General features: G+C 49.9%; 71 protein-coding genes, 2 rRNA genes and 1 riboswitch (2 of these 74 running past the window's edge). Of the genes, 70 read left to right on the top strand and 3 right to left on the bottom strand.

All coding sequences use genetic code 11. From position 1 onward, the window contains the following. The 3 genes from B4V02_RS25165 to B4V02_RS25155 form a co-directional block, all read left to right on the top strand. Positions 1-2,508, top strand: a 23S ribosomal RNA gene (locus B4V02_RS25165); it begins 418 nt to the left of the window's first position. A 153-nt stretch (positions 2,509-2,661) separates the two neighbouring features. Continuing rightward, positions 2,662-2,778, top strand: a 5S ribosomal RNA gene (gene rrf / locus B4V02_RS25160). A 232-nt stretch (positions 2,779-3,010) separates the two neighbouring features. Continuing rightward, complete coding sequence (locus B4V02_RS25155) at positions 3,011-3,430, top strand: hypothetical protein (RefSeq protein ID WP_094156842.1); 420 nt, start codon at positions 3,011-3,013, stop codon at positions 3,428-3,430. A 293-nt stretch (positions 3,431-3,723) separates the two neighbouring features. Here B4V02_RS25155 and B4V02_RS25150 read toward each other — a convergent pair whose 3' ends face one another. Continuing rightward, on the bottom strand, positions 3,724-4,251 hold the full coding sequence (locus B4V02_RS25150) for a hypothetical protein (protein WP_007427994.1): 528 nt from the start codon (positions 4,249-4,251) through the stop codon (positions 3,724-3,726). A 399-nt stretch (positions 4,252-4,650) separates the two neighbouring features. On the opposite strand from B4V02_RS25150, the gene B4V02_RS25145 reads away from it, so the two are divergent. From B4V02_RS25145 to rsmI, 10 genes are all read left to right on the top strand, one after another. Then, a complete protein-coding gene (locus B4V02_RS25145; protein ID WP_007427995.1) occupies positions 4,651-4,836 on the top strand; it encodes a sigma factor G inhibitor Gin in 186 nt (61 codons plus the stop codon). 147 nt (positions 4,837-4,983) lie between these two features. Further along, complete coding sequence (locus B4V02_RS25140) at positions 4,984-6,558, top strand: aminotransferase class I/II-fold pyridoxal phosphate-dependent enzyme (protein ID WP_094156841.1); 1,575 nt, start codon at positions 4,984-4,986, stop codon at positions 6,556-6,558. A 103-nt stretch (positions 6,559-6,661) separates the two neighbouring features. Then, positions 6,662-7,309, top strand: coding sequence for a dTMP kinase (gene tmk / locus B4V02_RS25135; protein WP_094157086.1), 648 nt, complete (start codon positions 6,662-6,664; stop codon positions 7,307-7,309). A gap of 74 nt (positions 7,310-7,383) precedes the next feature. After that, positions 7,384-7,713, top strand: a complete 330-nt coding sequence (locus B4V02_RS25130) for a cyclic-di-AMP receptor (RefSeq protein WP_007427998.1) — start codon at positions 7,384-7,386, stop codon at positions 7,711-7,713. Positions 7,714-7,911: 198 nt separating this feature from the next. Then, a complete protein-coding gene (locus B4V02_RS25125) occupies positions 7,912-8,355 on the top strand; it encodes a YaaR family protein (protein ID WP_094156840.1) in 444 nt (147 codons plus the stop codon). A 126-nt stretch (positions 8,356-8,481) separates the two neighbouring features. Beyond that, on the top strand, positions 8,482-9,477 hold the full coding sequence (gene holB, locus B4V02_RS25120; RefSeq protein ID WP_094156839.1) for a DNA polymerase III subunit delta': 996 nt from the start codon (positions 8,482-8,484) through the stop codon (positions 9,475-9,477). A 138-nt stretch (positions 9,478-9,615) separates the two neighbouring features. Then, complete coding sequence (locus B4V02_RS25115; protein ID WP_007428001.1) at positions 9,616-10,416, top strand: PSP1 domain-containing protein; 801 nt, start codon at positions 9,616-9,618, stop codon at positions 10,414-10,416. Between the two features lie 27 nt (positions 10,417-10,443). Next, a complete protein-coding gene (yabA, locus tag B4V02_RS25110) occupies positions 10,444-10,818 on the top strand; it encodes a DNA replication initiation control protein YabA (protein WP_007428002.1) in 375 nt (124 codons plus the stop codon). An 84-nt stretch (positions 10,819-10,902) separates the two neighbouring features. After that, positions 10,903-11,658 carry a tRNA1(Val) (adenine(37)-N6)-methyltransferase gene (locus B4V02_RS25105; RefSeq protein WP_094156838.1) on the top strand — a complete coding sequence of 252 codons (756 nt, stop codon included), beginning with the start codon at positions 10,903-10,905 and terminating at the stop codon, positions 11,656-11,658. After that, complete coding sequence (gene rsmI / locus B4V02_RS25100; protein WP_094156837.1) at positions 11,655-12,536, top strand: 16S rRNA (cytidine(1402)-2'-O)-methyltransferase; 882 nt, start codon at positions 11,655-11,657, stop codon at positions 12,534-12,536. The genes B4V02_RS25105 and rsmI overlap by 4 nt, the downstream gene beginning before the upstream one ends. A gap of 124 nt (positions 12,537-12,660) precedes the next feature. Here the strand turns inward: rsmI and B4V02_RS25095 are convergent, their stop codons facing one another. Then, complete coding sequence (locus B4V02_RS25095; protein ID WP_007428005.1) at positions 12,661-12,915, bottom strand: AbrB/MazE/SpoVT family DNA-binding domain-containing protein; 255 nt, start codon at positions 12,913-12,915, stop codon at positions 12,661-12,663. Between the two features lie 331 nt (positions 12,916-13,246). On the opposite strand from B4V02_RS25095, the gene B4V02_RS25090 reads away from it, so the two are divergent. The 13 genes from B4V02_RS25090 (at position 13,247) to B4V02_RS25030 (ending at position 25,762) form a co-directional block, all read left to right on the top strand. Continuing rightward, entirely contained in the window at positions 13,247-14,530 is a 1,284-nt protein-coding gene (locus tag B4V02_RS25090) for an HD domain-containing protein (RefSeq protein WP_007428006.1), read from the top strand. Between the two features lie 42 nt (positions 14,531-14,572). Then, entirely contained in the window at positions 14,573-15,343 is a 771-nt protein-coding gene (locus B4V02_RS25085; RefSeq protein ID WP_094156836.1) for a TatD family hydrolase, read from the top strand. A 201-nt stretch (positions 15,344-15,544) separates the two neighbouring features. Then, positions 15,545-15,746: riboswitch (cyclic di-AMP (ydaO/yuaA leader) on the top strand. A 274-nt stretch (positions 15,747-16,020) separates the two neighbouring features. Further along, complete coding sequence (locus tag B4V02_RS25080) at positions 16,021-17,169, top strand: resuscitation-promoting factor (RefSeq protein WP_094156835.1); 1,149 nt, start codon at positions 16,021-16,023, stop codon at positions 17,167-17,169. Positions 17,170-17,316: 147 nt separating this feature from the next. Then, complete coding sequence (rnmV, locus tag B4V02_RS25075; RefSeq protein WP_007428009.1) at positions 17,317-17,862, top strand: ribonuclease M5; 546 nt, start codon at positions 17,317-17,319, stop codon at positions 17,860-17,862. A 7-nt stretch (positions 17,863-17,869) separates the two neighbouring features. Further along, entirely contained in the window at positions 17,870-18,754 is an 885-nt protein-coding gene (gene rsmA, locus B4V02_RS25070) for a 16S rRNA (adenine(1518)-N(6)/adenine(1519)-N(6))-dimethyltransferase RsmA (protein WP_094156834.1), read from the top strand. A gap of 55 nt (positions 18,755-18,809) precedes the next feature. After that, positions 18,810-19,706: a sporulation peptidase YabG gene (gene yabG, locus B4V02_RS25065; RefSeq protein WP_094156833.1), complete on the top strand. Its 897-nt coding sequence runs from the start codon at positions 18,810-18,812 to the stop codon at positions 19,704-19,706. Positions 19,707-19,912: 206 nt separating this feature from the next. Continuing rightward, entirely contained in the window at positions 19,913-20,194 is a 282-nt protein-coding gene (gene veg / locus B4V02_RS25060) for a biofilm formation stimulator Veg (protein WP_007428012.1), read from the top strand. Positions 20,195-20,358: 164 nt separating this feature from the next. Further along, on the top strand, positions 20,359-20,538 hold the full coding sequence (locus B4V02_RS25055) for a small, acid-soluble spore protein, alpha/beta type (protein ID WP_007428013.1): 180 nt from the start codon (positions 20,359-20,361) through the stop codon (positions 20,536-20,538). Between the two features lie 143 nt (positions 20,539-20,681). Then, positions 20,682-21,536 (top strand): 4-(cytidine 5'-diphospho)-2-C-methyl-D-erythritol kinase, encoded by an 855-nt coding sequence (gene ispE, locus B4V02_RS25050; protein ID WP_010349534.1) that lies wholly within the window; start codon positions 20,682-20,684, stop codon positions 21,534-21,536. 181 nt (positions 21,537-21,717) lie between these two features. Beyond that, a complete protein-coding gene (purR, locus tag B4V02_RS25045) occupies positions 21,718-22,557 on the top strand; it encodes a pur operon repressor (protein ID WP_094156832.1) in 840 nt (279 codons plus the stop codon). Positions 22,558-22,719: 162 nt separating this feature from the next. Beyond that, positions 22,720-23,007, top strand: a complete 288-nt coding sequence (gene spoVG, locus B4V02_RS25040; RefSeq protein ID WP_007428016.1) for a septation regulator SpoVG — start codon at positions 22,720-22,722, stop codon at positions 23,005-23,007. 344 nt (positions 23,008-23,351) lie between these two features. After that, positions 23,352-24,749, top strand: a complete 1,398-nt coding sequence (gene glmU / locus B4V02_RS25035; protein ID WP_083837519.1) for a bifunctional UDP-N-acetylglucosamine diphosphorylase/glucosamine-1-phosphate N-acetyltransferase GlmU — start codon at positions 23,352-23,354, stop codon at positions 24,747-24,749. A gap of 59 nt (positions 24,750-24,808) precedes the next feature. Beyond that, the gene (locus B4V02_RS25030) at positions 24,809-25,762 is read left to right on the top strand and encodes a ribose-phosphate diphosphokinase (RefSeq protein ID WP_007428018.1); all 954 of its coding nucleotides are present in this window, start codon (positions 24,809-24,811) and stop codon (positions 25,760-25,762) included. Positions 25,763-25,831: 69 nt separating this feature from the next. Here B4V02_RS25030 and B4V02_RS25025 read toward each other — a convergent pair whose 3' ends face one another. Beyond that, on the bottom strand, positions 25,832-26,032 hold the full coding sequence (locus B4V02_RS25025; protein ID WP_043890646.1) for a hypothetical protein: 201 nt from the start codon (positions 26,030-26,032) through the stop codon (positions 25,832-25,834). A 75-nt stretch (positions 26,033-26,107) separates the two neighbouring features. On the opposite strand from B4V02_RS25025, the gene pth reads away from it, so the two are divergent. From pth to B4V02_RS24805, 44 genes are all read left to right on the top strand, one after another. Then, positions 26,108-26,668: an aminoacyl-tRNA hydrolase gene (gene pth, locus B4V02_RS25020; RefSeq protein WP_007428019.1), complete on the top strand. Its 561-nt coding sequence runs from the start codon at positions 26,108-26,110 to the stop codon at positions 26,666-26,668. Between the two features lie 85 nt (positions 26,669-26,753). Then, positions 26,754-26,984 carry an anti-sigma-F factor Fin gene (gene fin / locus B4V02_RS25015; protein WP_094156831.1) on the top strand — a complete coding sequence of 77 codons (231 nt, stop codon included), beginning with the start codon at positions 26,754-26,756 and terminating at the stop codon, positions 26,982-26,984. A gap of 135 nt (positions 26,985-27,119) precedes the next feature. Further along, complete coding sequence (gene mfd / locus B4V02_RS25010; RefSeq protein WP_094156830.1) at positions 27,120-30,647, top strand: transcription-repair coupling factor; 3,528 nt, start codon at positions 27,120-27,122, stop codon at positions 30,645-30,647. Then, positions 30,631-31,749, top strand: coding sequence for a peptidylprolyl isomerase (locus B4V02_RS25005; RefSeq protein WP_094156829.1), 1,119 nt, complete (start codon positions 30,631-30,633; stop codon positions 31,747-31,749). The genes mfd and B4V02_RS25005 overlap by 17 nt, the downstream gene beginning before the upstream one ends. 167 nt (positions 31,750-31,916) lie before the next feature. Beyond that, positions 31,917-32,459: a stage V sporulation protein T gene (gene spoVT, locus B4V02_RS25000; RefSeq protein ID WP_007428023.1), complete on the top strand. Its 543-nt coding sequence runs from the start codon at positions 31,917-31,919 to the stop codon at positions 32,457-32,459. Between the two features lie 141 nt (positions 32,460-32,600). Then, positions 32,601-34,406, top strand: a complete 1,806-nt coding sequence (locus tag B4V02_RS24995; protein WP_094156828.1) for a putative polysaccharide biosynthesis protein — start codon at positions 32,601-32,603, stop codon at positions 34,404-34,406. 160 nt (positions 34,407-34,566) lie between these two features. After that, positions 34,567-36,066, top strand: coding sequence for a bifunctional methyltransferase/pyrophosphohydrolase YabN (yabN, locus tag B4V02_RS24990; RefSeq protein ID WP_094157085.1), 1,500 nt, complete (start codon positions 34,567-34,569; stop codon positions 36,064-36,066). Between the two features lie 363 nt (positions 36,067-36,429). Continuing rightward, on the top strand, positions 36,430-36,702 hold the full coding sequence (locus B4V02_RS24985; protein ID WP_007428028.1) for an HU family DNA-binding protein: 273 nt from the start codon (positions 36,430-36,432) through the stop codon (positions 36,700-36,702). Then, positions 36,702-36,980 (top strand): RNA-binding S4 domain-containing protein, encoded by a 279-nt coding sequence (locus B4V02_RS24980; protein WP_007428029.1) that lies wholly within the window; start codon positions 36,702-36,704, stop codon positions 36,978-36,980. The genes B4V02_RS24985 and B4V02_RS24980 overlap by 1 nt, the downstream gene beginning before the upstream one ends. A gap of 146 nt (positions 36,981-37,126) precedes the next feature. After that, complete coding sequence (gene yabP / locus B4V02_RS24975; protein WP_007428030.1) at positions 37,127-37,411, top strand: sporulation protein YabP; 285 nt, start codon at positions 37,127-37,129, stop codon at positions 37,409-37,411. Continuing rightward, positions 37,408-37,986 (top strand): spore cortex biosynthesis protein YabQ, encoded by a 579-nt coding sequence (gene yabQ, locus B4V02_RS24970; RefSeq protein ID WP_094156827.1) that lies wholly within the window; start codon positions 37,408-37,410, stop codon positions 37,984-37,986. The genes yabP and yabQ overlap by 4 nt, the downstream gene beginning before the upstream one ends. 4 nt (positions 37,987-37,990) lie before the next feature. After that, entirely contained in the window at positions 37,991-38,320 is a 330-nt protein-coding gene (locus B4V02_RS24965; RefSeq protein WP_007428032.1) for an FtsB family cell division protein, read from the top strand. A gap of 122 nt (positions 38,321-38,442) precedes the next feature. After that, positions 38,443-38,955, top strand: coding sequence for a S1 domain-containing RNA-binding protein (locus B4V02_RS24960; RefSeq protein ID WP_007428033.1), 513 nt, complete (start codon positions 38,443-38,445; stop codon positions 38,953-38,955). A 505-nt stretch (positions 38,956-39,460) separates the two neighbouring features. Next, positions 39,461-41,968, top strand: coding sequence for a stage II sporulation protein E (spoIIE, locus tag B4V02_RS24955; protein WP_094156826.1), 2,508 nt, complete (start codon positions 39,461-39,463; stop codon positions 41,966-41,968). 126 nt (positions 41,969-42,094) lie between these two features. Next, a complete protein-coding gene (locus B4V02_RS24950) occupies positions 42,095-42,844 on the top strand; it encodes a vWA domain-containing protein (protein ID WP_094156825.1) in 750 nt (249 codons plus the stop codon). Further along, complete coding sequence (locus tag B4V02_RS24945; protein ID WP_007428036.1) at positions 42,828-43,766, top strand: protein kinase domain-containing protein; 939 nt, start codon at positions 42,828-42,830, stop codon at positions 43,764-43,766. The genes B4V02_RS24950 and B4V02_RS24945 overlap by 17 nt, the downstream gene beginning before the upstream one ends. Before the next feature lie 66 nt (positions 43,767-43,832). Further along, entirely contained in the window at positions 43,833-45,281 is a 1,449-nt protein-coding gene (gene tilS / locus B4V02_RS24940; RefSeq protein ID WP_094156824.1) for a tRNA lysidine(34) synthetase TilS, read from the top strand. A gap of 47 nt (positions 45,282-45,328) precedes the next feature. After that, positions 45,329-45,868 (top strand): hypoxanthine phosphoribosyltransferase, encoded by a 540-nt coding sequence (hpt, locus tag B4V02_RS24935; RefSeq protein WP_007428038.1) that lies wholly within the window; start codon positions 45,329-45,331, stop codon positions 45,866-45,868. A 97-nt stretch (positions 45,869-45,965) separates the two neighbouring features. Further along, on the top strand, positions 45,966-48,005 hold the full coding sequence (ftsH, locus tag B4V02_RS24930) for an ATP-dependent zinc metalloprotease FtsH (protein WP_007428039.1): 2,040 nt from the start codon (positions 45,966-45,968) through the stop codon (positions 48,003-48,005). Between the two features lie 281 nt (positions 48,006-48,286). Then, on the top strand, positions 48,287-49,900 hold the full coding sequence (gene nadB, locus B4V02_RS24925; RefSeq protein WP_094156823.1) for an L-aspartate oxidase: 1,614 nt from the start codon (positions 48,287-48,289) through the stop codon (positions 49,898-49,900). Further along, entirely contained in the window at positions 49,890-50,780 is an 891-nt protein-coding gene (gene nadC / locus B4V02_RS24920) for a carboxylating nicotinate-nucleotide diphosphorylase (protein WP_094156822.1), read from the top strand. The genes nadB and nadC overlap by 11 nt, the downstream gene beginning before the upstream one ends. A 6-nt stretch (positions 50,781-50,786) precedes the next feature. Further along, positions 50,787-51,554 carry a type III pantothenate kinase gene (locus B4V02_RS24915; RefSeq protein WP_007428042.1) on the top strand — a complete coding sequence of 256 codons (768 nt, stop codon included), beginning with the start codon at positions 50,787-50,789 and terminating at the stop codon, positions 51,552-51,554. A 218-nt stretch (positions 51,555-51,772) separates the two neighbouring features. Then, entirely contained in the window at positions 51,773-52,657 is an 885-nt protein-coding gene (gene hslO, locus B4V02_RS24910; RefSeq protein ID WP_094156821.1) for an Hsp33 family molecular chaperone HslO, read from the top strand. A 20-nt stretch (positions 52,658-52,677) separates the two neighbouring features. Next, positions 52,678-53,622 (top strand): peptidylprolyl isomerase, encoded by a 945-nt coding sequence (locus B4V02_RS24905; protein ID WP_094156820.1) that lies wholly within the window; start codon positions 52,678-52,680, stop codon positions 53,620-53,622. A 227-nt stretch (positions 53,623-53,849) separates the two neighbouring features. Then, the gene (gene cysK / locus B4V02_RS24900; RefSeq protein ID WP_094156819.1) at positions 53,850-54,788 is read left to right on the top strand and encodes a cysteine synthase A; all 939 of its coding nucleotides are present in this window, start codon (positions 53,850-53,852) and stop codon (positions 54,786-54,788) included. A 128-nt stretch (positions 54,789-54,916) separates the two neighbouring features. Next, entirely contained in the window at positions 54,917-56,536 is a 1,620-nt protein-coding gene (locus B4V02_RS24895; protein WP_094156818.1) for an anthranilate synthase component I family protein, read from the top strand. A 5-nt stretch (positions 56,537-56,541) separates the two neighbouring features. After that, a complete protein-coding gene (pabA, locus tag B4V02_RS24890; protein WP_007428048.1) occupies positions 56,542-57,117 on the top strand; it encodes an aminodeoxychorismate/anthranilate synthase component II in 576 nt (191 codons plus the stop codon). Positions 57,118-57,120: 3 nt separating this feature from the next. After that, positions 57,121-58,017 (top strand): aminotransferase class IV, encoded by an 897-nt coding sequence (locus B4V02_RS24885; RefSeq protein ID WP_094156817.1) that lies wholly within the window; start codon positions 57,121-57,123, stop codon positions 58,015-58,017. Continuing rightward, positions 58,014-58,880 (top strand): dihydropteroate synthase, encoded by an 867-nt coding sequence (gene folP / locus B4V02_RS24880; protein ID WP_094156816.1) that lies wholly within the window; start codon positions 58,014-58,016, stop codon positions 58,878-58,880. Before B4V02_RS24885 ends, folP begins: the two co-directional genes overlap by 4 nt. A 136-nt stretch (positions 58,881-59,016) precedes the next feature. After that, complete coding sequence (gene folB, locus B4V02_RS24875) at positions 59,017-59,379, top strand: dihydroneopterin aldolase (protein WP_007428051.1); 363 nt, start codon at positions 59,017-59,019, stop codon at positions 59,377-59,379. 8 nt (positions 59,380-59,387) lie between these two features. Continuing rightward, on the top strand, positions 59,388-59,945 hold the full coding sequence (folK, locus tag B4V02_RS24870) for a 2-amino-4-hydroxy-6-hydroxymethyldihydropteridine diphosphokinase (RefSeq protein ID WP_094156815.1): 558 nt from the start codon (positions 59,388-59,390) through the stop codon (positions 59,943-59,945). Then, complete coding sequence (locus tag B4V02_RS24865) at positions 59,888-60,088, top strand: helix-turn-helix domain-containing protein (RefSeq protein WP_179031160.1); 201 nt, start codon at positions 59,888-59,890, stop codon at positions 60,086-60,088. The genes folK and B4V02_RS24865 overlap by 58 nt, the downstream gene beginning before the upstream one ends. 46 nt (positions 60,089-60,134) lie before the next feature. Continuing rightward, positions 60,135-61,163 carry a tRNA dihydrouridine synthase DusB gene (dusB, locus tag B4V02_RS24860; protein WP_094156814.1) on the top strand — a complete coding sequence of 343 codons (1,029 nt, stop codon included), beginning with the start codon at positions 60,135-60,137 and terminating at the stop codon, positions 61,161-61,163. Positions 61,164-61,377: 214 nt separating this feature from the next. Then, complete coding sequence (greA, locus tag B4V02_RS24855) at positions 61,378-61,854, top strand: transcription elongation factor GreA (RefSeq protein WP_007428055.1); 477 nt, start codon at positions 61,378-61,380, stop codon at positions 61,852-61,854. A 110-nt stretch (positions 61,855-61,964) separates the two neighbouring features. Next, positions 61,965-63,485, top strand: a complete 1,521-nt coding sequence (lysS, locus tag B4V02_RS24850; protein ID WP_010349571.1) for a lysine--tRNA ligase — start codon at positions 61,965-61,967, stop codon at positions 63,483-63,485. A 95-nt stretch (positions 63,486-63,580) separates the two neighbouring features. Then, complete coding sequence (locus tag B4V02_RS24845; protein ID WP_007428057.1) at positions 63,581-64,918, top strand: TrkH family potassium uptake protein; 1,338 nt, start codon at positions 63,581-63,583, stop codon at positions 64,916-64,918. A gap of 284 nt (positions 64,919-65,202) precedes the next feature. Continuing rightward, complete coding sequence (locus B4V02_RS24840) at positions 65,203-65,730, top strand: hypothetical protein (protein WP_094156813.1); 528 nt, start codon at positions 65,203-65,205, stop codon at positions 65,728-65,730. Positions 65,731-66,310: 580 nt separating this feature from the next. Then, positions 66,311-67,081: an enoyl-ACP reductase FabI gene (fabI, locus tag B4V02_RS24835; protein WP_094156812.1), complete on the top strand. Its 771-nt coding sequence runs from the start codon at positions 66,311-66,313 to the stop codon at positions 67,079-67,081. Between the two features lie 12 nt (positions 67,082-67,093). Next, complete coding sequence (locus B4V02_RS24830; RefSeq protein ID WP_094156811.1) at positions 67,094-68,554, top strand: class I adenylate-forming enzyme family protein; 1,461 nt, start codon at positions 67,094-67,096, stop codon at positions 68,552-68,554. Between the two features lie 97 nt (positions 68,555-68,651). Further along, on the top strand, positions 68,652-69,875 hold the full coding sequence (locus B4V02_RS24825; RefSeq protein WP_094156810.1) for an aldehyde dehydrogenase family protein: 1,224 nt from the start codon (positions 68,652-68,654) through the stop codon (positions 69,873-69,875). Beyond that, a complete protein-coding gene (locus tag B4V02_RS24820; protein WP_094156809.1) occupies positions 69,872-71,572 on the top strand; it encodes a thiamine pyrophosphate-binding protein in 1,701 nt (566 codons plus the stop codon). Before B4V02_RS24825 ends, B4V02_RS24820 begins: the two co-directional genes overlap by 4 nt. A gap of 23 nt (positions 71,573-71,595) precedes the next feature. Beyond that, the gene (gene fabF, locus B4V02_RS24815; protein WP_094156808.1) at positions 71,596-72,837 is read left to right on the top strand and encodes a beta-ketoacyl-ACP synthase II; all 1,242 of its coding nucleotides are present in this window, start codon (positions 71,596-71,598) and stop codon (positions 72,835-72,837) included. 4 nt (positions 72,838-72,841) lie between these two features. Beyond that, positions 72,842-73,258, top strand: a complete 417-nt coding sequence (locus B4V02_RS24810) for a 3-hydroxyacyl-ACP dehydratase FabZ family protein (protein WP_094156807.1) — start codon at positions 72,842-72,844, stop codon at positions 73,256-73,258. Positions 73,259-73,319: 61 nt separating this feature from the next. Continuing rightward, positions 73,320-100,000, top strand: partial view of a non-ribosomal peptide synthetase gene (locus B4V02_RS24805; protein WP_094156806.1) — the 5' portion only. Its footprint extends 280 nt past the window's final position; only the first 26,681 of its 26,961 coding nucleotides appear in the window; its start codon is at positions 73,320-73,322; its stop codon lies off the right edge, out of view.

Raw genomic sequence — 100,000 nt, 5'->3', positions numbered from 1 at the left:
AGTAGTGCGGGGCACGTGAAACCCCGTATGAATCCGGCAGGACCATCTGCCAAGGCTAAATACTCCCTGGCGACCGATAGTGAAGCAGTACCGTGAGGGAAAGGTGAAAAGCACCCCGGAAGGGGAGTGAAATAGATCCTGAAACCGTGTGCTTACAAGAAGTCAGAGCCCAATTGAGGGGTGATGGCGTGCCTTTTGTAGAATGAACCGGCGAGTTACGTTCCCGTGCAAGGTTAAGGTGAAGAGCTGAAGCCGCAGCGAAAGCGAGTCTGAATAGGGCGAATGAGTACGTGGACGTAGACCCGAAACCGGGTGATCTACCCCTGTCCAGGGTGAAGGTGCGGTAACACGCACTGGAGGCCCGAACCCACGCATGTTGAAAAATGCGGGGATGAGGTGGGGGTAGCGGAGAAATTCCAATCGAACCCGGAGATAGCTGGTTCTCCCCGAAATAGCTTTAGGGCTAGCCTCGGAAAATAGAGTCGTGGAGGTAGAGCACTGATTGGGTGCGGGGCCCGCAAGGGTTACCAAGCTCAGTCAAACTCCGAATGCCATAGACTTACTTCCGGGAGTCAGACAGTGAGTGCTAAGATCCATTGTCAAAAGGGAAACAGCCCAGACCATCAGCTAAGGTCCCCAAGTGTGTGTTAAGTGGGAAAGGATGTGGAGTTGCACAGACAACCAGGATGTTGGCTTAGAAGCAGCCACCATTGAAAGAGTGCGTAATAGCTCACTGGTCGAGTGACTCTGCGCCGAAAATGTAACGGGGCTAAACACACCACCGAAGCTATGGCTTGATGCTTGCATCAGGGGTAGGGGAGCGTTGAATGCGGGTTGAAGGTGTACCGGAAGGAGCGCTGGACTGCATTCAAGTGAGAATGCCGGTATGAGTAACGAAAAGATCTGTGAGAATCAGATCCGCCGAAAGCCTAAGGGTTCCTGAGGAAGGTTCGTCCGCTCAGGGTAAGTCGGGACCTAAGGCGAGGCCGATAGGCGTAGTCGAAGGACAACAGGTGGAAATTCCTGTACCATCGTAATCCGTTATGAGCGATGGGGTGACGCAGTAGGGTAGTGACGCGGACTGATGGATGTCCGTCCAAGCAGTGAGGCTGGTGTGTAGGCAAATCCGCACATCGATAAGGCTGGGCTGTGATGGGGAGCGAAAATTACAGTAGCGAAGGTCATGATCTCAGACTGCCAAGAAAAGCCTCTAGCCAGGAGAAGGTGCCCGTACCGCAAACCGACACAGGTAGGCGAGAAGAGAATTCTAAGGCGCGCGGAAGAACTCTCGTTAAGGAACTCGGCAAAATGACCCCGTAACTTCGGGAGAAGGGGTGCCTCGGTAGGGTGAATAGCCCGAGGGGGCCGCAGTGAAAAGGCCCAAGCGACTGTTTAGCAAAAACACAGGTCTGTGCGAAGCCGCAAGGCGAAGTATACGGGCTGACGCCTGCCCGGTGCTGGAAGGTTAAGGGGAGTGGTAAGCCTTCGGGCGAAGCTATGAACCGAAGCCCCAGTAAACGGCGGCCGTAACTATAACGGTCCTAAGGTAGCGAAATTCCTTGTCAGGTAAATTCTGACCCGCACGAATGGCGTAACGACTTGGGCGCTGTCTCAACGAGAGATCCGGTGAAATTTTAATACCTGTGAAGATGCAGGTTACCCGCGACAAGACGGAAAGACCCCATGGAGCTTTACTGCAGCTTGATATTGAATTTGGGTACGATCTGTACAGGATAGGTGGGAGCCGTCGAGCCTTGAGCGCCAGCTTGAGGGGAGGCATCCTTGGGATACCACCCTGATCGTATCTAGGTTCTAACTTGGTACCGTAAGCCGGTACGAGGACAGTGTCAGGTGGGCAGTTTGACTGGGGCGGTCGCCTCCTAAAGAGTAACGGAGGCGCCCCAAGGTTCCCTCAGAATGGTTGGAAATCATTCGAAGAGTGCAAAGGCAGAAGGGAGCTTGACTGCGAGACCTACAAGTCGAGCAGGGACGAAAGTCGGGCTTAGTGATCCGGTGGTACCGCATGGAAGGGCCATCGCTCAACGGATAAAAGCTACCCTGGGGATAACAGGCTTATCTCCCCCAAGAGTCCACATCGACGGGGAGGTTTGGCACCTCGATGTCGGCTCATCGCATCCTGGGGCTGAAGTAGGTCCCAAGGGTTGGGCTGTTCGCCCATTAAAGCGGTACGCGAGCTGGGTTCAGAACGTCGTGAGACAGTTCGGTCCCTATCTGTCGTGGGCGTAGGAAATTTGAGAGGAGCTGTCCTTAGTACGAGAGGACCGGGATGGACGTACCGCTGGTGTACCAGTTGTTTCGCCAGAAGCACAGCTGGGTAGCTATGTACGGAAGGGATAAGCGCTGAAAGCATCTAAGCGTGAAGCCCCCCTCAAGATGAGATTTCCCAATTAGTAAGACCCCTTGAAGACGACGAGGTAGATAGGTTGGGGGTGGAAGTGCAGTAATGCATGGAGCTGACCAATACTAATCGGTCGAGGGCTTATCCTAAAGATAAGACGCAATGGAGTTTCGGATCCAGTTTTCAGGGTGTAACACCTTGAAGGTATGTAGAACTACATACGAAAAACGCATTGAAATTCATTCACACGATAGGTGATGAACCGAGTTTCAATACGGAAGAATTTGCGAAGCAAATTCATGTTTGGTGGCGATAGCGGAGGGGTTCCACACGTACCCATCCCGAACACGACCGTTAAGCCCTCCAGCGCCGATGGTACTTGGACCGCAGGGTCCTGGGAGAGTAGGACGTTGCCAAGCAACAAACGAAGAGAACCATGATCTCAATGAGATTATGGTTCTCTTTTTGTATATACATACATTTTAAAAATGTCCTTACAAAAGGAAGGTAACATTTTTGTTACGGAATGTAAGAGTAAACCCTGTATAATAGGTATTGAATCCCATATATACACGCTGCATTATTGCAGAATTATGCAACTTCCTATGGTGGAATTTGTATAATCAATCATGCTGGTAAGGAGGGAAGATCATGCGGCGAAATAAATGGCTTGCTCTATTGGTGCTATTCAGTGTCGCTGTCGCGATTCTTACCGGGTGCGTGGAAGAGGAGCCTTCTTGGACATCGTTTGAGGGAGCAGCCAACGAGAAGACATTTCCGGTTCCCAAAGAAGCCAGCAAAACGGATCGGGCCAGCAGCAACTCGGATATGGACTATGTCCGCTATGCACTGCCAGCGTTGAAGGAAAGCGATAGCTTACCTGCTCCTTATTTGGAGGAGATTGCGGCTTGGGGCTGGACGGAGGAACCGAATTTATCCACTTCTAATCAGAGAGTGTTTCAGAAAAATAAGCACATGGTGCATTTGTCTGTACATGATGGCTCTTTTACTGTATTGGTTCCGAAGGATGGAAAGACTGCTGTAAAGAGCAAAAGTGTAGACCTTAATTAGTGAGGTCGCGATATCAACAAGGGTGCAAGGGCATGCAGCACAAAATATGTTGTATGTCATTGTTAACTCAAATCATGCGGGTAGAATGCTGTGTATAATACTGAATGAAGAGATTAGATAAGGGAGCACTCAAAACTGCTGTTGAAGTAGCGGAGTGGCTTCCTTTCATATATTTATGTATAGGTAAAAAGGAGCAACCTCGACAGGATTGCTCCTTTTTTTGGTACAGATGATTGAAGATAGTCAGACCGGATCTGAGCTTTCTATCTGTGTGGATAGATGCATGGCAAGACTTACTGTTGATAATAGGAGGCATCTTCATCAGTAAACTTCAACATGCCGTCCTTTCTCTCGCCTGTAAGCCGGCTTAGAATGTATAGACGCGGTGCAATAAGCCAGAGATGCCAGAAGAGTAAGGATACAGTAAAGGCTGGTGGAGACCAGAGTATAAATACAGCTGACAAGCAAATTCCGATCCAGAGTGTATGTATGTGCACACGACGAAAGATACTGTAGCCTATGTATTGGTCTGTCATATATCCCAGCCAAGGCAGTTTGCGGTGGAATGTCCAGCGTTTGCGGAAAGCTGTTCCGCGGCCTATGAATAGTACAGATCGCGAAATGACGAAGTGTACCCATAAGGTCAAGAAAAAGGCGAGGGCAAACAAGAAAATGCTGGTCCAGGAAAAGGCAACAAGCAAAAAAAGAAGCATAATGACAGGCAATGAGATGTGGCTCCATATCAGCTGACGCGGTATACTGATTTTTTTAATGAGCTTATAGTGATAGTAGGTAGCTTTGGTTCCGGTTTCCTCTGTCATGCAAACAGTCCTTTCATTAATCTACTGCATCACAAGTGGCTTCCCGCCCACAGCCGGATAGAGGGACGGTACTTCGCTCATGCCGCTTTAACAAGCATCAAATCGTTTTTGCAAAAGTACAGAATGATTGGCATCTAGCGTTAGCTAACCTATTCTATAATTTGAGGGAAGGCTATCGCTAATGAAGTGTACAAGGCTCCCATGAAAGGGTATCCATACTTAGGAGCTTTTCTTATTATATCGGCATAGGCGGCAGTTTTTTTAAACATACGGCGTACAAACACCATAAGGGCCCAGAGGGAATATATATAGAGTATATCGTCGAGCTGGGCTATGAAAAGGTTTAAAATAGTAGAAAGTGCCCCATACTAATAGTAAAAGAAACAAGGTGGGATGGATATGCATGATCAAAACGGCCACCGCTGCATTATATGCGGCCAACACAAGCATGAAGGCATTTTTATCGTTTCCGAGTTTATCTGCGATGCGTGTGAAGTAGAAATGGTGCATACGGATGCAACAGACGCCAAATATCATTTTTTTATTGATCAACTTAAGCAAATCTGGGTTCAGAAAAATGCATAATATCCTTTGTCAGCTAGTCTTTAGAGGATTGGCATTCCAAGGCCTGTCGATACGGGCCTTTTTTCTGTGAGTAAAAGTAGGATTCTGCTTGATTTTACGATAAAATAGGGTTGATATAAAGCTTTGTTTCGGAAGGATTGCAGAAGGATGGGAAAAAAGGCGGGACATGCACCACTAATGGAAGCCCTCATACGCTATCGCGATAAGGAAAATGCTTCTTTTCATGTACCGGGTCACAAAAATGGGCAAGTATATGAGCATGAAGATATCGCGTCTCTGCTACAAGAGGTGATGTCGATTGATGCGACGGAAATTACGGGACTGGATGATTTGCACCACCCAGAAGACGTAATTCGTGAAGGACAAGAGCTGGCTGCGAAGTGTTTTGGTGCAGAGGAGAGCTTTTGGCTGGTTGGGGGGAGTACAGTCGGTAATTTGGCTATGATTCTGACTGTATGTACAAGGCCGGGAGATATACTGCTGGTACAGCGAAATGTACACAAGTCTGTCCTAAATGGTCTTATGCTGTCAGGGGCTGCTGCGGTGTTCCTGGAGCCTGAAATAGATACGCTCAGCGGGCTGGCGGTTGCTCCGTCGACGGATACGGTAAAGGCCGCGCTGAAGGCCTATCCCTCGGCTAAAGGGGTACTGCTTACGCTACCTAATTACTACGGGATGGGGTATGATCTGAAGACAACGGCTAAAGTCTGCCATGCAGCCCATGTGCCGCTATTGGTAGATGAGGCACACGGCGCTCATTATGGATTGCATTCTCGTTTGCCAGCCTCTGCTCTCTCCTGTGGGGCTGATATAGTTGTTCAGTCGACACATAAAATGCTCCCAGCTATGACCATGGGGGCCATGCTGCATGTGCAGGGAGAGCGAGTCCAGCGAGAGTTGCTCCGTCAGCGGCTGGCTATGGTGCAGAGCTCCAGCCCCTCGTATCCGTTAATGGCCTCGCTGGATTTGGCAAGATGGCATATTGATGTTCATGGCGAGGAAGCCTTTACGAAGGGCTTGGCAGCGGTGGATGCTTTTAGAAAGGGTTTGGAGCAGCTTCCACGCTTTCGCTTGGTAGAGCCTACACGGCAAGCAAAACGTGGGGAAGAAGCTCATAAGGACAGCTCTGAGGGCTTAGAAGGGGAGAGGACTAGCGAGTATTCAACCCAGGACCCATTTAAAATAGTATTGTACGATACGCTGGGTGTATTGGATGGCTTTGGACTAAAGCATGAGTTGGAGACTTACGGGTGTATTCCGGAGATGAGTGACGAAAAGCACGTTGTTTTACTGTTTACGTTAGGCTCTACGGCCAGAGATGCGAGTCACCTGTTGCAGGCGCTTGTGCATATAAATGATGATATAAGGTTTAAGAAGGCGGCTGGTGAGCCGGGTTCCATGGAGCTGGAGCAGCATGGGCTAGATTATGATTTTTCCACGTGGAACAATGATCGTATGACGGCTTACTCTAATCCGGTGGAGTTCGGACTTCAACCGATTAGCCCGGAACAGATAGAGGTCGTGCCTGTAGAGGACTCGGCTGGCAGGATAGCTGCGGAAATGATTATCCCGTATCCTCCAGGTATTCCGCTGCTATATGCAGGAGAGAAGATCACGGAGGCGAACGCTCTGCGGATGGGACGGTTACGTGAGCTGGGAGCCAAGTGGCAGGGAGTAGCAGATGAAAGCATGCTTACGATTCGGGTATTCCGTTTAGAATAAAGATTAGGTACGAGAGACTCAACAAATACAGAAGGCTGAATAAAAGAAGCATACGAGCCTGTGGGTGACTTTTATTTTTTCAGGCTGGAAAGCAGGGAATGACATGAATCGCAAAGGCATTTTTATTACGCTGGAGGGGGGAGACGGCTCCGGTAAAACAACTATGATCCAACGACTGGCGAAGTTTATGGAGGAGGAAGGCCATCCTGTCATCACGACGAGGGAGCCGGGTGGCATCGAAATTTCTGAGAAGATTCGCTCTATCATTTTGGACCCGGCCCATACCAGTATGGATGCCCGGACAGAAGCGCTTTTATATGCGGCAGCTCGGCGCCAGCATTTGGTGGAGAAGGTAAAGCCGGCTATTGAACAGGGAGCTATCGTATTGTGCGATCGTTTTGTGGATAGCAGCTTGGTCTATCAAGGATTTGCAAGAGGAATCGGGATAGATGAGGTTGCAACAATTAATCGTTTTGCGGTCGATGATTGGGAGCCGGATGCCACTTTTTATCTGGATATCGAACCCGAGTTGGGATTAGCGAGAATTAATGCGTCACGGGGAGAGGGAATGGATCGCCTCGATATGGAGAGCATATCGTTTCACCATAAGGTGAGAGATGCCTATCTGGAGCTTGCTCGTAAATTTCCGGAGCGAATTACGATTGTCGATGCATCTCCTGCACCGGAGCAGGTAGAGCAAGTATTAAAGGATTTGCTGAAAAAGCGATTTATTCAGAATTTTAACGTGTAATTGTCGAAGGATATACGGTAAAATTGAGCTAGGGACAAGGTTGTCCCAAATATGGCTTGAAGGAGGAGTACAGGATGAAGCTGATTATTGCGATTGTACAGGATAAGGATAGTAACAGATTATCCAGCGGACTGGTGAAAGCTAATTTCCGTGCTACGAAATTGGCGAGCACAGGGGGATTTCTGCGTGCAGGTAATACGACGTTTATGATCGGTGTCGATGACAATCAGGTGGACTCGTTGATGAATGTCATTCGCAGCAGTTGCAAGGTTCGTGAACAGCTGGTCACACCCGTTACTCCTATGAGCGGGACGACAGACTCCTATCTGCCGTTGCCTGTTGAAGTACAAGTGGGCGGAGCTACGGTGTTCGTGATGCCTGTAGACCGTTTCGAGCATTTCTGAATCTACACAATAGAACCTATTCTGCCGATATGATAGGGAAAATGCATGTTTCTTGCTCACATGATGGGAGTGAGGGCAGATCCACTAAAACGGCAGCGCCAAAGCGCAGTCCCCGGAAAGCCGATGGGACCCCTAAGTTCCGGATTGAACTGTTGAAGAGGGGGAAAGTGGAAGCATCCGGGGAGAAAGCAGGTTTATATGAAAATAAATCCGGGCTATCGCCCTTTACAAAGTACGTTGTCTACAAATGAAATGAGCACGAAGCCGATTCAGCCCAAGAGTTTTTCCGATGTTATGCAGCAAAATGGGGAGCAGGCTTCGCAGCAGGAATTGAATCGGCGCTTCAAGGAAATTCAAATGCAGGGAGATCGTCTTGCACGCTCAATGACGATTCGTGAGCTGAAGGCTTACAAGATGCTGGTCAAACGGTTTTTGGAGGATACAGTTCGGCGAGGCGTATCCATGAAGGATACGAAGGGCTGGGATCGGCGCGGGCGCAGCAAGCGTTACAAGCTGATCGATGAAGTGGATGAGATATTGCTCAAGATGGCGGATGAGCTGCTCGACACCGAACAGGGCAAGATTGAGCTTTTGCAAGGAGTCGGTGAAATAAGAGGGCTGCTGATTAATCTCTCTTTTTAATGCAGGGTTATGATATAAATGAATACAACGGGCTGTCGCCACGAAGGAATAATCTGCTTGCTGATCATGCTGGCAGATTATTTTTGACTATGTGGTGCATGTGGGCAGACGTGAAAGTGAGGAATTATGTCTTTCCAACATATAATGGGACAGGATATAGCCAAAAAAATGCTGCAAAGCGCGCTACGGAATCACACGGTCAACCATGCCTATGTTTTTAGCGGCCCGCCGGGAAGCGGGCAGATGAAAATGGCGCAGACCTTTGCCAAGGCTTTATTTTGTGAACAACGGACGGATGATGCATGTGGAGAGTGTTTGTCATGTCGTAAGGTAGAACACGGGAATCACCCGGATTTGCATATTGTAGAGCCAGATGGAGCTACGATTAAAATTGACCAGATTCGTGGGCTTCAGCGTATATTTTCTTACAGATCAGAAAGCTCCAATCCGAAGGTATATATCATCCAGCGGGCGGACACCATGACAGTGCAGGCTGCAAACAGCCTACTTAAATTTCTGGAGGAGCCCCAGTTACCCGTGGTTGGCATACTCATTTCTGAAAATGGACAAGCTTTATTGCCTACGATCCAATCACGGACGCAGATAGTTCCTTTTCATGCTTTGCATCCGGAAGTGATGATGCAGGAGTTGATTGGGGAAGGCTATACGGCAGGGCTTGTTCGGTCGGTGGTTTATATTGCTTCGGGACTGGAATCATGTAGAGAAATTCTCCAGCAGAATTGGTTTGCAGAAATTAGAAACGTAGTGTTACAATTAGTGAAGGAGTCCATGAGCCGGGGGAACTCGTCCATTATTCTGGCTCAACAGAAGATTTTTAAAACTGGACTTTCTGAACACCTGGATATTCTGTTTCATCTGTTTCATTTGTGGTTTAAAGATATGCTTCATTTCCGTTACGGAAGGCACGAAAGCATTGTTTTCATAGATCATTTGGAGTCTGTCTCCAAATTGGCAATCACCCGCAGCACGGAACAATGGGTCTCTTATATGGATTTGGCCGCGACTTGCAGGAAAAAGCTCCGTTTTAACGTCAATGGGCAATTATGCGTGGAGCAGCTTCTGATTGGGTTGTCCGATACAAGCGGTTCTATCACCGGCTAACAGGAAGGCGCGCTTGTTCCACTCTGCACAATCCGCGACGCCAGGTTCCCGGTTTGTGCGACAGTGAGACTTCAATTGCGGCCATTCGTACAATGTCGGCTTCAAATGAGGTTTAGTGGCATACAAGGGGGTTAATTTTTGTATAGTGTAGTGGGTGTCCGTTTCAAAAAGGCGGGCAAGACTTATTATTTTGATCCGCTGGATCTTCCGGTGGAGAAAGAAAACTGCGTCATTGTAGAAACCGCACGCGGTATTGAATATGGCAAGGTTGTGGTGGGCAAAAAAGAGGTAAATGACTCGGATGTTGTCCTGCCTTTAAAAAAAGTCATTCGTATTGCCGGAGATGATGATGCTCTTGTTGTAGAAGAGAATAAATTGGCGGCCAAGGATGCCTTCGGTACGTGTTTAAATAAAATTAAAGACCATGGCCTTAAAATGAAGCTGGTGGATGTGGAATTTACATTTGACCGCAATAAGATCATTTTTTATTTTACGGCAGAAGGTCGGGTTGATTTTCGAGAACTTGTAAAGGATTTGGCCAGTATCTTTCGTACACGGATTGAGCTGCGGCAGATCGGGGTACGGGATGAGGCTAAAATGCTCGGCGGGATCGGACCATGTGGACGTATTCTGTGCTGTTCCTCATGGCTGGGAGATTTTGACCCGGTATCTATCAAGATGGCGAAGGATCAGAGCTTGTCGCTGAATCCGACGAAGATTTCCGGGTTGTGCGGAAGATTGATGTGCTGTCTCAAGTTCGAACATGATAACTACGAGAGCATGAAGGAAGAGCTACCTCAAGTGGGTAAGATGGTGATCACCTCTTTGGGGGAAGGTAAGGTTGTAGGCGTAAATGCAGGTCATCGTACGGTGCATGTTCAATTGTTTGAGATCAGCAAGGTCAAGGAACTTCCAATGGACGATGTAGTCGTCAAGTAAACCATTAGGTTGCTTCGGGGTGGAAACTTGGATAAATTAAATGTTTTTGCGCGTATTCACGAAATGGAAACCCAAATGGGACAGTTGTATAGCGATCTGGGTGAATTGAAACTGGCAGTAAAAGAGCTGCTGGAGGAAAATCAACGACTAACGATTGAAAACGAACAGGTGCGCAAGATGCTCAAGCGTGAAACCTCTGGAGAAGAAAAGCCGGCAAGCAAACCGAAGCTTTCTCCTCCGATCGTCATTAAAGATGAAGAGGGAACAGGCGAGGTCGTGGGCGAAGGCTACGACAATCTGGCACGGCTGTATCATGAAGGATTTCATATATGCAACGTGTATTACGGACATTTGCGAACAGAAGGCGATTGCCTCTTCTGTCTGTCATTTTTGAATAAATAAAAACAAGCCGTAGGAGTAAGATGCCTACGGCTTTTTTGTAAGGAAGTAAGAGTGATTCTGGTTAAAAAAGATGGGAGATCACACATGTACGAAAATGAAAAGAAGTCCGAACGGATTGACGATCTGCTTTCACATCATCTGCGTATTATTCAAAGTGATGAGGTATTCAGCTTCTCAATGGATGCAGTTCTGCTGGCACGGTTTGCCGGTATCCCGCAGCGTGGAAAGATTTTGGATCTGTGTACAGGCAATGGGGTTGTTCCTTTGCTGCTTACGACACGAACCAAAGCGGCTATTGAGGGAATTGAGATTCAGCCACGTCTCGCGGATATGGCTAGACGCAGTGTCAGCCTGAATGGATTGGAGGACACAATTCAGATTCGGGAAGGGGATCTGCGCGAGCTGGTCCAAATTACGGGACACGGTGCTTATGATGCGATTACCGTGAATCCCCCCTATATGCCGTTAAACGGCAGCGATTTGAAGGTGAACCCTCATCAGGCCATCGCGCGTCATGAAGTTAGCTGTACATTGGAAGAAGTTATTCAAGCGTGTACCCGACTCGTCCGCAACGGGGGAAAAGTGTCCATGGTTCATCGCCCGCAGCGGTTGGGTGAAATTATATCTCTGATGCGTGCCCACAGTCTGGAACCGAAGCGGATTCGTTTTGTTCACCCACGGGCCCATATGGAGGCCAATATGGTACTGATCGAAGCGCTGCGTGATGGTAAGCCGGAGGTTCGCTTATTGCCCCCGCTCATTGTTTATCAGGAGAATGGGGATTATACTCAGGAAATAAGGGATATCTATGGGGAAGTAAGCAAGGAGGATTCAGTGTGAAAGCAGCTGTACAAAAAAGCTTTAGTGCCAGCCAGGAAGAACGGGGCAAGCTGTACCTCGTTGCAACACCGATTGGGAATTTGGACGATATGACCTTTAGGGCGATTAACACTTTAAAATCGTGCAGTATTATAGCTGCAGAGGACACCCGGCAGACACGCAAATTACTGACACATTTTGATATCACGCCGGAAATGCTCTTCAGTTATCATGAGCATAATAAGGTTGCCAGTGGGCCTGAGTTAATACGGTATATAATAGAAGGAAAAAATTTAGCACTGGTCAGCGATGCCGGTTTACCAGCCATTTCAGACCCTGGTGCAGATTTGGTCAAGCTGGCCCTGGAAGCAGAAATTAGCGTCATTCCTATTCCAGGGGCGAATGCGGCATTATCGGCTTTGATTGCCTCTGGGCTGGATACAGAAAGGTTCACCTTCGCTGGATTTCCACCACGGGAGAAAAAGGATCTGGAGAGGCTGCTGCAATCGTTTCAGGTATCTCACGGCACGATTCTTTTTTATGAATCTCCACATCGTATTGTGAAGACACTGACGGTATTAAAGGAAACATTGGGATCACGTAAAGTGGTGCTTGCGCGTGAGCTGACCAAGCTGCATGAGGAATGGGTGCGGGGAACGGTTGAGCAATGCCTTGCTAAACTGGAGGAGTATCCGCCGATTGGTGAATATTGTCTGGTAGTTGAGGGAAAAAACGAAGCGGAAGAGGAGCAGGAGCGTCAAGCATGGTGGCAGACCTTATCCTTGGAGGCTCACGTTGCTCATTACGAGGCAGAGGGTCTTACACGCAAGGATGCGATGAAGCGTACAGCCGCGGATCGCTCCATTTCCAAGAGAGATGTTTACAACGCACTGCTGTGAATACTTGTCCGGACAAAAAAGGGCCTTCCAACGGTTGGGTTCAAACCGTGGAAGGCAACAAGGAGTATATATGAAAAAGGTTAGAATTAACAATCTTTGATAAGTCTATTATATACTAAAATTCTCAGTTTGTCACAGGTGTTGGGATTTCAGAAATGCAATCTTGGCAAACAATTTTTCCTTTGAAGTAAATTACGTTCTCAGCATTGCCGCAGAAGATACAAGCAGGCTCGTATTTTTTAAGCATGATGCGCTCGCCATCAACATAAATTTCCAAGGCGTCTTTCTCTCCGATTCCCAGAGTACGGCGCAATTCGATTGGAATAACAACACGTCCGAGCTCATCAACTTTTCTTACAATACCAGTGGATTTCATCATAATAAATCAGGCTCCTCTCGCCAATTAAAATAATATAAGTGTCATGATTCGACAAAATTTTCTCTTTTCTGATAATTACTATACCAACGATTCCCAAAACAGTCAACCTAAAAAAAGTAGTAACAGGCTGATTATGCAAAAATATTTTGATTAAAGAGCTTGATACGTGTCTATTACCTTATTTTTCAGATGATTTATCACTTTTGTCGATTTGGAAATGCATAAAAACTATAATTCGACATATTACGACAAATGATGTCGAATGAGGGAAACGATTTAGGATTTTAATGTATTTTAATCCATTATTCCGAAAATTAAAGGAGTTGATATCTTGCACCAGCCACTTAGTGAAGAAAAAGTTTTTAAAGACCCGGTACATAACTATATCCATGTTCAGGATACAGCGATATGGCGGTTGATTAACACGCCGGAGTTCCAACGGTTACGCCGTATCCGGCAGCTGGGCACATCTTATCTTACGTTTCATGGAGCGGAGCATAGTCGCTTTTCACATTCATTAGGCGTATATGAAATTACGAGACGTATTATTTCCCAATTTGAACGCGGGGATTTTCCCGATTGGCCAAAGGAGGAAAGGCTGGTTGCTCTGTGCGCCGCTTTGCTGCATGATGTGGGACACGGTCCATTTTCCCATTCCATAGAAGAAGCCTTTCATATGAACCATGAGGACTGGACGTGTCGCATTGTACTGGGGGATACGAAGATCAACGCCGTGCTGCGGCAGGTCGATGAGGAGCTTCCACAAAAGGTGGCTGCGGTCATTGCCAAAACGTATGACAAGCCAATCGTTGTCAATTTGGTAACCAGTCCGCTGGATGCCGATCGTATGGATTATCTGCTGCGGGATGCTCATTCGACAGGTGTCAACTACGGCACCATTGACTTGGATCGTATTTTGCGGTTGCTGCGTCCACATAATGGGAGAATCGTCGTAAAGGAGTCTGGCATGCATGCGGTAGAGGATTATTTGATGTCACGCTATCAGATGTATTGGCAAATTTATTTTCATCCTGTAACACGCAGCTCGGAAATCCTTTTGCGCAAAATTTTTAAGCGGGCGAAGGAATTGTTTAAAAACGGATATGAGTTTGGTTTTCTGTTGGACCCGCTTCCGGACCTTCTGAAGGGAGACCTTACAGTAGAACAATATCTGATGCTCGACGAGTCTCTGATTCAGACGGTATTTGGCCAGTGGAAACGAGAAAAGGACGACATTTTAAGCGATCTGAGCACTCGTTTTATGGATCGTAAATTGTATAAATATGTAGAGATTGATAATATGGATACAGATACCATTGACAGTATTCGAGGAGCTTTGGCTGAAGCTGGTCTGCACCCGGAATATGATCTTGAAATTGATTTTCCAACCGATCTTCCTTATGATGTGTTTCGGAAGGGTGGCTCGACGGACAATCAGATTCTACTGCTTGGACGTCAGGGTGAGGTGAGAGAGATTTCTGAAGTTTCGGAAATTGTGCGCTCAATTAGTGGCATTCACCGAGGGAAATATCATATGTATTATCCCCAAAATAAATTGAATGGGGTAAAAGACAGGCTTCCTGCCGAAATAAGGAATTATTTTGTCAAACAATAGACAACTGTATAACAATGAAAGTAAAAAAAGGAGATCAGTAACTTGGAATTATTCGACACTCATACTCACTTGGATGCGCCGCAATTTGACGAAGACCGTGAAGAAGTTATAGCGCGTGCTGTCGAATCGGGAGTAACCCGGATGATTAATATCGGATTTAATCGTGAGACGATTCCATCCACGATGAAATTGGCCGAGACGTATGATTTTATGTATGCGGCAGTCGGATGGCATCCTGTAGATGCCATTACGATGCAGGAGGGCGACCTGGAGTGGATTGCATCGTTATGCAGTCACAAAAAAGTTGTAGCCATCGGGGAGATTGGTCTGGATTACTATTGGGATACATCACCGAAGGATGTACAGCACCGGGTACTTCGGAATCAAATTGGTCTGGCTCGGGAGCTGAATATGCCCATTGTTGTCCATAACCGGGATGCGCATGAAGATATTATTAAGATTTTACGCGAGGAAAAAGCGAGCGAGGTTGGCGGAGTCATGCACTCCTTCTCCGGAAGCTGGGAGACAGCTAAAATGGTGCTGGATATGGGCTTTCACCTTTCCTTCGGTGGGCCAATTACGTTCAAAAATGCAAAGCAGCCCAAAGAGGTGCTTGCACAGGTTCCGATGGATCGTCTGCTCATTGAAACGGACGCACCTTATCTGACACCTCATCCATTTCGTGGAAAACGAAATGAGGCTGCACATGTGAGACTGGTGGCAGAGGCTGCCGCCCAAATCAAGGGGATCACAGTGGAGGAATTGGTGTCCATAACGACCCAAAATGCCTTGGAACGATTTGACATCAGATGAGAAAGAGAAGAAACCAACCAAAATAATGAGATAGACGGAGCTAATCATGAATTTGTTGCAGGAAACTCGAGAATATTACAATATTTTAACCGAATATTTTGGAAAATGTACTTGAAACCCGCTTTACAACATGCATAGAAACAGGATATCATCTTTTCAGTGAATTGTTGATTTAATGTAAACTCCAACAAGTCATTTCATGAACCAGTCTCGCTGAGTCCCTTTTACAGGGAACGGGGGAACCGGTATGGCTTACTGCAAGTCCGTCAAGCCATATTTCGATTTCTTTCTGGGTCTTCGGGGTGAATGTGAAGGCGACCGCCATGAGCGGTTGACCCAAGCTAGGGCGACTCTCTACGTCCGAACCCGACAGCTAACCCCGTAAGCGTAAACAAGAGAGAAGCCATCTCGTGCATGATTTTTCCGCATATTCACTACATGCTGGAAGCCACGAAAGAGCTCTCTAGTCTCTTTCTCTGGCTTTTTTTGTTTGTGAATAAAAGAAAATCTGTCATCATACTGTGGTTAAACAGGGGAGGACAGCATGCCGCGAAGACGGGTACATGGTGCAGGACAGTCGCATTACGGGCTTGTCTTGTAGAAAATCTGTTATAGTCACGTCAAATCTCAACTATGTCTTACTCTAGACGGCGGGCTATGTAAGGAGGACGGAGGAAATGGGCATTTTCCAAAAAGAGGAGACCCATGAGTCACGCTCATCCAGCATGTCTTACGTATTACGTTGGAAGAAGGAAAATGTGCGCCAGGCTGCTTTGGTCGCTATTTTTCTAATTGCACTAACGATTATGATTTCAATTCTGGTGTACACTCAATCCAAGAAACAGGTCTTTTTTGTCATCAATGGTAAGGCATCTGCGGTAGAAACCCGGGAATCCAAGCTCCAGGATTTGCTCAATGAGCATTCCATCTCACTGCAGCCGCATGATACGATTTCTATGCCGCTGAACGGAGCCATACAGGATGGGGATCGCGTAATCATCAAACGTGCCAATCAAGTTAAAGTGACCTCAGGCAATGAGACGAAAAAGCTGTACACAACAGAAAATACAGTAGAGGGTGCCATTCGCACTTCGGGCTATAAATTATCGTCAAATGACAAGGTTTACCCTGCGCTCGATGCTTCTGTTTCGTCTAACATGGACATAAAAATCGTCCGCGTGAAGAAACAGCAGGTCGAACAGAAGAAACAGGTGCCTTATCAGGTCATCAAAACGTCCGATCCGAGTCTCTATAAGGGCGATAATCGGGTCCTCCAAAGCGGTAAATCAGGTGTTGTCGTCCAGCACGTTCAGAAGGTATACCATGACGGAAAATTGGTATCCAAGCAGCTGGTCAACAAGGAAGTTGCACAGAAGCGTGTGGATAAGATAATTGCGGTAGGAACGAAGAAAAAACCGGTCGTTCTGGCTGCTTCTGTCAGTCCGGAAGATGCCGTTAAGGCAACTCGGGTGAGTTCGGGCAATGCTGTCCGTAAAGCTGGTGTAGATTTTAAATACAGTAAAGTATTGCAGAACGTATCCATGACGGCGTATTCCTCACAGGAGCCGGGTATTGGTACACGTACGGCTTCCGGTACACGTGTCACGGAAGGACGGACCATCGCTGTCGATCCAAGCATCATTCCAATCGGTTGGTGGGTGTACATTGAAGGGGTGGGCTTCCGCCGTGCGGAGGATACCGGTGGCGCCATTAAAGGCCACAAAATCGATGTGTATTATGAGAGTTTGAGCCGGGCTAACCAATTTGGTCGCAAGCACGGTAAAACCGTATATGTAATCGGACCGGTAAAGCCTGAAATCAACTAAAACGGCTTGTGTATGTTCAGGGCAATGCGATAGTATTAACATCATAGTTATGCCATGCTAAGAAGAGGATATCCTCTTCTTATTTTGTTTTCAAAAGCAGGGAAAGATAAATATAGCATGCTGTGTAGCAGTGGAGGGAAACGTAAAATGATCAAGGAAGTGATCGTGGTCGAGGGTCGGGATGATACAGTGGCTATTCGTCGTGCTGTTGAAGCGGACACAATAGAAACTGGCGGCTCTGCCATTAATAAAATGACGCTGCGCAAAATTGCATTGGCGCAGGAGCGGCGGGGTGTCATTATTTTGACTGATCCCGATCATGCAGGAGAGCGCATCCGCAAAATTATCGCCTCCAAGGTACCCGGCTGCAAGCAGGCCTTTATACCCGAGGCGGAAGCGACGCGTAAAGGAGATATTGGGGTGGAGAATGCTTCACCAGAGGCCATCAGACACGCTCTCGCACGAGTACATACGACGGTGGAAGGAGCCGATCCACTGATTGAGTGGGCGGATTTGATTGACGCCGGACTGATCACCCACCCAAATGCTGCTGCACGCCGTATGGCGCTCGGCAATATACTGGGTATTGGCTATTGCAACGGAAAGCAGCTGCATAAACGGCTCGCTGTATTTCAGATCAGCCGTGAGGAATTCGCCAGTGCGCTGGCGCAAATCGAAAGTGAAGGATTGTGATATCCGTATGACAGGGATTCAAGATATAGCAACACCGCGCCGTACGAAGGAAATTATTCAACGGCACGGTTTTTCGTTCAAAAAGAGTTTGGGACAAAATTTTCTGATTGATCAAAATATTCTGAACAAGATCGTGAGTGCTGCCGGATTGGATGACACCAAGGGTGCACTTGAGATCGGTCCCGGAATTGGTGCTTTGACCGAAAAGCTGGCACAATCGGCCAAGGTCGTAACTGCTGTTGAGATTGATCAGCGGCTGCTGCCTATTCTCGAGGAAGTGCTGGCTCCTTACGAGCATGTGAAGGTGCGTCACGGGGATGTGTTAAAGCTGGATTTGCAAGAGGTGTTCGCCTCTGATTTTGCAGGGGTCAGTAAAGTGAGCGTGGTGGCTAATCTGCCGTACTACGTTACTACACCGATTCTGATGAGGCTGCTGGAGGACAAGCTTCCTCTGGAGAATATCGTGGTCATGATCCAAAAGGAAGTGGCTGAGCGTATGGCTGCGTCTCCAGGTACGAAGGATTATGGCAGCCTGAGCATTGCAGTGCAATATTATAGCGAGCCTGAGTTGGTCTGCATCGTACCGAATACGGTGTTCATTCCCCAGCCGAATGTAGAATCGGCAGTGATTCGTCTGCGTGTGCGAGAAACCCCTCCGGTGGAGGTGGTGGATGAGAAGCACTTTTTTGAGGTCATTCATGCCGCTTTTGCCCAGCGCCGCAAAACGATCTCCAATAACTTGAAAAGCCGCTTCTTCACCAAAGAGAACAGGGACGCGCTGGAGCCGTTGTTGCAGCAGGCTGGTATTGAACCTTCCCGTCGGGGAGAAACGCTAAGCATTGAGGAATTTGCGCGTCTCAGCGCTGTACTGCTGGAAGCCGGGATTTCCTAAGCTGTAACCAAACTGTGCATTCACCCATACGATATAGGAGGGGTGATACAGTGTGATGATTTTAGGAGACTTGGTCGTTCGAAAATCGTATGGCGGAGATGTCACGTTTCGCGTTGAGGACATCCAGCGGGATAAAGCGATCATCAAGGGGACGGAATTTCGGCTGCTGGCCGATTCCCCTGTGAACGATCTGGTCAAGGTGCCTGCGGAACAGATTAGCGGTAAGACTCGGCAGGCCCATATTAAGGCTGGAGAGTCTCTTAATCTGCTGCAGCAGGCGAGACAGCGCCAAGCTGCCCGCAGTCAGGCGGCTCTGATTGGGGAGTGGAGTGATCCGGTAGAGTCGACATACTTTGAAATGCCCGGTAAGGTGCTTCATCTGGATGGAGACCCTGGCTACTTGAAAAAATGTCTCAGCCTATATGAGCAGCTCCGTGTTCCCGCAGAGGGGCATCACGTTCACGAATCGGCGATGGCCGACACGTTGTACCGGCTGCTTCCCCGCATCCGTCCGGATATCGTAGTTATTACTGGACATGACGGTGTATTGAAGCAGCCGCAGCCTTATGACTTGTACAGTCTGAAAAGCTACAAAAATTCGCAAAATTTTGTGGCGGCGATTCAGGTAGCGAGACAGTATGAACGTCATCTGGATTCACTGACGATTGTAGCGGGGGCGTGCCAGTCCCATTTTGAGGCACTGCTGCGTGCAGGAGCGAATTTCGCCAGTTCACCGGGGCGAATCCTGATTCATGCGCTGGACCCGGTTTACGTGGCTGCCAAGGCGGCCTTTACGTCAATCCGTGATACGGTCAACATGGGAGATCTGTTCCATCAGACGATCAGTGGCAGCCGTGGAGTGGGTGGTATCGAAACTCGGGGAAGTTATCGCATCGGCCTGCCCAAGCTTGAAAATTTGTCGACCCTTAAAGTAACGCCTTCCGCTATCTAGGGTTTGAACGTGTTAATGCTGGATAAAATTTGCCTGAACAAAAGCCTCTGTATACAGGGGCTTTTTGTCATTTTTATAGGCACCGTTCCTGTTCGCAAAAATTTAAATTGACAACTTATTTTTTGTGTTGTTATAATATTTAGCTTGATTTGACAATCTCTCTAAAATTCGTTATAATGGACAAGGAAAGAGGTGGTCGTTAGGCAATGGCAAAAAATACGCTGTTGGAAATCAAACGCAGTCTCGACGCACATGTAGGGCAAAAAATTTTGCTGCGGGCTAACGGCGGACGCCGTAAGACCGTCGAACGAACTGGTGTCTTGGAAGAAACGTACCCTTCTGTTTTTATCGTCAAGCTGGATCAGGAGCAACAAACGTTTAAACGTGTCTCCTACAGCTATGCTGACATCCTTACCGAGTCGGTGGAGGTCACTGTATATGATCCCGACTCCCATACAAGTGTAGTCGAGTATTTTGAAGCACCTTAATTGGTGTTACGTAATTTATACCAGCTTTGCAGGTTTAACGGCGGCCTCGTCATTCCAAATGACGAGGCCGTTTTGTATATGTGGAACAGGATAAAGCTTGGCATCTCTGCGCATACTAAGGCGGGAATGATCTTCCTTATTCCATTGCCGAAGGAGGCGTATGCATGAGCCGAAGAAGACGGAGTGTTATGTCGGAGGAGCTAAAGTACGAGCTGGCCAAGGATCTCGGGTTTTACGACACGGTCAAGGAAGAGGGCTGGGGAGGCATCAAGGCCAAAGATGCGGGCAATATGGTCAAGCGGGCCATTCAGCTTGCGGAGCAGGCAGCTTCCCGCAAATCGTAATCATCGGTGGTGCTATGAAAAAGCGGGGATATCCGGTCTGTACCGGGTAATCTCCGCTTTTTTGAACCTCATGACTTGACACGCTGAGTCTGATATAATATGTTAAGCTGTCTTGAGGGAAAAGTTGAAGGTGGGTGAACGCCTTGAAAATATACGAAAAAGCACCGGCGAAAATTAATTTAATGCTTGATGTTTTACACAAGCGGAATGATGGATATCATGAGGTCGAAATGATCATGACTATGGTCGATCTGTCCGATCGTTTGACGATGTCCGAGTTACCGCGTGACACCATTATTATTTCAAGCCAGGCCGGGTACATACCGTTGGATGAAAAGAATTTGGCCTTTCAGGCTGCACGTCTGATTAAGGAACGTTATAACGTGTCTACGGGGGTGCATATCCATCTGGATAAGCATATCCCGGTGGCGGCAGGATTGGCGGGTGGAAGCAGTGATGCCGCTGCCGCACTGCGTGGATTAAACAAGCTGTGGAAGCTTGGCATTTCGGATGCAGAATTAAGAGTGCTGGGTGCGGAGCTGGGCTCAGATGTGCCTTTCTGTATTACAGGGGGTACAGCTTTAGCGAGCGGACGCGGAGAACTGCTTAAGCCGCTTCCGAATCCACCCCAATGCTGGGTGATTCTTGCCAAGCCGCCGATTAATGTATCGACTGCAGAAGTGTACGGACGCGTCAAAGCGGACCAGATTGCGCACCACCCGTCTGCCCGGCAGATGGAGAATGCGATCCGCAACGCTTCTTTTACCGAGGTGTGCAATGCATTGGGTAACGTACTGGAGGATGTAACGCTGAAGCTCTACCCGGAAGTGGAGCATCTCAAAAACTCCATGATCCGTTTGGGAGCAGATGGTGTACTGATGTCAGGCAGCGGACCTACGGTGTTTGGACTGGTATCGAAGGAAGCAAAAGTGCCGCGGATCTACAACGGTCTGAGAGGTTTCTGTAAAGATGTGTATGCAGTACGACTTTTGACCTGATTTTAATTATTTTTTGCCAATTATAGTGGTAATTGTTGTACAAATACGTACAAAGGTGATATATTTACTATTAAATATTCGGATTTTACTATACCACTTACATTCCGCCAGCAACCGGCCAGTCCGCCGGTGCTTTGCTGTACGAAGCGGGCGGCAGGAGAATAGATCGCGAGGAATTGTTGTGAAGAAACTTAAAAGAAGCTCACGATTGGTGGAAATGACGCAATTTTTGTTATCACGGCCGCATACGCTGGTGCCTCTTACTCATTTTGCGGATCGCTATGGGGCGGCCAAGTCATCTATAAGCGAGGATCTGGCCATTATCAAGGAAGTATTCGAGGATGAGGGCATTGGCGAGCTTCTGACGCTTGCAGGAGCGGCAGGGGGCGTCAAGCTCATCCCAAGGCTTTCCAAGGAGCACGCACTTGCGTTTGCGAACGACCTGTGTACCCAACTGGAACAGCCTGATCGCATATTGCCAGGGGGATATCTGTACCTGTCCGATTTGCTGGGCCAACCGGCGATGATGAACGAGGCTGGCAAAATATTTGCGACCGCTTTTGCGAATCGCCAGATTGATGTGGTGATGACGGTGGAGACCAAGGGGATTCCTCTCGCTTATGCAACGGGAGCGCAGCTGAATCTGCCAGTCGTTCTCGTACGGCGTGACCATCAGGTGACAGAAGGCTCGGCTGTAAGTATTAATTATGTTTCAGGCTCGCAAAAGAGCCTGCATACGATGTCTTTGTCCAGACGTGCGATGCGAGAGAAATCGCGTGTGCTCATCGTAGATGATTTTATGAAAGCGGGCGGAACGATTCAGGGAATGGTCGATTTGCTGGCCGAGTTTGACGCTGAGGTAGCCGGAGTAGGTGTGCTGGTGGAATCGGGCGAGGTTGAGAATGAAGAGCGCCTGCTGCACGATTATATTTCACTGGCTAATCTGACCGCAGTCGATTCCCGGAGCAAACAAATTACAGTCAAGCTGGGAAATTATTTTGATGACTTGGCAGGGCAGTAAATTGTCACAATCCATCATAAAATACCTAAATATGTCGAAAAGAAATCTTTTCAAAAAAATTACCTGAATTTAGGATACGAATTGTCCAAAAAAAGAAGGAATTCGAATCGCTGTGTGGAATATTACACCAAGTCCTATTTGGAAAAAGGTGGTGAAACACACATGCAGATTACGGATGTTAGACTTCGCCGAGTGAACTCAGAAGGCAGAATGAAGGCGATTGCATCCATTACGATTGATAACGAGTTTGTTGTCCATGACATCCGAGTTATCGACGGTAATAACGGAATGTTCGTAGCTATGCCAAGCAAACGAACCCCGGACGGAGAGTTTCGCGATATCGCTCACCCGATTTCTTCAGGAACCCGTGAGAAGATTCAGGCTGCTGTTTTGACTGAGTACGAACGCGCAGCTGTCGATGAAGAAGTCGCTATTGAAGAAGGCGCTTGATTCGCCTAAAGCAGGATTGGGGTACAAAAGAAAAAGAGAGCCACTAACTGTGGCTCTCTTTTCTTTTTGGCTGGAATGAGATATATTCTTTAGTGAGTTAACAGTCAGTTTTAAGGCAACTTGGAGTCATCCGGGCTGCCGAAGCGGCTTTTTCATAAGACAGGGACTGTGCAGCTATGCGTCCCGGGGATGAATGTCCAGCACAAGCTGGCCTGAAAAAATAGCCATTAACCAAAGGTTCGCCGTTATTTTTCAGGAGGATTGTGAAAAGTTAAGCAAAATCTGATCTGGGAATTAACGATTTAGCCAAGGGTAACTGTTATTTTCAGGATAGGAGGTTGGACTTGTTGGAAAGGTTGGCAGTCATTCTTGCCGCAGGGCAGGGAAAACGTATGAAATCCAAATTATATAAAGTTCTGCATCCGGTGTGCGGAAAACCGATGGTTGGCCATGTGCTCGACACGGTTCGTGAAATCGGGGTATCCCGAAGTGTAGTTGTCGTGGGTCATGGTGCAGAAGCGGTACAGTCTTACTTGGGACCATCAGCAGAATATGCGCTTCAAGCAGAGCAATTGGGAACAGGCCATGCCGTCAAGCAGGCCAAAGACTTGCTCGGTCAGGAGAAAGGTACGACCATCGTTATCTGTGGAGACACCCCGCTGATCACAGCGGAAACGCTGGAGGGCCTGGTGCAATTGCACGAAAGCCGGGGAGCGGCTGCTACGATTTTGACTGCTGAGCTGGATGACCCGAAAGGATATGGACGAGTTATCCGTGACGCCTCAGGAGCTGTGCTCAAAATCGTGGAGCAGAAGGATTGCTCACCTGAGGAGGATGCTGTTCGGGAGATCAACACGGGAACGTACTGTTTTGACAATGCCAAGCTGTTCGCAGCGCTGGACAAGGTAACGAACACCAATGCACAGCAGGAATACTACCTGACAGATGTCATTGGTATTTTGCATGGTGAAGGTGAGCAGATCGAGGCGTATCTGACAGCTGATGTATCGGAATCCATCGGTGTAAACGACAGAGTCGCTTTGTCGGTGGCTGAGGGCTATATGCGTGAACGTATCGTTCGCAAGCACATGTTGAATGGTGTCACAATCATTGATCCGTCCTCTACCTACATCGGGAGCGAGGTTGTCATTGGCTCCGATACGGTGCTGTACCCGAACACATGGCTGCATGGTCAGACGCAAATTGGCGAAGATTGTGTCATTGGGCCGCAGGCTGAGATTCAAAATACGATTGTTCATTCGGGCGCAACGGTAAAACATTCGGTGTTGAACGAAGCGGAAGTGGGAAGCAGCACGTCTGTGGGTCCGTTCGCTTATCTGCGTCCAGGTGCGAAGCTTGGCGAACATGTGAAGATCGGTGATTTTGTTGAGGTGAAGAATGCGACCATTGGGGATCATTCCAAGGTGTCTCATTTGAGCTATGTCGGTGATGCCAAGGTGGGAACAAACGTAAATATTGGCTGCGGGGCGATAACGGTCAATTATGATGGATATAATAAATCCATTACAGAAATTGAAGACGATGCCTTTATTGGCAGCAATGTGAATCTGATCGCCCCGATTAAGATTGGAAAAGGTGCTTATGTCGTAGCAGGCTCCACTGTAACACATGCTGTCCCTGATAATGATCTGGCCATTGCCAGACCACGTCAAGAGAACAAAGCCGGATATGCGGATAAAATCCGCGCGCGTGCCAAAGCGAAGAAAAAAAGATCGGAATGACCTTAATCAGCAAGCTGTTGAATCTGTAATGAATGAACCAGCACGGAGGGTTTCTATTAATGACTTATTGCGATTCCAAACTCAAAATATTTACTTGTAACTCCAATCCGAAGTTAGCCCACCAGATTGCGGACTACATCGGAATCCCGATGGGGGAATCCCATACCACATCGTTTAGTGACGGTGAAATTCAGATTAAGCTGTCGGAAAGCGTTCGCGGCTGCCATGTGTACGTTGTGCAGTCGACTTGTCTACCGGTTAACGATAATTTGATGGAGCTATTGGTTATGATTGATGCACTTAAACGCGCTTCCGCGAAAAGCATCAATGTCGTTATGCCATATTACGGTTACGCTCGTCAGGATCGTAAAGCCCGTTCGCGTGATCCGATTACGGCGAAGCTTGTCGCCAACCTGATTGAGAAGGCGGGAGCTCACCGCGTAATCAGTATGGATTTGCATGCCATGCAGATTCAGGGATTCTTTGATATTCCAGTCGATCATATGCTGGGAGCGCCAATTTTGGCCCAATATTTTCGTTCCAAGCAAATTGAGAACCCGATTGTCGTTTCACCCGATCATGGCGGGGTTGTTCGTGCGCGCAAACTGGCGGACTTCCTGAGTGCGCCGCTCGCTATTATTGATAAGCGTCGTCCAGAGCCAAATGTCAGTGAAGTCATGAATATCATCGGGAACATCGAAGGGAAAACGGCTATTTTAATTGATGATATCATTGATACAGCCGGAACGATTGTGTTGGGTGCAAATGCGCTTAAAGAGGGCGGCGTAAAAGACGTGTATGCGTGCTGTACACATGCCGTGCTGTCTGGTCCTGCGATGGAAAGACTGGAGAATTCGCCATTAAAAGAGGTGGTCGTGACGGATACCATTCCGATCGTTCACCCGAATCCGACAAGCAAGCTGAAGGTTCTGTCTGTGGCCCCGTTAATGGGAGAAGCCATCATCCGTGTGCATGAGGAATTGTCGATCAGCAAACTGTTTGAAATCGAATAAGCGCTGGCTCATTAAAAAAGGGGTTGCTTTTTCCTATACGGAAAAGGTAACCCCTATCAGCATGTCAGGCTAAAAGCCTGGCCGAGATATAAACGTGAAGCGTTGACGATTGTATAGCGTGTCCTCTATTTCGACAAAATGCTCATTAAAACGTGCAATGATGCCAATCTGGATGTGTACATTCCCGTCATAAATCTGGACAGGAACGGAATGTTTTAAATGATATAGAAAATGGCTGTCGTATAAGAGAATATCACCCTGATTGAGCATACCGGCACGCACCTTCCTGTTCAATACAACTATTTTACCAAAAAATACAGACTTCGAAAGAGGGTGTCATGGTTCATGAAGTGGATTGTAGGATTAGGCAACCCTGGTCCCCAATACGAGAAAACGAGACATAATGTGGGATTTATGGCGCTCGATGCACTGGCCTCGCGTCATAACATCCAGATCAATCAAAGCAAATGCAAGGCGTTAATTGGAGAGGGGCATATCGGTGGCGTGAAAACCGTGTTAATCAAGCCGATGACTTATATGAATCTCTCAGGCGAGTCTTTGCGTGCTTATATGGACTACTATAAAGCGGATCTCGAAGATTTGATCGTCGTGTATGATGATCTGGATACAGAGGTTGGTAAAATAAGATTGCGTTATCAAGGCAGCGCAGGCGGCCATAACGGCATTAAATCAATCATTCAGCATACAGGAACACAATCCTTCAACCGGATTCGTATGGGCATTTCCCGCCCAGAGCCTGGACATGCTATTGTCGATTACGTTCTGGGGACCTTCCCCAAGAAGGAAAAAGATTTGTTGACCGGGATGATAGAAGATACGTGCAACGCTTTGGAATATAGCTTGGGTCATCCTTTTGAACGGACGATGGCAGAATTCAATAAGTAGCTCAGGCAGAGGCAGACAGGCTTAAATGGAAGATTGTTGGACATACTGAAAGGTATAGAAAACTTTCAGGAGGCATATACATTACATGGTTGTTAATTATGTATGCAGACATTGTCGAACTTTCTTGGGACGCATTGATTCCGCGGCAATAACCGAAGAAAGGTTGGGCTTCCATTCCTTGACCCCTGCCGAGCGTAGAGATATAATAGCGTATAATTCGGGCGGCGAAGTGACTGTCAAAGTCATTTGCGAGCATTGCAGTCAAGCGCTGGAAAATAACCCGGAGCTGAGTTTGCTCGCAAATCCGCTCCAATAATAGGTATTCAACTGGTCAGATGTACCAGCTTGAGAGGTGAAGCGATATTTTTCGCTTATGGAGCCTTGGCAGCATTGCTGAGGCTTCTTTTTCGGTTTACATGTAACTATTTATAAGCATAAAGGGGTGCCTTTTTTGTTACAAGCACTTATTCAGGCTTTTACGAAGGATGCTGATTATGCATCCATTGCAGCAGGCATATCATCAGGCATGAAGGAACAGCTGATATCGGGTTTATCTGGCTCTTCAAGACAGGTACTGATGGCCGCGCTTGCCGAAGATATTGGACGACCGTTGATGGTCATGACGCACAATATGTTTTCCGCTCAAAAAATAGCAGATGATTTGCAGGAAGCGCTTTCTCCTGATCAGGTTTTACTGTATCCTGCTAACGAGCTGGTAGCTGCTGAAGCAGCGATATCCAGCCCAGAGACATTATCCCAACGAATTGATGTATTGATACGATGCGCCCAGGGCTTTCGTGGGGTTGTTGTTGTGCCTTTTTCTGGTGTTCGGCGTTTATTGCCGGTTCCAGAAACATGGCGTGAGGCTCGTATCGAGCTGAAAGAAGGCGAGACGATTCAGCTAGAGTCGTTTTTGCTGCATATGGTCGAAATGGGATACCAGCGTGTAGAACGTGTAGAGTCGCGTGGTGAGATGAGTGTACGCGGGGGAATTATTGATTTCTATCCGATGACAACCCGTTGGGGCTACCGTGTGGAGCTGTTTGATGATGAAATTGACTCTATTCGTATGTTTGATCCGCAGGATCAGCGTTCAGTAGAAAAGGTGCAGAACGTGATCGTAACGCCGTGTAAGGAAGTGATTGCGAGCAACGAGCGTATGGATCAGGCAGCGGATGCCGCTGCGATTTTGCTGGAGGAGCAGCTGGCCAAAATGACCGATCGTCAAGCCAAGCAGCATCTGAAAGAAGAGATCCATCGTGAAATTGAGCTGCTGCGGGAGCATATGTATTTTGACGAAATCTATAAATATATCTCCCTGCTGTATCCGGAGCGTAAAACCTTGGCAGATTACATGCCGGAGGATACGATTCTGGTGATCGACGAACCGGCGCGAATGCTGGAAACAGCCAAGCAGCTGGAGCGGGATGAGTCTGAGTGGAACCTGCATTTGCTTCAAAACGGTAAAACGCTACCGCAACTGGAGCTATCGGATAACTCGGACAATCTGCTGTATAATCGAAGATTTCAGACCTTGTTCCTGTCGATCTTCCTTCGCCAGGTTCCGCATACCCAGCCGCAAAATATTTTGAATTTCATTTGCCGGGGCATGCAGGATTTCCACGGTCAAATGAATGTGCTCAAGGCGGAAATGGATCGTTGGCGCAAGGCGGGCACACAGGTGATGATGCTGGCAAGCGGAGAGGAACGGCTGGATCGGATGCGCCGGGTGCTTCAAGACTACGGCATTGATGAGCCTACGATGGCTATTGGCAATCTGCAAAGCGGCTTTGAGATGCCATCTATTCATTTGGCAGTCATTACCGAGGGGGAAATGTTCTCCCAGAAGCAGCGCAAAGCGCGTAAGCAGGGCCGCCATGTGGACAATGCTGAGCGGATTAAGAGCTATAGCGAGCTGAAGGTGGGCGATTATGTCGTTCATCAGAATCATGGGATCGGGAAATACATGGGGATAGGTACGCTGGAGGTTGGCGGTATCCATAAGGATTACATGCACATTCTCTATGCGGGCGGCGATAAGCTGTCGGTGCCGATTGAACAGATTGATCTGATTCAGAAGTATGTTGGCTCGGAGGACAAAGAGCCCAAAATTTATAAGCTGGGCGGCAATGAGTGGACGCGAGTTAAAAGCAAGGTGCGCAGCTCGGTTCAGGACATTGCAGATGACTTGATCAAGCTGTATGCAGAGCGTCAATCGGCGCCGGGGTTTGCTTTTGAAAAGGATTCACCAGAGCAGCAGGAATTTGAGGATATGTTCCCGTATGAAGAGACACGTGACCAGGTTCGGGCCATTGAAGAAATTAAGAAGGATATGGAGCAGAGCCGTCCGATGGATCGTTTGCTGTGCGGTGATGTAGGCTACGGCAAGACGGAGGTCGCTATTCGGGCTGCCTTTAAGTCTGCGATTGAGGGCAAACAGGTAGCGGTGCTGGTACCGACAACGATTTTGGCACAGCAGCACTATGAGACGTTCCGTGAACGTTTTTCCGGGTATCCGTTCAACATTCAGGTGTTGAGCCGTTTCCGCACGCGCAAAGAGCAGAACGAGACGACCAAGGGAGTTCGACAAGGTACGGTTGATATTGTCATTGGTACCCACCGCCTGCTTTCACAGGATCTGGTGTTTAAGGATCTGGGGCTGCTGATTGTCGATGAGGAGCAACGCTTTGGCGTGACGCACAAGGAAAAGCTGAAAAAGCTGAAAACGAATGTAGACGTGCTGACGTTAACGGCTACGCCTATTCCGCGTACGCTGCATATGTCTATGCTGGGTGTGCGTGACCTGTCGGTCATTGAAACACCGCCCGAGAACCGCTTTCCAGTGCAGACTTATGTGGTTGAGCACAGCCAGACGCTGGTACGTGAGGCTATTGAACGTGAGATGGCACGTGGAGGGCAGGTATACTACCTGTACAATCGTGTGCAGGGCATTCAGGAAATGGCTGCTGAGATCAACGCGCTCGTGCCAGAGGCTAAGGTGGGTGTGGGCCATGGACAGATGTCCGAAACCGAGCTGGAGAAGACCATTTTGGACTTCCTGGATGGCGAATATGATGTATTGGTCAGCACCAGCATTATCGAAACCGGAGTGGATATCCCGAATGTGAATACGCTCATTGTGCATGATGCCGATAAAATGGGGCTGTCCCAGCTTTATCAGCTCCGTGGTCGTGTAGGTCGTTCTAATCGGATCGCCTATGCTTATTTCACGTACCAGCGGGATAAAGTGCTTACGGAAGTAGCCGAGAAGCGACTACAGTCCATCAAGGAGTTCACAGAGCTGGGCTCCGGGTTCAAGATTGCAATGCGCGACTTGTCCATTCGCGGAGCGGGTAACTTGCTGGGTGCAGAGCAGCATGGATTCATCGCATCTGTCGGTTTTGATCTTTATTCGCAAATGCTGGCTGAGGAGATTAATAAACGTAAGGTCAGCGTGCTTGGAGAAGAGGATCTGTCGAATCGGAATTGGAGTACGTCGATTGATTTGAGCGTCGATGCATACCTGCCGGGAGACTATATTTATGATAGCATTCAGAAGATTGAGATTTATAAAAAGGTTGCGGCAGTCAGTACCTTTGACGAGGCTTCCGAGCTGGAGGATGAGTTGGTCGATCGGTTTGGCGATCTGCCGGAGGCAGTGCGTCATTTGCTGGCCGTAGCCCGTCTCAAGGTATATGGACGGATGTATGGCATCGAGTCCATTGTCCAACGGGATGACAATATGGTGTTGAAATTTCACGAAGGGCGCCAGCAGGCGCTGCAGACTGCCAAGCTTGCCGAGATTGGCAATCGCTTTGAAAGACGTGTACAATTTGAACAGGGTACTTCTATGAGCGCACGCATAAAGGGTAAAGGTCTAAATGATGCACAACTGCTAGAACTGCTGGAGGAATTTTTGAGTGCATTGAAAGAAGCATTCACATTGAAGGAGGAACTGCAAAATGTCTCAACTAAATAAAAGGAAACCTTGGAGAATACTCTCCTTGGGCATGGCAGCGCTGCTGGCTATATCCGTGCTGGCGGCATGTACAAAGCAAGCTGATGAGAGTAAGGTCAAGGACGAGCCGAAGGACAACAGTAAGGCTGTCGTGACCTACACAGGCGGAACCATTACAGAAAATGAGTTCAACCAGGAAATCAGCATGATGAAATTTTTGTACCCGGAATATGAAGCTGCGCTAGCTTCGGATCAAGTGCGGGAGCAAATTGCAAAGCAGGAAGTGGTGTACAAGCTTCTAGCGGCCAAAGCGGACGACAAATCCAAGGAGCAGGGTGCCAAACAAGGGAACGAACAGCTGGAGCAGTATAAAAAATCGGTCGGAGAAGATAAGTTCAAGAAGTTTTTAAGTGATCAAAAGCTGACTGAGCAAGGTGTGAAAGATTACTTCACGCGCATAATGACCGTAATTAACAGTGAGACGAACAAAGTAACAGACGATCAGTTGAAACAGGAATTTGAGAAAAATAAAGATCAATTCACGACCGCAAGCGTGCGCCATGTATTGATTAATTTCACAGATCCAAAAACGAACAAAGAACGTAAAAAAGAAGATGCTCTCAAGCTGGCCAAGGAAGTGAAGGCGAAGCTGGACGGAGGAGCAGATTTTGCGACAATTGCCAAAAAATATTCGGAGGACCCAGGCTCTGCGTCAAATGGCGGTCTGTATGAAAATGCGTCCGTAGCGCAGTGGGTACCTGCTTTTAAAAAGGCAGCCGAAACCCAGCCGATTAACAAAATCGGTGATCCGGTGGAAACGGAATATGGATATCACATCATCAAGGTGGAATCCCGCAATGAGCCTACGTTTGATAAATTGAAGGACAACGAAAAGGCTGCCCTGAAAAACAAACTGGCCGGGGAAAGCATCCAAAAATTTACCGAAAACGATTTGGCAAAGCTTAATTTGAAATTCAATTTGCCAAAGGCACCTGCTGCGGAAGAGAAAAGCGGCACCACTCCGGGTGCAGGCAGCACGACTGCGCCAAGCGGAACAACGGGTGGTACTAGCGATACCAAGGCAGGAACAGCCAAAGATGGGGCTACAAACGAAGGTAAATAACTGAACATGCATAAGGAATTGGGAACAGATGAATACTATGGTCAGATATCACCATAAACACCATGACCGTGACGTTCTTCGTGACCGCTTCCGGGGGAGTGGAAGCGTCTTTCGATACCGTCAGTAGTTGACTAAATTCTTCTTGGGAAAGTGGGGCAACATGTGAAATGAAAGCTACTGGTATAGTTCGCCGTATTGATGACCTTGGGCGTGTAGTTATTCCGAAGGAAATTCGCCGCACCTTGAGAATTCGTGAAGGAGATCCGCTTGAGATCTTTGTGGATCGTGACGGAGAAGTCATTTTGAAAAAATATTCACCTATTGGTGAGCTTGGTGATTTCGCCAAAGAATATGCTGAGTCCCTGTTTGAAAGCACAGGCCATATTACGATGATTACCGATCGGGACACCATTATTACGGTGGCTGGAGGCTCCAAAAAGGAGTTTTTGGACAAGCCGATTGGCAGCATTATCGAAAATAGTATGGATAATCGCAAAACGGTGCTGGAAACAGCCGGCGGCTCCTATGAGCTGACTCGTGACCACGAAGAAACAATCTCGTCCTTTGTGACGGCTCCCATTGTTTCCGGTGGCGATCCCATTGGTTCGGTTATTTTGCTGAATAAGGACGAGAATGTAAAAATGTCTGAAATGGAGATCAAAATGGCCGAAACGGCCGCTGGCTTCCTGGGCAAGCAAATGGAACAGTAACACCCCGTTTCACCCCCTGTACGGCGTACAGGATGGCAAAAGCCGTCCTCCGTTGTACAGGGTTTTTTTCTTTCCGGGAGAAGAGGCGGTATAATAGGAATCGTGTAAGATGCATATTTCAGGTAGGAGTGGAGACGGGGAATGCAGGAAAATCGCGCCGCTTCGCGGCTGCTACGGGGTGCTGTCATTTTGACACTGGCGGCGGTAGCGAGCAAGCTGATCGGTACTTTGCAAAAAATTCCGCTACAAAATATCGGCGGCGACGGTGTGTTTGGTATTTATAATACGGTTTATCCTTTTTATACGCTGTTCATTACCATTGCAGCTGCTGGATTTCCGGCTGCGATATCCAAATTTGTAGCTGAGTATGAGGCGGTGGGAAACCGGGCAGCAGGCCAAAGGGTCGCTCGGTTATCTTCGTTGGTATTGGGCATCTTCGGTTTGATTCTGGGGGTGCTGATGTATACGTGTGCCCCGCTAATCAGTCTGTGGATCGATAATGCTCACGTCATTCCATCGGTGAGGGCGGCGGCATTTGCCTTTTTGTTCGTGCCGGTTATGGCAGGGCTGAGAGGATATTTTCAAGGCTTGCAAAATATGATCCCGACCGCTGTCTCCCAAGTGACGGAGCAGGCGGTCCGGGTAAGTGTGATGATCGTACTGCTGCTGCTCATGCTGTCGCAGGGAGCGGGGGCGGATATGATTGCCGCTGGGGCTGTGTTTGGTTCAGCAGCGGGTGGTGCAGCGGGACTGGTCGTCATGCTGCTATTCTGGCGCAACCACAGGAAGAAGCTCAGAAGGCAGGAGGAGCTGTCTGAGCAGGCTTCGCAGCCTGTGGAGAAGATCGGACAAATGGCCATACAGGAGACTGCGACAGGACATGCTGGCGCCCGAGAAAGAACGGTGGATGATGTGGCGAGTGGCAGTCGTGCTGTCGTATCAGGTGTGCTGGAGAGTGCAGCCGGGGCAGTAAGGGGACAGGCTGGAGAGGCCCAGGGGACCGAGAGCTACGGCTTTTTGCTAAAAGCATTGCTGCGTTATGCTTTGCCTGTGTGTCTTGGAGCGCTGGCTGTTCCGTTAATTAACCTGGTAGACACGTTCACCGTCCCCCGCTTATTAAAGCAGGAGGGCCTGGACGATACGGCGGTGATGGTCGCCTTCGGCATCTATAACCGCGGTCTGCCGCTGGTACAGCTGGTCATGATGTTTGCCACGACTCTGTCGGCATTGTTCATCCCATCGCTGGCAGAGGCCCGGGTGACCGGCGGCACGGAGCTGGCGCGCCGCCAGTGCGAGCAATCCTTGCGCTGGTTTTGGCTGCTGGGGCTGGCTGCCGCGACAGGTCTGATCGTGCTGGCCGTGCCCGTGAACGTGATGCTGTACGCGGATGATACCGGCAGCGAGATCATGCGCTGGATGGCGCTGACCGCCGTAGGCGGCACGCTCAGCATCATCTCGGCAGCGCTGCTGCAAGGGCTTGGCGCAGTTCGCGCGCCAGCTCTGGCGATGCTCGCTGCCGCCGCAGCCAAGGCCTTGCTGAACTGGCTGCTTGTGCCGCAGCTCGGCACGGCGGGAGCCGCCATCGCGGGAGCCGCCGCCTATCTGCTCGCGGCGGTGATCAACATCGCGCTGCTGGCCCGCCTCGTGGGCCTGCGCGGGAGCTGGTCCGCCAGCGTGCTCAAGCCGGCGGCGTTGCTGGCCGCCTTGGCCTGTACGGCTGTGGCGGCTTCCTGGGGCACCGGCGCTGTGCTGGGTGCCTTGGGATGGGCTGCTGGTGGCCGTGCCACAGCAGCAGCGGAAAGCCTGCTGGGCGTAGCTGCAGGCGCCGTGGTGTTCGTGATCGGCCTCGCTCGCTTGAGGCTGATCACGGAGGCCGAGCTTGTGGCGGTGCCCAAGCTCGGACGCCCGCTGGCAGCCGTGCTGCGGCGACTGCGCGTGCTGGCGTAGCCTTGGCTGTGCCGCTTACAGTGTGAAGCGGAGCGGCACAGCCATTTTACGAGTCTATACAACTTTGTGGTATAGTAAATGCCAAAGAAAGGAAGCGGAAGTGGGATGCGCTGTGTATTTTTCGGAGCATGCCTTGTTTCTGCGGAACGGAGGATGGGATATGAGCGTAACATTAACGGTCGTAGGCTTGGGCTCGGGAGATCCCGATCAGCTTACGATAGGGATATTGAACAAAATGCGGGGCGCTTCAGCGCTATACCTGCGGACAAGGGAGCATCCGGCGGTTAAAGTGCTGGATGAGTTTGAAGTGGCTTTTGAGTCGTTTGACACAGTGTATGAGACAAAGGAATCTTTTCCAGAAGTATATGAGGAAATTACCAGTCAATTGATCGCAACGGCTGCTAAGGCGGTGGATGGAAGCGAGATTGTCTATGCTGTTCCCGGTCACCCGATGGTGGCGGAAGCAGCGGTACAGCTGCTTAAGGAACGTTGTCCTGGGGAAGGCATCAAGCTGAATATCCTGGGCGGCGAAAGTTTTCTGGATGAAGCTTTTGTACGACTTGGATTTGATCCGATTGAGGGTTTCCAGCTGCTGGATGCGGGAACGCTGGATGCGAGCTGGCTTCAGCCTCAGCTACACACGCTGATCGGGCAAGTGTATGACACCTTTACTGCATCCGATGTGAAGCTGTGCTTGATGGAACGTTATCCTGACGATTATGAAGTGTATGTCGGCCACGCCCTTGGGGTGGAAGGGGAGGAAGCGGTACATAAGGTGCCTCTGTACGAGCTGGACCGGGTGGAGGGCTACGGAAACCTGTCGCTGGTGTACATACCACGCAGTGAGGATGAGGCGCTCAAGCGGCGATCCTTTGATCGTCTGCACGAGATTGTCGATATTTTACGCAGCCCGGAAGGATGTCCATGGGATCGTGAACAGACCCATCAGTCCATCCGCAAAAATCTGATCGAGGAAACTTATGAAGTCATCGAAACGATAGATGAGGATGACCCTGACCATATGAAGGAGGAGCTGGGCGATTTGTTGCTGCAAATTTTGCTGCATGCCCAAATGGAAGAGGAAGTCGGAACCTTCAATGTGTATGACGTGATTCAAGGACTGAATGATAAGCTCATTTTCCGCCATCCGCACGTATTTGGCGACAACCAGGCGAATGATGCGGAAGAGGCGCTGCAAAATTGGGAGCAGATGAAAGCTGAGGAAAAACGGCTTAAAGGGACAGCATCTGCACAGCCTTCTGTACTCGATGGTGTTCCACGTGATTTGCCTGCGCTCATGAAATCGTACAAGCTTCAGAAGAAAGCAGCTAAAGTAGGCTTCAACTGGGATGGCATTGAAGGTGTATTTGACAAACTGGACGAAGAAGTGGCTGAATTGAAGGAAGCAGTCCGTGAAGGACATTCTGTAGAAGCACAGTTGCTGGAGCTGGGTGATGTATTATTCGTTGCTGTGAATGCAGCCCGATTTATGGGAGTAGACCCGGAAGAGGCGTTGTCTGCCACGAATCGAAAATTTGTAAAACGATTCCAGTATATTGAGCAAAAATTACGTGAGCAGGGACGTCGTCCTGAGGACAGCAGCGTAGAAGAAATGGAAATCTACTGGCAAGAGGCAAAAAAGCTCCCTGACAGTGTTTAGCTATGCCGTTCCTTTGCACCATGGTCCGGTTCATGGGGTTGAAAATATATCCGGCTTGAAGGCATACTGATTTGGAGGCATCCCGGTTTAAAAGCACGCAGGTTTGGAAGACTTGCCAATGGGGAGCGTTTTGTAGTAGGATGTTGGCTTAACTGGGGTCCAATAAAAAAACACCTGCCATTGCAGGATTTTTAGGGACAAGCCAGAATAACTTGTAGTAATTCTGAAAATAACTGTAGCTTACAGACAAACGTGCTGCAGTTGAATTCAGAGAGGCTTCGGCCGCAGCTTGACCTCACGTCTGCTCCATATATGGACATGCAGCGTGATGATTATTTTTTGACATTTGGGAGGCTTTTATCTATGAACAAGACAGATTTGATCAACAATATTTCCAGCAAAAGCGGTTTGAGCAAACGTGACGTTGAAGCTGTATTGAATGGCGTTCTTGGTGAAATTACAGATGCACTCGCTAGTGGCGACAAAGTGCAACTGATCGGCTTCGGTACTTTCGAAACGCGCAAGCGTTCCAGCCGTACAGGTCGCAACCCACAAACCGGCAACACGATTGAAATTCCAGAATCGACCGTTCCTGCTTTTAAAGCTGGTAATAAGCTTAAAGAAGCCGTTAACTAATGCGTCTTGATAAATTCTTGAAAGTCTCGCGGCTGATCAAGCGGCGTACTGTAGCCAAGGATGTCTCCGAACAGGGGAGAGTGGTGGTGAACGGACGCGAAGCCAAGCCGAGCAGTGCGGTCAAAGTAGGCGATGAGATCACCGTCCAATTTGGCCAAAAGCTGGTGACTGTGCGAGTGGAACGGCTCGCCGACACCACACGCAAGGACGAGGCTGCAAGTATGTACACTTTGGTGAAAGAAGAGCCTATCGCCAGGGAGAACGGTTTGAACTGGTAAGCAGGCATCGGATTTTCTCATCACGTTGTACATGAAAGCACTTCTTCATCATTTGATGAAGGGGTGTTTTTTTTCTGTAGAGCAAAAGCAGTTCTAAATCATATGGCCCCTCTCATAAGCTAAGAACAGAAGGAGGGGTACATGCCATGATTGAACAAGGGAAGCCCAAGCATCATGATTTGCGCATGCAAAGCCGCAAACAGCTCGATATCTCAGGCGTCAGCAATGTGGAGAGCTTTGACAGTGAAGAGTTTCTGCTTCAGACCGAGCTGGGCCATCTCACCATTCGCGGACAACATTTACATATCAAAAATCTCAGTCTGGAAGAGGGGCTGCTGTCCATAGAAGGTCAGATTCATTCCCTCGTTTACCTGGAGCCCGGGGCCCCAGCCAAAAATGGAAAAAGCCTATTCGGCAAGCTCTTCAAATGAACCCTCACACACAATGGCTGACGTTGACGTGGATGCTGCTGTCGGGCATAGCCATGGGAGTGGTGTTTGACAGCTACCGGGTGCTGTCCATCCGCTTTCATTTTGCCCGTTGGAGCGTTCATATGTTGGACGTGCTGTACTGGGTGGCCTCGGCGCTGTTTATTTTCCGTGTGCTGTACGCGAGTAATCGCGGTGAGCTGCGGTTTTATGTCTTTTTAGGACTACTTTTGGGGGTTTGGCTCTATTTTTGGGCCTTTAGTGTTACAACCCAACGTTTTGTGGTAATGTTATTAGAGATCGTCCGCAGACTGACGTTGATCGTGAACAGCATACTGCGCATCCTGATTGTTCTTCCGGTGTTGGCGCTGTATCGGCTGGTACGCAAGCTGGTCGGATGGACATGGGCACTTATCGTGTTCCTGGGAAGGATGCTGATATACATCTTGATGCCAGTTTGGAAGCCGATTCTATGGCTAATCGGTCCGCTCAAAGCGCGCTGGAAAACTCCAGAGCGACTCGTGAAGCTCGGCATCAGATTGAAAAACATAGCAAAAGAATGGTTTGGAAGGAGGTAGTATCATGCGTAATTCGTCTGTAGATCGCCATTCATCTCCTACGTCCAAGTCCAACGCGGGCGGGCGCAGGCGAATCATGATTTGGTTGCTATCGCTTGCCGCCTTTGGTAGTTGGGCCATTTTCACCTTTTTTTCTCAAGAGATGACTATGGCTGATCGAAGTGAACAGCTCACCCAGAAGGAAAAGCAGAAGCAAGCTGCTACACAAACAGAACAACAGCTTCAAACCGAAGTGAATCGTCTCAAGGACCCCGAATACATTGGAGAGATTGCCAGAAGCAAATATGGTCTCTACAAACCGGAAGAGACGCCGATCATCGGAGATCAGAAATAGGAGCATTATCGGGCCAATGCTTAGTTGACCTTAGTTCCGCCATTTTGTATAATCAAATCACCACAGCGGGATTTTTTTGCAAAAAATCGGTTGTATATTTTAAGGGAGGATCATTTTATTCTATGGCAATTGAAGTGGGCACCAAGTTAGAGGGCAAAGTGACAGGCATCACGCATTTTGGAGCATTTGTGGATTTGTCTGGAGGTGTCACGGGTCTCGTTCACATCTCGGAAATCGCCGATAACTACGTTAAGGATGTTAACGATCACCTGAAGATTAATGATGTCGTGACGGTGAAAGTCATTAATGTTGACAAAGATGGCAAAATTGGACTTTCCATTAAGCAAACGATTGACAAGCCGGCAAGTGAAGCCCGTCCGCCAAGAGCTCCAAGACCGGAGCGTACAGGAGGAACAGGTGGAGGAGACCGTTTCGGCGGTGGAGGTTCAGGTCCAAGTCAGGGACGTGGTGGTTTCAACCGCGATCGTGGAGGCCGTTCTTTTAAGCCTGCACCGGGTAAAACTTCATTTGAGGATAAAATGTCACGCTTCCTGAAAGATAGTGAGGAACGCATTTCGTCGCTGAAAAAGAACACCGAGGGTAAACGCGGAGGACGCGGCGCGAAGCGTGTTTAATTCACTTTGACAACCGTATCAACCATACACGGAAAACCGTACAGTCGAAAGACTGCTACGGTTTTTTTGCGTTTTACCGACAGCACATGAGGCAGGCAAGCGCTGCAGAGAGATACAGATAGCTGTCAGTCTGCGAGCATATGATGAGAATCATGATTTGTTGAACAATCGAAGAACAATTGTACTGGAAAGTGTATGTTTTTTTTGTCGTGTCTACCTAATCGTCCGACAAACTCCAACGGTTTTCCGTCTATCTTCTGTGCAAATCGCTAGTATGGACGTAGTAATGGACGACAGGGAGAGGCTACGCAGGTGAAGGATTGGTGCAACTTCCATCCGCTTCCATACGCGTGTAGCTTGATTTTCAGGCCGATGCTCTGTCCTTTCGCGCAGAACGTTTTTTTGTCGGAAATTTCTTGGAATAAGGCGTGAGGTTCTGACAAACTTTCTCAATCGTTCCGGTTTAAGATGGGAACATCAAATTGATGAATGGGGTGCCTGACGCATGATGGAGAAATGGAACGTGGTACAATTTCCGGGTTTGAAATCTAGAAAGTCCAGATCCAAAGAACGTACGGAAGGTTGGACTTCCAGACTCAAGAAGCGGCTGGATTCACATAAAGCGGTGCAATGGGTAGTGGCGCAAAGATGGATGCTGCTATTGTCGGCTATGGGACTTTTACTGGGGCGCGCCATGATTTTGGACGAGCTTTCTCCTTTTGCCCTCGCTTATTTTGCGGTCATTACATTCCTGCGCCGTGATCTGATGCTGCCTGTCGCTGTATCGGTATTGCTGGGCAGTTTACTGGCTCCCTATCCATCGTTGTTCATGATTGGAGGTGAGCTGATTGTATTTTATCTCTTGTTTCGCGGGCTGCGAGCCTTTGATCGTCTGGAATTATCCTATGCCCCGCTGATGGTTTTCCTGTCTGTGTTCATGGTCAATTTATTTAACGCTGTGATGGCTCCATCGTTCACATGGTATGATCTTGTCATTGTGGGAACGGATGCGGTTCTCAGCTTTATGCTTACACTGGTGTTCACGCAAGCGATTCCATTATTTACGTACCGAAAAAAGACAAGCCAGCTCAAAAATGAGGAAATTTTGTGTCTCATTATTTTACTGGCCTCTGTTATGACAGGAGCGGTAGGATGGACCATTCAATCACTGTCTGTCGATCATGTCCTGTCACGATATTTGGTCTTGGTGTTTGCTTTGGTTGGGGGCGCTTCACTAGGTGCTTCGGTTGGTGTGATTACCGGTCTGATATTAAGCTTGGCCAATATGTCTGCGATTGTGCAGATGAGCTTGCTTGCTTTTGCAGGCTTGCTGGCAGGGATGCTGCGTGAAGGACGAAAGGGTGCTGTTGCACTTGGGATGCTGCTGGGCTCTTCCATTTTAACGATCTATCTGGATGGGACCGGAGATGTGCTGATATCGACCTGGGAGAGTTGTGCAGCCATTTTATTATTTCTAATAACTCCAAAAAGTTTCTTTAAAGCGATTTCTACCTATGTTCCCGGTACACAGGATCACGCCAAGTCCCAGCATGAATACGCCAAAAGGGTTCGCGACCTCACCGCAGAGCGGGTGACAAAATTTTCCCGCGTATTCAGCCAGCTATCCCGCAGCTTTCATCAGATATCTGCGAGCGAGGGCGGGAAGCCGGACGGAGAAATTGAGCATTTTATGAATGCCGTAGCGGAAGGCACGTGCGCCTCCTGCTTCAAGTGCGAGCAGTGCTGGGACAGCAAGTTTATGCAAACTCATCAGTATATGACGGAAATGATGAGCGCCATCGAGGATAACCCCAATTTGGAGCCGGAGCAGATGCCGCCGCAATGGAGCAAAGCTTGCGCCAAAACGGGCGCTGTACTGCAGGTGATGAAGCAGCAATATAGTCTCTATCAGCATAATATGCAATGGAAGCGCCAAGTATACGACAGTCGTCAGCTTGTTGCTGACCAGCTATCGGGTGTATCACAGATTATGGAGGATTTGGCGCGGGAAATTCAGCGGGAAGGACAGACCATGCATCGGCAGGAGGAGCAAATACGGGAGGCGCTTGAGCGGCTCGGCTTGTCCATCCAATCGATTGAGATTATTAATCTGGACGCAGGCCAGGTAGAAATCGAGATTGTCCATGCCTATACAAGGGGATTCGATGAATGTCGGAAAATCATTGCTCCACTGCTGTCGGACATATTGGACGAGCATATTGCCGTGATGCGCGAAACGGCGGCAGATCGCCGCCAAGGCTTGGCCACCGTCATGTTTGGCTCTGCCAAGACGTATGAGGTGGCTACAGGAGTAGCAAGCGCCGCCAAGGGAGGAGATTTTTTCTCAGGGGACAGCTATAGCACCATGGAGCTGGGGAACGGAACCTTTGCAGTCTCCTTGAGCGATGGGATGGGGAATGGGGAGCGTGCGCAGCAGGAGAGCAGCGCGGCCCTAAATATTTTGGAGGAATTGCTGCAATCGGGGATGGATGAAAAATTGGCGATCAAGTCGGTTAACTCTGTCCTAATGCTGCGATCACCCGAGGAAATGTATGCCACCGTCGATATGGCGCTGATTGACCAGTACACGGCCCGAACGACCTTCATGAAGATTGGGTCTACGCCGAGCTTTATTAAAAGGGGGGAGGAGGTCATTCCTGTATCTGCCAGTAATTTGCCAATTGGCATTATACAGGATATTGAGGTGGATTTGGTGTCGCTTCAGCTACAGCCGGGTGATATTCTCATCATGATTACAGACGGTATATACGATTCGCCTGGTTATGCGGTCAATAAGGAAATATGGATGAAGCGCATGATCCAGGAAATTGAAAGTGATGACCCGCAGCAGCTGGCCGATTGCTTGTTGGAACGAGTTATTCGTTACCAACAAAATCAAATCTATGATGATATGACGGTTGTTGTTAGTAAAATAGATCATTACCGTCCAGAGTGGGCGACCCTTCATGTACCTGGTATGAGCTGGGCGGAGCGGCCACGGACGGTGAGTTAAACCGACATTGCCCGGGAAATTACCTTCTCGCTTTTAAAAATCCGCATTCTTCGTTTGAATCGTTCCGGAATAGGCAAAGATAGAATCTATCGGGATAGATTAAGAGGAAGCGGAGGTCAAAAAGCGATGAAGCAAATTTTGATCATTACAGATGGATGTTCCAATGTAGGTGTAAGTCCGGTCATAGCGGCTGCTCAGGCTTTACAGGAAGGCATTACAGTGAATGTCGCCGGAGTCATAGATTATGGAACCATAGGCGAGCTTGGCAGTACGGAGATTCGTGAAATTGCTAAAGCTGGGGGAGGATTCAGCCAAATCGTAGGCACGAAGCAGCTGGCACAGACCATGCAGATGATGACGCGTAAAACGGTGGTTCAAACGATTCAGCAGGCGGTTAATAGAGAGTTAACGCATATTTTGGGTGAGGGCGGAGCCCGGAATATCGGTGAGCTGCCTCCGGCCAAACGGGCTCAGGTGGTGGAGGTGATGGACGAGCTGACAGAGACCAGCACCCTGGAAATTGCTTTGCTCATTGATGCCAGTGCGAGCATGAAGCCCAAACTTCCTGCTGTAGAGGACAGCATTCGCGATTTGTTGCTCAGCTTGCAGTCCAGGAGTGGACTCAGCCGCATATCTGTATTTCATTTTCCAGGGGGTCGAATGGGTGAAGACGCGGTCATGGATATCGGCTGGACCTCTGAGCTGAGCCAGATCAAATCGCTGTTCGGACGTCTGCGGATGAAAGGAGCGACGCCGACAGGTCCAGCCATTTTACAAGTGATTGATTACTACCGATATGTTACACTAGGAGAACAGAAAGATATGGAAGAATCCTATGATAAAGGAGAAGGGATGCTCGGTGACTACGTCGTCTGATCCCGTTCTTGCACCCGGAACGGTCATCAAGGGCAAGTGGAAGCGGAGCAGCTATGTCATTCAGCGCCTGCTGGGCCGGGGAGCGAACGGAACTGTATATTTGGTAAAAGAAGCACAGGCCGATCGGCATTTTGCTCTGAAAATGGGAAGAAACACGCTGGATCTGCAATCAGAGATTAATGTGCTGACTACATTGCAGTCTCGGGGAACCAAGGCGGTATTCCAAAAAAATGGGAGTCCTCCCTTTTTGTTTGAAGTAGACGATGTGGTTTTACGCAGTGGAGAGATTCCCTTTTATGTCATGCGATACGTCAAGGGCGATCCGCTTCATCGTTTTGTTGCAGCCAAAGGGGCGGAATGGTACGGTGTAGCTGGAACCGGAATCCTTAATCGTTTGGCGGAGCTGCATCAGGCGGGATGGGTGTTTGGTGACCTGAAGCCGCAAAATATTTTGGTTAATGCCTATGGAGAAGCCGAATTAATTGATTATGGCGGAGTATCTCTTGCAGGCAGGAGTGTAAAACAATTTACAGAATGGTATGACAGAGGATTCTGGAATGCTGGCAACCGAAACGCCGATCCCCAGTATGACCTGTTTGCCTTTGCTCTTCTAACCATTCATATATTGGAGGGCGAACAGTTAAAGGCTGCTGCGAGCAGGTTGCCGCAGCTACGCAATACGGCAGAATTGACGGTTATCATTCGCCGCAGCCGCGTATTGCGTCCCTATGCCGAATGGCTGCTCGGTGCAGTGCGCGGAGAATATTCCGATACTCGTGCAGCGGCCCGATCCTGGTCGCATCTGGCTTCAACACATGTCAGGCAATCGTCGGCCAAACGAGGGAATCCACGCTGGCTGGGATATGCTTTCACGGTTTCACTTTTGCTGCTGGCTGGGGCGCTCTGGATAGCGTTGCGGTAGCGGCATGACTTACATAAGATTACAGATGATCATCATTGTTACGGTCGGGAGAAGAGAGGGTCGTCAATGGGAACAACCAAACCGACCGGTGTTGTACAGGAAGTGCTCGCCCTCGCGCGAGATCATTCACTGTGGAGCCCCGGAGACCGCATTGTGGTTGCTGTATCCGGTGGGCCGGATTCGGTGGCCCTTTTGCACATTTTACATGAAATATCCGTTATACATATGCCTTTGCAGCTCATCTGTGCTCACGTCCATCATGGCTTCAGGCCAGAGGAATCGGATGCGGAGGCTGAAGAGGTACGCAGCATAGCCCGAAAGCTGGAAATTCCGTTTGAAATGATTCGGGTTGATGTACCCGTCTATATGAAGGAAAGCGGAAAAGGCCCGCAGGAAGCGGCCCGTGAGCTGCGCTATTCCTTTTTGCATGATACAGCTGCAAAATGGGGAGCGCAGCGTATTGCGATGGCCCACCATGGCGACGATCAGGCCGAAACAGTCCTTCTGCATCTGCTGCGCGGCAGCGGTCCAGCGGGTTTGGCCGGTATGCGTCTGGCACGCACGGAAAAAAATGTGCAACTCATTCGCCCGTTGCTGCGTATGTACAAGGCTGACCTGATTGAGTTCTGCAGGTTTTATAGCCTTTCCTATGTGACGGACAGCACTAATCTGACCTCCAAATACCGCCGCAACGCTATTCGCATGGATGTGCTTCCTTTTTTGGGGCAATATAATGAGCAACTGACTCCATCCCTCAACCGACTGGCCGAAACGATGGCTGAAGAGAATGATTTTATGGAAGCATCTACGCTGTCGGTATACGAGGAATTGGTACGCTTGGATAACGGGAGATACATGTTTTCCATTGCTTCCTATCGCAAGCTACCCGTTGCTTTACAACGGAGGTTGATTAAACTAATATTAAATTATCTGCCTTCGGACAGTGATAATTTTGATTTTCGTAAAATTGAGACCGTTCGACTGAGACTTCTACAGGAACAACCGTCCACGTGGAGTTTGGACTTGGGTGGCGGTGCGGTTGGAGTCCGCGAATATGACCAAGCGGGGTTGTTTGACCGAACGCAAGGACCTATGGGCGAATGGTGTTATGGACTAGACGTATTGCCTATGTCTGGCGAGCTTGAATTGCCTGAGGCGGGTGGTGTACTTCGGTGGCGGAGAATCTCCTATTCGGATGGACCCTATCCGGCGAATGAGGAGGAAGCATGGTTTGACGCAGATGAATTGAGTTTGCCGTTGACCATACGCTCACGATTACCTGGAGATGCCATGCATGTCATGGGATTAAACGGAAGAAAAAAGGTTAAAGATATTTTCATTGATGGAAAAATTCCTCCTTCACTGCGTTCCGTTATTCCCATCGTCTGTGACCAATCCGGAGCTATTCTCTGGATTCCGGGCGTGCGGCGTTCTGTACATGCCGCAGTGCAAAAGCACACGTCTTCGGTTATATACATGTCATGGCAAAGACGGAAGAGTCCGGGGCACCGATAGTCGCACAGGAACGGCTTTCATAGTATAAACTTAGGAGGTTTACACCGTTGCAGAATGATATTCAGGAAGTATTGATCAGCGAAGAAGAAATTCAGAGTAAAATTAAGGAATTGGGCGCACAGCTTAGCGTAAAATATGAAGGAAAGAATCCATTGGTGATTTGCGTGCTGAAGGGTGCGTTTATCTTTATGGCTGATTTGGTTAAATCCATTACAGTGCCATTGGAGCTTGATTTCATGGCTGTATCAAGTTACGGAGTGTCCACCAAATCCTCAGGTGTCGTTAAAATCATTAAAGATTTGGACGCATCGGTTGAAGGACGCGACGTTCTGATTGTCGAAGATATTATCGACAGCGGTCTGACGCTGACACATTTAATTGAACTGCTTAAGAACCGTAATGCCAATTCGGTATGTGTCGTAACCTTGTTCGACAAGCCTGCACGCCGAGCCGTTGATCTTGAAGCGGATTATACCGGATTTACGCTTCCGGATGCATTTGTTGTCGGTTATGGTCTGGATTATGCCGAGCACTACCGGAACCTCCCATACATAGGGATTTTGAAGCCGGAAATCTACACCAGCTAATCTCAGCCTCCAGTCCTAGGACTAAATAAGGCCCTTTGTTGAGAAGGACTTACAGGCTATGGTAAAATAACTTAAGTGTCTCGAGAGGAGGTAGGGGATGAATCGGTTCATCCGGAATTCTGGTTTTTATTTGATTCTTTTTTTAGTTGTGGTGGGTATCGTTCAGTTTGTTAGCAACAGTAACGAAGCCTCCGATCTCCCTAGATATGACCAATTACGGCAAGAGGTTAAAGCGAATAACATCTCTAAAGTAACGGTCCAATTTGACGGTTACGCCTATCTTGTAACCGGTGCATATAAGAAGCAGCCGGCTGATGCCAAATCCATTAATTTTTCCGTATATGTTCCGCCAACGGATCAAGCACTGAGTGAACTGGTCAATGCCAGCGAAACGAATGGGTTTGAATACGTGCAGAAGAAGATGGAAGGCGAAAGCATCTGGTTGACGTTTTTGACTTCTATCATTCCTTTGGTGATCATGTTCCTGCTGTTCTTCTTCCTGTTTAATCAGGCACAGGGCGGCGGCGGCAAAGTTATGAACTTTGGCAAGAGCAAGGCCCGTCTGTACAACGAAGAGAAGAAGAAGGTTACCTTCGAGGACGTGGCAGGGGCTGACGAAGAGAAGCAGGAGCTTGTCGAAGTCGTAGAATTCTTGAAGGACCCGCGTAAGTTCGCTGCTGTGGGCGCTCGTATTCCAAAGGGTGTCCTATTAGTGGGCCCTCCGGGAACGGGTAAAACACTCTTGGCCAGAGCCGTTGCAGGCGAAGCAGGAGTTCCTTTTTTCAGCATTTCGGGTTCTGACTTTGTAGAAATGTTCGTCGGTGTCGGTGCTTCCCGTGTTCGCGATTTGTTTGAAAATGCGAAGAAGAACGCACCATGTATCATTTTCATCGATGAGATTGATGCGGTTGGACGTCAACGTGGCGCCGGATTGGGTGGCGGACACGATGAACGTGAGCAAACGCTCAACCAATTGCTCGTAGAGATGGATGGATTCGGCGCGAACGAAGGTATCATTATCGTAGCGGCTACCAACCGTCCGGATATTCTGGACCCGGCATTGCTTCGTCCGGGACGTTTTGACCGTCAAATTACAGTTGACCGTCCAGACGTTAAAGGCCGCGAAGCTGTATTGCATGTACACGCACGCAACAAGCCGTTGACGAAGGATGTTAAATTGGATGTAATCGCGAAACGCACAACAGGTTTTACAGGTGCTGATCTGGAAAATCTGCTGAACGAAGCTGCTTTGCTGGCAGCCCGTCGTAACCGCAGAGATATTTCGATGCGCGAAGTAGATGAAGCTATCGACCGTGTAATCGTAGGTACAGAAAAACGCAGCCGCGTAATCAGTGACCGCGAGAAACGAATTGTTGCCTACCATGAAGCAGGCCATACGATTATCGGCTATTTCCTGGAAAACGCCGACATGGTTCACAAGGTAACGATCATTCCACGTGGACGTGCAGGCGGGTATGTCATCATGCTTCCGAAGGAAGATCGCATGCTGACAACCAAGCAGGAATTGCTGGACAAAATTACTGGTTTGCTGGGTGGACGCGTATCCGAGGAACTGTTTATCGGCGAAATCGGTACGGGAGCCTACAGTGACTTCCAGCAAGCAACAAGCATCGCACGCAGCATGATTGTGGAATACGGTATGAGTGAGAAGCTCGGCCCAATGCAGTTTGGTACTTCGCAAGGTCAGGTTTTCCTTGGACGGGATATCGGTCATGAGCAGAATTACAGTGATCAGATCGCTTATCAGATTGACCAAGAGATGAATCGCTTCATCACTGACTCTTATGAGCGTGCCAAAGAGCTCCTGACCAAGCATTCCAAAGAGGTTCATCTGATCGCTCAAACCCTGCTGCAAGAAGAAACCCTGGAACTTGAACAAATTAAACGTTTGATCGAGACAGGTTCTTTGGACGGCAGCACGAATGAGGGTGAAGGAACACCGGAAAAAGGTGAACCTGTGATCGATAACATTGGAGACGTTCGTGTACGTATTCAAGGCAAGGATGACGAGCCTAAGAATACGACGGATCAACCGAATGATATCCCTAATCTGCAGAAGCCAGAGGATGATAACAATTCGGGCAACTCCGGTGGTACTCCACCGACAACAACCTGATTTTCAGGTTGGATCGTTGAATAAGCGCATATATAAGCTCCGGGGAACCAGTAACTTTTGGTTTTCCGGAGCTTTTTAAAATATGGCAGAAGATTGCTGACGTGATTTGACAGACAGAGGAACGTTGTGTACATTTATTGTTAAATAAACGGCTGTCGTGTTCTTGACATATACAAGCCAACAGCCGCTGCAATTGACTTTCTATCCTTTAGAACTTATACCGTGAGCGCATACTGTACAATCTATGGTGTGCGCTATTCTCTGTGAAATCAGGTGAAGGCATGATTCCAAGATATCTAGTTGATTTTGATGTAGCGGAATTGACTAAATTGGAAGCCGACGTGTTAATTATCGGCTCGGGCATTGCAGGCTTATATACGGCGATTAAGGCCGCGGAAGATCGGAACGTGTTGCTGATTACCAAGAAGGCTTTGATGGAAAGCAACACGCGTTATGCGCAAGGCGGCATCGCCGCTGTCACATCGGACGAGGATACACCTGCTTCTCATATGCAGGATACCTTGATTGCTGGTGCAGGCTTGTGTGAACCAGAGGCCGTGAGAGCGCTTGTTCATGAGGGGCCGGAGGGCATACAGGAGCTAATACGATTGGGGACAGCCTTTGACAGGGAGGATGGCGAACTTGCCCTGACACGGGAAGGCGCACATAGTCATCGGCGCATTTTGCATGCGAACGGAGATGCTACCGGGTATGAAGTTGTTCGTGCGCTGTCAGAGCAGGTTGCTGCTCATCCCGCTATCGAAGTGTGGGAAGAGTGTATGGTCATCGACCTGTTGACTGAGCATGGCGAATGTATTGGGGCTCTCGTCCAAAGGCCGGATGGCGAAAGATTGTACGTAACTGCCAATGCAACGATTTTATGCTCAGGCGGAAGCGGGCAATTATTCCGCTATACCACCAACCCGGATATCGCAACCGGTGATGGTATCGCTATGGCGTATCGTGCGGGAGCGGCTGTGCGGGATATGGAGTTCGTACAGTTTCATCCGACGGCGTTGTGCTATCCGGGTGCTCCGAGGTTTCTAATTTCTGAAGCCGTACGGGGGGAAGGGGCCATGCTGCGCAATATTCATGGAGAACGGTTCATGGAGCAGTATGATTCCCGGCAAGAGCTTGCACCCAGAGATATCGTAGCCCGTGCTATCGTACATGAAATGGAACGTACCCAGGCTACATTTGTATACCTGGATATTACACATGAGCCGCCCGAGCGGGTTAAGCAGCGTTTTCCTACGATTTATCGGACATGTCTGTCCTTTGGCCTAGATATGACCACAGACTGGATTCCGATTGCACCTGCCGCGCATTATATGATGGGTGGCGTTCAGACCAACTTGTATGGGGAAAGCTCTATTGCGCGTTTGTTCGCCTGCGGGGAGGTTTCTTCCACAGGTGTTCACGGAGCTAATCGTCTGGCGAGCAATTCGCTATCTGAAGCTATCGTATTTGGCAGCAGAATTATTGATCGGCTGCATTCATTGCCACCGCTGGCCGGTCATACGTTATTAGCTTACGGCGATAACCGTGCAGAGCTCCTGGCTTCATCTGTTGTGGAGGAGCGGCACAGGCTGCAAGAAACAATGGTTCGTTATGCTGGAGTTCGTCGGCATGGGGAAGGGCTGCAAGCAGCGTTAGATGAGCTGCAAGGCCAAATGCCTATATTTAAGGCTGCGGTTACTAGCCGGGAAGAGATCGAATTTGCCAATTTACTCACCTGTGCTTTATTAGTTACAGACGGTGCGCTGCTACGCGAAGAGAGCCGGGGAGCGCATTATCGCGAGGATTTTCCTAAGACAGATGATAGCGTATGGCACAAGCATGTTCAGCAGCGACGTGAGCAAGGCATAACGGAGGAGTGTGTTCATGACATCTAACAGCGAGCATTATGGAGAGTTTAGCGGATATCAGGAAGAGCTGTTGGCACAGATTCGCGGCTGGCTGCGGGAGGATACCGGTTCTGGCGATGTAACCACGCGCTGGACGATTGAGCAGGGCCACCAGTCGAAGGCTGTGATTCATGCCAAGGAGCCTGGCATCGTTGCGGGTTTGCCTGTAGCTGCGCTTGTATTTCAGGTAGTCGATCCTTCCTTGTCATTCACTCCGTTGGTGACGGATGGGCAGGCGATCGAAAAGGGTAGCATTCTGGCGGAAGTGAGTGGAAGCACCCATTCGATTTTGACCGGGGAGCGACTTGCGCTCAATTTGCTTCAGCGGATGTCCGGCATTGCAACGCGGACTCAATCTTTTGTGGATCAATTGCACGGACTTACCACCCGCTTGGTGGACACACGCAAAACAACACCGGGACATCGACTGCTGGAGAAATACGCTGTTCGTGTGGGCGGCGGCTCCAATCATCGCTTTGGTCTCTACGATGCGGTTATGATTAAGGATAATCATATCAAGGGCGCTGGCGGGATTGCACAGGCAGTAAGTCGAGCACGTACTCATATACCGCACACCATGACCATTGAAGTTGAGACGGAGAACATGGAGCAGGTTCGGGAAGCTCTGGATGCCGGGGCGGATATTATTATGCTGGACAACATGTCTGTCCAGGATATGAAGGAAGCAGTTCGTTTCATTCGTGAACGGGCTCCACATGTCAAAACAGAAGCCTCAGGCAATGTATCGCTGGATACAGTACGTGCGATGGCTGAGAGCGGCGTAGATGTGATTTCTGTAGGCAGGCTGACATACTCTTTTCATAACCTGGATATCAGCCTTGACCTTAACGCAAAGAAAGTTAGGTGACACCCTTTGATTCTTGTAGTGGATGTAGGTAATACCAATATTGTTCTGGGGATGTACGAGGGGACCGAGCTGCTGCATCATTATCGGATCAGTACCTCCAGACAGGCAACCGCAGATGAATACGGCGTACTTATACATAATCTTTTTGGTATGGGTGGCGTATTAAAGGATGATATTCAAGGGGTTATTATTTCCTCTGTTGTTCCGCCGTTGGTTCGTGTATTAGAGGACATGTGCGATAAATACATAGGCAGAACGCCGTTAATCGTCGGACCGGGCATCAAAACCGGTCTTAACCTGCGTTATGAAAATCCGCGTGAAGTAGGGGCAGACCGGATCGTGAACGCAGTTGCTGCTGTCGAGCGGTTTGGCGGGCCGCTGGTTGTGGTGGATTTTGGGACAGCAACGACGTTTGACTGTATTGATGATAAGGGGAATTACCTGGGCGGAGTGATTGTGCCTGGTATCGGAATTTCGACGGAGGCATTGTATCAACGAGCTTCCAAGCTGCCCCGTATCGAGCTGGAGAAACCCAAAAAAGTTATTGGTCGTAATACCGTTCATGCCATGCAGGCCGGGATTATTTTCGGCTATGCGGGGCAAGTGGATGGCATTGTGAGACGCATTAAGGAAGAAATGCAGGCGGAGCCTACGGTTATTGCTACTGGAGGTCTTGCTGAGCTCATCGCATCCGAGACACAGAGCATTCAGAAGGTGCTGCCGATGTTGACGCTCGAAGGCTTGCGCATCATTTACCAGCGTAACGCTGAATAAAAAAGTGGATATAAGCTGCCGCTGAGGCCAGCCGATGATTTTATCGGTTTGGATTAGCGGCGTTTTTCGTCTATACTGAAATATGTTACGTTTTTGAACGATTCGCGTGATCTGTCAATGCAGGTTGTTTATATAGCAGGAAATCATGCTTTAATTTAGCGCAAACACGAACAAAAATAAGCAGCGTAGCTGCCTTGGAGCATAGGGAGGATATCAATATGGAAAAGAAACAGGATCGGCTTATTCGCGGAACAGCCATGGATGGAAGGGTTAGAGCTTTTGCTGTTCGCACAACACAGTTGGCAGAGGAATTGCGGAGAAGACATGATACGTATCCTACCGCTACCGCTGCTTTGGGACGCACACTCACAGCGGGTGCCATTATGGGTTCTATGCTAAAAGGCAACGAGCGACTGACCATCCAAGTTAAAGGTGACGGGCCGATTGGGCAAATCGTCGTGGATGCCAATGCTGCAGGTGAGGTACGCGGCTATGTTGCCGAACCGCATGTACATTTGCCAAGCAACAGCATGGGTAAGCTGGATGTAGCAGGTGCCGTAGGTACAGAAGGCTTTATTCATATTATTAAGGATCTGGGGTTAAAAGAACCTTATCGCGGTAGTATTCCGATTATTTCGGGTGAACTGGGTGAGGACTTCACCTATTATTTTGCCAAGTCGGAGCAGACACCGTCCGCAGTGGGCTTAGGTGTATTGGTGGATACCGATAACTCCGTTATTGTGGCAGGCGGATTCATTATTCAGTTGCTACCCGGCCTGAATGATGACGAGATCACAGCCATTGAAAATGCGGTTGGCTCACTTCCACCCGTTACAGCTCTGCTGGATCAAGGCCTGGAGCTTGATGAAATGCTGCGCTGGATGCTGCCGGACGTTCGGGTTCTCGACGAGACGGAAATTCGTTTTCAATGTGAATGCTCACGGGAGCGTGTGGAAAAAACATTGATCAGCTTGGGAGAAAGCGAGTTGACACAATTAATTGAGGAAGAGGGACAGGCCGAAGTTGTGTGCCACTTCTGTAATGAGGCTTATCAGTTTAATAAGGATGATTTGCAAAATCTGTTGAATCAGGCCAAAGCCTAACTGGATAGGCGGTGCGAGCGATGACTACACGGGAGAAAGGATTATGGGCTGCCGTCATTATCCTGACCGTTAGCGTCACCGCCTTGGGTGGTCTGATCATGCTTCGGGGGCTGGCAAAGCCGGGTGATATAAGCAAGGATGACGGCGATCATACTGTGGCGGAGATCGGTCAGGAAGGCATATCGGAGGAACAATGGGTTGCAGAGCTGAAGAAGCGATACGGAGCCAATACGCTGTTGCAAATGCTGAATCGTAAAGCCGTACAAGCTGAAACCAAGCGTCTCGGTATTAAAGTCACCCAAGATGATCTGCAGCAGGTGCTGGAGCAGGAGAGTAGAGGGTATGCTTCGGCTCAAGCCTATTTTGAGGAAATGCAGCAGCAGTTTGGTCTAGGTCCGGTTGATTTGCGGAATGAAGCGGAATACCGGATTGGTCTGGAGAAAATAGCTACGCAGGGAATTCAAATTAAGGAAGCGGAAATTGACGAGTATTGGAAGCAGCATCCTGAGGAATTTACTGCCGGTAAGCAGATCAAACTGGCAGCCCTTTATGTCCCTAAGGTCGAGGAAGCAGAGGCGTTGCTTGAACGGGTCAAACAAGGAGAAAGGTTTGATGCGCTGGTTCAAGAATTTTCAGGTCAGCCCTTTGGGAAGAATACCAGTGGACAGCTAGGATGGGTGGATGAGTATGATCCATTTCAACCGGAGGCGATTATGAAGGCGGCGAGAGAACTAAGCTCTGGGGATGTTGCTGGTCCCATCTCTGTTAACGATGGTTATGCCGTTATCTATGTACAGGATATCCGCCTGAAAGCTTCTCCAGACAAAGAACAGATTCGGCAGCAAATCCGTCGCTCTCTAGCGCTTGCCCAAGCGGCTCCTTTGGAAGATGTCGAGAAAAGCTTGCGTGATAAATATGGAGCGCGTATTTTATCCGATAAAGGGGTGCCATCTGCTTCTCTATGAGCATGGTCCAAAGTTACTGGATTGAGGAACCACGGTGCTGAAGACGAGGGTCAGCAGCATCGTGTTTTTAGCGCTTGTATTGACATTGGAATTGAAGATTGTTATGATTAGCGTACAAAACCAACTATTTTTATCGGAAATTAAATAACCACCCTAAAAACAAGAATGATCTACAAATGTGATTTCGTAATTTTTAATATAACATCACAGTCAGGGAGGAACTTATTATGGCTAAAGTCGTTAATAACATCACCGAACTTATTGGGGGCACTCCCCTTGTTCGCCTGAATCGACTCGTACCGGAGGATAGTGCTGAAATTTATCTGAAGCTGGAATATCAGAACCCCGGCTCTAGTGTAAAGGACCGTATCGCGATTAGCATGGTTGAGGAAGCTGAACGTGAAGGGCTGCTTAAACCAGGCGGTACAATTATTGAAGCGACTAGCGGTAATACAGGAATCGGTTTGGCTATGGTTGCTGCTGCGAAGGGCTACAAGGCGGTAATCGTTATGCCAGAAACGATGAGTATAGAACGCCGTAACCTGCTGCGTGCTTACGGAGCTGATCTGGTGTTGACACCTGGATCGGAAGGTATGAACGGTTCCGTTAAGAAAATGGAAGAGCTGCTGAGTGAAAATCCGGATTATTTTGCTGCAGAGCAATTCAAAAATAAAGCTAACGTCAAAATTCACCGTGAAACAACGGGTCCTGAGATTGTGGAAGCGATTCGCTCCATCGGCGGAACGCTGGATGCTTTTGTAGCAGGCATAGGTACGGGCGGAACCATCTCTGGTGCCGGAGAAGTGCTTAAGAAAGAATTCCCGGAAATTAAAATTGTCGCTGTAGAGCCGGCTTCTTCTCCACTATTAGCTGGCGGCAAGCCAGGTCCTCACAAAATTCAGGGACTGGGCGCCAACTTTATTCCTGAAATTTTGAACCGTGACATCTACGATGAAATTATTCATGTAGAAAACGATGAAGCCTTCGAGGTAGCGCGTAAAGTAGCCAAGGAAGAAGGTATCTTGTCGGGTATTTCCTCCGGTGCAGCTGTTCACGCGGCTTTGAAGCTGGCTAAGCAATTGGGCAAGGGTAAACGAATTGTTGTCATTATTCCAAGTAATGGTGAGCGTTACCTGAGTACACCACTATACAATTTTGAGCTGTAATTACGCCGCAATTGTGTATACTATATGTAAGGAATCCCTCATTTCCCTGTTGCCAGGGGGGTGGGGGTTTGTTTTTAAGGAGAGAATACAGACTTTTCACAAAGGAATGGAAGGGGAAGCGCACACGGATGAAATCGACAGCTAGAGTGACGGCCGCGCAGTGGGAGGTTTGGCAGGAAGAAGGCTGGAGTATACTTCCTTATATTGCCGAGTATCAGTTGCCCGTAGGCGGTTTGCCGTTATCATGGCGCAAGGCATGGGAGGATGCATCGCCATATGCCTTCTTGCTGGAGAGCGGTAAAGGCGGGAGATATACCTATCTGGGCCTAAATCCGGTTGCCATATTGGAAGGCAAGGGAGAACATGCAGTTTGGACGGACCTGCAAAATGGGGAGCATGGCGATATATATGGTCAACCTCTGACCGTTATGAACGACTGGATCGCCCCCTACCGCGCGCCTCATATACCTGGCCTGCCTTTTTTCACTGGAGGATTCGCGGGTTATCTGGGCTACGATGTAGCTCGCTCGCTGGAGCGTTTGCCTATTCGGGCCGCGGATGATACAGACATCCCTGATTATGTGTGGATGAGAGTGAATGAGCTATGGATTTATGATCATGAAAAATCTTGCGTATATTGTGCCGTTCACTTGCCCACTCCTGTCCCTGCTGAAGCTGATAGCAAGGCCGATCTTGCTGATCAGGTTGCGCTAGCTGAGCAAAATAACATAATTTGCGAGTATTATGCGGAAGCTGTTCGTCGAGCAGAACGGATGTTGACTCAGTGGGAGAAAATCATGGATGCCGGAGAGGCTGATCCAGCGTATTCTCGTCGTTGTACAAGGCTTGCCGAAGCGGAGCTGTCAGCTGTTCATCAAGAATCCGAAGGTTGGGAAACCGCATTCAACCAAACCGATTTTGAACATGCCGTGAAACGTGTACAGGAATATATCGCACAGGGTGACGTATTTCAGGTTAACCTGTCGATTCGCCAGCAACGTACGCTTGCAGCCAGCCCTGAAGATATATATGAATGGCTGCGTCTATTGAATCCTTCTCCTTATATGGGGATGCTGCGTATGCTGGATTTACAGATCGTCAGTGGCTCTCCAGAGCTGCTGGTGAAGCTGGAGGATGGACGTGTCAGCGCACGACCTATTGCAGGTACGAGGAGAAGAGGGCTGACACCGGATGAGGATGCCGCTATGGCTGCCGAATTGTTGTCGAGTGAAAAAGAACGTGCCGAGCACATTATGCTCGTTGATTTGGAACGTAACGATATCGGACGGATTGCCGAATATGGCTCGGTACATGTACCTGAGCTGCTGACTGTCGAATATTATTCGCATGTGATGCACCTGGTTTCTCAGGTTGAAGGCAAATTAGCCCCCGGTCGTACGGCTATAGATGTGATTGCCGCTACCTTCCCGGGCGGGACCATTACCGGAGCACCCAAGGTGCGCACGATGGAAATCATTGAAGAATTAGAGCCTGTCCGTCGAGGTCCTTATACAGGATCGCTTGGATGGATTGACTATAACGGGAATATGGAATTAAATATTATAATAAGAACACTAGCTGTCAAAGGCAGCACTGCCTATTTACAGACAGGCGCGGGTATCGTTATTGATTCAGACCCGTACAGGGAATATCGGGAATGTCGGAACAAGGCCAGAGCTGTCATGAAGGCGGTACAATGTGGTGAAGAAGAAGCTGCTTTGAACAAGAGCGGTATCCTAGGAGGGTGAGTCGTATGATTTTGGTGATTGATAATTATGATTCGTTTACGTACAATCTTGTTCAATATTTGGGTGAGCTCGGCGAAGAAGTAACCGTAAAGCGGAATGATGAGATTGATGTGAAAGGCATAGAAGAGCTGGCACCAGAGCATATTTTGATCTCGCCGGGTCCATGCACACCGAACGAGGCGGGAATATCATTGGATGTGATCCGTCATTTTAAAGGTCGTATCCCGATTTTCGGCGTATGCCTCGGCCACCAGGCCATTGGACAGGCTTTTGGTGGTAAGGTGATCCGGGCTGAACGGCTCATGCACGGTAAAACATCACCAATTCTCCATCACAATAATTCGGTATTCGAAGGCTTGCCATCCCCGTTCACAGCGACCCGGTATCATTCGCTGCTGGTGGAGCGCGAGAGCCTGCCTGAATGTCTAGAGATTACCGCTGAAACCGCAGAAGGTGAAATTATGGGTTTGCGGCATAAAGAATTCGCCGTAGAAGGAGTCCAGTTCCATCCCGAATCCATTATTACCGACTACGGGCATCAACTGTTGCGCAATTTCCTAAAACGTAAGGTAGGCGTCTGATTCATGAAATATATCGGAGTCAACGGCGTCCTCACGGAAGCCGCAAAAGCCGTGATTCACGTAAGTGATCACGGCTTTTTATACGGGATGGGCTTGTTTGAAACGTTTCGCACCTACAAAGGTGTTCCATTTTTACTGGATCGGCACCTGCATAGACTGGCGGAAGGGTGCCGCATGCTCGGCATTCCTTTTCAACCGGACGAGGAGCGGCTTACGAGACAAATCCAGGGTCTGATGGTGGCAAATGGACTGGGCGAAGCCTATATCCGCTACACCGTATCGGCGGGTGAAGAGGTGCTAGGCTTGCCATCCGGTGACTACACGCGGCCTAACCATATTTTGTTCGCCAAGCCATTGCCTTCTGCAAATACACAGGTCGGGGGATCGGCCCCCCCATCGGCGCTTCAACTGCTGCGAACCCCGAGAAACACACCAGAGGGTGAGATTCGTTTAAAATCACTCCATTATATGAACAATATTCTTGCAAAACGTGAGCTTCAGCAGTACGCCGCAGCCGTCCAGTATAAGGCCGAAGGCATGATGCTTGCAGCCAATGGTTTTCTGGCAGAGGGGATGGTCAGCAACCTGTTTTTTGTGCAACATGGTACGCTGTATACGCCGGACCTGTCTACAGGCATTCTGCCAGGCATTACACGCGAGCTTATTTTGGAGCTGGCAGAAGCACAAGGCATTCCCTATGAGCAAGGATTATACCGCTGGGATGAGTTGCAGCAGGCTGATGAAATTTTTATGACCAACTCCATACAGGAAATACGGCCTGTCCATCTGCTGCTGGAGCCGGACGGAACGATGCACCACGTACCGGATTCCTTGGCACAGAGCGGGTCCATAACAGGCTTGCTGTTGCGCGATTATAGACAGAAAGCAGGGATCAAGTGAACATACCAACTCTTTATCAACGCAGCTATCGCATGGGGAATGCTGAGCTTACGCTCGGACAAGCCACACAGATCATGGGTATACTGAACGTGACGCCGGATTCATTTTCCGATGGGGGAAAGTATCATAGTCCGGAGCTGGCTGTTTCACATGCCTTAAAGCTGGTGGAGGATGGAGCCGATGTGATTGACATTGGCGGAGAATCTACACGTCCGGGTCATGAACCGGTAGGTGTGGAAGAGGAGCTGGCCCGGGTCATTCCGGTCATCCAGGCAATCCATCGCACCGCACCGCACATTCCGTTGTCTGTGGATACTTACAAAGCCGAGGTCGCCCGGCAGGCACTTGAAGCGGGGGCCCATATCATTAATGATGTGTGGGGGTTTAAGGCAGACCCTGACATGGCACGTGTCGCTGCAGAGTTCGATTGTCCAGTCATTTTGATGCACAATCGTCATGATCGCAACTATAGCGATTTGGTATCCGATATGCTGGCTGATTTAAAAGAAAGCATCAGCTTGGCACTGGATGCAGGTGTACGCGAGGAACAGATCATTTTGGACCCAGGCATCGGCTTTGCCAAGGATTACGATGAAAATATTCATGCCATGACTTCTCTCGATACATTGAGTCAGCTAGGCTTTCCGCTATTGTTGGCTACGTCGCGCAAAAGATTTATCCGTACAGCACTCGATTTGCCTGTGGATGATGTGGTGGAGGGTACAGCGGCTACGGTTGCCTTTGGCATTGCTCAAGGTTGCCAGATGGTGCGTGTACACGATGTGGCGCAAATCAAGCGCACGGTACGTATGTGTGATGCGATGGTGTACGGGTCTAAAAATCCACTGAGTTATGACGGGTAAAGCCCGCTTCATGAATGATTTGATCCTGCGATCGCTGTTGCAACGGGATTCAAATCCTTCATTACGCTACTACCAGCATAAAGTCACTGTATTTTCAGAAAAGAATTTATTATATAAGCAGGGGGACTACCCACGAATGGATAAAATGGTTTTGCATCGTATGGAGTATTACGGATATCACGGCGTTTTTCCCGAGGAACGTAAGCTGGGACAGCGTTTCTACATTGATTTGGAATTGGAGCTTGATCTGCGTGAGGCGGGCGAGCAGGATGCATTGGACAAAACGGTAAATTACGCTGAGGTGCATTACACCGTTAAAGATATTGTAGAAAAGGAATCTTACCAATTGATTGAAGCTTTGGGCGAACGTATTGCATCTTCTCTACTGGACACTTATACTAGTGTAAATGCACTGACTGTCAAAGTCACAAAGCCGCATCCGCCGTTTGATATTCATTTTGAGGGCGTGACGGTTGAGCTTTATCGCGCAAGAAAGTAGGAACGTACATGAACGCACATTCGACCTCTGAGGCATCAGAGGCTTATATTGCTTTAGGGGCTAATTTGGGGGAGCGCGAGCATACCCTGTATGAAGCCATCACGGCGCTGGACGAACATCCGGGTATACGGGTGCTGCGCTGCTCCAGCTTGTACGAGACAGAACCTGTCGGGTATCTGGATCAGCCTTCTTTTTTGAATATGACGGCAGCCGTAGCTACAACACTTGCTCCCGAGGAGCTTCTGGCTTTTATGCTGGAGGTGGAAAGTCGTCTGGGTAGAGTAAGGCATATTCCTAACGGTCCGCGTACGATTGATCTGGACTTGTTATGGATGGAAGCCGCACAGCTGGTTACACCGGATTTGGAACTTCCTCATCCCCGCATGTTGGAGCGTGCTTTTGTGCTTGTGCCATTGGCTGACATCGTTCCGAACCAAGATCCATCCGGTCTGTACAGTATCGTGCATACTGCATTGAATTCATTGGATGGAAAGGATGGCATACAACTTTGGAAAACATGCAGCTGGCGCAACGGCTCCGCGCCTTCCGAAAGCTTAAAGGATTGACACAGCAGGAGTTGGCTAAACGAACCGGCATATCCTTGGCCGTATTGGGTGCTGTGGAGCGAGGCAATCGTTCGTTGGAGCCTGACATGTTGAGCATTATTGCCCAAACGCTAGAAATTGAAGTCCGGGAACTGACGGAATAACGATAAGTGTACGATATATATAGAAGGCATAAAGGAGTGAACAGATATGTTGAAAATCGGCGGTATTGAAATGAAAAACCAGGTTGTGCTGGCTCCGATGGCGGGCGTGTGCAACCCTGCCTTTCGCCTGATTGCCAAGGAATTCGGCACAGGTCTGGTATGTGCGGAAATGGTTAGTGATAAGGCGATTATTCACGGGAATAAACGTACGCGTGAGATGCTGTTTGTGGATGAGCGTGAGAAGCCGCTTAGCCTGCAAATTTTCGGGGGAGACCGTGAGTCCTTGGTGGAGGCAGCGAAGGTCGTAGATCAGGAGACGAACGCGGATATTATTGACATTAATATGGGCTGCCCGGTTCCCAAGGTGACCAAATGTGATGCAGGTGCCCGTTGGCTGCTTGATCCAAATAAGATTTATGAAATGGTATCTGCTGTCGTGGAGTCCGTAAGCAAGCCGGTGACGGTGAAAATGCGCATCGGTTGGGATAGCGAGCATATTTATGCCGTAGAGAACGCCCGCGCCGTAGAACGGGCTGGAGGTCAGGCCGTTAGCGTGCATGGCCGCACACGGGAACAGCTGTATACGGGGCATGCGAACTGGGATATTATAAAAGAGGTTAAAGAAGCAGTTTCCATCCCTGTAATTGGGAATGGTGACGTGGCATCACCGGAAGATGCCCGCCGCATGCTGGATCTGACCAATTGTGATGGCGTGATGATCGGACGCGGCGCTCTGGGGAACCCGTGGATGCTGTACCGTACGATTGAATATTTGCAAACAGGTAAGCTTTTGCCTGATCCATCACCGGAAGAAAAAATCCGTATTGCTATTCTGCACATGGATCGTCTGGTGTCACTGAAAGGTGAAGCCGTGGCCGTCCGCGAAATGCGCAAGCATCTGGCGTGGTACCTTAAAGGACTAAAAGGCTCTGCGCGCATTAAGGACGTCATTATGGAAGAAACCAAACGTGATGATATGGTGCGTATTTTGGATCAATTTGTATCTCAATTGCACATGGTAGAAAACGATGAGCCTTCTACAGGCGCTGCTTCTCCTGCCGCTGTTGCGCAATAATGAAGTCGTTGCTCCCTTTGTGAACGATTGACTTTTCCAATTGCTTGCCCTATAATCGTTCAGTATAAAATCTTGATGTATGCTACTAATCGTATGCAGCTTTTAAGACAACGGCAGGAAATGTTCTCATTCCCTCAGAGTGGCATATGATGTTTTGAAAGCGTGCATTCCGATGCACTTTTAAACTTTTCCCATGACAGGAGAATCGGTTAAGATGAGCGATAAAGAAGTCATTCTGACACAGGAAGGCCTTAGAAAGCTCGAAGATGAGCTTGAGAACTTAAAGTCTGTCAAACGCCGCGAAGTGGCGGAACGGATTAAGGTAGCCATCGGATACGGGGATATCAGTGAGAACTCCGAGTATGAGGATGCAAAGAACGAGCAGGCTTTTATTGAAGGCCGTATCATTACACTGGAAAAAATGCTACGCAATGCCCGCATTATCAATAGTGATGAAATTGACACCGATGTTGTGGGAGTAGGCGCAACTGTAACCGTTGAAGATTTGGAATTTGGAGATATAACAGAATATGCGATCGTCGGTTCCGCTGAATCGGACCCGCTTCAGAACAAAATTTCCAATGAAAGTCCGGTTGGCAAGGCAATTCTTGGCAAGAAAAAAGGAACTGTTGTGGATGTAACCGTTCCAGCAGGTGTTATTCAATATAAAATTGTGGATATCAAGAAATAAGAAACGGACCTTGGAATTAAATGCAAAAGCTTCCACAAGGAAGCTTTTTTTCTCTACACCCGGACGGACCCCGGCCCGTTTACTCATAATGAAGGAGCTGATTTAGCACCATGTCGGATGAAACTACAAATCAGGAATCACAGGAAAATCGCGAGGAATTAAGTGAATTGTTGCAAATTCGCCGCGCCAAATTGGACGAGCTTCGCTCATTGGGCATTGATCCCTTTGGACGTAAATACATACGCACGGCTGAAGCGGGCGTACTGCTAAGCAAGTATGACAGTCTGACCAAGGAAGAGCTGGAAGAAAAGAATCTTGAAGTTAGCATTGCAGGCCGTATCATGGCTAAACGGGTGATGGGTAAGGCCAGCTTTGCTCATATACAGGATCTTAGCGGACGTATTCAAATTTATGTTCGTCAGGACAGTGTACCGGAAGAGCAGTATAAAGCATTCAGTATTTTGGATCTGGGCGATATTGTCGGCATTAAGGGTGTGCTGTTCAAAACCAAAACGGGAGAAACTACGATTAAGGCGCTGGATATTGTGGTCTTGTCCAAGTCCCTGTATCCATTACCGGAAAAATATCATGGTCTGAAGGATGTTGAGCTGCGCTACCGTCAGCGTTATGTTGATCTGGTTATGAACCCGGAAGTGCAAAAAACATTTATTACGCGGTCTCGCATTATTCAATCCATGCGCCGTTATTTGGACTCGCTCGGTTATTTGGAAGTTGAGACTCCCACGTTGCATTCCATTGCTGGCGGGGCAGCGGCGAAGCCGTTTATTACGCACCATAATGCATTGGACATGCAGCTTTATATGCGTATTGCCATTGAGCTTCATCTGAAACGACTGATTGTCGGCGGAATGGAGAAAGTATATGAGATCGGACGCGTATACCGTAATGAAGGTGTTTCCACACGCCACAACCCCGAGTTTACAATGATTGAGCTGTATGAAGCGTATGCCGACTACAAGGATATCATGCAGTTAACGGAAAACATGGTCGCTCATATTGCGCAGGAAGTGCTTGGCACACAACGCATTCAGTATCAAGGTCATGAAGTGGATTTGACACCGCAATGGCGCAGAGTGTCGATGGTGGATGCTGTTAAAGAAGTAACAGGCGTGGATTTTGGAGCACATCTGAGTAATGAAGAAGCTCATCGCCTTGCGAAGGAGCATAATGTAAAGGTAGAGCCGCATATGACCTTTGGCCATATCCTGAACGCTTTCTTTGAAGAATTCGTAGAAGAAACGCTCATTCAGCCGACCTTTATTACAGGTCATCCGGTTGAAATCTCGCCGCTGGCGAAGAGAAATGAGCAAGATCCGCGCTTTACGGATCGTTTTGAGCTGTTCGTGGTAGCTCGTGAGCATGCAAATGCATTCACCGAGCTGAATGACCCGATTGACCAACGCCAGCGTTTTGAAGCACAATTGCTGGAACGTGAGCATGGCAATGATGAGGCTCATGAAATGGATGATGATTTTATCCGTGCATTGGAATATGGTATGCCGCCGACAGGCGGGCTGGGTATCGGCATTGACCGTTTGGTTATGTTGCTGACAGATGCGCCGTCCATTCGCGACGTGCTGCTTTTCCCGCATATGCGTAACGTACAGTAGAATAACATAACATTATGAATATAGAGGATCAGCCGGGCTTCTTTCCCGTGTCTTGTTCCTCTTTTTCATAAGAATGGATGGAGAGAGTATTTCTAATGAAACGCAGCGTCAAGCTTGCCCGGTTTGCATCGCCTCCTTTTATATTGGTCATCGGATATTTGCTGATTATTGCATTAGGCACTTTGCTGCTGATGCTTCCTATTTCCAATCATAGTGGACATGCTCCGCATTGGATTGATTCGTTGTTTACGTCTGTTTCGGCTGCTTGTGTTACCGGATTGGTCGTGGTGGACGTGAATTCAACCTATACGATGTTTGGAGAAACCGTCATTATGGTGCTGATGCAGTTGGGCGGGTTGGGTTTTATGACCTTGGCGACCTTGTTTGCATTGTTGCTGGGGCGACGATTGTCGCTGAAGGACCGACTGCTGCTGAAGGAAGCGATTAATGCCGACAGCATGGAAGGAATTGTGCGCATTATTCGCAAGGTGCTGATCTTCTCTTTTACCATTGAGGCGATAGCTGCCATAGTCATGGCTTTGCGGTGGATGAGGGAGATGCCTGTCGGACAAGCGATATACTACGGAATATTCCACTCGGTATCTCTTTTTAATAACGGGGGCTTTGATTTGTTTGGGAGCAGCTTCCAACAGTATGCTGGAGATTTTGTATTCAATATGATTGCATCTGTGCTTGTCATTTCAGGGGGATTGGGTTTCCTTGTACTGAGTGATCTGTTCGATTTTCGCCGCACCCGGAGACTGAGTCTTCATTCCAAAATGGTGCTAAGTGTGTCGGGTGCGCTTATTGTGATCGGAGCACTTGTTATATTCATTTTTGAGTTTACCAATGCTCGTACCCTGGGCTCGTTGAATTGGGAGGGGAAATTGTACGCTTCTGTTTTTCAATCCGTATCTACACGATCCTCGGGAACAAGCACAGTAGATATCAGTGGCTTGAGGCAGGCCAGTCAGTTCTTTATCATGCTGCTGATGATTATCGGAGCTTCGCCGGGCTCTACCGGGGGCGGAATCAAAACAACCACATTCCTGCTGATGATTGGTGCATTGTTGGCCGTCATGCGAGGTCAGAAGGAAATTGTGTTCTTCCGCCATAGGGTTCCCAACGATATCATGATGCGGGCGCTGACCATTATTATACTGGCGCTTTTTATATTCTCGATTGTCGTTATGCTGCTCTTAATGACAGAGGATGCACCTTTTCTCTCCCTCGCATTTGAGGCGGCTTCCGCCATCGGAACGGTAGGGTTGTCCGTAGGAGTGACGCCGGGATTGTCTGACGCAGGCAAGCTGATCATTTGTGTGACCATGTTCATTGGTCGAATTGGTCCTCTTACGATTGCTTATGCTCTTCGTCCACGTTCGACCAAGACGCTGTACCGTCGTCCCGAAGGGCATATCGTAATTGGATAGCTTAATAGCAAGAAAAGATGCATCCGTGCTGATTGGCACGGGTGCATCTTTTTTTTCATTAACATCATCTAATGTGCAGCATATCATGAAAAGTGTCCTACTTGAATAAGCGACAGCAACCGCCTAAACAGATAACTTTTTGCAGAAAAAAGTCTATTTACTTCCTTTTATGTAATTTTAGACAGAATACTAGGAATTTTATGTATGATATTGTATGATAATGGGCGGGAAAGGGGGGTAGCTGAGGTAATTACTAAACTCTAAGCTGAAAGGAATCATTCATTATGTATTTGTTTATTATTTTTGCTGAAGTTCTGTTCTGGGTTTTTGTTGTTTTAGGGTTGATCACAAGATATATGTTTGGCAAAAAGAAATTAGGCGGCCTTCTTTTACTGTGCACTCCAGTCATTGATATCCTGCTGCTGATTGCGGTGTTCATTACGGTGAGCAGCGGGATGGAGATTACGACCGCTACTGGCTTGGCGGCCTGCTATCTCGGTATCACGGTGGCATTTGGTCATAGGATGATTAAATGGGCGGATGTGCGGTTCTCTTATTGGTTCGGCAAGGGACCGAAGCCTAAACCTAAATATGGTGCCGTGCATGCCAAAGAGGAACGGACGGTTTGGCTGCTTCACCTCTTGGGCTGGGCTATTGGCAACGCTCTGTTGCTCGCGATCATTGTGTATGTAGGTGATCCACAGCGTACGGCTGCCTTGGATGGCCTTATGAGAACATGGGCAGTTGTTCTGGCAATCGACTTTATTGTTTCCTTTAGCTATACTTTTGCTCCTAGGAAAAATAAGAGATAGCCTAAAGAGAGAACAGGTTTCATTCTTGATGAAATAAGGGACAATCACTCAGGATGTTCAAATCGGGAGGAACGTTGAGGGTGAAAAATGAAGTTGTCACTTCCGTTAGTTGGTAGACCTGCTGCTATTGCAGATATATAGAATATGCAGATTATATATTGGACCCGCTTTGACAGTCACCTTATGTATACTTCCATTTTTTTACTCCTATCGATTCCTTCCGATTTGAACACAGACAAAATAGAATCAGCACGGTTATGACTACGGTCACCTTTGCGCGAATTACATAGGGTCCAAGCGCATGTTTTTGCTAGTTGGCAGGACAAGCTATCGGATAAAAGGCGCTTGAATCCCCGAAAGAAAGGGGTTCGTGATTACAGTCGAACTCATTCGAAAAATAGCATTTTTTAATCTTCATGAAGTTTCAATGAATCCTTGTATTTGACAAAAATGGCGGTTGTTTAACTTTGGCAACTAACATGATAATAATGCCAGAAAACATTACATATGTCTATGAATGTAGACATAAAAAACAAATATCTTATTTGTTGAAAAATGTAAAAAAAGAAAGGTGGTTTATGTGGCAGTACTGCTGAGCGGTAAGAACATTTTGATTATGGGCGTGGCTAATAACAGGAGTATTGCCTGGGGGGCAGCCCAATCTTTAGCGGCTGAAGGGGCAAAGCTCATTTTCACCTACGAAAATGAGAGAGTTGCAGATCGGGTGCTAAAGCTCGTTGAAACGATTCCGGGGTCCATGGTCTGTCCCTGCAATGTACAGAGCGATGAAGAGCTTGATGCTCTGGCGGATTTTCTAAAGGAGAAGGTTGGCGTCCTGCATGGTTATTTTCATAGTGTTGCCTATGCTAAGGCTGAGGACTTGGATGGCCTGTTCGTCGACACCTCTCGTGAGGGATTCTCCATTGCCCAGGATATCAGCGCCTACTCTCTGGCTGCGGTTTCCAGGCGGATTTACCCGCTGATGACGGAGGGTGGGAGTATTGTCACCATGACGTATATTGGCGCAGAACGAGCGATCCAAAATTACAATGTTATGGGTGTGGCAAAGGCTTCACTGGAAGCCAGCATGCGCTATTTGTCGAACGATTTGGGGACTTACGGCATTCGTGTAAATGCGATTTCGGCTGGCCCCATACGGACCTTGGCCGCCTATGGTATTAAGGATTTTAGCACGATGCTCAAGCATATTGAAGAGATTACGCCTTTACGCAAGACGGTCGATACGTCTGAAGTCGGAGATACCGCGTTGTTCTTATTTTCCCATTTATCAAGAGGCATTACGGGTGAAGTTATTCATGTGGATGCCGGTTACCATATTACGGGGATGTAAGGAGGGAACGCTGTGCTTGTTACGCATACGGATTGCCGTATCATATCACCTGAAGGAATTATGACCAAGGAGCGCCTGGAGCGGGATGTTGCGATCTTCTCCCGAATGCTGGCTCTCAGAGGAATTCCGGAAGATGGCAGAGTGATACTGAAAGCGGCCAATTCCTACTGGTTTGTTGTGTCTCTGTTCTCCTTGTGCAACATTGCTGTTTCGGTGACTGTAGTGGACGAGCAGACTGTACTTGATGAAATAGCTCAAATTTACGACGAAGCAGGTGCCTGCTGCATCCTGACCGATTGCGATCCAGGACTTTCTCATGCATCTGTTATTCTGATTCAGGATCTAATCCAAGAAAAAGCAGTACACCCACATTGGGTTGGAGAACCGGAGATCCATGGCATCGACTTTAACAAGTGGTGCGAGAGATCGGATGCCCTCATTTTGTATTCTTCAGGTACGACGGGAAAACCCAAGGGAATCGTGAAAGCTGGATCAGCCTTCATGGACAATATCCGGCATTCCATACACGCCATGAACTACCTGCCGTCTGACCATATGCTCCCTGTTGTACCGTTTTCTCACTTCTATGGTATTTCACTTATTTTCTCCTGGTGGTTAACCTCATGTTCTCTCATCATCTGTAATCATAAAAACCTCTGGAGCGTCATTGCAAGTATTACGAAAGACCGGGCGACGGTCGTAGACGCTAACCCCTCTGCTTTTTACACCTTGTTGCGTATGCTAAACCGAAAACCCGAACAACTGGAAATGGTCAAGGAATCTCCAGTGCGCATGTGGTGCGTAGGCGGTTCCCCACTTACCCAAGACCTCGAAGAGAAATTTAACAACATATTTGGACAACCCCTGCTGAATGGTTACGGCCTTTCTGAATTAGGCAACGTTACACTAGGGACGCTGGAATGTCCGAAGGGTTGCGGCAAACCGTTGCCTGGTGTGAACCTGAAAATACTGGATACTGCTGGCAACCAGCAGGCGGACGGCAATGTAGGCGAAGTGTGGATACACAGTGCCGGATGCATGGAAGGTTACCTGAATCGTCCAGACCTGACGAAGTCTGTTCTACAAGACGGCTGGTTCAAGACGGGCGATCTGGGCTATCTGGATGACGAAATGCTGTATGTCATTGGCCGCAACGGTAAGACGGTCAACCGGATGGGCTATATGGTATCTCCAGTCTATATCGAGGACCGGATGGGTTCGCTAGGTTACCGATCCTGCGTGATCACCTTGGAAGACGAGGCTAAAGGAACGCTGCTTATTGCATTCATCGAAGGCGAATCCCCACAGTCCTTGTCTATACTCCGCAAAGAGATGAATCGGGTACTTCCTTCATACATGTTTCCCGATCTTTTGCTTCCGCTCGCCCATTTTCCTTTAAATCGCAATGGAAAAGTAGATCGGCTGGAGATGGAGCGCGTTGCCCTGCAGAAAGCTGCTACTCGCAAAGGGTAAGTGTTGAAAGCTGAGACCCTGTCTGGTTTATAAAGTGTAGTCTTTCGGAAAGACAAGATATTTACCACAAACCGATGAAGGAAAGGGAGAATTCACTATGAGTATGAATTCGGAACTGGCAAAAAACACGTTATTTTTGGAAAGGCATGAATCTATTCTGAAATGCCTCAATTATTTGATTGAAAATCGGCAGGAAGTGATGGATATTCTCACGCAATTTTCATCCTATCGGGCCGCCAATGCAGAAATGGATTCCACGATCTCCACACTTCACGGCGCTTTGCAAGAAGTGCAAACCTATCAGCCAGACTGGCAACGATCTATGGCTGTATTCATGCCTTCTAACGTCATTTTATACTCCTATGCATTATACCTTTTGATTCCGTCCCTCTACGTTGAGAATATAGACTTTCGCCCTTCCTCTCATGTAAACGAGTATGTTAGCTTACTGCATGAAAAGCTCCAGGCTGTACACGGATTACCCATCTATATTCGTAAAGTCAGCCAGAAGGTGTTCATGGAAAATTCCGTGATGCCCGCTGATGTTGTAGTGTTTACGGGGAGCTATACCAACGCGGAGAAGATTAAAAAACAAATCCGTAAAGAGCAGCTCTACATTTTCTACGGACAAGGAATCAATCCTTTCATCATCGGACCCGATGCCGATCTGGAATTAGCGGTTACGGACGTAATTCGAATGAGATTGTACAACTCTGGACAGGATTGCCTGGGACCTGACATCATTCTGGTGCATCAGGATGTGAGGGAGAGCTTTAAAGATTTGCTGATTAAGCGGCTTGACCAACTCGTGTTTGGAGGAAACAATGATCCGAACGCAAACTATTCGCCTATTTTTTATAAAGATACGCTGTATTCGGTATCTGAATATTTTAATACAAACGATAAGTTTATTATTTACGGTGGCGGCATTGATTTCCGTACGAAAAAGATGGAGCCAACGGTTGTATATAGCGAATTGGATGAGGATTTGGAAATTATCGAGTATTTTTCACCAGTCTTCAACGTGGTTATCTATCGTGACGACGAGCAGCTGACCAAGCGTATTTCCTCCAGTTATTTTAGCGAACGTGCAATGGGCTGCAGTCTGTACGGGTCTGAGCACTTGGCGGACGTTCTTCGAAAGAAACACACATTGACCATTAATCAGACACTTGAGGATGTGGATCAGGGAAATAAACCCTTTGGTGGCTATGGCACGATGTCGAACTATATTTATCACGATTACAAGCTTGTTTCGAAGCCGATTTTGATTTCTGAAATCGTCGCAGAATACTTGTCGGAAAAGAGGAGTCTGGTATGACTGTAAGCTTATCCCCCTGGGATGCCATCATTGGCTACTTAAAATCGGCTGGGGTCCGGCATCTCTTTGGATTACCAAGTGATGATCTCCAAATCATATCGTCACTCCCCTCGTCTGGTATGGATTTTATTCTATGCAAAGACCAGCGCAATGCTGTGTTTATGGCAGCAGGCTATGCGCTCACAACTAACCAGATGTCCGTCTGTGTTGTGGGTAAAGGGCCAGCACTCAGCAATACACTCACGGGGCTGTTGGAAGCGAAGAACCTTGGTGCTCCGCTTCTACTTTTGGCACTTGGCACCGGAGGAGACAAGCTGGGAACCCGTTCCTTTCAGGAAGCGGACCAAATCTCACTCGTAAAGCCGCTCGTAAAATGGGCTTATCGTGTTGAGCATGTGGATCGGCTGGTATGGGCGATGGAGCGGGCGGCTTTTTTGGCCATCAATGGAGCCCCAGGTCCGGTCTACATTGAACTGCCCGAAAACCTGATGGATCAGTCTGTGCCGATTGGATTTCAGCCAGCCCCGCCCGAAAGACTTTCATGCTCTCCGTCTCTACGGGAGCTGGATGCAGCATGGGGAATCATAGAGACGGCCCGCAAGCCTCTTATTCTAGTTGGAGGCGGAATGAAGTCAGGGAACAGCGATGTAATAGAGCGGTTCGCTAATCAGCATGGAGCGGCCTTGTTCGCAACCGCCTCGGGACGGAGCGCAGTTGATGAAGAGCATGAACTTTTCTGTGGTGTTGCCGGGCTCTACACGGATATCAGCTTGAGACGAATCTGGGAGGAATCCGATGTCGTGATCACGCTGGGCAGCCGTCTGGAAGAAACAGCTACGTTCGAGTGGGATATTTTGCTGCAGGATACACCTTTAATTCAGGTCAATGTCGAGCTGGAGGATTTTGCACATGAATACAAGGGTGTCAAGGTGCTGGGAGATGGATATGCCGCAGTGGAGCAATGGCATGATCGGCTAGGGCAGAAGCCTGATGGAGAATGGCTTGAAATGATCAAGAGCTGTAAAGAGAAGGCTTTTTCTCAACGGGCCGTTTATCTGGAAAAGTTGAAAAAGACTCCTGGAATTCACGTGCCGGAGCTGTTGGAAATGATTCAGACAGAGCTGCCTGAGAATCTGGTGCTTCTTCAAGAGAATGGATTGCAGGATATGTGGTCCTACTTTTATCCGTATTTTCGTTTTGCCGCAGGTTCTCTTTCGATTGTTCCCAGTGATCAAACGAGCCTTGGATTCGGTGCGGCCGCTGCTTTGGGAGCAAGTGTGGCAACTGAATGTCCAGTAGTAGCACTTGTCGGTGATGGTGCGTTCAATCTCTTTTCCCCGGATTTTATTACGGCGGTACAGTACCGGATACCGGTAATCTATCTCGTGCTGAATAATGGCGGCTACGGCTGGTTGCAAAATCAAATGAATTACAAGCACCTCTCAGGGCAGTCCTTCCCATTTGTCTCTGAGACCGCCAAGACAGGAATGCAAATTCCACAGTATGAGTTCGTCGAAAGCCTTGTGATCCGGAGCAAGGAGGAGGCCCGGGGACAGCTTCAGCTTGCTTGGGAAAAGTATCAGGAGAACAAGCTTGTGGTCGTCGAGGTATATGCTGACCTTGCAGATGTGCATGAGAAAATCAGTCATGTATATGGCGACTTTCCTCTTTACGAGCAACAGGCTTCCAAGAATTAATTTCAGTGAAGGACGTGGGTACAGTGAGAAGACGTGTTGTAGTAACAGGACAGGGAGTCGTAACGCCGGTCGGGCATAATCTTACCGATTTTTGGAATTCACTGTTGGAAGGAAAGAGTGGAATTGGACCTGTCACTGTATTTGATACAACCAATATACCGACAAAAATTGGCGCACAGGTTATGGGTTTTGATCCGTTGCAGTATATGAGCAAGAAGGAAGCGCAAAAAGTCGCACAGTTCACTCAATTTGCCTTGGCGGCTGCCCGGCAGGCAGTCGAGCAATCCAAATTAGTGATTGATGAGCGGAATGCAAGACGTGTGGGGGTAATTGTCGGATCTGGAGCAGGCGGCCTCGACGTAGTAGAGGAGAACTACAGGAAGCTAACCGAGCTTGGTCCCAAAAGGGTTTCTCCATATTTTGTTTCCTCCATGATGATTAATTCTGCGCCGGGCGAAATCTCCATTGCGATCGGAGCCAAGGGACCTTCGTTTGCTGTGGTCACAGCTTGTGCTACCGGAAGTAATGCCATCGGTGAAGCATTGCGCACGATCCAGTATGGCACGGCTGATGTGGTGGTCGCCGGAGGGGCAGAAGCGAATTTTAGTCAGCTCGATTTGGCCTCCTTTGCGAATATTCATGCGCTCTCCAGACGAAATGAAGAGCCGCAGAAGGCCAGCCGCCCGTTCGATGTGGACCGCGATGGATTCGTCATCGGCGGAGGAGCAGGAGTCTTGGTGCTGGAGGAACTGGGACATGCATTGAACCGGGGAGCTACCATTTTGGCCGAAGTTGTGGGTTACGGCTGCACAACCGATGCCTATCATATCACAGCTCCTGATCCCTCGGGCTCCGGTCCGGCAGAAGCGATTAACATCGCCCTGCAGGATGGTGGCTTGACACCACAGGACATCGACTATGTGAATGCTCATGGTACGAGTACGCCATTCAACGACCGTATGGAGATCAATGCGATTCAGCGCGTATTCGGAGAGCATGCCCCCCGTCTGGCGATATCATCTATCAAATCGATGACAGGCCATTTAATGGGCGGTGCAGGGGCAGTTGAATTAATCGCGACTGTACAGAGTTTGATCCACAACAAGGTACCACCGACACTCAATTGCGACAATCCTGAAGCCCCTGAGCTGAATTTTGTGCCGCACGTATACCAGGAACGCGAAGTCCGTGCAGCGATTAGTAATTCGTTCGGCTTCGGCGGTCATAACGTTTGTCTGGCTGTACGCAAATGGCAGGAGGAATAACATCGTGAACGTTGATGACATACGTATTCTTGATGTGCTTCCTCACCGCTATCCGTTCATTATGATCGATAAGGTAACGGGTTTTGAGCATTCAAAATGGGCCAGAGGATACAAGAATGTAACCTGGAACGATTGGTTTATTTCCGAAGCGAATCCGTTTATGCCCCATATGATGGTCGTTGAAGCATTGGCTCAGTTAGGCGGCTTTGCGACTATGGACGAAACGGGCATCTCCTATTTGAGTTCATTGAATCAGGTCGAGATGCATGAACGGGCTCAGCCTGGAGATCGGCTGGATCTTTATTTTGAAGTAACGAAGAGGAAAAGAGGTTTTCTCATCGGCAAAGGTTTGGCTACTGTAGGAGATCGGATTATTGTCAAGGCGGAAGAAATCGTATCGTTTACTCCGAAACAAGTATAACGTGAACCTGCATTAAGGAAATAGGGTCATCGCAATCACAAGAAGGGAAGAGGAATAGGTTATGAATAACAACGTACAGCGATTTTTTCCTTTAACGAATGCACAACAGCGGATTTGGTACACTGAGCTGCTTTACCCGAATACGTCCGTATCACTGCTCCTCGGGACAGTAAAGTTTAAAGGGAAAATGAACATAGATGCCTTAAAGCGCTCCATCAATATGGTCATTAAGCAATACGATGCTTTTCGCATTCGCATCATGGCCGAGAACGGCATTCCCCGGCAATACGTGGTTCCTTTTGAGGACAAGGAGTTCACTTGCCTGGATGCAGCGGATTTCAAAAGTATAGATGAATTGAAAGCCTGGTTGGAGCGTCATAACCAAACGCCTCTTGAACTGCTCAACAATGAGCTTTTTCAATTTTTGTTTATTAGAATCAGCGATGACGAGTATTGGCTGAGTGTTAAAACGCATCACATTATTTCCGACGGCATTTCCATGGTTCTTTTCGGAAACCAGTTAACGGAATATTACATTGATATCATTCGGGGAATAGAACCCCAACTGGGCGAAGAATATTCTTATATCGAATATATCCAAACGGAAGAAGCCTATGTACAGTCCGAGCGGTTTGCAAAGGACAAGGAGTTCTGGAACGATAAATTTGCCGGGCTGCCCGACGTGACCGGATTGAAACCGTATGATCCGTTGCTGTTGAGTACGGCTGCCCAAAGAGCGCATTTTACAGTAGACGGCGGTTTGTACAAGGTAATAAAACAATTTTGCCAAGATCATAAAGTCAGCTTGTTTCAATTTTTTATGGCGGCAATGTACATTTATATGCACAAAGCGACCGGCGAGCAGGATATTGCAATCGGCACCTCGTTTGCCAACCGTTCGACCAAGAAAGAAAAAAATACGGTGGGCATGTTCGTCAGCACAATAGCAGCCAGGTCTTTTGTTGACTCTGACGCTGATTTGATGAGCTTTTTGCTGAGCGTAGCCAAAGATCAAACCACGATTTTACGGCATCAAAAGTATCCATATAATCAATTGATTCAGGATTTAAGGGAAACCAACCGCAGCAAGGATATCCAGCGGCTGTTCGGCATTTCGATGGAATATCGTCCGGTAAGCTGGGTGGATTTGGATGACGTTCGCGTTCATACGGATTATGATTTTGGCGGCGATGAAGTCAATGATTTGGTGCTTCATATTGCTGAGTTGCTGGATGAAGATCAATTGGTGCTGCATGTCGATTACCGTTCCCGCCTGTTCGATGCAGGTGAGATCGCGAGAATTATTCGACATCTCCTTGTAATAACGGAACATATAGCCGAAAATCCCGAACAAAAAATATCGGAGATATCTCTGATCAATGAACAGGAAAAAAATGAGATTTTGGCCGTGTTCAATGATACAAAGGCTGACTATCCGAAGGATAAAACGATCCATCAGATGTTCGAGGAGCAAGCGGAGCGAACACCGGAGCAGACGGCGGTTGTGTTCGGGGAAAGCCGCTTAACGTATCGCGAGTTGAACGAGCGGGCGAACCGGCTGGCGCGCACCTTGCGGGCCGAAGGCGTACAGGGTGATCAACTGGTCGGGTTGATGGCCGAGCGTTCGCTGGACATGATGGTGGGCATTTTCGCCATATTAAAAGCTGGAGGAGCCTACGTACCGATTGATCCAGACTACCCGGAAGAGCGCATCCGTTACATGCTGGAGGATTCGGGGGCGAAGCTGCTCCTGCTGCCAAGCCATTTGCAGGATCACGTCCACTTTGCGGGCAGGGTCATGCTGCTGGACGATCCGGTCATTTACAGCGAGGACGGCGCGAATTTGGAGAGCATCAACGCATCGGCCGATCTTGCTTACGTGATCTATACGTCGGGAACGACGGGCAAGCCGAAAGGCGTCATGATCGAGCATCGGTCGGTGATCAACCGCTTAATCTGGATGCAGGATGCGTATCCGCTGGATGCGGGAGATATGATACTGCAAAAAACAGCGATCACGTTCGACGTTTCTGTATGGGAGCTGTTTTGGTGGTCGTTTGTGGGAGCGAGCATGTGTCTGCTTCCGGTCGGCGGGGAGAAAGACCCGGAAGTGATTGTGGAGACGATCGCTGCACAAAAGGTCAGCACGATGCATTTCGTACCGGCGATGCTAAACGCCTTCCTGGAGCACATCGAGCGTCAAGGAGAGCGAGCGCAAAGCAAGCTGGCTTCGCTGAAGCAAGTATTTGCAAGCGGGGAAGCATTAACACCGAATACGGCGGTGCGGTTCCAGCAATACGTCGCGCCAGTCAGCCAGGCGAAACTGGTGAATTTGTATGGACCGACGGAAGCAACGGTGGACGTGTCGTACTTTAACTTGCAAGCGGACGAAACGTACCGGACGGTTCCGATCGGTAAGCCGATCTCGAATATACGGCTGTATATCGTTAGCGAAAGCGGAAAGCTGCAGCCGATCGGCATGCCGGGCGAGCTGTGCATCGCGGGAGACGGGGTCGCGCGAGGGTATCTCAACCGACCTGAGTTGACGGCGGAGAAATTCGTGGACAACCCGTTCGTACCGGGCGAGCGGATGTACCGAACAGGAGACCTGGCCCGCTGGCAGGCGGACGGGAATATCGAATATTTGGGACGGATCGACCATCAGGTGAAAATACGCGGCTACCGGATTGAACTCGGAGAAGTGGAAACACAGCTGTTGAAAGTGGAGGCTGTGCAGGAGACGGTCGTCGTAGCGCGGGAAGACGAAAGCGGTCAGAAGCAGATGTGCGCGTACTTTACGGCGAATGCAGAGCTGACGGCAAGCGAGCTCCGTGGAGCACTGGCACAGGAGCTTCCGAGTTATATGATCCCATCGTACTTCGTACAGCTTGAGCATATGCCGCTGAGCCCGAATGGCAAAATTGATCGCAAGGCGCTGCCTGCGCCGGAAGGACATATGAATACCGGACAAGAGTATGTAGCGCCCAGAAGCGAGCGGGAAGCGCAGCTTGCGCGAATATGGCAGGAAGTGCTGGGACTGCAAACCGTCGGGATCAAGGACAACTTCTTTGAGATCGGAGGGCATTCCTTGCGGGCCACAATCGTAACGGCCCGGATTCAAAAAGAAATGAATGTCGGCATATCCCTGCGGGAAGTGTTTCAAGCGCCGACCATTGAGCAAATGGCACAGTTGCTGGATGGAAGGGAGCATGTTGACTATGCATCCATACCAAGTGTCGAGGGACAAGCGTATTATCCTGTCTCTTCGGCTCAAAAGCGGCTGTACTTGCTGAGCCAGCTCGAAGGTGGGGAAACCAGCTATAACATGCCGGGCGTGCTAATGGTGGAAGGGAGTCTGGATCGCTCGCGAGTAGAAGAGGCGTTCCGTCAATTGATCCGTCGGCACGAGACGCTGAGAACGAGCTTTGACGTGGTGAACGGTGAACCGGTGCAGCGCGTGCAGCCGGAGGTTCCCTTTGCGGTAGAGTACATTCAAGCCAAGGAGGAGGAAGCGCCAGCTCACATTCGCCGTTTTGTACGGGCATTCGATCTTCGGCAGGCGCCACTTCTGCGAGTGGGATTGATCGAACTGGAGGCGGAGCGTCATCTTTTGTTGTTCGATATGCATCATATCGTTTCCGACGGCGCGTCCATCAACATTTTGGTTGAAGAATTCAACCGGTTTTATGAAGGGGAAGAACTGCCGAAGCTGCGGATTCAATACAAGGACTATGCGGCTTGGCAGCTGGCTGAAGCTCGATCCGAACGGCTGAGCAAGCAGGCAGCATACTGGCTGGATGTCTATCGCGACGAGCTGCCCGTGCTCGAATTGCCGACCGATTATGCTAGACCGCCCGTACAGAGCTTCGCGGGAAGCTCGATTGAATTTGTCGTTAATCAGCGACAAACCCATGCTTTACAGCAGCTTGCCGCCGAAACCGGTTCCACCTTGTTTATGGTGCTGCTCTCCGCTTACACTGCATTGCTTCACAAATATACAAGGCAGGAAGACATTATCGTGGGAACCCCGATCGCCGGCAGACCGCACGCTGATCTGGAGGGCATGATCGGAATGTTTGTTAATACGCTCGCGCTCCGAAACTTTCCGGCTGCAGACAAGACTTTCTATCAGTATGTGCTGGAAGTCAAGGAATCGGCGTTAAAAGCGTATGAAAATCAGGATTTTCCGTTCGAAGAACTGGTCGAAAAGCTTGATCTCAGACGAGATTTAAGCCGCAATCCGATATTTGACACCTTATTTGTATTGCAAAACACAGAACAAAGGGATCAGGAAATCGACGGATTGCAGTTTAAACCTTATGCTCACCCTCATCAGACGGCAAAATTCGACTTGACGTTCCATGTAACCGAGAACGAGGAAGAACTGGCATGCAGCCTGGAGTACGCGACTGCGCTGTTCCAACGGGAAACCGTGGAACGGATGACGAAGCACCTGCTGCAATTGATTGACGTTATTCTGGAGAAACCCGAGACAAAGCTATCGTCGATCGAGATCATTACGCCGCAGGAAAAGGCGCGGATCGTGGAGCAATTCAACGCGACGGCAGCGGATTATCCGCGTGAGAAGACGATTCATCAGTTGTTTGAGGAGCAAGCGGCAGGGTCGTTGGCACATGTGGCCGTCGTATTCGAAGACGCGCACCTGACGTACCGCGAACTGAACGAGCGGGCAAACCGGCTGGCACGGACACTCCGCGACAAGGGGGTCGTTCAGGATCAGCCCGTGGCGATTGCCGCCCATCGGTCGATCGAGCTGGTCGTTGGCGTGTTGGCGATCCTCAAGGCCGGCGGAGCTTACGTGCCGATTGACCCGGATTATCCGGCGGAGCGCATCGGATATATGCTGGAGGATTCGGGAGCGAAGCTCTTACTCATCCGGCGGGACGACGTGGCCGATATCGGCTTTGCCGGGAGCGTCATCGATCTGGACGATGACGCGGCATATGCCGAAGACGGGTCGAATCTCGGCTTGACCGGCGCTCCCGGCGATCTGGCTTATGTGATTTATACGTCGGGAACGACAGGCAGACCAAAAGGCGTAATGGTTGAACACCGGAACGTTGTGCGTTTGGTGAAGCATACCGACTATGCCCAATTAGATGAAACGACGCGAATTTTGCAAACAGGTGCAGTGGTGTTCGACGCGTCCACATTCGAAATTTGGGGAGCGTTGCTGAATGGCGGTCAGCTCTATCTGGCTAGCAACGATGTCATTCTGGATGCCCAGAAGCTTAGGCAGGCTGTCGAACAATACGGCATTACAACCATGTGGCTGACCTCTCCGCTGTTCAACCAGCTGTCGCAGCAGGACAGCAAGCTGTTTGGCGCGATCAAGACGCTGATCGTCGGGGGCGACATGCTCTCAGCGCCGCATATCAACCGGGTGCTGCGGGACAATCCGGGCCTCGGTATCGTGAACGGTTACGGCCCGACGGAAAATACGACGTTCTCGACGACCTATGCGATTCCCGGCGAACTCACGGAATCGGCGCCAATCGGTCGGCCGATCCGCAACTCAACGGCTTATGTCGTGGACAGCTCGATGAAGCTGCTGCCAATTGGGGCATGGGGCGAGCTGATTGTCGGCGGGGATGGAGTTGCACGCGGATATTTGAACCGCCCGGAACTGACGATGGAGAAGTTTGTTCAAGACCCGGTAAAGCCAGGAGAGATCTGTTACCGGACAGGTGATTTGGTTCGTTGGCGTGCTGATGGAAACCTTGAGATCAAGGGACGGATTGATGAGCAGGTGAAAATCCGTGGTTTCCGCATTGAGCTGGGCGAAGTGGAGGCTCAGCTTGCCAAGATAGAAGCGATTCAGGAAGCCGTCGTGATTGCGCGGGCGGACGAAAGCGGACAAAAACAGCTTTGTGCCTATTTTGCAGCCAGCAACCGGCTGAGCGCGGGCGAGATCAGAAGCGCATTGGCAAAAGAACTACCCAATTACATGATTCCGTCCTACTTTGTCCAACTCGAGCAGCTTCCGCTGACGGCCAACGGGAAGGTGGATCGTAGAGCGCTGCCAGCTCCAGAGGAGAATGTTCACACGGGAACTGAGTACGCTGCACCGCGGACAGCTGTGGAGCAAGCTCTGGCTTCCGTTTGGCAAAGCGTGCTCGGTGTACGCAATATCGGCATTCACGACAGCTTCTTCGACCTTGGGGGCGATTCGATCAAATCGATCCAGGTGTCTTCAAGGCTGTTCCAAGCTGGCTACAAGCTGGAAATGAAAGATATGTTCAAGCATCCGACCATTGCGGGACTGAGCCCGTATGTCCAAACGGTCAGTCGCATAGCGGAGCAAGGGGAAGTCAGTGGTGCGACCAAGCTGCTCCCGGTTCAGCACTGGTTTTTCGAGCAGCATTCCGTAAGTCCGCACCACTTTAACCAGGCTGTCATGCTGTATCGGGAGAATGGTTTTGAGGAAGCGGCGCTTCATCAAACGATGAAGAGGATCGCCGAACATCACGATGCACTGCGGCTGGTGTTCCGCCAGACGGAACATGGATATGAGGCGTGGAATCGCGGCATGGTGGAAGGCGAACTGTATACTTTGGAAATTGTCGATTTCAAAGAACAGGTTGCCCCCGAGGCAGCCATCCAAGCGAAAGCAAGCGAAATCCAACGCGGCATCGATCTGATTCATGGTCCTTTGATGAAGCTGGGATTGTTCCGGTGCGCGGAAGGGGATCATCTGCTGATTGTCATTCACCATTTGGCCGTAGACGGTGTGTCGTGGCGAATTTTGTTCGAAGATATTGCGGCAGGCTACGAGCAGGCGATAAACGGCCAGGAGATTCAGCTTCCGCAAAAAACGGATTCCTACCGGACATGGGCACAGCAGTTGTCGCTGTACGCGGAAAGTCCGGCGATGGAACAGGAGCGGGCTTATTGGGAACAGCTCGGACGGATAGCTGCAGAGCCGTTGCCGAAGGACGAGGCACAGGCCTGCCCGCTGGTTCTCGACAGCGAAACCATCACGGTTCAATGGACCGAAGAGGAAACGGAGCTGCTGCTCAAGCAGGCGAACCGCACTTACAATACGGAGACGAACGACTTGCTTTTAACGGCACTGGGGCTGGCCGTTCAGACCTGGAGCGGTATCGGGCGAGTGCTGGTCAATCTGGAAGGACACGGCCGGGAGCCGATTATCCCGGATCTCGACATCACCCGTACCGTAGGCTGGTTCACAAGCCAATTCCCGGTTGCCTTGGAAATGGGAAGCAACAACGACTTGTCGGGCCAAATTAAGCGGATCAAAGAAAGTATGCGCAGCATTCCGCATAAAGGCATTGGCTTCGGCCTCCTGAAATATGGGTCTGCAAATCTGGAAGGTGTTGTACGTGAGCTCAAGCCGGAAATCAGCTTTAATTACTTGGGCCAATTCGATCAAGACTTGGACAACAGTTCGTTGCAGCTATCTTCCTATTCGACAGGCAGTGCGATAAGCGAACATGCAGCGCAAGCTTATACTTTGGATATGAACGGGATGATTTCCGAGGGAACGCTGTCGCTTGCTATCACTTACAGCAGCAAACAATACCGCAGAGAAACGGTGGAGCGGCTATCCGAGCTCATCCGGACATCCTTGCAAAAAGTCATCCGGCACTGCACAAGCAAAGAAACGGCCGAATTGACGCCAAGCGACATATTGCTGAAGGGATTGACCATAGAACAGCTCGATCAACTGGCGGCACATCACCAGCACGTTGGCGAAATCGAAAATGTGTACAAGCTGACGCCGATGCAAAAGGGCATGTTTTTCCACAGCCTGCTGGAGCCGCATTCACTTTCGTACTTCGAGCAAGCGACGTTCGAATGGCATGGCCATTTTGACGCGTCAAGCTTCGCGCAAAGCCTGAATGCTTTGGTACAAAGACATGCTGCGCTCCGCACCAATTTTTATAACGGATGGGGCGACCCGGTACAAATCGTTTATCGAACCAAACGGAGTGAATTCAATTATGAAGACCTGCGCGGGATGGAGGAATTGCAGCGCGAGGCGTATATCCGGAATTATATAGATGATGACAGAAACAGAGGGTTTGATTTGACGCAGGACGCACTGCTTCGTGTTTCCGTTCTGCACAAGGGCGAAGCGGATTATCTGCTTATGTGGAGCTTCCATCATATCATTATGGACGGCTGGTGCGTGCCTCTCATTACACGGGAGGTGTTCGAAACCTATTTCGCGATCAGCCAGCAGAGAGAACCTGAGTCTCTCCCAGCTTTGCCGTACAGTCGTTATATCGAATGGCTGGATCGGCAGGATGATCAGGCGGCAGCCGGATACTGGAGCGACTATTTGGCAGATTACGAACAGCATACGCAGATTCCTCAAGCGAAAGCCCAAAACAAGCCGGAAGCTTACGTTTCAAAACAGATCGTTTGCGGGCTGGGCAAGGATCTGACCGGGCGAATCGAACAGGCGGCAAAACGGCACCAGGTGACAGTCAGCACATTGATGCAAACCGTTTGGGGAATCGTACTGCAAAAATACAATAGCAGCAGGGACGTTGTTTTCGGCAGTGTTGTATCGGGAAGACCTGCGGAAATACCGGGGATTGAAAGCATGATCGGACTGTTTATCAACACGATTCCAGTACGTGTACGATCAGACGAAACCATCGGTTTCGCAGATATGGTCAAACGGCAGCAGCAACAGTACCTGGCTTCCCATGCCTACGATACGTACCCTCTTTATGAGATTCAGACGCAAACCGGACAACAGCATTTGATCACACATATCATGGTATTTGAAAACTATCCTGTAGAACAGCAAATCGAGCTGTTGGGCGGGGAGCAAGCGGCTTTTGAGATTACGGATGCCGAGCTGTTTGAACAGACAAATTACGATTTCAATCTGATTGTTTTGCCGGGCGAAGAATTTAAAATCGTATTCCGCTATAACGAGCTCGTCTATGAACAGTCTGGCATCGAACAGATTCAGGGACAGCTGATTCATATGTTGGAACAGGTGGTAAGCCGCCCGAACATTCGTGTGAACGAGCTGAAGCTGGCGACGCCGCAAGAGGAGGCGCAGATGCTGCTTCTGGGAGGCAGTGCGACAACTTCTTATCCAAAGGAGAAGACACTTCATCGGCTGTTCGAAGAACAGGCGGAACGCACGCCGGACGCAACGGCTCTCGTTTTCGGAGACGAGCGGTTGACTTACAGGGAGCTTAACGAACAGGCCAATGGACTGGCGCGCACGCTCCGCAATAGCGGTGTTCAACCGAATCAGCCGGTCGGACTCATGGCCGAGCGTTCCCTTGAAATGATCGTCGGGATATTCGGTATTTTAAAAGCTGGCGGAGCCTATGTGCCGATCGACCCGCAATATCCGGAGGAACGTATTCGCTATATCCTGGAGGATTCGGACGCCAAGGTACTGCTCACTCAGCCCCAAGTACGGGATAAAGTGGAGTTCGCAGGACTTGTGGTGGATCTGACGGATAAGAGTCATTATCAGCAAGAAACGAGCGATCTTCAGCCCGTGAACGGCTCGGATTCGCTGGCATGCATCATATATACCTCCGGTTCGACAGGCAAGCCGAAAGGCAACTTGACGATGCATTTTAACATCAGTCGCGTCGTCAAAGAGACAAACTATATCCGTTTTTCAACGCAGGATCGTGTTTTGCAGTTGTCCAGCTTTTCGTTCGACGGCTCTACATTCGATATTTACGGCGCACTGTTGAACGGAGCCTCGCTCGTGCTGATCACCCGTGACCAAGTGCTGGATGCACGCGAGCTGGCGCATGTGCTGCAGACTCAGCGGATCACAAAATGCTTTATGACAACCGCTCTGTTTAATACACTGACAGATATTGACGTAGGCTGCTTTGAAACGCTTGATACGCTGCTGTTCGGCGGGGAGAAGGTTTCGATTAGCCATGTGCGGAAAGCATTTGCGAATCTTGGCCCGAACCGGATCATTCATGTGTACGGACCGACTGAAAGTACCGTATTTGCGACTTACTATGCGGTGAATCATTTGGAAGAGTCAGCGCATACCGTGCCGATCGGCAAACCGATCAGCAATACGTCGGTATACGTGATGGATCATGATCAACACCCTCTGCCTGCGGGTATTCCAGGAGAACTGTATATCGGTGGCGACGGATTGGCTCAAGGTTATTTGAACCGGCCGGAGTTGACAGAGGAGAAGTTCATTTATTCCCCATTTGCAGCGGGAGGTAGGCTTTACCGGACCGGCGATCTGGTGAAGATGCGGGAAGACGGTCACATCGAGTATATGGACAGAATCGACGCGCAGGTGAAGATTCGCGGCTATCGAATCGAGCTGGGCGAAGTGGAGGCACACCTTTTACAGGTCGAGTCCGTACAGGAAGCCGTTGTCATCGCACGCGAGGACCAGACCGGACAGAAGCAACTGGCAGCCTACTTCGCTGCGGATAAAACCCTGTCAGTCAGCGAGCTTAAAGCTGCGCTTGCGCAGGAGCTTCCGGCTTACATGCTTCCGGCCTATTTTGTTCAAGTAGATCGGCTGCCGCTGACCCCCAACGGGAAAGTTGACCGCAAAGCACTGCCGGCGCCGCAGGAAAGCGAAACAGCCGGGTCGCGGCATGAGGCGCCAAGAACGCCGATAGAAGTGAGTCTGGCGAACATTTGGCAGGAAGTGCTGGGGCTGCAAAGCGTTGGGATTAAAGACAACTTCTTTGATATCGGAGGACACTCTTTGCGGGCTACGCTTCTCGTGTCCCGTATTCACAAAGAGCTGAACGGCCATATCGCCCTCCGGGAGGTATTTCAATTCCCGACCATCGAACAGATGGCCGAAATAATCGAAAGCCGGGATCAAGCGGCTTATGCTTCCATTCCGGTCGTCGGGGAACGAAGCTACTACCCGGTATCTTCGGCACAGAAGCGTTTATACGTGCTCAGCCAGATCGAAGGCGGAGAAATCAGCTACAATATGCCGGGCGTTATGACGGTGGAAGGGGAACTGGACCGCACGCGGCTGGAAGGCGCGTTCCGCCAGCTGATACATCGGCACGAGACGTTGAGAACGAGCTTCGATGTCGTGAACGGCGAGCCGGTACAGCAGGTGCATGAGGAAGTGCCTTTTGCGGTGGAATATGCAGAAGTCCGGGAAGAAGAAGCAAGAGAACACGTTCGTGAGTTTATTCGTCCGTTCGATCTCCGGCAGGCTCCACTTCTGCGAGTCGGGCTGCTCCGGTTGCAAAAAGATCGCCATTTGCTGTTGTTCGACATGCATCATATCGTCTCCGACGGCGCGTCGATGAATATTTTGGTTGAGGAGTTCATCGGGCTGTACGAAGGCGCCGAACTGCCAGAACTGCGGATTCAGTACAAGGATTATGCAGTATGGCAGCAACTGGAGGTGCAAAGCGAACGGATCGGCAAGCAGGAAGCCTATTGGCTGGATACATTCCGCGGGGAGCTTCCGGTGCTCGATCTTCCGACAGACGGGGTTAGACCGGCGCTGCAAAGCTTCGAAGGGGATCAGATTGAATTCGTGATCGATGCCTCCAGAAGCGAGGCTTTAAAACGGCTTGCGGCAAGCACCGGATCGACCTTGTATATGGTGTTGCTGTCCGCATATACGACGCTCCTGCACAAATATACCGGCCAGGAAGATGTGATTGTCGGTACCCCGATTGCGGGCAGACCTCATGGGGAGTTGGAAGGTCTGATCGGGATGTTTGTCGGCACACTTGCCCTCCGCAATTATCCTTCTGGTGAGAAAACGTTCCTTGACTATTTGCAGGAAGTCAAAGAAACCTCACTGCAAGCATACGAGCATCAGGACTATCCGCTTGAGGAATTGGTTGCGAAGCTCAATGTGAAGCGGGATTTGAGCCGTAACCCGTTGTTCGATACGATGTTTGCCCTGCACAATTTGGAGCAAGGGCAGCGGCAAATTGCCGGTCTGCAGTTCAAGCCTTACCCGCATGAGCATAGGTCCGCCAAATTTGATCTGATGTTCAATGTGACCGAGCAGGGAAGCGAGCTTGCGTGCAGTCTCGAATATGCCAGTGTACTGTTTAAGCGGGAAACGGCCAAACGGATCACGAATCATTTTGTGCAGGTGATCGATGCGGTGGTGAATGCGCCTGAGACGAAGCTGTCGGAGATTGCGATCATCACGGCAACGGAGCAAGCGCAGATTCTGGAGCAATTCAATGCGACCGCGGCTGACTATCCGAAGGATAAGACGATCCATCAGATGTTCGAGGAGCAAGTGGAGCGGACGCCGGAGCAGACGGCGGTTGTGCTCGGGGAAAGCCGGCTTACGTACCTCGAACTGAACGAGCGGGCAAACCGTTTGGCCCGCACGCTGCGGGAGCGGGGCGTACAGGCCGATCAACGCGTTGGCTTGATGGCCGAACGTTCGCTGGACATGATGGTGGGCATTTTCGCCATATTAAAAGCTGGAGGAGCTTACGTGCCAATCGATCCGGACTACCCGGAAGAGCGCATCCGCTACATGCTAGAGGATTCGGGGGCAAAGCTGCTCCTGCTGCAAAGCCATTTGCAGGACCGCATCAGCTTCGCGGGCCGGACTTTGAAGCTGGACGAAGCGCAAGCGTACGTGGAGGACGGCTCGAATCTGGCGCCGATCGCCGGGCCTCGGGACATGGCGTATGTTATTTATACGTCAGGATCAACCGGCAAGCCGAAAGGCGTCATGGTCGAACACGGGTCGGTGATCAACCGCCTGACCTGGATGCAGAGGGTGTATCCGTTTGATGCGGGAGAAACAATTATGCAAAAAACGGCGATCACGTTCGACGTTTCCGTATGGGAGCTGTTCGGATGGTCGTCTGTAGGAGCGACCTTGTGCCTGCTTCCAGTCGGCGGGGAGAAAGATCCGGAAGTGATTCTGGAGACGATCGAAGTGCAAAGAATCAGCAGGATTCATTTTGTGCCGGCGATGTTAAACGTCTTCCTGGAATACATCGAGCGTCAAGGGGAGCCAGCACAAAGCAAGCTGACCTCATTGAAGCAAGTGTCTACGAGTGGGGAAGCATTAACGCCGATCGCAGTGGCGCGGTTCCAGCAATTCTTTGCCCCGATCAGCCAGGCGAAGTTAGTGAATTTGTACGGACCGACAGAAGCGACGGTCGAAGTTTCGTACTTTAACTTGCAAGCGGACGAAACGTACCGAACAGTTCCAATCGGTAAGCCGATCTCGAATATACGGCTGTATATCGTCAGCGAAGGCGGAAAGCTGCAGCCGATTGGCGTGCCGGGCGAGCTGTGCATTGCGGGAGACGGAGTCGCGCGAGGATATCTAAATCGGCCCGAGCTGACGGCGGAGAAATTCGTGGATGACCCGTTTGTGCCGGGAGAGCGGATGTACCGGACGGGAGACCTGGTTCGCTGGCAGGCGGATGGAAACATCGAATATTTGGGACGGATCGACCATCAGGTGAAAATACGCGGCTACCGGATCGAACTCGGAGAAGTGGAAACGCAGCTGTTGAAGGTGAAGGCTGTGCAGGAAGCGGTCGTTGTAGCACGGGAAGACGAAAGCGGTCAGAAGCAGATGTGCGCGTACTTTATAGCGAATGCAGAGCTGACAGCAAGCGAGCTCCGCGGAGCACTGGCGCAGGAGCTTCCGAGTTATATGATCCCGTCACACTTCGTGCAGCTTGAGCATATGCCGCTAAGCCCGAATGGCAAAATTGATCGCAAAGCGCTGCCCGCGCCGGAAAGCAGCCTATCGGCCGGAACCGCTTATGAGGCTCCGCGGACAGCGGTAGAGCAAGCGCTGGCCGACGTTTGGCAGGGTGCACTTGGTGTCGGCAGGGTCGGCATTCACGACAACTTCTTTGACCTTGGGGGCGATTCGATCAAGTCGATCCAGGTGTCCTCAAGACTGTTGCAAGCCGGCTACAAAATGGACATGAAACATTTGTTCAAGTATCCGACCATTGCCGAGCTCAGCCCGCATGTGCAAACCGCCGAACGCATCGCCGATCAAGGGGAAGTGACGGGCGAGACGCCGCTGCTCCCGATTCAGCGCTGGTACTTCGAACAGGCGCCTGTTGACCTGCATCACTTTAATCACGCGGTTATGCTGTATCGGGCGGAAGGCTTTGAACTGGGGGCGCTGCACCAGACGATGACTAGGATTGCCGAGCATCACGATGCGCTGCGGCTCGTGTTCCGTCAGGCGGATCGCGGATACGAAGCGTGGAACCGCGGCGCCAGCGAGGGCGAGCTGTATACGCTCGACATCGCGGACTTCCGAGGCGAGGCCGATTGCGCAGCCGCCATCGAAGCGAGAGCAAGCGAGATTCAGCGCAGCATAAGCCTGAGCGAAGGGCCGCTGCTGAAGCTGGGACTGTTCCACTGCGCGGACGGCGACCATTTGCTGATCGTCATTCACCATCTGGCGGTGGACGGGGTATCCTGGCGAATATTGTTCGAGGATATCGCCACAGGCTATGAGCAGGCGGCAAGCGGTCGGGAAATCCGGCTGCCACATAAAACGGACTCGTTCCGCACATGGGCGCAGCAGTTGCCACAATATGCGGCAAGTCCGGCGATGGCAAGCGAGCGGGAGTACTGGCGGCAGATCGTGCAGACGGCAGCAGCGACTGACCCGCTACCGAAAGATGAAATGCACGATAACCCGACCCGAATCGAGGGCGAAACGGTCACCGTGCAATGGAGCGAGGAGGAGACCTCGCTGCTGCTGAAGCAGGCCAACCACGCCTACAGTACAGAAGTAAACGACTTGCTGCTGACCGCTTTGGGTATGGCGGTTCATGCCTTGACAGGAACAGAGCAAGTACTGGTAAGTCTGGAGGGACATGGACGGGAACCGATCATTCCGGATACTGACATCACCCGGACCGTAGGCTGGTTTACGAGCCAATATCCGGTTGTGCTGGAGATGGGGGCCGAACAAGACGTTTCGCGTCGCATCAAGCGTGTGAAGGAAGGGCTTCGCCGCATTCCGAATAAAGGCATCGGGTATGGCATTTTGACCTACCTGTCCGGCAACGGCGAGAATGAGGATAACGCTCTGCGTCTTCAGCCGGAAATCAGCTTCAACTATCTGGGGCAGTTCGACCAGGACTTGGATAGTAACAAGCTGCACATTTCGCCTTATTCGGTCGGAGCTTCCATAAGCGAGAAGATGGCACAGCGCTATACGCTGGATATTAACGGCATGATCTCGCTGGGTGTCTTGTCGCTGACAATTGATTACAATGGGCGGCAATACCGCAAAGAAACGGTTGAAAAACTTTCTGATCTCCTCCGTACGAGTCTCCGGGAAGTGATCCTGCACTGCGCGGATAAAGAGCAGACGGAGCTGACGCCGAGCGATCTGCTGCTTTCGGATCTCAGCATGGAGGAACTGGAGCAGCTTGTGCAACAAACCGCGCATATCGGTGAGGTCGAAAATGTGTACAAGCTCACATCGATGCAGAAAGGCATGCTGTTCCACAGTCAACTGGAGCCGGGTTCGACAGCTTATTTCGAGCAAGCGGTGTTCAGCCTTCAAGGAAGCTTGGACGTTGATGTCTTTGTCCAAAGTCTGGATGCCCTTGTGCAACGGCACGACGTGCTGCGCACCAGCTTTTACAGCGGGCTGGCTGAGCCCGTACAGGTCGTCTATCGGCACAAGTCGTGCGGATTTTACTACGAAGATCTACGCGAACTGGAGGAAGCCGCACGCGAGACGTATGCTCAGGCGTTCAGTGTTAACGATATGACGGCAGGATTCGATTTGGCACAGGATGCGCTGTTGCGTGTTTCGGTTTTGCGAACCGGAGAACAGACGTACCGATTCTATTGGAGTTTCCATCACATCATTATGGATGGCTGGTGCGTGCCGATCATGATGCAGGAGGTATTCGAGCATTATGCTGCAATCCAGGAGCAGCGGCAGCCGGAGCTTTCCGTCGTCCTGCCGTACAGTCAATATATCGAATGGCTGGATCGGCAAAACCTGGAAGAAGCGGCCACATACTGGAGCAAGTATTTGGAGGGCTACGAGCAGCAAACGCAGCTGCCGCAAGAGATTCAGGAGAACCCGCAAAGCAGAACAGAGGGCTATGTGTCGGAAGAACTCATTTGCGACTTGGGCGAGGAACTAACTCGCCGAATGGAATCAATCTCCAAACAGTATCAAGTAACAATCAACACGTTGATGCAAACCGCTTGGGGCCTTGTTCTGCAAAGGTACAACAGCAGTAGGGATGTTGTTTTCGGCAGCGTCGTATCCGGAAGGCCTGCAGAAATAACTGGAATCGAAACGATGATCGGCCTGTTTATCAATACGATCCCGGTTCGCGTCTGTGCTGACGAAGGCGCAGCTTTCGCAGATGTGCTGAAAGCAACCCAGGAGCAGGCTCTGGCATCGAACGCTTACGATACGTATCCGCTCTATGAAATTCAGGCGCGAACCGAACAGAAGCAAAGCTTGATTTCCCATATTATGGTATTTGAAAACTATCCTATGGAACAGCAAATCGAGCAGTCGGCCAGCGCTGATGAGGATGCTTTTGAAATTACGAACGTCAGCATGTTCGATCAAACGAGCTACGATTTCAATCTGATCGTCATCCCGGGCGAAGCCGTTCGGATTAGCTTCCGATACAATAGCCTTGTTTACAAGCAAGCGGGTGTTGAGCGAATGCAAGGGCATTTCGTGCATGTGCTGGAGCAAATTACAGCCAATCCAAACTTGCTTGTGAGTGAGCTTGAACTGGTTACCCGGGAAGAAATGGTGCAGATTCTGAAGCAATTCAACGCGACCGCGGCTGACTATCCGAAGGATAAGACGATCTATCAGATGTTTGAGGAGCAAGCGGAGCGAACACCGGAGCAGACGGCGGTTGTGTTCGGGGAAAGCCGCTTAACGTATCGCGAGTTGAACGAGCGGGCGAACCGGCTGGCGCGCACCTTGCGGGCCGAAGGCGTGCAGGCTGATCAGCTCGTCGGGTTGATGGCCGAGCGTTCGCTGGACATGATGGTGGGTATTTTCGCCATATTAAAAGCTGGAGGAGCCTACGTACCGATTGATCCAGACTACCCGGAAGAGCGCATCCGTTACATGCTGGAAGATTCGGGGGCGAAGCTGCTCCTGTTGCAAAGCCATTTGCAGGGCCGCATCAGCTTCGCGGGCCGGACTTTGAAGCTGGACGAAGCGCAAGCGTACGCGCAGGACGGCTCGAATCTGGCGCCGATTGCCGGGCCTCGGGACATCGCGTATGTCATTTATACATCGGGATCAACAGGCAAGCCGAAAGGCGTCATGATCGAACACGGGTCGGTGATCAACCGCTTGACCTGGATGCAGGATGCGTATCCGCTGGATGCGGGAGATATGATACTGCAAAAAACAGCGATCACGTTCGACGTTTCCGTATGGGAGCTGTTCTGGTGGTCGTTCGTAGGAGCGAGCATGTGTCTGCTTCCGGTCGGTGGGGAGAAAGACCCGGAAGTGATTGTGGAGACGATCGCTGCACAAAAGATCAGCACGATGCATTTCGTACCGGCAATGCTAAACGCCTTCCTGGAGCACATCGAGCGTCAAGGAGAGCCAGCGCAAAGCAAGCTGGCTTCGCTGAAGCAAGTATTTGCAAGCGGGGAAGCATTAACACCGAATGCGGCGGCGCGGTTCCAGCAATACGTTGCGCCAGTCAGCCAGGCGAAACTGGTGAATTTGTATGGACCGACGGAAGCAACGGTGGACGTGTCGTACTTTAACTTGCAAGCGGACGAAACGTACCGGACGGTTCCGATCGGTAAGCCGATCTCAAATATACAGCTGTATATCGTTAGCGAAAGCGGAAAGCTGCAGCCGATTGGCGTGCCAGGCGAGCTGTGCATCGCGGGAGACGGGGTCGCGCGAGGGTATCTCAACCGACCTGAGTTGACGGCGGAGAAATTCGTGGACAACCCGTTCGTACCGGGCGAGCGGATGTACCGGACGGGAGACCTGGCCCGCTGGCAGGCGGACGGGAATATCGAATATTTGGGACGGATCGACCATCAGGTGAAAATACGCGGCTACCGGATTGAACTCGGAGAAGTGGAAACACAGCTGTTGAAAGTGGAGGCTGTGCAGGAGACGGTCGTCGTAGCGCGGGAAGACGAAAGCGGTCAGAAGCAGATGTGCGCGTACTTTACGGCGAATGCAGAGCTGACGGCAAGCGAGCTCCGTGGAGCACTGGCACAGGAGCTTCCGAGTTATATGATCCCATCGTACTTCGTACAGCTTGAGCATATGCCGCTGAGCCCGAATGGAAAAATTGACCGCAAGGCGCTGCCTGTGCCCGAAGGCAATCTGTTGACAGGCGCGAAGTACGAGGCGCCAACAACGCCTATGGAAACGCGGCTGGCGCAGATCTGGAAGGGCGTCCTTGGCGTGGGGCGTGTAGGGATCAAGGACAACTTCTTTGAAATCGGAGGACACTCCTTGCGTGCCACGCTTCTGATTGCCCGCATCCAGAAAGAGATGAACGGCCTTCTTTCCTTGCGGGAAGTGTTCCAATTTCCTACCATTGCGGAGATGGCCGAGCTCATGGCAAGCCGGGATCAAGCAGCCTATGCCTCTATCCCGGCTGCCGGAGAACGAAGCTACTATCCGGCATCTTCGGCACAGAAACGATTGTACGTGCTGAGCCAGCTCGAAGGCGGAGAAATCAGCTACAATATGCCGGGCGTTATGACGGTAGAAGGGAAACTGGACCGCACGCGGCTGGAAGCGGCGTTCCGCCGACTAATAAGCCGGCATGAGACGCTAAGAACGAGCTTCGATGTCGTGAACGGCGAGCCGGTGCAGCGGGTGCATGAGGAAGTGCCTTTTGCAGTGGAATATGCCGAGGCCCGGGAAGATGAAGCAAAAGTCCGCATTCGAGACTTTATTCGCCCGTTCGATTTGCAGCAGGCACCGCTTCTGCGGGCCGGATTGATCAAGCTGCAGCAAGATCGCCATCTGTTGCTGTTTGATATGCATCATATCATCTCCGATGGTACTTCGATGGGCGTGTTGACCGAGGAATTTATTCAGATGTACGAGGGAAGCGAGCTGCCGGAGCTGCGGATTCAATACAAAGATTATGCAGTATGGCAGCAAATGGAGATGCAAAGCGAGCGGATTGACAAGCAGGAAGCCTATTGGCTGGACGTATTCCGCGGCGAGCTGCCGATGCTTGATTTGCCGATGGATGAAACTCGTCCGGCGCAGCGAAGCTTTGCAGGAAAACAGGTCGATTTTGTGATCGACGCTGCTCAAAGCCGTGCTTTACAACAGCTTGCGGCAAGTACCGGATCGACCTTGTATATGGTGCTGCTGTCCGCATATACGACGCTTTTACACAAATATACCGGCCAGGAAGATGTGATTGTCGGCAGCCCGATTGCGGGAAGACCGCACAGTGATCTGGAAGGTATGATTGGGATGTTTGTCGGCACACTTGCACTCCGCAATTATCCGTCTGGCGAGAAAACGTTTCTTGACTATTTGCAGGAAGTCAAAGAAACTTCACTGCAAGCGTACGAGCATCAGGACTATCCGTTCGAGGAATTGGTTGCGAAGCTCAATGTGAATCGGGATATGAGTCGAAATCCGCTGTTTGATACGATGTTTGTGCTGCAAAATACGGAGCAGAGCGAACGGGAGATTGCCGGATTGCAATTCAAGCCGTATGCGTATGAGAACCCAACTGCCAAATTTGATCTGACGCTCCTCATAGCGGAGCAAGGCGAGGAACTCGTCTGCAGCCTTGAGTACGCCAGCGCGCTGTTCCGGCGGGAAACGGCCGAACGGATCGCGAATCATTTTGTGCAGGTGATCAATGCGGTGGTGAGTGCGCCTGAGATGAAGCTGTCGGAGATAGCGATCATCACGGCTCCGGAGCAAGCGCAGATTCTGGAGCAATTCAACGCATCCGCGGTTGACTATCCGATGGATAAACCAATTCATCAGATGTTCGAGGAGCAAGTGGAGCGGACGCCGGAGCAGACGGCGGTTGTGTTCGGGGAAAGCCGGCTAACGTATCGCGAGCTAAACGATCGGGTGAACCAGCTGGCGCATGCGTTGCGCGCCGAAGGCGTTCGGTCGGAGCAGTTCGTCGGCCTGATGGTCGAACGTTCGCTGGAAATGGTGATCGGAATTTTCGGAATTTTGAAGGCCGGTGGCGCTTATGTGCCAATTGACCCGGAATATCCGGAAGAGCGGATTCACTATATTTTAAAAGACTCGGGTGCAAAGCTGCTGCTTACGCAAAGTCACTTACGGCGGGAAAAGCCTGACTTGGCGGGCTTCGAAGGCAAGATGATGGATTTGGACAGCAGCCAGGCATATGCGGAAGACCGTTCCAATCCGGGCATCACGGTCAAGCCGAAGGATCTGATGTATCTCATTTACACTTCTGGTACTACAGGGCTGCCTAAGGGAACCATGATTACGCAGCAAGGCTTGGTCAACTATATTTGGTGGGCGAAAAAAATGTATGTAGGCGAGGAAAAGCTTGATTTTCCGCTGTATTCATCGATTTCTTTCGATTTGACGCTTACGTCAATATTTACGCCGCTTATCACAGGCAATACGATCATCATTTACGAAGGAGCGGATAAGGGGACGTTAATCCAGCAGATCATCGAGGACAATCAGGTGGACATTCTTAAGCTGACGCCGACGCATTTGAGCCTGATCAAAGACATGAAGATGCCCGAACAATCCAGAATTCGAAAAATGATCGTAGGCGGAGAAAACCTCAGCACTCATTTGGCGAAAAACATCTCTGATCTGTTTGGCGGAAACATCGAAATTTTCAACGAATACGGGCCGACCGAAACGGTAGTCGGATGCATGATTTACCTCTACGATCCTGTCAGGGATACGAAGGAGTCCGTATCGATTGGGGTTCCGGCCGACAACGTGTACATTTATTTGCTCGATTCGCAGCGCAATCTGGTACCGCCGGGCGTACCCGGAGAGATGTACATTGCCGGAGACGGAGTCGCTCTAGGCTACCTGAACCGTCCTGAGCTGACGGCGGAGAAATTCGTGGACAATCCGTTTGCGCCAGGCGGGCGGATGTATCGGACAGGGGATCTGGCCCGCTGGCAGGCGGACGGAAACATCGAATATTTAGGACGAATCGACGAGCAAGTGAAAATACGCGGCTACCGAATCGAGCTAGGCGAGGTGGAAGCGCAGCTGGTGAAAGTGGAGGCTGTGCAAGAAGCCGTCGTAACGGCTCGTACGAGTGAGGACGGGCAAAAGCAGCTATGCGCGTATTTGGTTGCTGACCGTCCGTTGACGGCAAGCGAGCTCCGTGGAGCGCTGGCGCAGGAGCTTCCAAGCTATATGATTCCGTCGTACTTCGTGCAGCTGGAGCGGTTGCCATATACGCCCAACGGGAAAATCGATCGCAAAGCGCTGCCTGCGCCTGAAAGCAGCTTGCCGACCGGAACCGTCTATGAGGCTCCGCGGACAGCGGTAGAGCAAGCGCTGACTACCGTTTGGCAGGGCGTGCTCGGTGTCGAAAGAATCGGCATTCACGACAACTTCTTTGACCTTGGGGGCGATTCGATCAAGTCGATCCAGGTGTCCTCGAGACTGCTGCAAGCTGGCTACAAGCTGGATATGAAACATTTGTTCAAGTATTCGACCATCGTAGAACTTAGCCCGCATGCGCAAACCGCCGAACGCATCGCCGATCAAGGGGGAGTGACGGGCGAAACACCGCTGCTCCCGATTCAGCGCTGGTTCTTCGAACAGACGCCTGTTGATCCGCATCACTATAACCATGCGATCATGCTGTATCGGGCAGAAGGCTTTGAGCTGACGGCGCTACGCCGAACGATGGACAAAATTTCCAAGCATCACGATGCGCTGCGGCTCGTGTTCCGCCAGGCGGATCGAGGATATGAAGCGTGGAACCGTGGCGCCAGCGAGGGCGATCTGTACACACTCGACATCGCGGACTTCCGAGGCGAGGTCGACTGCGCAGCCGCCATCGAAGCGAAAGCAAGCGAGATTCAGCGCAGCATAAACCTGAGCGAAGGGCCGCTGCTGAAGCTGGGACTGTTCCACTGCGCGGACGGCGACCATTTGCTGATCGTCATCCACCATCTGGCGGTGGACGGAGTATCCTGGCGGATATTGTTCGAGGATATCGCCACAGGCTATGAGCAGGCAGTAAGTGGTCAGGAAATCCGGCTGCCGCATAAAACGGACTCGTTCCGCACATGGGCGCAACAATTGCCACGGTATGCGGCAAGTCCAGCGATGGCAAGCGAGCGGGAGTACTGGCGACAGATCGTGCAGACGGCAGCAGCCACCGAACCGCTGCCGAAGGATTTTGCTCACCCTGTAGCCCAGGTTCGTGACAGCGAAACGGTAGTAGCTGGGTGGAGCGAGGAGGAGACCCTGCTGCTGCTGAAGCAGGCTAACCACGCTTACAACACAGAAGTAAACGACTTGCTGCTGACCGCTTTGGGTATGGCGGTTCATGCCTGGACGGGAACAGAAGAAGTGTTGGTAAATCTGGAAGGACACGGCCGGGAACCGATCATTCCGGATACTGACATCACCCGGACCGTAGGCTGGTTTACGAGCCAATATCCGGTTGTGTTGGAGATGGGGGCCGAACAAGACGTTTCGCGTCGCATCAAGCGTGTGAAGGAAGGGCTTCGCCGCATTCCGAATAAGGGCATCGGGTATGGCATTTTGACCTACCTGTCCGGCAACGGCGAGAATGAGGATAACGCTCTGCGTCTTCAGCCGGAAATCAGCTTCAACTATCTGGGGCAGTTTGACCAGGATTTGGACAGTAATAAGCTGCACATTTCGCCTTATTCAACGGGCGTCGCGATTAGCGAAAACAGCACGCGAAATTATGTACTGGACATCAACGGTATGATTTCGGAAGGTGTGTTGAAGCTAGCCATCAGCTATTGCGGAAACCACTACCGCAAGGAGACGATGGAGAAGTTGGCTGAGCTGATTCAGAGCAGCCTTCGGGCAATCATCCTACACTGCGCGAGTAAAGAGCAGTCAGAACTGACGCCGAGCGATCTGCTGCTTTCGGATCTCAGCATGGAGGAACTGGAGCAGCTTGTGCAACAAACCCGGCATGTCGGCAAGATCGAAAATGTATATAAGCTGGCGCCGATGCAAAAGGGCATGCTGTTCCTGAATCTGCTGGAGTCGAATTCGGGTTCTTACTTCGAACAATCGACTTATGGCATTCAAGGAAGTCTGGACATCCAAGTATTCTCCGAGAGTCTGGATGCCTTAATGCAGCGCCACGACGCACTGCGCACCAATTTTTACAATGGTTTGGCCGAGCCTGTACAAATTGTATTCCGCAGCAAGCAAGGTGAATTTTATTATGAGGATTTGCGCGGTATGGATCAGGTGCAGCGCGATGCGTATGCGGAAAGCTTTAATGCCCGAGATCGGGCGAAAGGGTTTGATCTGACCCAGGATGCGCTGCTGCGCATCTCGATCCTCCGTACCGGCGAAGAAAACTACAACCTGATCTGGAGCTTCCATCATATTATTATCGATGGCTGGTGCGTGCCGCTTCTGATGCAAGAAATATTCGAGCACTATACGGCGATTCTGGAGCAAAGGCAACCAGAGCTTCCCCCAGTGCCGTCCTACAGCACCTATATCGAGTGGCTGGATCGTCAGGATGCCGGGAAAGCTGCCGATTATTGGAGCAAGTATCTGGAAGACTATGAACAACAAACGCTATTGCCGCAAGGGAAAGCCCAAGGCAAAGTCGAAGGGTATAGCCTGGAATATGTTGTCTGCGATCTCGGTGAGGATATGGCCAAGCAGATTGAGTTATTGGCCAAGCAGCATCAAGTAACGGTTAGCATGCTGATGCAGGCTGTATGGGGAATTCTATTGCAACGGTACAATAACAGCCGGGATGTCGTTTTCGGAAACGTAGTATCGGGAAGACCTGCAGAAATACCGGGTATTGAGAATATGGTCGGCCTGTTTATCAATACAATTCCCGTTCGGGTTCAAACCGAGGAAGAGGAGACCTTCGCGCAATTGCTGAAAAAGCTGCAAGAGCAGTATTTGGCCTCTCATTCTTACGATACGTATCCGCTTTATGAAATCCAGGCGCTAACTGGACAAAAGCAAAGCTTGATCAACCACGTCATGGTGTTTGAAAACTATCCGGTGGAAGAGCGGCTCGGCCAGTTGAGACAAGACGATTCGGGTGAGATGGAGATTACCGTTATCGAAGCGTTCGAACAAACGAACTATGATTTTGTTCTGACCATTGAGCCGGGTGCACAGCTCGAGCTTCATATGAGATACAACGCGCTCGTGTTTGAAGCGGAAACCATTCGTCGGCTCCAGGGACATTTGGTGCGTCTGCTTGAACAAGTGCTCGATAACCCGCACATCCCGGTTGGCGACCTGGACATGATCACGGCACAGGAGAAGGCGCAGATTATCGAAGTGTGGGGAGATACAGCAGCTCCTTATCCGCGTGAGAAGACCCTTCACAGCATATTTGAGGAAAAGGCTGCGCTCACACCGGATCGAACAGCCCTTATTTACGGTGAAACGGAGCTTACCTACGGAGAGCTGCATCAGCAGGCGAACCGTCTTGCACGTACGCTGCGTGCTCAAGGGGTCAAACCGGACCAACCAGTCGGCATCATGGTTGAGCGCTCGCTTGAGATGATCATTGGCATTCATGCCATTCTAAAAGCTGGCGGGGCCTATGTACCGATTGATCCGGAGTTCCCGGAAGATCGTATTCGCCACATGCTGGAGGATTCAGGGGCGAAGCTTCTGCTGACGAAAAATCATCTCAAAGATCGTTTTCCGTTCACCGGCACGCTCCTGGCACTTGATGATCCGCAGGCATATCATGCTGATAGCTCCAATCTGGAGCCAATTGCGGGGCCGGAGCATCTGGCGTATATCATTTACACGTCAGGTTCGACCGGCAAGCCGAAAGGTGTAATGATTGAGCATCGCTCTGCCGTTCATACGCTGAGCCAGTTGGAAGCTGAATATCCGATGTTGGAAGGCGACCGATTCCTGCTCAAAACGACATTCACCTTTGACTTCTCCGTACCGGAGCTGTTCTGCTGGTTCTTTGGGCAGGGAGCTCTCGTGATCCTGCCGCAGGGCGCGGACAAAGACCCGGTGGCACTGCTGAAGGCCGTGGATGCAAATCAGATCACGCATCTCAACCTGGTGCCGTCGATGCTCAGTGTTCTCGTTCAATACTTGAAAGAAAGCGGCACTCAAGGGTTCCTTACATTGAAATACCTGTTTGCCTGCGGCGAGACGCTGCCTGTCAAGCTTGTGGAAGAGTACTACAAAGTATCTCCATACGCAGTGCTGGAGAACATCTACGGTCCTACGGAAGCAGCCGTATATGCAACCCGGTATACAACGAGCCCTGAGACTGCTGCTCTAACGCATGTACCTATCGGTAAACCGTACGCTAACGTCCAAGTATGGATGATGGACAGTGCTTCTCAGGTATCACCTGTAGGTGTGCCAGGAGAGCTCTGCATTGCAGGCGAAGGGGTAGCGCGAGGGTACTTCAATCAGCCGGACCTGACGGCAGAGAAGTTCATTCCTCACCCGTACAAGCCGGGAGCACGGATTTACCGAACAGGCGATTTGGCACGATGGCTGCCAGACGGGAATATTGAGTATTTGGGGCGGATTGATCACCAGGTAAAAATCCGGGGTTACCGCATTGAACTGGGAGAAGTGGAAGCACAAATTCTTAAAGTGCCGTCTGTGCAGGAAGCAGTCGTCCTTGCACTGGCTGACGCCACTGGAAGCACTCAGCTTTGCGCATACTTTGTGGCCGAGGAGGGAGTAGCAGCGGGCGTGTTGCGTGAGGCACTGGCCAGCGAGCTGCCAAGCTACATGATTCCGACTGCTTTCGTACAGTTGGCGCAAATGCCGCTGAATCCGAACGGCAAATTGGATCGCAAAGCGCTGCCGGCACCGGAAGCACTCCTACGGAGCACAGCGGAGTATATCCCGCCGCGTACACCGACAGAAGTAGAACTGGCGCAGATTTGGACCGAGGTACTCGGCGTGCAGGAAATCGGAGTCAAGGATCACTTCTTCGAGCTTGGGGGCCATTCCCTGAAAGTGTTGGGATTGATCCAGAAAATCTCTTCCAGCATGGGCGTACAGCTCCCGCTCCAGCTCGTGTTCAATCTTCCGACTGTGGAGGAAATGGCACATGAAATTTCCAAGCTTCGGTCAACAGCTGCTCCTGATGAAGAAGAAATGGAAATTATCCACTTCCCAGGGAAAGGAACGCTTAAAGTGTTTTGCTTCCCTCCTCGGGTCGGCTACTCTCTGGGGTACTATGAGATGGCCAGAGAGCTGGAAGGACATTGTGAAGTATACGGGTTCGAATTTATCGGCGACCATGTTCAAGGTCAAGATATGCTGGATCGATATGTGGATGCCATCACGGGTATTCAAGCAGAGGGCCCATATGTTTTCCTGGGGTACTCACTCGGAGGAAATCTCGCCTTCGAGGTGGCCAAAGCCATGGAAAGCCAAGGTCACCATGTCAGCGACCTCATAATGGTGGATGCTATGAGAAAAACATCCAAGGATGAATCGACGCCAGAGCAGCTTGAAGAGATTGTCGAGGTGGTTCTGAACAGCATTGGGGACCAGTACAAATCATTCCTCGCCGATCCAGCTGACAGGGAGCGAGTCAAAGACAAAATGCT

Origin of the sequence: Paenibacillus kribbensis (assembly GCF_002240415.1) — a bacterium.
GTDB classification, from domain to species: Bacteria; Bacillota; Bacilli; order Paenibacillales; family Paenibacillaceae; genus Paenibacillus; species Paenibacillus kribbensis.
The sequence above is the reverse complement of the archived record's forward strand: the minus strand, read 5'-3'. Positions and strand labels throughout refer to the sequence as shown.

What these genes read in the sequence shown, in the direction of transcription:
- spoVT (WP_007428023.1), top strand. Translation starts at nt 31,917, where the DNA reads ATGAAAGCTACTGGTATAGTTCGCCGTATTGATGACCTTGGGCGTGTA.
- B4V02_RS25150 (WP_007427994.1), bottom strand. Translation starts at nt 4,251, where the DNA reads ATGACAGAGGAAACCGGAACCAAAGCTACCTACTATCACTATAAGCTC.
- B4V02_RS24845 (WP_007428057.1), top strand. Translation starts at nt 63,581, where the DNA reads ATGAAACGCAGCGTCAAGCTTGCCCGGTTTGCATCGCCTCCTTTTATA.
- rsmA (WP_094156834.1), top strand. Translation starts at nt 17,870, where the DNA reads ATGACAGGGATTCAAGATATAGCAACACCGCGCCGTACGAAGGAAATT.
- B4V02_RS25140 (WP_094156841.1), top strand. Translation starts at nt 4,984, where the DNA reads ATGGGAAAAAAGGCGGGACATGCACCACTAATGGAAGCCCTCATACGC.
- ftsH (WP_007428039.1), top strand. Translation starts at nt 45,966, where the DNA reads ATGAATCGGTTCATCCGGAATTCTGGTTTTTATTTGATTCTTTTTTTA.
- folK (WP_094156815.1), top strand. Translation starts at nt 59,388, where the DNA reads ATGAACGCACATTCGACCTCTGAGGCATCAGAGGCTTATATTGCTTTA.
- folB (WP_007428051.1), top strand. Translation starts at nt 59,017, where the DNA reads ATGGATAAAATGGTTTTGCATCGTATGGAGTATTACGGATATCACGGC.
- B4V02_RS25105 (WP_094156838.1), top strand. Translation starts at nt 10,903, where the DNA reads ATGTACGAAAATGAAAAGAAGTCCGAACGGATTGACGATCTGCTTTCA.
- cysK (WP_094156819.1), top strand. Translation starts at nt 53,850, where the DNA reads ATGGCTAAAGTCGTTAATAACATCACCGAACTTATTGGGGGCACTCCC.
- B4V02_RS25130 (WP_007427998.1), top strand. Translation starts at nt 7,384, where the DNA reads ATGAAGCTGATTATTGCGATTGTACAGGATAAGGATAGTAACAGATTA.
- spoVG (WP_007428016.1), top strand. Translation starts at nt 22,720, where the DNA reads ATGCAGATTACGGATGTTAGACTTCGCCGAGTGAACTCAGAAGGCAGA.
- yabP (WP_007428030.1), top strand. Translation starts at nt 37,127, where the DNA reads ATGATTGAACAAGGGAAGCCCAAGCATCATGATTTGCGCATGCAAAGC.
- B4V02_RS24820 (WP_094156809.1), top strand. Translation starts at nt 69,872, where the DNA reads ATGACTGTAAGCTTATCCCCCTGGGATGCCATCATTGGCTACTTAAAA.
- B4V02_RS24995 (WP_094156828.1), top strand. Translation starts at nt 32,601, where the DNA reads ATGCAGGAAAATCGCGCCGCTTCGCGGCTGCTACGGGGTGCTGTCATT.
- B4V02_RS24950 (WP_094156825.1), top strand. Translation starts at nt 42,095, where the DNA reads ATGAAGCAAATTTTGATCATTACAGATGGATGTTCCAATGTAGGTGTA.
- nadC (WP_094156822.1), top strand. Translation starts at nt 49,890, where the DNA reads ATGACATCTAACAGCGAGCATTATGGAGAGTTTAGCGGATATCAGGAA.
- B4V02_RS24980 (WP_007428029.1), top strand. Translation starts at nt 36,702, where the DNA reads ATGCGTCTTGATAAATTCTTGAAAGTCTCGCGGCTGATCAAGCGGCGT.
- veg (WP_007428012.1), top strand. Translation starts at nt 19,913, where the DNA reads ATGGCAAAAAATACGCTGTTGGAAATCAAACGCAGTCTCGACGCACAT.
- B4V02_RS25030 (WP_007428018.1), top strand. Translation starts at nt 24,809, where the DNA reads ATGACTTATTGCGATTCCAAACTCAAAATATTTACTTGTAACTCCAAT.
- pth (WP_007428019.1), top strand. Translation starts at nt 26,108, where the DNA reads ATGAAGTGGATTGTAGGATTAGGCAACCCTGGTCCCCAATACGAGAAA.
- B4V02_RS25055 (WP_007428013.1), top strand. Translation starts at nt 20,359, where the DNA reads ATGAGCCGAAGAAGACGGAGTGTTATGTCGGAGGAGCTAAAGTACGAG.
- B4V02_RS24840 (WP_094156813.1), top strand. Translation starts at nt 65,203, where the DNA reads ATGTATTTGTTTATTATTTTTGCTGAAGTTCTGTTCTGGGTTTTTGTT.
- B4V02_RS25005 (WP_094156829.1), top strand. Translation starts at nt 30,631, where the DNA reads ATGTCTCAACTAAATAAAAGGAAACCTTGGAGAATACTCTCCTTGGGC.
- rnmV (WP_007428009.1), top strand. Translation starts at nt 17,317, where the DNA reads ATGATCAAGGAAGTGATCGTGGTCGAGGGTCGGGATGATACAGTGGCT.
- hslO (WP_094156821.1), top strand. Translation starts at nt 51,773, where the DNA reads ATGGAAAAGAAACAGGATCGGCTTATTCGCGGAACAGCCATGGATGGA.
- holB (WP_094156839.1), top strand. Translation starts at nt 8,482, where the DNA reads ATGTCTTTCCAACATATAATGGGACAGGATATAGCCAAAAAAATGCTG.
- B4V02_RS24985 (WP_007428028.1), top strand. Translation starts at nt 36,430, where the DNA reads ATGAACAAGACAGATTTGATCAACAATATTTCCAGCAAAAGCGGTTTG.
- greA (WP_007428055.1), top strand. Translation starts at nt 61,378, where the DNA reads ATGAGCGATAAAGAAGTCATTCTGACACAGGAAGGCCTTAGAAAGCTC.
- B4V02_RS24825 (WP_094156810.1), top strand. Translation starts at nt 68,652, where the DNA reads ATGAGTATGAATTCGGAACTGGCAAAAAACACGTTATTTTTGGAAAGG.
- B4V02_RS25025 (WP_043890646.1), bottom strand. Translation starts at nt 26,032, where the DNA reads ATGCTCAATCAGGGTGATATTCTCTTATACGACAGCCATTTTCTATAT.
- yabQ (WP_094156827.1), top strand. Translation starts at nt 37,408, where the DNA reads ATGAACCCTCACACACAATGGCTGACGTTGACGTGGATGCTGCTGTCG.
- B4V02_RS25145 (WP_007427995.1), top strand. Translation starts at nt 4,651, where the DNA reads ATGCATGATCAAAACGGCCACCGCTGCATTATATGCGGCCAACACAAG.
- dusB (WP_094156814.1), top strand. Translation starts at nt 60,135, where the DNA reads ATGTTGAAAATCGGCGGTATTGAAATGAAAAACCAGGTTGTGCTGGCT.
- B4V02_RS24885 (WP_094156817.1), top strand. Translation starts at nt 57,121, where the DNA reads ATGAAATATATCGGAGTCAACGGCGTCCTCACGGAAGCCGCAAAAGCC.
- yabN (WP_094157085.1), top strand. Translation starts at nt 34,567, where the DNA reads ATGAGCGTAACATTAACGGTCGTAGGCTTGGGCTCGGGAGATCCCGAT.
- B4V02_RS24895 (WP_094156818.1), top strand. Translation starts at nt 54,917, where the DNA reads ATGAAATCGACAGCTAGAGTGACGGCCGCGCAGTGGGAGGTTTGGCAG.
- fin (WP_094156831.1), top strand. Translation starts at nt 26,754, where the DNA reads ATGGTTGTTAATTATGTATGCAGACATTGTCGAACTTTCTTGGGACGC.
- pabA (WP_007428048.1), top strand. Translation starts at nt 56,542, where the DNA reads ATGATTTTGGTGATTGATAATTATGATTCGTTTACGTACAATCTTGTT.
- B4V02_RS25080 (WP_094156835.1), top strand. Translation starts at nt 16,021, where the DNA reads ATGGGCATTTTCCAAAAAGAGGAGACCCATGAGTCACGCTCATCCAGC.
- nadB (WP_094156823.1), top strand. Translation starts at nt 48,287, where the DNA reads ATGATTCCAAGATATCTAGTTGATTTTGATGTAGCGGAATTGACTAAA.
- B4V02_RS24905 (WP_094156820.1), top strand. Translation starts at nt 52,678, where the DNA reads ATGACTACACGGGAGAAAGGATTATGGGCTGCCGTCATTATCCTGACC.
- spoIIE (WP_094156826.1), top strand. Translation starts at nt 39,461, where the DNA reads ATGATGGAGAAATGGAACGTGGTACAATTTCCGGGTTTGAAATCTAGA.
- B4V02_RS25125 (WP_094156840.1), top strand. Translation starts at nt 7,912, where the DNA reads ATGAAAATAAATCCGGGCTATCGCCCTTTACAAAGTACGTTGTCTACA.
- B4V02_RS24960 (WP_007428033.1), top strand. Translation starts at nt 38,443, where the DNA reads ATGGCAATTGAAGTGGGCACCAAGTTAGAGGGCAAAGTGACAGGCATC.
- B4V02_RS25095 (WP_007428005.1), bottom strand. Translation starts at nt 12,915, where the DNA reads ATGATGAAATCCACTGGTATTGTAAGAAAAGTTGATGAGCTCGGACGT.
- B4V02_RS25155 (WP_094156842.1), top strand. Translation starts at nt 3,011, where the DNA reads ATGCGGCGAAATAAATGGCTTGCTCTATTGGTGCTATTCAGTGTCGCT.
- lysS (WP_010349571.1), top strand. Translation starts at nt 61,965, where the DNA reads ATGTCGGATGAAACTACAAATCAGGAATCACAGGAAAATCGCGAGGAA.
- yabG (WP_094156833.1), top strand. Translation starts at nt 18,810, where the DNA reads ATGATTTTAGGAGACTTGGTCGTTCGAAAATCGTATGGCGGAGATGTC.
- tmk (WP_094157086.1), top strand. Translation starts at nt 6,662, where the DNA reads ATGAATCGCAAAGGCATTTTTATTACGCTGGAGGGGGGAGACGGCTCC.
- tilS (WP_094156824.1), top strand. Translation starts at nt 43,833, where the DNA reads ATGGGAACAACCAAACCGACCGGTGTTGTACAGGAAGTGCTCGCCCTC.
- B4V02_RS24965 (WP_007428032.1), top strand. Translation starts at nt 37,991, where the DNA reads ATGCGTAATTCGTCTGTAGATCGCCATTCATCTCCTACGTCCAAGTCC.